We start from the raw sequence: 115,343 nt of genomic DNA on the forward strand, positions 1-115,343 counted from the left end.
TCGCCTTCGATCGTGTAGAGCGGAATCCATGGTTTGAATCCCGATGTATGGGTCATCAGCTGTTCGATGGTAACGCTTTCCTTTCCATTCGCTGCAAATTCCGGAATGTACTTCGCTACGGGATCATCCAGCTTAAATTCCCCATCTTCATAGAGCGTCATTGCCGCCGTTGTTGTGAAAAGTTTGCTAATTGAGGCAAGATCAAAAATGGTTTCCTTACTCATCGGAATTGGGTTTTTCATTTCAGTAAACTCATCATCTGTGTATTGCGCAGCATAACCGTAAGCTTCTTCCTTTACGATATGTCCTCTTCTCGCTACAAACGCAACCGCGCCAGGCATAACCTGTTCATAGATGGCGCCTTCGATCAAATCATCAATCTCATTAAGTGGTTCTTCTCGCATTCCGGCTCCTTTGACTGAACCAGGATGCAGAACAGGCGATGTCGGTCCAGGATTGTCCCACGAAAAAGTTGGATGACTCTTACTTTGACTCATGTTGACCTTCCCCGCTTTCTCAATCGTTGGACCAGGTGCAGCCAAACCAGATCCTGGAGCTAAAAGTGACGTACCAAGCGCGGTGGTCAGAAGCAGTGACAGCGTTTTTCTTTTCATAGTGCCCTCCCCATTGTTAATGAATACAAGTATTAACGAGCTACCTCCTCAATAAAACGAAATAACATTCAGAATATTCTATCCAAATCGTAACCTCTTCCTTTATAGTCGTCTATACCACTTAAGTCATAGATAGAAGAAAAACACCCGGATTTATCTATCTTTATACCTGGGTCATTGGAATGATTTTGGAGTTTTATACCATTTGATGCATTTTATATCTGTAGCTTTACTTCGGAATATGAGTGTATACGTTAAATAAACGTTTGTTTAGTAGCGATAGATTGGGGAGTGCCTGTCACTTGCGAACTCATAATCTTCCATGAACTTTATGAACATAATGTACAAAATGAAACAAACCTTTCTTATTTCCCTTTTCTTAATCTAACTAAAATAATCAGGTATATTGTTGGTAGTTAATCTGTAAGCGATTACATTAAGGGGAGAGGTTATCACTATGAGACGAAAAATGAACTTGTTCATGTCCCTTTTGTTGGGGAGCGTTCTTCTATTGAGCGCTTGTGGAAGTAATGAAAGTGCGGGAAATTCTTCAGGCGATAATGGTGAATGGAGTCCTGATAAACCCATCGAAATGATTGCGCCGGCTGGAGCTGGGGGTGGTTGGGATACAACTGCTCGAACAATCTCAAAAGTAATGGAGAAGGAAAATATTATCGATAAACGTATGGCTGTTGCCAATAAACCAGGTGGTGGAGGTGCTGTTGGTTGGTCTTATGTCGATAAGAAAGGTGGCGATCATACACTTTTCATCACATCACCCCCGATTTTATTTGTTCCATTAAACGGACAATCCGAGCTTGGACACAATGATTTCACACCAATTGCGGGTGTAATTGCGGACTATTCAGCTTTTGTTGTACCTGCTAATTCGCCATACGATAGTATGAATGATCTTGTTGATGCACTAAAAGAAGATCCAACCTCTGTGTCAGTTGTGGGAGATTCTTCTCCAGGAAGCATGGATCACATGGCATTCGTTAAAGCCGTAAAAGCCGGTGGTGTTGATATTAAGCAACTGAAATATGTTTCTGCTCAGGATGGTAGCGGAATGAGCATGCTGCTTGGGAATAAAGTCGATGTCTACTCAACAGGTCTCGCAGAAGCAACGGAACAGGCACGTGCTGGTAAAGTGAAAGTTCTTGCTATAACTTCACCTGAGCCACTTGAAGGCGAAACAGTATCCGAATTTCCAACGCTAAAAGAACAGGGGATCGATGACGAATTCATCGTTTGGAGAGGCATTATGGGACCAAAAGATATGTCGGCAGAAGCAGCTACATTCTATGAGCAAGCTGTCAAAGACATGATGGAGACGGATGAATGGAAAACACAGCGTGACAATTTTGGATGGAATGATAACTTTATGTCCGGTGAGGAATTTCAAGAATTTCTGGATCAAGAATACGAAACGATGGAAGAATTGATGAACGAAGTTGGTTTAGCAAAATAAGGATAGAGCGAAAGGTCAGTTCACGCTGACCTTTCATATTTATTAAAGGCAGGTGACTCGTCATGCTAGCAAGTGTTGAACGTAAAGTAGCCATTGTTTTATTGCTTATTTCCATTTTATATCTCTTCCTTAGTTTTCAGCTGCCAGCTTTTCCATATGCCATCGTAGATGCCGACGCACTACCGAAAGGACTGGGATTTTTACTCGCAGCGCTCTCGATCTTACTATTCATTCTGAACCCTACTGAAGATCGAAAAAAAAGTGACATTAAAAAAGATGAAGTGCTCATGTTACTGGCCGTTTCTGGCCTTATCTTTGTCTATATTCTCTTATTTGAGCTCCTAGGATTTGTGATTGTCACAATCTTATTCCTACTCGTTACGTCACGTATGCTTGGTTATACAAAATGGAAAACATTGATTGCTGTTTCAATCGGCTTTACGCTTGTCCTTTATTTTTCATTTAACTATTTACTTCAAATCTATTTACCGCAAGGCCTACTTCCCTTTTAGAAAGGAGGAAAGATGATGGACACTATTTCGAATATGTTATATGGCTTTCAGGTTGTCTTAACCTTCCAGAACATCCTTTTTGTTTTTATTGGCGTTCTTGCTGGCACACTAATCGGGATGCTCCCTGGACTGGGTCCTATCTCAGCGATCGCCATTATGATTCCTTTAAGCTATGGCATGGATCCAGCCTCAGCCCTTATTCTTATGGCAGGAGTTTACTATGGTGCCGTCTTCGGAGGATCTACCTCATCCATTTTATTAAATGCACCGGGTATATCAGGAACTGTCGCCACCTCCTTTGACGGTTACCCGCTCGCCAAACAAGGTAAGGCTGGTAAAGCACTCGCTATTGCTGCTATTTCATCTTTCGCTGGTGGTACCGTAAGTGTTGTTGCCCTTATGCTAGTTGCTCCTCTAATGGCTAGCTTTGCCGTCTCATTCGGTCCGACTGAGTATTTCGCCCTCATGTTGCTTGGTTTAACAGCGATTGCAAGCTTGTCCGAAGGCTCAACTGTGAAGGCGTTAATCTCTGCAACGATCGGTTTAATCATTGCTACAATTGGCGTTGACCAGCAAACAGGAACACAGCGTTTTACTTTTGGTAATCCGAACCTTCTTGAAGGAATCGACTTTTTAATCATTGCCCTAGGACTTTTCGCGCTTGCTGAGGTTTGCTCGCTAATCTTGTCCCGAAAATCAAAAATGATGGACGGTAACTCCAATGTTGGCTCATTGAAAATCACGAGGCAAGAAGCAAAAGAAATCTCTGGTCCGATCGCTCGTCATTCTGTGCTCGGATTTATTCTTGGCGTGCTACCAGGCGCTGGTGCAACTATTGCTTCCTTCATGTCCTATATCACAGAGAAGAAAATTTCTAAAGATCCTTCGTCTTTCGGAAAAGGAAATATCAAAGGACTCGCTGCCCCAGAAACATCTAATAACGCCGCAACGAGTGGGGCTTTCGTTCCCCTGTTAACGCTTGGTATCCCAGGCTCTGGCACAACCGCTGTATTGCTTGGTGCCCTCCTCGTTGTCGGTGTACAACCAGGTCCGTTAATGCTGACCGATCATCCGGACGTATTTTGGGGAGTGATTGCTAGTATGTATCTTGGCAACCTTTTCTTGCTAGTTTTAAATCTGCCACTTATTCCGTTTATCGCTCGGATTCTTTACATTCCAAAAGCGCTACTAATCTCACTTGTTATTATCTTCTGTATGATTGGGGTTTATGGAGTGAGCTTCAGCACTTTTGATCTTTATCTCTTACTAGCATTTGGAGTGATGGGTTTTATAATGAGACTTCTTAACTTTCCAGCAGCACCGCTCATTCTCGCCTTTATTCTAGGTGGAATGATGGAACAATCATTTAGACAGGCGCTAACGATATCAAATGGGAGTTATGTGACGTTTTTCGATAGTACAGTAACCGTCGTCCTCCTCATTCTGTCACTTCTTTCTCTTACGCTACCTATTATAAAGAGCAAGCTCAGTAAAAAAACAGCAGAAGAGGAAAAGGAACATTTAGCATCATGAAAAAAGCCGCTTCTAAAGTGAGATCTCCTTATGAGCTTCCACTTGAAGCGGCCCTTTTCACCTTCCATTCTTTACGGAATGATAGCGTCGTTCAGGACGACCCACTGTTCCATATGACAAGTCAGCATCCACCTGTCTAAGTGAAACCATGTATTCCAAATATCTTCTCGCTGTTGTTCTGCTACACCCCATCTCACTTCCGACTTCTTCAGCCGTCATGCCTTGAGGCGTGTGGCATAAAAGTACTTCTGTCAGCTTCGATAACGTTAAGGGATCAATTCCTTTTGGAGCGACTTGAGTCGCGACCGTTTCACGCGTTCCTTGTCTTGTAAATAAATGATCCACTTCCTCCTGGCTAACAACCTTCTGATGATTCATTCTTCCTCTCGTTTGTTTGAATTTTTCTAGAGTTTGCTTAAAGCGATCAAAGATAACCGGTTTAATAATGTAATCAATTGCCCCTCCACGCATTGCTTCCTGAACCGCCTCGATTTCTTTCGCAGCAGTGATCATCATCACATCTGTTTCTTTATAATTTTTACGGATGTGCCAAAGTAAGTGAAGTCCGCTTTCTTCAGGAAAAAAGATATCTAGGAGCACAAGGTCTGGCTCTACTATTTCTAGAAGTTCCTTCCCTTCCGTAATGCTTGAAGCAACTCCTATAACTACATATCCCGGTACATTTTCAGTAAATTTCTGATTGATTCTAGCAATTCGATGATCATCTTCTACAATTAACACTTCAATATCAGACATTCGTTTGTTCCCCCTTAGGAATCACAACTGTGAACGCAGCTCCACCGTAACGACTTGTTGATATGGTGACATACCCTCCAAGATATTCGAGTGCATTTTTCACGAGAGAAAGTCCGATTCCTCGATCTTGCCCCTCTTTATTACTAACTCCTCGCTCAAAAATCTGTTCCAATTCCTCTTCATGCACGCCATTACCGGAGTCTTCTATTTCAAAAATCAAATCTCTCCCAATGTCCGTCATGAATAAATGGACCACTCTTTCTTCATCTTGCTTTTCAAGAACAGCATCCATCGCATTATCAATTAAGTTCCCAACGATCGTTACAATCTTTTCTTGCTCCATCCGCTCAGGAAAGTCACTCATACTACTTTCCTCATCAATTAAAAATTGAATATGAAGCTCATGAGCCCTGTTATACTTCCCTAAAAGCAGAGCTGAAATAATTGGATTTGGCACAGCTTTCACCAAAAGCTGTACAACCTCCTGATAACCAATCGCTTCCTTATGTATTAATTCAATCGCCTCATCGTATGCTCCTAACTGAATTAATCCTAAAATGGTATATAGTTTATTGGCATACTCATGCGTTTGAGAGCGAAGAACTTTCGCATAGCTTTGAACTTGAGAGAGCTCTCGTGATAAAGCCTCAATTTCTGTTTTCCTTCTAAAACTTGAAACAGCTCCTGTAATTTCACCTTTTTGAATGATAGGAATCCGATTCACAATCACATGATTATGACCGATGATGATCTCCTGATCATACTCTGACTCTCCAGATAGTAGCACTTCTGGCATTCTTGTATTTGGGAGAACAGAGACAATGTCTTCTCCTTCTAAATTTTCATCTACCTTTCTATTTAGCATACGATGAGCTTCTTGATTAGCAAGGGTGATCTCTCCCTTCGCATCAACCGCAATAATTCCTTCTCTGATCGTTTGAAGAATCGTATTTCGCTCCAGAAACATAGCCCCGATTTCTGATGGTTCAAGACCAAAAATGGACTTCTTCACATTCCTCGCAATAAAAAAACCACCTGCTAAACCAAGTAACAATATTGTGCCTATTAAACTCATAACCTTTAATTCAAATTGATCTACTTTCTGTTGAATATCCTCAGTTAAAAAACCAACAGAAACGATACCGATAATGGCACCATTATCAAAAATAGGTGTTTTTCCTCTAAGCGAGGAACCAAGCGATCCTTCTGCTTTCGAAACATATGATTTTCCTTCTACTAAAGCCTGCTGGCTATCGCCACCAACCATATGTTTACCAATGCGATCAAGTAACGGATGAGCTACCCGAATACCATCCTTATCTCCTACTACAATAAATTCCGCTCCTGTTTTAGACCGAAGATCCTCTGCGATTGGCTGAATAGTTTCGGATGGATAATTCGACTTCATCGCATTGATTACGGCCGGCATCATGGCCACTGACTGAGCGACATTAAGCGCCCGTTCTCCCATCTGTTCTTCAACACTTGTCGAATATAAACTGGTAAAAACCAAACCAAGAATAAGCAAAACTGTAAATAATAGTCCCAATATCATTAAAGATAATTTCGTTTGAAGAGAAATTGATTTCAGTCTTTGCATACGCTTACACTTCCTGACTGAATTGTCTTACTATTATTCTAACGATGACTGGAGATTAGCACAAGAGGAGGTAATAGTGGTTCGTGGTGCCTGTCACCCGCGAATTCGCGAGTGACAGGCACCACCAATTCCGCCCTTCTCACTTCAACGCATTAATCAACAATCCCCAAAACTTTTCTTGATTAATGCCATGCGCAAACTTCACATTCGGCTTTCTTCCCGTTACATGCAGACGATCAACGCACGTTGTACCGTATGTAAATTCTCCTTTTGTCTCAATATCCACTCGAACCGTCTCGAATTCAAAAATCGATTCATCAATTAAATACGCTATCGTGCATGCATCGTGAATGGGAGCTCCTTCAAAATCGAAAACTTCTTTATAAGTTTTAGTAAAGAATTCAAGAAGATCCCCCACAAATTTCGAAACATTCGTGCCAATAGAAGAAATCTCCTGAAGAATCGCTGGCGTTGTAATCGCCTGATGCGTAATGTCTAGACCAAACATTGTCACAGGCACTCCGCTGTAAAAACAACAACCGCCGCCTCGGCATCGACATAAATATTAAATTCCGCCCTAGGTGTCCAATTTCCAAACGTCCCTCCACCCATCAGTACGATTTCACGAATCTTTCCAACGATCGCAGGTTCCTTTTCAATCGCTAAAGCGATATTCGTGAGCGGACCTGTCGGAACTAGCGTGATCTCTCCATCAGAATCTAACAATCTCTCAATGATAAAATCGACAGCATGCTGATCGATCATCATTTTCTTTGGAACTTCCGGAAGCTCTGGTCCATCAAGACCAGAATCTCCATGAATGTCTGGTGCGAATTCACGCGTTTTAACTAGTGGCTGCTCAGCTCCACGAGCAACTGGCACGTCGAGCCCTATGAAATCACATACTTTTAACGCATTAAGCGTTGTCTTCTCAACATCTACGTTCCCCGCTACCGTCGTAATGCCTTCAATCTGAATCTGATCACTAGAAGCTGCAAGAATAATCGAAATCGCATCATCATGGCCTGGATCACAATCTAAAATCACTTTTCTCTTTTCCCTCATTCAGCATCTCTCCTCGTTGTTAAAATAGAAGAACCCTGAGCACCTCCAAGAAAGGAAGCTAATCAGGGTTGAGTTATTATTGAATAGACTCGTATACGATATTCGCGATATGTTTCGAAAGTCCTCCAGTGCTTGGATAGGATCCAGATTCGAGAGGGCCGTTATTTTGTTTATTAGTTAACACAATAATTTGGAGATCATTAGATGGGTCAAAGATCACTTGGGTCCCTGTAAAACCTGTATGCCCAAAAGTCGCTTCTGAATGTTTGTCACCCATGTACCAGCTCTTGTCGAGTTCCCATCCATAGCCCTGTCCAAAACGCTGTGGGGTTGTGAAGTCTTCAATAACCTCCTGATCATATAGCTTCACTTTACCGTAACTCCCACCATTCAACATCGCCTGTCCAAGTACGGCAAGATCTCGTGCCGTGGAGAACAAGCCAGCGTGTCCAGCTATACCTTCGTTTGCATAAAAACTATTACCGTCATTAACTTCTCCAACAAGTGTTTCAGTTCGCCACCTTCCAAAATCCTCAGCTCGCTCAGGAACGTTGTAGCCGAAATCGGGATCATCCACCATTTTATATTCAAAAGGATTCCCCCATGAAGTGGCTGCGATTTTATCATCAAGGTGATCTGAAGGAGTAAACATCGTATCTTTCATTTTCAATGGCTCATAAATATTTTTCTGAAGATAATCATCAAGCTTCTCTCCGCTTATTTCCTCAATGATGAATCCTAGCGTCATAAAACTAAAATCACTATAGCGACGATCTGTGCCGGTTTCGTATTCGAGTGGAAGTGCATTAATATAGTTTAGAACTTCTTCCGAATTCTTAGCATGAAAATAAGTCGGCTGCCAGGGAGTTAAGCCAGAGGTATGTGTTAAAAGGTCTGCGATTGTAATATCTTCCTTACCATTAGAAGCAAAATTAGGAATATATTTTGCTACTCGATCATTTACTGCTAATTCCCCATCACTGACAAGCTTCATAATCCCTTGCGTTGTTCCCATTACTTTAGTTAAAGAGGCAAGGTCAAACATTGTTTTCTTTTTCATCTTCCTTGGTTTTTCTAATAGATTTCCCATATCATATTTTTGTGCATCTCCATAGGCAGACTCTTTTACGACTTTACCACTTTTAGCCACAAGTACCACTGCTCCAGGAGTTATATCATTACTTATAGCTTCTTGCACTACGTCATCAATTTCCTCAAGTGTAGTAGCATTCATTCCAGCACTCTTCGGACTACCATGACTCAGCTTCTCTCCGTTGGCAGTAGCTGAAGCTGTGGAAAAGACAGAGATATTCAACAGCAGAACCACGATCGGTATTATAAAAATTCGTTTCTTCATATATACTCCTCCTTAGTTTTTGAGGATTTGATTAAGAAAGCTAGTACCTGCTTCAGTGGATTCAATACGAAAATAATCACTCAAGGTTGCCCCTATATCTGCCATAGTATTTCTTGTCCCAATCGATACTGGCTTCACTTTAGGACCAGTAACCATAAGAGGAGTATACTCTCTTGTATGTTTTGAGTGTCCGATCGTAGGGTCATTCCCATGATCGGCCGTTACTATTAAAATATCATCTTCTTTAAGTAGAGGAATAAAATTCTCCAGCCAATCATCTACTTCTTCAAGAAGTGATGCATACCAATTCGTATCTTCTGCATGACCAGCAAGGTCCGTTTCTTGTACATTTACTAGAAAAGCCCCATGCTTTTCTTTACTAAATGCTTCTTTTAGTTGTTGAAGCACCTCCGCTGTATTCACAATAGAATAAGCCAAATGCTTTCCTTCGAGTACATCTGCCGTTTTCCCAATTCGATAAACGGGAATTTTAGATTCAGCTAGGGTCTGGAATTGTCTTTGTACGTTAACACCATATCCCAGGTGACGAACTTGATAGTCTTCCCCATACAAGCCTGCTTTAGGGCTATCAATTCCCCACTGCCCCGCTTCCCCTTTTTTTACGACTGATAGAAGTCGCGCGACCGAAGTGTGAGGACCGCCTAATGTAATAACTCGACTTGTATCAACGACTTTCCTTACAACGCTTCCTACTTTAAGCGCATACTCAAACGAAACCTTTGTCAGGTCTGCCGTAACATTAATAATATTTCCAGGGGTTGATTCAATGTTATCTGCCACAATGATTGCATCGTCAATTAACAATATTGGCAAATCTTTAAAAGGATAAGTTACTTTGAAATTTTCCCTTAGTAAACTCGTAGCTATATTCTTATGAACGTCTTTCATCAATCGTTTGGCGGGACGTTTCGGAAGACTTCCTACAATCTCTTGGTGTCCCATATAAGTATCAGCTCCGTAGTGTGCGAGTCGTGCTTTTCCGTAAGCTCCTTTTGGTGTTCCGGTTTCATCTACAAGTTGATTAAGTCCAAGCGAATACATGGTGGGAATGGCCATCGGTACTTTTTTTCGAATATGCTCGTACGTATTTGCTATACAGTCCCCTGGTTCAAAATCTGCACAGTCATCCATTGCTCCAATCCCAAAACTATCGAGAACGAGCACTACGATACGTCCCATCGTTAACCCCTCCTTTCAAAATGTACAATTTCTGGAACACCATCATGTAACCCACGAACAAGGGCAACATTTGCCCTCGTTACAAATACTTGCGTCCGAAAAGCATATATTGCCGTATCACCGATAGATACTCTTGAGTCACGTTCAAGTCTTCCATAGTAATCAATGTACTCAGAATTTAAAGGCTTGCCTTTTAAAAATGTATCAAAAATACGTTCAGGGGAGCTTCCGACGTAAGCGCCTGTCATATTTCCCCTTTCATAAAATCCTCCTCCAATCACATAAAAATTCTCCTCGTCTTCATGAGAGACTTCGGATACATAGATAATAGCAGGATCCTCAGGAAGAGTCCGAACCGCATGAAGTGGGGTAGTCCCTGTTAGAGCATGTCCAGGTTCCCCATGTGTAACCCCGGCTTTTTTTAGCATTGGAATCGTTTCTGTACTTGTTGCACTTGGACCATTTACCTGACGAATGCGAAATCCCGATGCTTCAAGTATTGCTTTTGCCGAAAGTATTGTTTTCAGGTTTTCTGTAAATAATAGCTCCTTACGTTCTTTGTCCATTAGCAATAACGGAAATGAAGTAACGCCCATTACTTCGATTCCTTTCAGCTGCTTTAGCTCTGAAATAAAACCTTGAAGCTCCTTTACCTGAAATCCTCCCCACTGTCCAGGATAAATCGTGTCTGATGAATTGATTACTCGCAGAATGACCTCCTGTTTTTTTCCCAGTTTCATAGCTGCATCTGATACTTGTCTTGCTCGCTCAATCGAAAAAACCGTCACAACTTCTGGATCGAAACTAAGAACCTCATCCCACTGATGTTTCCCAGGTTGGACAAGATGACCCACGTTACCAATACTGACACCGGAATGATATAGTCGGTAAGCTTCTTCAAATTCAACGGCAACAGCTTTTTCAATTCCATGTTCCGCAATCCAATTCCCGAGATCGCCTATACGACCAAGCTGCTTACTCATAAAATACAATGTGAAATCATTCTCTTTAGCAGCTTGCGCCATTCTTCTGACATTGTGGGCTATTGTGTCAAGGTCGAGAACATACGTATTGGGAGGAATAATCCCAGATTGGTGAAGTTTTACTCCCGCTTTAATGAGTTCTGGATTTCTCTTCTTTGTAAGTGAAAGAAACAATGTAGTAGCCTCCTAAACAACAGCGTATAGATTATGTCTTGATGTATACTTACTCTCCTCGCAATGATTCTCGAAGAATACGAATAACAGTCTCTGCTCCAGCCTTCATAGGGTTAATACGTAAACCATATTCAAGTAATGCGGGTGTACTTTCGAGGAAACTACCAGAAACTCGATAAATCATTGGAACAAGTTCAAAACGTGATTCTGCTCCAATTGGATATGTTGCTGCTCCAAAGGCCTTACTTCGCTCGATTACTTCACGGGCAACTGGCTCTTTCAGTTCAACAATGACATTCTTTGATTGAGAGTTTGTTATATAAGCCTCTTTTACTCCATACACTTCACCTTTATTTAACAAGTCACATAGAACTTCAACTTGCTGACTCTGGATAGCTAATGAGACAGGTGCAAAAGGTAGGGATCGGAGTAACTCCATCGCTTCTGGGCCCTGAACTTGACTGCCTCCAGAATAATTTCGCTGTTGAATTGTTTTAATGGCGCTCTTCCCTATCACCACTCCAATTCCTTCAGGTCCAAGTAGCTTAAATCCGGAAAAAGTGGAATAATCAGCGCCAGCCTCTACACCAATTCCATGCATTTTCAATGCACAATAATTATCATCAACAACTACAATCATTTCAGGGTTGATCGTCTTAACTAACTTAATCACTTCTTTAAGACGATAAGTGTCGATTGGTTGCTGCCTTGCATGTTGGATATAGAAAACCTTTGCTTCTGAATGAGGAAGACTTTGTTTAATAGCATCTAAATCATTGAAATTCACTTCTTCCGTTCGTAACCCAAGCATTCGGATCGTTTCTTTAGTCGTCATATAAATAGGTGCAGTGTGAATAATCATAGATTCTCCCGGTTCAAGGAGGGCACTTAAGAGAGATCGAATTGCACCGGTACCCGATCCTCGTACAAGTACTGCCTGATCACCACCAAAAATACTAGCAAGAACGTTCTCAACTTTCGCAGTTGTTCTAGGTCGTTTATAGATCGGATGCACACCGCGATCGCCATCATGGAACATTTCATTGTCTTTAAATTCCTTTGTGATATAATCCACAATTTCAAATTGTTTATTTGTTGCTTCTGCAAGTGACATCTGAGGTATAACAGATTCCTGGTGTTTCAATGTTATGCAATCCCCTTTCGACTGAAAGCATGAGCTGGATTATCGATTAACATCATTCTGATATCCTCATCAGACAAGCCTGCTTCTTTTAAACGAGGCACAAATTCATTGAGAACATAGTCATATCCAATACCTCCGTGCTTATGCCAATGTGACTTTCTAGTTAAATCAGCTGATAATAAAATCTGCGCACCATATCCTCTTTCAAATAGACGACAAATTGTATGAATTCGCTCTTCATCAGGTCGATAATTAATTTTTCCAATCGTATCAAATCCTACAAATGCCCCTGCTTCCACAACAGAAAGTACTCGTTCATCATCTTGATTAAGGTCTTGATGCCCCACAATCAATTGGTTCATTGGCAATCCAAGGGCAGAATAAAGTTCAACTTGCTCGACTCCCATCGTTCCGAGCGTTGTATGTGTGGTGAGCGGAAGCCCCGTTTCCATTGCTGCGATTCCCGCACCAGTTAAGAGCTCTTCTTCAATAGGCTTGATTTCATAGTGACTGCTCCCTATTTCTCCAATAACGCCAGGATAAACGTCTGTTCCTTCAATTCCATTCTTTATTTCATCAATCATGTATTGTGCAAACTGATCGCGATTCCACTCAGTCGCTTGGTTTGGAAGGAATGGGTCTTTGTAAAAACCGGTACTTGCGATCAAATGCACTCCTGTCGTTTCACTTAACTTTCTAAGGAGACTTGCGTTACGACCCATTCCATCGTTCGTAACTTCAACCATCGCCTGTCCACCTGAACCTTTAAAGTAGCGAAGTTCTTCTTCCATTCCGCCTATATCGTCAAGAATAGTGTCAGGATCATTTTTAATTCGTGATAAATCAATACAAAGATGTTCATGAGCGGAACAAACCCCGAGCTCAGTAGGAACAATTGGTCCTCTAACCGTTTGTATCATCTTATCTCCTCCTTCTACTGTGGTATTTGCATGAGGCCAAGTACGACAAGAACATTTGCCAAGATGCCAACTGCTATTGCGCCAATCGGTCCTACTGCCATTCGCACAATTGGACGCCCCGCAATCTCATTTAACAAATAGAACCCTGCAATGATAAAAAATCCAAGCCCTGGAGCAATAGCATTAGCTGCGTTTGCACCACCAATTAAAAGAGCCACTTCTAAAATTCGACTCATCGCTGTACGAATATTTTCTCCTGATTGTCGTACTCCGGGATATTTGTCAAGGAAACGTGCAATCTGACTCAATAACATAACCTCAAGAAAAACAGTAATAATACCAAGGATAGCCGCCACCCATACATTAGGAACAAGCAACCCTACAACGAAAATGATTGTAAACCCAACTGGACTATACACCCCTGTTGCAATCGCCGTACTAGCAACAAGTGGGATGAATCCCAGCGCTCGGGCTCCAGCAGCGATGGCAGCATCTGTTACTTTTCCGTCTGCGATTAAATTTAATGATATCGGATCTCCAGCCATAATCAGGAGGTTCGTAGCCGCAGCAATCAGCCCCCCCATAATCATGAAATAAATCACATGCTTTTTAATGCGATTCACTCTCTCACTAAAAACCGAAGCAAGATCAATACTGCTACCTTCTCCTTCAGGTTTTTGGCGCACAGCATATGTAATTAAGAAAATCATTCCAGTAATGAGAGCCATTCCTTCTTGATTTAACGTAACCGTCGTATCACCAAAAGCCATGGCACCGCTTTCATTTAACCATACAGCTAATTGCCGAATAATGGCTGATGTGATAAATGTCAGAACACCTTTTTTAACACTGAATTGCAACGCCACTGCTAGAGCTGGAAATGCCATAAAGGTGACAACAACTGGGGATCCCACTTGCCCCATCGCATCTAAGAAATTCAATGGTAGTTTTTCAAATAAGGTGACAAATCCTTCTAGTCCAACTAACAAACCTGCACCATATGCGCCACCAACAATTGCCGCAACAGGCGTACCCCATTTATTTCGCGGGGTAATCAATCCAATGATATCTGTTCCAAGCAGAATGCTATGGATAAGGATAATACTCGCAGTAATGGTAAAAGGAATCCCAAAACCAACTACAAGTCCAAAACTCATAGCAAAGGCCGTTAAACCAAGCTCTTTACGTCCCATTCGCCCTTCAGTATTTTCAGGTACAATTGGTCGTAAGCCGTCATTAAACACAGCTAAATTTAAATTTGCAAGAACAGCTGCCATAGCCCCGATTAAGATGACGAGAACCATTTCCATGTGCCGAACCCCCTTCTAAATTAAAGTGCTTTAATTGCTCTCATAATCATTGGAACGACCGTTTCCATATGATCAGCAGTAAAACCGAATGCTTTCTTTCCTTCCTTAACAGCCTGTTGAATTTTCTCTTCACTCGGTTTTCTTCCTGGCATTGAAACAGTTTCACAGCTTGGTTTTCCAATAATAGCAATCGCCATCGCTAACGCACCTCCACCACCAGTGTGACACGCTCCAACATAGTATTCTGCCTGACCTGTTTTCACTGCCATTGCCGCTTCTACATCTGATTTAATGGAAGTTTCCACTCCATTTGGTCCATGTTCCTTCACTAGGGCTTCGACTTCCTTTTTATCTACCTGTCCACCAATAACAATTTTCATAAAAAATCTCCTCCTATTTCATTTCTTTAAAAATAGATACATAGTGCATTTTTAAAAAAGCGATCTCAGATTTTGGAATTTCATCACCCCAATTGGATTTAAGCCAATTAATCTCTCTATTCGCTAGATCAATTTGCTCAGATTTCTCTATTTCTGAAAAAAGCTCTTCCGGTGGGCCATCGACTGATTCACCGCGGGACATACGCGTTAAGGCTGATGCAAGATGAGTAACGAGCATTTCTACTTTATTTTGAGGAAGCGTCCTTTGCGTATGGGCACTTAATCTTTGCACCGCTTCCTCAGCGATAGTTGATGCTTCCTCACTAATCACATCGCCAGCTTTCAGAATATCTAGTCGTTCCTTAATCGTTGTCATAAAAATCACCCTCCAATATACAGGATTTAGTATATTAAAATCATAGGGATTCAAAATGGAATCCCGCCTAATATCGAGGATAAATTCCCCCCTTTTCTACTCGAACTTGTAGCTCTTTGACGTTAAATACTGACAGGTCGAGTAGTGCATCTCTAAGTTCTATCCTCTCCCTATTTAAGAGCATAGTTGCCTCATTCACCTTCCGACTTAGTTCCTGAGCTTTTATCGAACGAAACGATCCTTTGCCCATTCCTTCAGAATGAATAATCTCATCCTTATTCCAAACTGCTGCATCAATTTCATTGTTCTTAAGCATCTCCATCATCTGCATGTAGTTCACTTCAATTAGCTGAACATCAATACCTTCTACTTCATACTCCGTTAGAAGATGCTGATCAGCTGAAGAATAATCAATACCTACCCGCATGCCGTTTTGAATACGCTCTGTTTTAGAGTCTGAAAAAAAGATTTCATGTCCGGAAACATATGAGTTATTTCCAAATGTTTTTGCCATTTCGATACGAGCGTCATTCCGAACAGCAAGCTCAGCTGCAAGCCTTGAAACAATCACAAAATCATATCTTCCAGCTTTCAATGCCTCTATTCTATTCGATGAGCCTCTCATGAAAGCCAAATTAAAAGGTATTTTCATCATTTCAAGCACCTGAACTAAACCAGTAGCAAGGCCTTCATATTTTCGCGAATATGGTAAAGGCATTGCCCCCATAACAGAACCAAGTCCTGCAATATCCCAAAGCAGTTCTCGATCCGTTCTAACAAGAAACGTACCAAGGTGTCCTCTTGCTTCAAGAACAATAGCTCCTATTTCTTCGAGTAGACGTAAGGCTCCCTGAATTGTCCCCCTTCCAAGTGATGTTTCTGTAACAAAATCACTTACGCGAGGAATACGGCTTCCTGGCTCGATCGCTATTAGATTAGCTGCAATTCTCCTAGCTGCCAGTCCATTCTTGCTGTATAATTTCTCCCATTTGCCTTCCATATCCTCACCTCAATATACAATTTTTCGTATTTTCACTATATAGAATAACTCAAAACTACAAGTTGATCAATGAATATTCTGAAAAAAAGACGAAAAGAGAGAGATACTCTCTCTCTCCTTACATCCCAACAAACTCCTTCTTCCTCTCTCGAAACACCGTCCAATTCTTAAATCCAATCTCCTTCAGCTTTGTTCGAACTTCTTCAAATTCTTCTCCAACGCGTGAAGGCCAATGAGCGTCAGATCCGAAAGTAACTCCCACACCATAATGGCAAGCCATTTCGAGCATGTCATTCGCTGGATACCAACCGCCGCAGTCTTTATGCTTACCAGATGTGTTGATTTCAATCGTTGACTCAAGCTCTCCAAGTCGCTTCAATGCTTTTTCGACTTCAGGTGTTTGGACGTTTGCGAAGTCTGGATAAAATCCCTTCATGGCATCAATATGGGCTAGAATATCGAAGACGCCGCTTTCAGCTGATTCTACGATTAGCTTGTAATAATGCTCTTTTTCTTTGCGAATGTCTTCTTCAATTAAATTTTCCCAACGACTTTTATCAAAGATGTTAGTTCCATTACTAAAATGAACAGAGCCAATTATGTAGTCAAACGGGTACTGATCATAAATGCTTTTATATAACGGGTAATGCTCTCTAAAAAAGTCAGATTCAACACCAAGCAAAACGTCAATCTTGCCACGGTACTTTTCCTTAAGCGAGAGCACTTCTTCTACATAAGAAGCGAACTCACTCTTAGCCATAGCAATGCGAGGCAACGCTCGATCCTTCTCACTTGCAAAAAACGGTGAATGATCAGAAATTCCGATCATCTGCAAATCATTTTGGATTGCTGCTTTTATGTAATCTTCAATTCCTGCTTCTGCATGACCACATCGTTCATGGTGCGTATGGTAATCAAATTTCATCGTACCGCTCCTTCCCAATACATGTAAGTCGTAATATCGTTATCCTACCATATTTGTCTTATAAGAGTTGACTTTCACGCAATGTATTTACAGAAAATTCATACTCACGATCTATATTTTTGAAAATTCTCACATAATTAAATTGACATCGTTTTCATAATTAAGTAAAGTTAAATCATAATGAAGAACGACGTTCCTTATTAAGGAACAAGAAGGAGGCAGTTTATGCAATCACAATTGGATGTCGTCACACTCGGTGAAACCATGATTCTTTTTGATGCCGCTTCTACCGGCCCTCTTCGATATACGAATCAGTTTAACAAGCGAATCGGCGGGGCTGAATCAAACGTAGCGATCGGTCTTTCAAAGCTTGGTCACTCTGTTGGCTGGATCAGTAAGCTGGGCGATGAAGAATTAGGTCATTTTACGTTAAATGCCATTCGTGGCGAAGGGGTCGATACAACGAATGTCCTTATGGACCCTGAAGAACAAACGGGCTTATATGTTAAAGAAAAGCGAACAGATCGCAATCAAGTTTACTATTACCGCAGTGGTTCCGCTGCAAGCACTATGACTACAGCAGACATCAACTGGGACTACATAAAAAGGGCGAGAATCGTTCACTTAACTGGCATTACTCCTCTGTTGAGTGAATCTTGTTATGAGCTAGTGAATGAGGTTTTTCACTTTGCTAAAAAGCATCAGATTACGGTTTCATTTGATCCTAATATTCGAATGAAACTGCTAAAGAATATTCCAAATGGAAAAGAGAAATTGCTAGACCTCGCAAGACAAGCGGATATTCTTCTTCCAGGACTAGACGAAGCTGAACAATTGGTAGGTACAAGTGATCCTGATGAAATCATTTCATTTTTTCTAGCCTCTGGCGTTCAGAAAATCGCGATAAAAAACGGAGCAATTGGGACCACCTTTGCCACAGCAAATGGTGAGAATGGATTTGTGAAAAGCTATCCTGTCTCTAGAGTGAATGATCCCATTGGAGCAGGAGATGGTTTTGCTGCAGGGGTTCTCTCTGGCCTTCTGAAGGGGAAACCATTTCAAGAATCTGTTGATCTTGGCTCATTAATTGGTTCCATCGTTGTTTCTGTATTTGGCGATATTGAAGGGCTTCCAACGATTCAAGAAATTGAATCTTTAAATGCAACGAAACAGGATGTATTAAGATAAAAGGAGTGGGAGAATGAAACAGGCGATCTTAACAAAAATGATTGACGGTGGTGTTGTAGCCGTCGTTCGAAAAATTGACCGAGATAAAGTGATGCAAGTGATTGAAGCGATTGTAGATGGTGGTATTAGTGGAATTGAAATCACACTTGATTCGGATGGGGCACTTGATGTGATTCGCGAAGCAAATCTTGCATTTAAAGGTCAGGCAGTTGTTGGGGCAGGTACGGTTCTTGATGCGCAATCAGCAAACATGGCGATTCACGCTGGTGCCGAATTCATTTTCTCTCCAACAATGAATACAGAAACCATTTTGACCGCTAATCGATATGGTAAAATTGTGATACCAGGTGTATTCACGCCGACAGAAATACTGCAAGCCCAACAAGCTGGGGCAGATCTTGTGAAAATTTTCCCTGCAAGCGTACTTGGACCAACTTTCATTAAGGATGTGAAAGGCCCTCTCGCTCACGTGCACATGATGCCAACCGGCGGAGTAAGTCTTTCAAATACAGAAGAATATATACGAGCTGGGGCAGCTGCCGTAGGTGTTGGTGGCTCCCTATTACGAAAAGATTTAATCGCAGAAAAGCGATACAGCGAACTACAATCCCTCGCAAAACAATATTGTGATGAAGTACAAAAAGGCCGACATGCCCTTGTCAATTCGAATTAAATCGTTCTGATTGTCGTGATCGGTCTAGGAAAGGAAGATGTTATGATTCAGTCTGTCGATCGATCACTTCAAATTTTAGAACTATTGAAAGAAAAACCAGAAGGAATGGGCATTACAGAGCTCGCTAACAAGCTTGATGTGGCAAAAAGCACGATTCATCGACTTGTTTCTACCCTTGAGTCACACCAATATATCCAGCGCTCAGCTGATCAAACATCTTATCGACTTGGGTTGAAATTCATTGAGATGTACCATGTGGTTGTCGATGAGTTAAATATTTTAGAAGTCGCGCGGAATGTTCTTGAAGAATTAAGTGAACGAACTTCAAAAATCGCTCACCTTGTTATGATCGAAGAAGATCATCAAGTCATTTATCTTGATAAAGTGGAGACACAGTCCACGATTCGGATATACTCTCGTACTGGGCGAAAAGCTCCGCTTCATTGCACAGGTGTAGGGAAAGCGATCTTAGCATATTCGAGTGATAAGCAACTAAACGATTTCCTTTCAACTAAAGAGTTATTTAAGCTAACAGATCGGACCATCACGGACGCTACAGAATTTCAAAACGAATTAGAAAAAGTTCGTCAAAATGGCTTCGCTATTGACGACGAAGAACACGAAGAAGGCATTCGCTGCATCGCTGTTCCGATCTTTGACCATCTCGGAAGTGCAACGTACGCGATCAGCATTACAGGCACCGTTCCTCAAATGTCAGAAGAGCGTTTAGCTGAATATTTACCCATTCTGAAGCAAGCCGGGAAAGAAATATCGAGAAGACTCGGGTATAAAGGAAGCCGATAGGAGTTGTCCTATCGGCTTATGATGGTGCCTGTCACTCGCGGTTTATGTCGAATCCCCCTCTCCCCTTACTATCCAACCTTTCTCCCATGTCCATCGGTCTGTTTTTAGTAAATTCTGATATTTTTCATTCAATCCGTTTACTATCCTCCGTTCCTTATGTATACTAAAATCGAAACGTTTCACTAATTTTGAAAGGAAGTGGATTCATGAGAAAATTTCTTTTGTTTTTTCTTGTAGCAGCCATTGTTTTAACCGGATCCTTGCCAGTCGCTAATGCTGAAAGTTCTACCAAAGGAAAGAAGCATGCCTTTTCCAAACAATTGAAAGCGATTTCAAAGAAGACGTATCGGTACTTTGAAGATTTCACGGATGAAAAGACTGGATTAACGTATGATGCCGTTCGAATGAAGAATGGTGAAAAGACAGTACAAGACTTTACATCACCAACAAACATCGGCATGTATTTCATGAGTACAGTATCTGCTCAAAAAATTGGGATAATTTCAAGAGATGAAGCAGTCCACAGGATTCAAACTACACTTCAAACATTAGAAGAACTCGAGACGTGGAATGGTTTATATTATAACTGGTACTTCACTAAGGATGGTTCACTTATGACCGACTGGGGTGAGTTCATCTCAACCGTTGATAACGGCTGGCTATCCGCAGGTTTAATCGTAGCCGGACAAGCTTATCCTGAGTTAAATGATCAAACAAGTGAATTAGTGGAAGCGATGGACTATTCTAAGCTCTACGATTCAGAGGTTGGCCAAATGCGCGGAGGGTACGATGTAGCAACTGAAAGTGTTACAGAGCATCACTACGGAGCGTTTTATACAGAACCACGCCTTGCGAGCTATATCTCGATTGGTAAAGGAGACGTTCCTGTAGAACATTGGTGGAAAATGTACCGGACAATGCCTGCAAGCTGGGATTGGCAATCTCAAGTACCAGAAGGCTATACCAAAACATATGATGGCATTGATGTATTTGAAGGTCACTATACATACAATGACCAAAAGTATGTACCAAGCTGGGGAGGTAGTATGTTTGAAGCCTTAATGCCGGGTCTTGTCTTGAAAGAAAAGGAACTTGGTCAAAACGCACTTGGGTTAAATAATCAAGAGCATGTTGATATCCAAATCGAATATGCCAAAGAAGAGCTTGGCTATCCTGCATGGGGATTATCTCCTGCCGCAACTCCTGAAGACTATTCCGAATTTGGCGCAACTCCTCTTGGTATGGACGGTTATAGTGCAGAAGGAGCAATTGTAACACCACACGCGTCTTTCCTTGCATTAGAATACGCACCTAAAGAAGTGTACAAAAACTTAAAAACACTTAAAGACTTTGGTACTTACGGGAAATACGGCTTTTATGATTCAGTTAATGTCCTAACTGGAGAAGTAACAGAAGCGTACCTCGCGCTTGATCAAGGAATGTCTATGGTTGCGATCGCAAACTACTTGGAAGATGGCATTATTAAGGAATACTTCCATAAAGATGACATTGGCGAAAAACCAGAAGATTTATTAATAAAAGAGAATTTCTCAATTAAATAAGGTAAAAATAAACCGGGATATCGAAACGTATCGATATCCCGGTTTCATTATTTTATTCCACAATTACCTCAAAGGTTACATCATAACCAAATTTCAATGGTGTTCATGCCGCTATTCAAATACTTTTCTGCAACTGCCTTTCGAACAACCATTCCGCCCTCACGATAACGATTAGAGCTAAGAGCTGTTTCAACTCGCTGACCGTTAATATGAACTTTTCTTTCTTCATTTGTTAGGTGATACTGAAAAGTAACGTCCATTCCCCAGAACTTGTAGTGCAATTGAAGGCCATCTAATCTAGTAGGAAGAATAGGGTCAAGCACCATGGTTCCATCCTCCTGGCGGATGCCAAGTGCATTTGTTACAAGCTGATTCATATAAATTCCTGGTCCACTTGAATAAATCCGCCAACCGCCTTTCACCGGAACTGATCCGCTTTTAAGATCATCAAACCGATTCTGCGCCTCGTAACGCGTATTGAACTTCCCATCTGAACTACTGAAGTAGGCATTACTTTGTCGTTTCTCTGCGTTTGATACCACATCCGTAATACCAACCGGATTAATAACTTGTAGCCCCTTCCAAACTTCTTCCCTTTGGCCGAGTTTCGCCATTGCCTCAATAAAACGAATATGTGCATGAACATATTGAAGTCCAATTTCTCTTCCAAAGTTCGCTGCTTGCTCCGCTCTTTTGAAATGAGTACTCACTCCACCTTTATAATTCGCAGGCTTATCCATTAATCGAACACCGTCTGGGCATGCGAGCTTTTCTTTAATAATTTGGTAATGATCTACCGCTTCTTCTGCAGATAAAAGCTCACTGATCATGCCTCGAATCATCGGTAATAAACGATAATGGATACCTGTCTTCTTATCCTCTGGATGAAGCATCTTTTCAGGACGCTTTTGATCTTCCATATATAAAAACCCTGGAAGAACTCCTGTATCGAGGAGAAATTTCTGATAGTCGCGTTCAATTCCAAGTGCAAGCTCCTGAAGATCCTTTTTCCATTCAGGTTCTACTAGTGCATCCGCAAACTTACGCACAGCCTGGTAAGTCAGCGCAACCGTCCAACTACTCACCATGTATTTTTTTAATTGAGCGTTCGCAGGCTGAAGGGTATCATCCCAATCCCCATCACCATAAGAAGAAAGGAAGGTATCGTTGAGAAAATGTCGTTTCACATACTCAATCTGTTTTTTAATATGATCCTTTAATGAATGTTTCTTTTCGCTAAATGTAAAATCTTCTCGCAGCGTATATGACAACTCCATATCTAAAATCGTATGATCACCTGTTACAGCAAGGTAGTCAGCGACGACTTTTAGCGGCCAAATCACAACATCCCCATGACTTTCCTCCTGCTGAACAGCCCCATACTCATCAAACATAAACCACTGTGGCCAGTTACCTTCATCTTCATATTGATGAGCGTATACTGTTTGAATGATTTCTTTCACAGAGTCATAATTCTGCGTCGCCATGAAATATTCAGTTGGCCCCTGGCAAACATCTCGTGTTCCCCAAGCTGCCCCAATCGATTGCTCAAGACCTCTCGGAACAGAATAATGTACAAGCATATTGTGCGTGTACCACCAAGCAAGTGCGTTCATTCTGTCTAACTCGGCATTCTTTTCTTTATGACTGAGATGAAACTGATTCATAACCTTTCCTATATAGTCCCGGTAGAGTTTAATTTCAGCACTTGCATCTCGTTCAGAAGGAGCATACTCTCCATCACGTGTCCCCTGTATATGTAATGAGAACTGTTGTGTAGATTGAATTTGAAGCACAACAAGCGAAGCATCCCCTTCTTCAATAGGATGAACGAGTAGACGCTCATCTCCCACTTCCATATCAGTACCGGAGACGGACAACTGATAAGTGAGGTTAGGATTGACCTTTGTACTTTCGGAACTATGTGGTCGGAACGTTAAAACACGACCTTTCTGCTCCACATCATAGACTTCTTCATATTCATGGTTAGCCATTGAGATTTGATTCGTAACCAAATAGCGATATTCTTTACCACTTTTCGAACTCACATCTAACTGCACTTGCTTAGAATCAACGGTTGTAAAATTTGTGATGATAATAGTGTCGTTCTCAAATTTGTAATACCAGCGCGCGTAATTAAATCCCATTTCAAATAATGAAGGCATTGTTAAAAGTCGATAGGTTCCTTCGTATTCCACATACAATCTCTGGCCCGACGTTTTTAGAACATTAAGGGGATTACGCTGATTGCTCATCATCTTATGAAACGATGTATTTCCTAAAGAAATTTGGGAATTGAAGACACCATACATATAGGAAGTTGTCGAAATAACATTCCGATTCAATCGATCATTTTCCCCAGACATCAAAATATGCCCATGTGGCCGTTCGACTAGAAGTTCTTTTTGCTTTAATACGACGTGCTCATACGTATCGGTGAAAAAAGATAGTAGCGCCCCATTCTCACGCTCTTCTTGTTGACGATTAGGGAATAGCTCGTTGATATCTTCCTCTGTCATATCAAGAGATTGAATAGGCTGTCCGACATGATGCTGCACTCGTTCTTGTGCTTTTTCTAGGTGTGGGTCCAATTTAATCGAATCCCAAGAAGCGATAATGTTATCTCGACTAACAGGCTTTGAAGTCGAATGAGGATGATCATTTTGAAATAGTCCATAAAAAGTGAATTCTTTTTCTCCATTTAACTTCACGCGATCTGTTTGAAGAGCTGTATAGGCGAATTCATATTGATAGATTTCATTTGCTAGCGACTCTTCCTTCAACCTTTCTGGTTCATTTGTTTCCTTATAAGATAACCCGAAGAACTGAAAACCATCTGTAGAATAGCCTTTTGTATTCCCGAGAGAACCTTGTTGAAGGTAAGGAAACCTCCCCTGCTGTGGTTGATTTTGACGTGTACAAACGATGTAACCTTCCTCTTCAAAAACGGTATGATCCATATACTGAGACGTGTATGCTTCATTTGTTCGAACACCGCCTTTTTCAGCAAGTCCAAGATCCTGTCCGTATACAACGTCTACTTCAACATCATTTCCTTCAAGCGTGACGTTCCAGAACCAAATATTCTGCTCCGTAAGATGAAAAGCAACGGTATAGTGCACATCCGCAACTTTCCCTCTCCAAATTGCCTCAGACGTTCCAAATTGAAAAGTACTATTGGATTTAGTTCCGATTAAAGGGTATGCGCTAATCCCTTCATTCGTAAACACTCGTAAATATAAATTATTTAATGCACCATCAATAGCATTCGATAGCACTTGATTGATCATAATATTTCCTGTCGTTAATTCATAAAGATCTCCACTTTTTAGAAAAACGGCTTCCATGTCTCCAGCTCGTAAACACGCTTTCCCACGATCGATCATAATCACTCGAGCCTCACTCCTTTACTTCACTAATTTAAATGGCAATTCTTGAACGTCATGACTGTTAGAACCAACGAAAGCAATATAGTTTCCTGGATCACTTTCAAAAGATAAATCACTATGATGATAACGAAGTTGCGCCTCTGTTATTGTAAAGACAACTTCCTTTGTCTCACCGGGTTGTAACGTAATTTTCTTAAAATCCTTCAGCTCTTTCATTGGTCGTACAACCTCTCCAGCGATATCTCTTACATATAGCTGAACGATTTCCTCACCTTCATATAGCCCAACATTTTCAACAGTCACGTGAACGACTAAATCATCTTCACTCATAATAGAATCGGATAGTGTCGCATTACGGTAAGTAAAGTCTGTATAGCTTAATCCAAAACCAAACGGAAATACCGGTTCATTCGGAATATCAAGATATTGCGACACATAGCGAACCTGCGCATCCGGCGCATCTTTCGGACGACCCGTGTTAAAGTGATTGTAGTAAACAGGTACCTGTCCAACTGAATGGGGAAACGACATCGCTAACCGTCCAGATGGATTCGCATCCCCGTAGAGAAGATCAGCAACTGCTGCCCCTCCTTCCGTTCCTGGATACCACGCCTCAAGTAACGCATCAGCTTCCTCAACCACGCCGTGAAGATCAAGCGGCCGTCCATTAAAGAGCACAGCAACAATAGGTTTATTCACCTTCTTCATTTCTGCAATGAGCTCAAGCTGAACATTTGGAAGACGAATGTCGCTTCGACAACCTGCTTCACCACTCATATCTGAATGCTCTCCAAGAGCGAGAACAATCACATCTGCATCCTTCGCAACCTCAATCGCTTCTTTTAACGCTTCTTTTGAGCCATTTTCGATATCGCAGCCTTTAGCAACATGCAAAAGAGAAGAGTCTATTTTTGATAATAATCCTTCCTTTAAAAGAACGGCTTCATCTCCTGATCCTAACCAAGACCACGGGCCAAGAATGTCATTACTCTCTCCAAATGGTCCGATAAGCGCTATTTTCTGCTCTTTCTTTAGAGGAAGCACAGAATCATTTTTTAACAGCACGCTTGATTTCTGAGCAAGCTTTCTTGCCACATGCCGATGTTCTTCGCATAAAACAACTTCTCTTTCCCGTTCAACATCAGCCCCTCTGAATGGATTTTCAAACAATCCGAGCTTCTCCTTCAGACCTAGAATTCGAAGTACAGCTTCATCAATGATCTCTTCATCTATAGCACCTTCTTCGACAAGCTGTGGTAGGTGGTGAACATAAGTTGAGGTCATCATCTCAATATCCACTCCTGCAGCAATCGATTTTAATGCAGCTTCACGCTCATCTTCCGCAACACCATGAGGAATGAGCTCCTTCACGGCCCCCCAGTCAGAGATCACGACACCATCAAAACCCCATTCTTTACGTAATAAATCGCGCATTAACCGCTTATTCCCACTTGCCGGGATGCCATCGACCGTATTAAATGCCGTCATCACCATTTCACAACCCTCATCAAGGGCAGCTTTGTACGCAGGTAAATAATTTTCGCGAAGCTCTCGTTCTGATAAATCAACATAGTTATAATCACGACCGCCTTCAACGGCACCATATGCAGCGAAATGCTTCACACAAGCGGCAACTCGTTCAGCATCGTTTCTCAAATCTTCTCCCTGAAAACCTCTCACAAAAGCCCGTGCATATTCACTATTTAAATGCGGATCTTCTCCAGTCGACTCCATTACTCGTCCCCACCTTGGGTCTCGAACAAGATCAACCATCGGAGCAAAGGTTACGTGAATGCCCGAAACGCCCGCTTCCCGCGCTGCCACTTTTGCGCTTTCTTCTGCAAGGTTCAGATCCCATGAGCATCCAATGGCAAGTGGAACCGGGAAAATCGTTTTATAGCCATGAACGATATCAGACATAAAAAGAAGAGGAATCCCTAATCTACTTTCTTCAAGATAAGTCTTCTGGATATTGCGGATATTTTCCGCTCCGGATGCTCCGAGAACAGAACCACTATGAGGAACCTGCTCTTCATTAAGGTTTAGCTGTTCTAATGGACCCGTTATCTCCCCAGCTTCTTTCGCCCCTTTAAAGAAAGGCGTTGCGAGCTGCATCAACTGAGCTGTTTTTTCATGTATCGTCATTTGACTAAGTAAGTTCTTCAATTCATTAGGTTTCATTTCTTTCCTCCTCACCTTTTATCGAAACGTTTCAATTTTATCTTAGTTGAATTATAAGCATGTCTAAAATAATTAGTCAAAGAGTTAATTTATTAAAATTCTTCATGAAACCATATTAGAAAAGCTTCTAACCACCATTTTCAAATAATTTTAACAAAAGTGTTGAAAGCGGATACACATTTGATTATAATCGAAATATCGAAACGTTTCAATAAGGTTTGTTCGTCAGTCGCAAGTTAGTAGGCATGGAAAATAGAGTGAAAAAGGAGATGGATTGCATGAAGAAGAAAACCGCAGCACTATTGGCTACGTTCTTACTTACAATTTCAATGGTTCTTGGAGCTTGTTCAAACGATGACAGTAGTTCAAGTGATGGCAAAAAGGAAATTACAGTATGGGCAATGGGTGAAGAAGGAAAAAAACTTAGTGAGCTCAGTGATAAATTCGAGGAAGAAAATCCTGACATAAAAGTAAAGGTTCAGGCCATCCCCTGGGAAAACGCCCATGATAAGCTGCTAACGGCTGTCGCTTCCCAAAAAGGACCAGACATTGTTCAATTAGGAACAACCTGGGTACCTGAATTCGCAGATGCCGGTGCTTTACTTGATCTTTCTCCTTATCTTGAAGACTACCCTGAATTTAAGCCAGAGAATTATTTCGAGGGTGCTGCTGATTCCATGACATTCGATGATCAAGTCATTGGCGTTCCTTGGTACGTTGAAACACGCGTCCTCTATTATCGTACAGATTTATTGAAGGAAGCTGGTTTTGAAGAACCTCCTGCAACGTGGGATGAACTGAAAGACGCAGCAACAAAGCTTTCCGATCGTGGAGACGATTACTATGGACTTGATATTGATATGAACGATCAAATCACCCCATTTATTTTTGCATGGCAAAATGGATACGAGATGGACGTTGAGAACAAAGATCTAAACTTCGACAGTACAGAATTCCGCGAAGCAATGAAGTACTATAACAGCTACTTTAAAGAAGGACTCAGTCAAACAGCTGAAGGCGTTGATATTGTCCAGGCTTTCAAAGACGACAAGAAACCAATGTTTTTCAGCGGTCCATGGATGATTAACATTCTGAACGACCAGGCTCCAGATCTTGAAGGCAAGTGGGATGTAGCCGTTATGCCTGAGAAGGAAACAAAGACATCGAGTATCGGAGGATCGAACTTCTCTATCTTCCATAACTCTGAAAATGTGGACGAAGCGCTAAAATATCTTTCCTATATGAACGATGTGGATACACAATTGGAATGGCTTGATGTATCGAACACTCTTCCATCTCGAGTGGAAGCTTGGGAAGACCCTGCTTTAAGCGATAATGAAATGTACGCCACGCTAGGTGAGCAGCTTGAGAATACAGAAGGAGCTCCACAAATGAAGGAATTTGAAGCAATGGCTCAGGAACTACTAGCCTCAATTGAACGAATTAATGTTGGCGGCGCAGATGTAGATAAAGAGCTTGATGAATTTAGCAAAAAAGCAAATGAAATGCTAGAAGACTAATCAATGACGGAGTTACAGGCGAATATCGTCTGAACTCCGTTTTATCGAAAGAAAAGCGCTCTTCAGATAGGTGGGATAACATGCGCAGTATACTAAGAAATGCCTTTCAAGCAAGACATGGACTAATGTTCATCGCCCCTGCAGTTCTCATATTAATTCTCTTCAGTATTGTTCCGATTCTCATCGCATTTTTTATCAGCTTCACGGATCTGAACCTTAAAGGGCTTGCTGACTGGTCAAATATTAGCTTTATTGGATTCGAAAACTATATAGATCTTTTCTCAGACGATCTGTTTCATAAATCTGTTTTTAACACGATTTTCTATGTGTTAATTGGGGTACCACTCGTCATTTTCTTCTCTCTCGGTATCGCCCTTCTATTAAACTACGGAACATCAAAACTGTTTACGTTCTTTCGGGCAGTCTATTACATGCCATCCATTACTAATATTATTGCGATCGCAGTCGTATGGGGCTACCTCTACAATACCGAGTACGGGCTCTTTAACTATATCCTTTCATTGCTCTCTGTCGATTCGATTCCATGGTTAACAGAACCTACGATTGCAAAACTATCACTTATTATTCTTGCCGTCTGGAAAGGAATCGGGATTAACATGATCATCTTTCTTGCCGCTCTTCAAGGCATACCAAAATCTTATTATGAAGCGGCACAAATTGACGGCGCCAATCGGATTCAGGTGTTATTCAATGTCACCATTCCTTTACTGCGATACGCCACATTCTTTGTGACCGTAACAACATTGATTGGTTGGATGCAATTTTTCGAAGAGCCGTTCGTCATGACCGATGGTGGCCCGCTAGATGGAACCATATCAATGGCGCTCTTTATTTACAAAAACGGCTTCCAGTTCAGCGAATTTGGCTATGCAGCAGCTGGCTCATTTGTCCTTTTTATTTTCATTATCATTGTCACGCTTGTTCAATTTAAGGTACGAAAATCGGATACAGAATATTAATAGACAGGATCGGAGTGAAAAGAATGGAATCAAGATCCTTTTTACAAAAAATCGAAAAGCCTTTGGTGACGCTACTCCTCATCGTAGGAGGCGTGGTTGTCTCCATCCCTTTTCTTTGGATGCTTTCAAGCTCGTTCAAGCAAGAAAGTGACGTCTTAAACATACCGCCACAGCTTATTCCAAGTAATCCAACGTTAGACAACTATATAAACCTTTTTCAAAGCTTAAACTTTGGGCTTTATTTGAAAAATACGCTGATTATCGTACTCTTCTCTTTCCTTGGTCTTCTATTAAACGCAATGGCCGGATATGGATTTGCGAAATTTAATTTTAAAGGAAAAGAAAAGATCTTTTATATCGTTCTTGCTACAATGATGATCCCAGCCCAAGTGACGATGATCCCTGTTTACCTTCTATTAAATGAAATGGGGCTAACGAACACAATGACCGGAATCATTCTCCCCGGCCTCGCCGTCGCCTTTAGTATTTTTCTCTTCAGGCAATTCATGACGACGATTCCAACGGATTTAATTGAAGCGGCCCGCCTTGATGGCGCTGGTGAGTTCTATATTTTCTTTAAACTTATTATTCCTATCGCAAAACCAATCTTTGCTGTGCAGGGAATCTTAACATTCATCGGCGCTTGGAACAGCTTCTTATGGCCGTTGATTATCGCAAATGATGAAAGACTATATACACTTTCTGTTGGGCTGTCACTACTGAAAGGACAATATGCAAATAACTACGCCCTCCAAATGGCAGGAGCTGCTATTATGGTCGTTCCGATCGTCATCATCTTCTCTTTCTTTCAGAAATACATTGTGGAAGGATTTACAATGTCAGGTCTTAAATAAAAGTGAGCTAGAAGAAGAAGGGCAAATGATTCACCTGACAATTGCTAACAATTAGTTGTACACTTAAAGTAAACATATTATAAAGTTGTCTAGATAGAGGATGTGAAAAGATGGCAACGATAAAGGACGTAGCAAAACGCGCAGGTGTAGCCGTCTCAACGGCCTCCTACGCCTTAAATAACATAAAAAAAGTTAGTCCTGCAACGGTGAAGAAAGTACAAGACGCCGCCAGAGAACTAAACTATCAAAAAAACGGCTTTGCATCTGACCTAAAGCGAACAAAAACAAATACGATTGCATTGATTCTAAAGGATCTTTCAGGACCTTATTACTCTGAGCTGATTAAGGGCGTTCAAGAAGTAACTATGACAAATGGTTTTGACTTGATCGCCTGTAGCTCAATAGGTGGCGCTCAATCCACTGCGGTAAAATTTCTAACGGAAAAGCGCGTTGATGGGGCAATTATTTTAGCTCACAACATAACTGATGAAATCATCAGTGAAGCAGCTCGTGAAGGCTTTCCTCTGGTCGTACTTGACCGAACATTAAACAATGATCATGTTATTCAAGTAGAGGTCGATAACATTCAAGGTGGTTATCTCGCAACGGAACAGTTAATTCAGAATGGTCACAGGGATATCGCTTATATTAGCGGCCCATATAATTCTCATGACAATCAAATGCGCTTCAAAGGATACGAACAAGCATTAAAGGAACACGAGCTTCGTTTTCAAACGAGATGGAAAATCTCAGGTGACTTCACTAGAGAAGGTGGCTATCGTGCAACAAAAATGCTAATTGCTCAAGGCAATCTGCCCACAGCTGTTTTCTACGGAAATGATGAAATGGCGATCGGAGGTATTCAGGCATTTAACGAAAAGAAAATCTCTGTCCCAGATGATGTTTCCATCATTGGCTTTGATGACATCCAGCTATCGGAATATGTCTCTCCACCGCTAACAACAATTAAACAACCCAAATATGAGGCCGGCGCTCTTGCCGTTCACCTTATCTTCCAGCAGCTTTCACTCGAAAAAGTCGATCGCTATTATAAACTTCCTACAGAACTAGTTGAAAGAAAGTCTGTTGCTAGGAAGGATTAAAATCAAACCACCGCGGGCGTGCCTGCGGTGGTTTTTATGGTGCCTGTCACCCGCGGTTTATGTCGAAATTATTAATATTCTCATGCTAAAAGTCCTGATACCACGAATCCTGTTTCACCCTCACTTTTGTACCACGTTACGTGTTTGCTAGCCTCTTTCAAGAGACCTTCCCCTCATTTTCCCCTCCCCATTCCTCCTCACCTCCACTTCAACGCTTCTAACAAAACAATTGAATTCGCCCTTTTCTATTTAAAAATCCGCCGTATGTAAATCACCATTTACATTCATTGAATATACTATCAGTTGAATCGATTTTGAAAGGATGATAGTGATGAAGATGAAGCGGATAATTAAAATTGCAGCATTATCAGTGAGCATTTTCTTATTTGCAAGTATGCTCCCGACTGGAACTGTTTCAGCAGTTGAAAAGGACAAGTCTCCAGGTATGAACTCTAACGAACTATTAAACGTAGCTCACAGAGGTGCTTCTGGACATGCTCCTGAACACACGCTTGTATCCTATAAACTTGGGGATGAAATGAAAGGCGACTACATTGAAATCGACCTCCAGATGACGAAGGACGGGAAACTCATTGCCATGCATGATGAATTAGTTGATCGGACCACAAACGGGACAGGCCTTGTAAAAGACTATACACTTGAGCAGCTAAAAGAGTTAGATGCAGGTAGCTGGTTTAATGAAAAATATCCTGAGAAAGCCAATCCTGCTTACAAAGGGCTTCAAGTGCCTACTCTTGAACAAGTACTCCAAACATTCGGGAAGGATGCTCGCTATTATATTGAGACGAAATCTCCCGAGGTATATCCTGGTATGGAAGAAGAGCTCCTTCGCATTCTTAACAAGTACAATTTAACAGGTGTTAATGAACGATCTAGTAAAGTACTTATTCAATCTTTTAGTCAGGAAAGTCTATTGAAAATGCATAAACTCGATCCTAACTTACCGCTTATTCAGCTCATCTCATATAAAGAGCCAGCAACAATTTCTGAGGGAGAACTTCAAGAACTAACTGAGTATGCAGTCGGCGTCGGAATGTCTGCTTCAAAAATTGACGAAACGTACGTACAAAAAGTAAGAAGCGCTGGTTTACTCATTCATCCTTATACAGTGAATGAGAAAGAACAAATGACGCGCTTATTAGACTGGGGCGTAACGGGGATGTTTACGAACTACCCCGATCTTTTGAGTGATGTACTTCATGGTAAATAAGCACAAAAAAGGTCCTCGTTGGTAACTACCAACGAAGACCTTTTTGACGTTTACCAACCATATTGCTGAAGGAGTTCTGCAATCGCAGTATGATCGCTCTCTTCCGCTAACGCAAATGCCTCTTCACTTTCCTCAATAGAAGAAGGAAGGGCTCCCGCTACGAGGAAAGCTTCAACAAGTGAAGGATTGTCTTGTTTGATTGCTTCAAATAGCAATGGATCTCCTTCATAACGAGCATTCGCATCCCCACCTCTACCTAATAGTAAAGAAACAAGTTCAGTAGACTTTTCTTTGGTAACTGCCGTAACTAGCGCACTTCCATCGTTTTTTTCTACCGTAAAGTTTGGATTTGCTCCAGAATCAAGGAGTAATGCAATTGTTTCTTCATTTCCTTGAACGATGGAATAAGTTAATAAAGTATCATGCTCGCCTTCCACTTCTATTTCTAGGTTCGGATTATAACCATTGTGTAATAAAATTTTGATGAGCTCGGTATTTTCTTCCTTTACAGCTTTGACTAACATTTCCTCATTTCCGATTTCAAAATGAGCACCCATTTTTAATAGCAAGTCAACAATTTCGTTATTTCCTTGTTCGACCGCTACTTCTAGAAGGTTCTCATTTTTCTCATGATTTACTTCAGCATCCCCATCGTGATCCGATTCTTCATGATCATGTACCTCTACCCCGCTCAGAAGTAGGAACTCAACAAGCTTGCTATCTCCTTCCATGACCGCATAAGTGATTGGTGATACGCCATCATTGTTTACTGTATCCGGTGAAACGCCCTCATGAAAAAGATCCTCCATCTCCTTTAATGTCGTTTCATCTGAACGATTCTGATAAAGGAGTTCCCACAATTGGTCTTCTTCCGTAAGAATGTCGGTGTCTGTTCCTTGGTTTTCTGCACTAGCTTCTTTATGTGATTCAGACGTCGTTTTATCTCGATTTAATTCAGAACATGCCGCTACCACGATCAACATAGGCATGATCATCCAAAGTAACTTTCGCTTCATTGTTTCCCTCCAACTTTATAAGTCAATTCCTAAACCATTATATCGTGAAACTCTCTGAGGAAAGATTAAAATTTAGTGAAATATGTCTTCGAATGGGACAACTTCCGCCTGTCATACACTTTAATAGTCAAGCTTCAGGGAGGACGAGACGTTGTCATATTTTAAAACGAGGAGGAAGCGCGGAGGTTCAGGAAAGGTTATTTTTAGCTTAATCGTCTTACTGCTTCTCGGTGGCAGCATTGCTATTTGGATCTGGCAACAGCCTAAATCACAAGCTGTAGCAACTGTTAAGGAATTTTATTTATATGAACAAAGTGGTGATTTCAAAAAAGCCTGGAACCTTTTTCATCCAGAAATGCAGAATCGGTTTTCAGATGAACAGTACAGTCAATTACGCTCTCAGCTAATTACACAAGATATTGGCGCTACCTCGTTTACGTTCGATATTGGCAAAGTAAAAACAAAGAAAAATTGGCGTTCTGGAGTAAATGGAGTGATCATGAAAAAAGTTTACACAATGAAAGTCACGCTTCAGTTTCACGATCAGTTTGGAAATTTTGATCTCGTTCAGGAAGTGTTTGTAATAAAAGAAGAGGGAGAATACAAGGTCTTGTGGGATTACAAGTAGAAATAGAAGATTAAACAAACGTTTAATTAAGGGGAGGTGCCGGATAAAGTCGGCATCTTTTTTATTTTGAAATTAACTTAAACCTTCCTTCTGTGACAAAAGGGATTGCACAATAACATCTCTTCGTGCCATCACGAACTTACAGTACTGCTTTTTCTTTTGATGGATAGTCCCATGATAGCCTTCAATTAACGGAAGTAAATAAATGTACGGTTTATTAGGTTTATTACGCAAACGGTAGTAGTGATAGCTCGACCAGGGATAATCTTCTGGGTCTGAGACAAGGTTTGCTTTTACGGGATTCAAATGAATATAACGGCTAACTTCAAGCATGTTTGATGAGCTATTTAACGGTTCATCAAAATAGCGTTTTTCAAAAACGTGGCCGGTTAACTCATACCTTCCATTGAAATAAGTCGCGTATCGTTTGTTAATGAGTGACATGATCTTTGAAATGGAATGTTCTTTGGAGCGAAGTTGAAGATGATAGTGGTTGTTCATTAAACAATAAGAAGCTAACTCAAACGGGTGTGTTTCGAAGACTTGATCGAGGATAGACAAAAACGTTCGATAATCTCTGTTATCGTAGAACAAAAGTTCTTTACGATTTCCTCGACTCACGATGTGATAGAAATGATTCGGTAGCCAAACTCGTGGTTTTCTCACCATACCATTAGTGTTGTTGCATGTGGATTTAATAGATTCCTGTAACAAAGTAGCTTCTTCATTTTTCTTCCTCCCTTGTCAGTAACCTTCTCTTTCTCCAAGAATAATCTTCCCCCTCTTACTCGTCAATCAAATTTTATCGACAGGATTCGGGTAGTGACAGGCACTCGCAAGGTTTTTGAAATATTTTTGTGATTTTAATACCAAATTAAACCAAAATAATGGTAGTATTGGGCAAAAAGAGGGATATTAATGAAAATAATCCACTTATTTAGCTTTGTATTACTAGCTATAATCGGGAGTTTAGTAGGGTTTGGATGGGGCGATATGGGCACTATTGATCTAGATCAAGTTACATTATCTACTAATGAAAGCAGTTCTACAGCTGAAGCTTCTCATGAAGAAGATCATGAAGAAGATCATGAGGAAGAAAAAATTAATGAGCAAGAACTTAGAATTCAAAAACTAGAAGAAGCTGCTGAAAGAGGAGCTGCTCCTCATATAACTGTGTTAACCTATCATAATATAATCTCAAAAGAAAATTTGAAAGAGAGACACTATGGCGATGATGGTAATCTATCAAGCACCATTGTTTTACTTGAAGACTTTAAGCAACAAATGAATGTTTTGCATGAAAATAGTTTTTTTACGTTAACGCTTGAGGAATTCGAAAAATATATAACTAGCAAAATACCTGTCCCTGAAAAAAGTGTTTTACTTACGTTTGACGATGGTCATAAGAATAATTACATAGAAGCTTATCCGGTATTGAAGAAATATGATTTTCACGCTGTTGAATTTTTGATTACGAATCGAAATAAAGACAAAACCGTTCCATATAATACTGATACAAATCAATATCTCAGTCATCAAGAAATTGAAGCAGCAAGCGACGTCTTCGAATATGCAAGCCACACCAACAGTTTTCACAATTTGGATAACGGCACACCTTATCTAATCTCAAAATCTCTTCCTGAAATTCAAGAAGATGTAGAAACAAGCATTGAATTAATTGGTGATACAAACGCACTTGCTTATCCTTATGGGGCTTACGATGAACAGACGATGGAAGCATTGGATGTTGCTGGAATCGACTTTGCTTTTACTGTACAAGCTGGCTACGTTCAGCCCGGAGATGACATGCTACAGATTCACCGAAATTCCGTGAGACCTTATAATACAATTGAAGACTTTAAGAATGTGATGGAAATCAACTAACTTTATGCCATATAAAAGAACAGGCCATTGTGCCTATTCTTTTATATGGCATTCGACACCAATCGGGTGGTGACAGGCACCATTGCCTCTACACCTTATTTGGCGCCTCTTCTCCTTCAAGTACTTTCAATAAGTTCATAGCAGCGACTTCTGCCATTCTCAACCTCGTTTTTACACTTGCACTCCCTATATGAGGAAGGGTAACGACGTTTGAAAGACGAAGCAAGGGATGATCAAGCGGTACTGGCTCTTCTTTAAAAACATCTAAACCCGCAGCCCATATAACACCATTCGTTAGAGCTTCATAAAGAGCATCTTCATTTACAATTCCTCCTCTTGCTGTGTTGATTAAAACAGCGCTCCTCTTCATCGTTTCAAGCTGCTCTACCCCAATTAAATTCTCAGTTTCAGGCGTTAATGGTGTCAAAACACATACAAAATCAGACTCCTTTAAAAGCTCTTCAAACTCTTTAAACTGAAGATCTAATCTACTTTCTGCTTCCTGATTCCGACGACGGTTGTGATAAACCACATTCATATCAAATCCTCTAGCTCTTTTCGCCACAGCTTCCCCAATTCTCCCCATGCCTATAATCCCTAATGTCGCCCCATGGATATCCTGCCCTGTTAGCTGCATAGGTGACCAGGCTTCCCAGTTTCCTTCACGCAAATAATTGGATGCTTCAGGAATTCGGCGTGCGGTAGCCATTAGTAAAGCAAAGGTTAAGTCGGCTGTTGTTTCCGTCAGAACCCCCGGAGTATTCGTCACAACAATCCCGCATTCTTTAGCTGCTTCTATATCAATGTTGTTATAACCTACAGCCATATTGGCTACTACTTTCAGGTTGTTAGCTTTTTTTAGAAGTGAGTGATCTACTTGTTCAGTTAACATACAAAAAAGCCCGTCCACCCGCTTAATTTCTTCTTCTAAGACAGCATGCGGCACTGGTTCTTTTTCCTGGTCCCACATCCTTACTTCACATGTTTCACGGATAGGCTTCACGATTTCATCTGGCAACTTCCGCGTAATATATACTTTGGGTTTCATTTACATTCCACTCCTTAACTCAAATTGTCTTTATCCTACATGTTTCACGAATAAAATTGAAATTCCTCTTCCACATAGAGACATTACCCGGGAAATTCCGAATCGATACGCAAAATAATGACGGAATATTGTGGTAAAATAAAGAAAATCGAAAGTTGAGGTAAACCATGTTACATAACTATCACTTTTCCTTTCCCATCCGCGTTCGTTACTCCGAAATCGACGGTCAAAAAATTGTATTCAATGCCCACTATTCTACTTATATTGACATTGCTACCACTGAGTATTTCCGACACGTCTTAGGTGATCGATTACAGAAACTTGCTGAAGATCGGTTGTTTGATCCGGTATTAAGGAAAATAACGATTGAATTCATCAAACCAGCAAAATTGGATGATCTCCTTGATGTGTACTGCCGAATTACTAAAATAGGTCAGAGTAGTTTTCAACTTGAGCACACTATAACAAGAAATGAGGAAACTCTTGTAAAAGCAGAGGTCATACAGGTGAATTTTGACTCAACGACCGGCCATGCAAAAGCGATCCCTCAAGAAATTAAACAAGCGATTACTATTTTTGATAAGATAAGTGATCATTAACCTTCTCATCATTTTGTGGATTTACAGAAAAAGTCGGCATGCCAATGAAAGCATACCGACTTTTCTATTTACTACGGTGACCAAAAAAGTTGAAAATGTGAAACTCCTTCATGAAGCAACTTCATTATCTGCGAATTTTACTCCTTCTGCGCAATCCGCACTGCTGTTTGATAAAGCAATTGCACTCCTTTCTCAATATCATCCATTTCCGCAAACTCAAGCGGGTTATGGCTAATCCCCTTTTCACATCGAACAAAAATCATCCCATAATCACTGATATACGACATAAACAGAGCATCATGGAATGGTCCGCTCATTAAAACAGGGGATTCGAAACCGAGCGCTTTATCCTCTTCACTCATGATTTCTTTAATCCAGTCAGCACAATAGCGCGGCTCACTTCTTGTATCTTCGGTGATCGTATAGGTTAGTTTGTAAGTCTTGGCGGATTCTTCAATGATCGTGTAAAGTTTTTTCTCAAGCATCGTACGGTGCTCCAGGTCGATGTCACGCAAATCCATTGTAAATTCAACTTTTTCAGGAATGATGTTACGCGAGTTCGGAAATACCTGCACACTTCCCACAGTCCCAACCGTTGTTTCTTTCCCCTCTTCTTTTATTAACTGATCAAATTTCGTAATGATCTCACTGGCTCCAACCATCGCATCTTTTCGTAACGGCATCGGAACAGAACCTGCATGTCCAGCGAATCCTTCAAGTGTAACGGTTAACCAGATAGGACCTGAAATTCCCGAAACAATTCCTACAGGTTTGTCTTTAGATTCCAGAACCGGTCCCTGTTCAATATGAAGCTCGAGAAACGCTTCAATATCGCCTTTCTTGTATACCGGGCTTTGTGAAAGATCAGGCTCGACACCGAATTCTTTCAGTGCTTCTTTTCGTGTCATCCCTTTCTTATCTTTTCGCTCGAGTTCACCATCTTCTAAAAGGCCAGCAAGAGCCCGAACTCCGAAAACACCTTTATTAAAACGTGAACCCTCTTCATCAGAGAAACAAACCACTTCGATCGTTCGCTTTGGTAATACGCCGTTGTCCTTCATCGTATGTACAACTTCAATCGCTCCAAGAGCTCCAGCCGTGCCGTCAAAGCGACCGCCATAAGGTTGAGAATCGATGTGAGAGCCAAGCATGAGGATTGCCTTATCTTTTTCTGAGCCTTCTATTCTGCCAATTAAATTCCCAAAACCATCAATTCGAGCAGTTAGTCCAGCCTCTTCCATCCATCCCTTTACAACTTCCACAGCTTCCCGATCTTCTTTCGAGTGAGCAAGACGACAGACTCCTGTTTCCCCAATCTTTCCAATCTTAGCGAGTTCTTCAAGATGACTCTGTAAACGACTTCGGTTAATCCCCATTCACACTCATCCTTTTCGGCTTTTTATTCACTATAGCAAAGCGAATGCCATCGCACATTATACAAAACGTAAGGTATTAGCTGGTTATTATATATACTTCGTCTATTCAGGCAAGATATTGCCCCAAATGACATGGTATGCATTCGACATATTACACCATAAAACGGGTGGTGACAGGCACTATCACCCTCTTGCCACAGCACCCTTCATTGCATATAATAGAGCTAGATAACATAAAGTATAAAAAAAGAACGCCGGTGCTTTCGCACCAGCGTCCATACAGCTGCTCCGCATGACGAGCGGCGGCTCAAAAGGCAAAAAGTAACTCACCTTAATCCTTGGCCGGGGCAGGGTGGGTTACTTCTTTTTATTACTGGAAACAGTAATAATCGTGACCACGAGAGAAGCAAAACTGATCATCAATACAAGCGCCTCGTATGTGCTCATCATTATAGGCAGCACCCCCTTTCATAAACGGGGTACCGCCGCCCACCCTGCTTTGCAGCTGATACTATTCATTTTATCATAGACATCTGATTAAAAAGGATAGGTCATTAGTCGAGTTTAGTTTAGCTCGACATGAAGTGACAAATAACGGGTGGTGACAGGCACCGTTAACCGTCACGCCTTCCACAGCTTCAATACCACAGCATCCTGTACTTCCTTATGACGCCTCCCCGTCATCAAACTCACGCTCACATAACTAAGAAACGAAAGCAGTACCGGCAACACAACCGTATGCATCCCAAATGCATTTGGCATTAATGTATTAAATCCAATATAGCTTCCTACTCCAACAAGAATGGAAGCCATCGCACCGCTCGCATTGCCCTTCTTCCAATAAAGTCCCATAACAACCGGCCAGATGAACGCAGCTTCAAGGCCTCCAAAGGAGAATAAGTTTAACCAAATGAGAAGTTCCGGAGGGTTAACAGCCATTGCAAACACCAATATTCCCAATACCATTGTCACACCTACGCTAATTCGTTTGATCGTTTGATCGCTCGCTTCAGGCTTTACGTAATTCAGGTAGACATCTTTCACAATGGCAGAACTAACAAGTAGTAACAAGGAATCCACTGTAGACATGATAGCAGCCATAGGAGCAGCCAAAACAATTCCCGCAAGCCAGGACGGTAGCACTTCTAGAGCAATTCTCGGCATAACCGTATCTCCTACCTCAATTTCAGGAAGCACCGCCCGTGCAAATACCCCAGTGAGATGCATTCCGAGCATAATGACGCCAACTACGATCGTTCCAATTATTAAAGCACGATGCATGCCTTTTGAGCTTTTATAAGACATCGCTCTAACGGCTACCTGTGGCAAACCAACGACCCCAACGCCCACGAGAATCCAGAAAGACGATACATAAAGTGGTGTTAAAGATCGATCAGCACCAAAAGGAGAAATTAAGTCAGGATTTTCAGACGCAAGCGTAGTAACAATGCTCTCAACGCCACCCCCCGCTATAACCGTTCCAATTAGGATGACAAGCGTTCCACCTAACATCACGATGCCCTGTACCGTATCCGTGATCGCAACCGCGCGAAATCCGCCGATGATAACATACACAAGAACAGACACCGCAAAAATAAACAGCGCCCCCGTATAAGGCAACCCTGTCAGCGATTCAATGAGTCTTGCACCACCGACCCACTGGGCAGCCATCGCGGAAAATAAGAAAATAATGATACTAAGTGCAGATAAAATGACAACCGCTTTGCTTTGGTAACGTTCCTTCAGGAAATCAATCAACGTTACTGCCCGAATTTTCCGAGCCACAATCGCAAATTTTTTCCCAAGAACAGATAAAACGAAATAACCAGTGGCAAGCTGAGACATCGATAAAAGCACCCATCCCAGCCCCATCGTGTAAGCTACACCAGGGCCTCCGATAAAACTACTGGCACTTCCATATGTAGCAATCATCGTCATCGCGAGTATAAATCCACCAAGTTGCCGACTACCTAGAAAGTACTCTTGCAAAAAGTTCGAAGTCGATTTCAAATGTGTTGAGGCATAAAAACCAATAAGAAAAATGATAACAAGAAAAATAAGGAGAGGAATCACAACTTGCCAATTCATTCGTCCTCCTCCTCATCAAACGGAACTTCTTTAAACAAGAAGACAACCGCAAAAATTACAAGGACAATCACAATCCCAGTTCCAAGCAGACAGCTGTAGAAAAACCACGCTGGTAATCCCCATATATAGCTATACTCCTCTACTGGTTTTGAACCAAAACCGTAGGCAAATCCATACCAGAGTGTAAAATTTATTAAAACTAGCCCAACGCCAATAAGCGCTTCACGATTGGCCACGAGGTATCGCGGATCATCTTTAGGCGTTTCTTCGTGTTCCTTCATGCTTTTCCTCCTTCAAAACAAACCTCGTTCTATTATAACCAGAAGGTCTTCTTCAACCATAGTGAAATGTTTATCACAGCGGACTCCTTCATGAGTATAGCAGTGAAGCATTATAAGGGTAAAAGAAATAATGACATGCTGCCATGTTTTTCTTTGTATATCTCAGTAAATTAGCTTAAATAAGTACAGGCAAGCTTGGTCTACGTTAAAAGAGTGAAGCGCCCTATTCATAGGACTCTTCACTCTTTTATTTTGATATTAAACAAACGTTTATTTAACACATATTACGCCTTCCGATAAGCCCTTCTCTCCGCATAGGACACACATTTAAAGCAAACCGGCTTCCGATTTCCCTCATCATCTAAATAATATTGAGGACGTGTAGGTTTCTTATGACAAATCATACATTTCTCTAATCCCATTAACCTTCGAAAAAACCCCTTCATATTTGTCACACTCCTAATCTTTAGTAAACTAATATACAGTACGAACCAAAATCACAACTGTTCCTTCAATCAAACTTTATCAGAAGGAAGATGAGAGTACACGATATGACAAATATCGGGGAGTGCCTGTCACCACCCAAACCAACCAAATGACTAAAGGATGAGCATGCATGAAAGTAATCCTCGCTACCCCTTTCTTTCACCAGCTTCGTGGTAATACGATCACCGTTCGGCGTATTGCTGATGGATTGATTCATGCTGGTATCGAAACAGAAGTGATCTCTATAACAGAGCAAGACGATCATCATCATTCCCTTAATGATGATGATTTGATTCACGGTTTTAATGCTTATCGTTTTTATCAATTTATCAAATCAATAAGTCCTCCAATCACAAATTATACCGTTACATTAACGGGAACGGATTTGAACCATGACCTAATGAACCCAACTAGAAAAAACGATGTTATTGCCTGTTTAACGAATGCGTTAGCAGTCCATGTTTTTGATGAAAAGGCTAAGCGCATTGTTCTCGATATTTTACCAAAATTAGAAAATAAGCTTTATGTGATTGCACAGGGGACGAGCACCTCTAGAAAAAGAAACGTACTAGAGAAAACCACACAGGACACGTTCCATTTTCTTCTTCCCGCAGGCATACGAAAAGTAAAAAACATTCCGTTCGCAATTAATAGTCTACTGGAATTACGCAAAACTAATGCAAACATTAACTTAACGATTGTCGGCCCAATAATAGAGACTGATGAGGGAGAGCTCGTTCAGCAGTTAGTTTTAGAAAACAGTGACTGGGTGACTTATAAAGGAGTGATTCCTCATAAAGACATGGAAGCATTATACAGTAATGCAGATGCTGTAATTAATACATCTCATAGCGAAGGACAATCCTCTGCTATCCTCGAGGCAATGAGTTTCGGTTTACCTGTACTCGTCTCAAAAAACAAAGGAAACATGAGCCTCGTCTCGAACGAAGAGACTGGATTCGTTTATGACGGCATCAATCAATTCTTAACATATGCGATTCGTTTAATCGAGAAAGCGTCTCTCCGAGAAGTACTAGGTGAAAATGCAACTGCGTATGTTGAAGAGCACCATTCTGCGACACAAGAAATCTCAGCTATGGTTAACATGTACGAAAAAAGTCTGGCAGAGCTAAAGAAAGGAGGAAACGATGATGATTAAAAGTCCATGAGTCGTTGACAGCTCAAGGGTCGTGTACGACTCTATTGATCAAAACGTCATTACATCAGGAGAAAAAGGAGCAAATAAGACAGTCATCTTAACCTTTGATGATGGTCCAGGACGTGTGCTTCCTAAACTTCTCGATATTTTAAAAAAGGAAGAGGTACAAGCCATGTTTTTCTGGCAGTCACGCCTCCTCTATAAAGATAGACCTTGGAAAAGAGTACTAGATGAAGGTCACCTAATTGGCACCCACTCTTGCAAACATCCTAATTTAACAAAACTTAGTTATGCCGAGCAGTTTGAGGAGCTTGAAAACAGCAAGCTAAAAATCCACGAAATCACCGGCTCACCTGTGACTTATTTTAGGCCGCCGTTTGGTCAATATAATCTTGAGACAATTAAAGCAGCTCAGGATCTTGGCTTAACAACGGTGATGTGGCGAATTAGCTCAATGGATTGGGAACTTGCACGCCGTCCGGAAGAAATCTTACAAAATGTGATTCAGAACCTTGAAAATGGGGCCATTATTCTCCTTCATGAACTACAACAAACTATCCAGGTGCTCCCAGATCTAATCAAAAAAATCCGCGCCGAGGGCTATGAATTTTCCTTACTACCACCGTTGGAAAAATAAAAAAGAGGAGGTGGCTCATAAATGGCTACCTCCTTCCCTTTTTAGATCACGCAACGACTCATTTACCCTTCAACCTCTACTTCATTTACGCCTTCCACTTTTCGAAGAAGCTGATAAATATCCGTCGTATGATTTTTTTCAAACGTCATCAGTTTCAACTCAACTTGCGGGTTTCTATCTTTTGTATCCCGCACACGAACGTGTCGAATCTCAAAATCATTTGCCACAATGGCTTTCATAAAATGAGTCACATCTACACTTTTCTTTAACGTAATTTTGGCACGCATTTCCCGCTGCCTAAGTGCTTTTGGTCCAATCCGTTTAATGATCCATGGAAGAATATTCACACTGAACAGAATCAATCCAGCACCAACAAATGCTTCATAATAAAAACCGGCACCCGCTGCTATTCCTAATCCAGATGCTCCCCAAATAATCGCTGCAGTTGTTAAGCCAGAAATCGCATCATTATTACGCCGCAAGATTACACCAGCACCGATAAAACCAATCCCAGAAACAATTTGAGCCGCCAATCGCATTGGATCCGTTCGAATATTCGGGGAAAGCTCCGCGAACGTTTCCGCCGATTCAATCGACACAATCGTTAGCAAACAGCTGCTTACTGCAATGACAATACAAGTCTTTAAACCGAGTGGCTTATGCTTTAACTCGCGCTCAATCCCAATCAGTAATCCAAGCAAAGCTGAAATACTTAGTTTAATAAGCACAACTACCATCGTTCGTCATCTCCAACGTCGTAAAATAGAAGTAGCGCACCTCTGTATTACTCTATTCAGGAGAAGGAAATATTAGAATACGACGAATGGCCACTCCGAAGCACTTAGTTTAGAGTTCGACAGAATGCGAGCTAAATCGGGCAGTGACAGGCACCTTCGTGCTCCGCCACACGCTACCCCTCAACCTCCACAAACGTTGCGCCGTCAATGTCTCTTAACTGCTGATAAATACTAGTCGTATGATTCGCTTCAAAGGTAAGCAGACGCAAATCTATTTGATGGTTTTTTTCCTTTGTATCGCGAACGCGAACGTGCTTGATTTCAAAATCGGCCGCCTGGATTGTTTTCATAAATGCGGTAATGCTCGTTCCTTTTCGAAGCGTAATTTTTGCTCTCATCTCACGCTGTCTTAGCTGGCTAGGGCCAATTTTTTTGATAATCCAGGGAAGGATATTTACGCTAAACAGGATCAAGCTTGCCCCTACAAACGCTTCAAAATAAAACCCCGCTCCTGCGGCGATACCTAGTCCAGAAGCTCCCCATATAATCGCCGCGGTTGTTAATCCTGAGATGGCATCATTATTTCGTCTTAAAATAACGCCCGCACCGATAAAACCAATTCCAGAAACAACTTGAGCAGCAAGTCGCATTGGATCTGTTCGGATGTTGTCAGATATCTGAGAGTACGTTTCAGCGGATTCAATGGAAACAATCGTTAATAAGCAGCTGCTCACTGCAATGACCATACACGTTTTTAAACCTAGAGGCTTATGCTTTAACTCGCGTTCAATTCCAATCATGAGTCCTAAACAAGCTGATATACAAAGTTTAACGACGATAACTACCACGCGACACACCTGCCTTCAATAGATATTTCTATTATTTTACCAATAAAAGGAGCAAAGGATCAAAAGGAATTAATACTCACCCACGAAATAATCCAAATGCGTGAATCACAACACATAAAAAAGAGTCGCTAGAGGATCATCCTCCGCAACTCTCAAACGACTTTTATATCATCACTAATGTATATCTTTCTTCTTAAAGCGACCGCCTCTTACTTCTGCAATATCGGCCATCGCAAGGAAAGCCGAATCATCATGGTCAGCGACAATGTCTTTTAATTTCGCTTCTTCTAGTCGAGTGATCACACAGAAAATCACTTTCTTATCATCACCAGAAAAAGCACCCTCGCCGTGCAAATAGGTTACCCCTCTGCCTAAGCGGCTTAAAATAGCATCGCCGAGTTCTTTATGGTTGTCACTAATAATCCAAACGGACTTTGATTCATCAAGACCTTTGATCGTAATATCGATCATTTTATAAGCAACATAGTAGGCGAGCAATGAATACATCGCGCGATCAAAGCTGAATACGAATCCTGCGCTACCAAGAATGAACAGGTTCGCGAACATGATAATTTCTCCAACAGAGAACGGAAGCTTTTTACTCGCAAGAATCGCAAGAATTTCTGTTCCATCAAGTGATCCACCAAAACGAATGACCATTCCGACCCCAATTCCGAGGACAACTCCGCCAAACAATGTGGCTAAGAGAATGTCATCAGTAAAAGCCGGGACAGGATGCAATAGCGCAGTCGATATGGATAAAATCACGATACCGTACAGCGTTGAGAAAGCGAACGTCTTGCCAATTTGTTTGTAGCCAATATAAATAAACGGAAGGTTTAGAACGAATAAGAAAATTCCTAAGCTAATGCCACTTAAATGAGAGAGCATAATGGAAATACCAACAATCCCTCCGTCAATAACCTGATTGGGTACTAGAAAAACTTCTAGACCAACAGCCATAATGACGGCACCTAATGTAATCATAAACGTTCTTCTCGCTTTTTCTTGAAGCGGTGTTTTTTTATGAATTTTCGTTTCATTAATTAACTCTTCTAACGGTTTACTTTCACTCAAAATATTGCCTCCTCTATGATCTATCAAAACATTGTACTTATTTAAAATAAAATAACACTAACTGCAGTACACGATGACTAGACAGTTCCCTGAGAGCTTAATCCTCCCCATAATTGTAAGGGTTAAAAGAACAGCCCATCCGAAACATTCAAGCTTGCTTAGCCATCATTATTGCCCCTCAACTATGAGCATTCATCATTTTAAACTTATCAAGAAAATGTCATAGCAGTTCGGCATCATAGCTATTAGTGAATGATTGTTTATAGAAGGTTGATGAGATAATTAGAGTGAACAGCATATACATTCAGGAAGCCTCTCGCATCAGGAAAAGCTTCTATTTGCATCATGTTTTTTTGAGGATATGTAAGATGATCCTGAAAGTTCTGCTCACTCGTAAACGGAACAAAAGGGCCAATGACCTTTTGTTTCTGAAGAGAAACGGATGTCGGGGGAGGAATCAACTTTGCATCTGGGAGATAAGCAAATTCACTGATCGTCGGTTTGTCAGCAGAATGATAATCATATTGATTTAATTGCTGTGCTGGATATATAAACACGAGAAAACCAAATAACATCAGCAGTAGCACCTGTCTCATCTCAAACCCTCCTCTCCCTGTCATACTTATCCACATCTTATTAATTTTATCACTGCTTGAAATTAATTGTCCACAAGTAGGCAACACTCAGGAGAAGGGCTCGACAAAACTTGAGTTTATTCGGGCGGTGACAGGCACCATTATTTCCCACCTCTTCCTGAAGAGCAAGACTATTACACTACTGTTTTTCCAACAAAGGAAAATAAAACCATTTTTACAGGCTCTTTCACATGTTGACCCTCCCCGAATAAGAGGAATACGATTGGAAAGTACTTTAGAAATTTAAGCATTCTATTAAGAAAGAAGGAATTGTTATGTGTGGCATTACAGGTTGGATTAACTGGTCTGGTGACCTCTCAACGGAGCAAGATACGCTAAAGAAAATGGCAGATTCTATTGCTCACCGTGGACCTGATGAAGAAGGATTCTGGCTATCAGAACAGGCGGCACTCGCTCATCGTCGTTTGATCGTTATTGATCCTCGCGGCGGTAAACAGCCGATGACGTCATCAGATCAACAACTTGTTCTTACGTATAACGGGGAACTCTACAATTATCGAGAATTAACACAGGAACTACAGCAGAAAGGACATACGTTCACTTCTAACTCAGATACAGAAGTTGTCCTACACGCTTACATGGAATGGAAAGAAGAATGCGTGAAACATTTTAACGGCATCTTCGCATTTGCGATCTGGGATAAAAAAGAACAGCAGCTTTTCCTTGGCCGTGACCACCTCGGCGTCAAGCCGCTTTTCTATTCAAAACAGGGCGATTCACTCTGCTATGGCTCTGAAATGAAAGCGATTCTCGCGCACCCATCCGTGCAGCCACAAGTCGACCGTAAAGGCCTTGCTGAAGTTTTCGGAATGGGACCTATGCGAACACCTGGACAGGCTATTTTCAAAGGGATTGATGAAGTTCGTCCAGGGCATTACGTGATCGCAACAGCCAATTCCATCGAAGAGCACCGCTATTGGAAGTTAGAATCAAAGCCTCATACAGATGATGTAGATACGACAACTGAAACAATTCGTGAGCTTTTAACAGATACCGTTCAACGTCAGCTCATCTCTGATATGCCTGTTGTTTCAATGCTTTCAGGAGGACTTGATTCTAGTGGCCTAACAAGTCTAGCCGCTCAAGAATTCAAACAAACGGACAAAAAGCTAGGAACTTACTCGATCGATTTCGACCAAAACGAAGATCACTTCCAAAAGGATTTCCTCAGACACGATATGGACGAGCCGTGGGTCAAACGAGTGTCTGACCATGTTGGCACAGACCATCATTCTGTCACGTTCGGAGCGGACCAGCTGCTTTCAAATCTCCTTGAACCAATGAGAGGACGAGATCTGCCCGGCGTCGGTGAAATCGAAACATCGCTCTATCTCCTTTTCACAGAAATGAAAAAGGATGCTACCGTGGCGCTTTCTGGTGAGTCTGCCGATGAGGTATTCTCAGGTTATCCTTGGTTCCATCAGGAAAAATATCTGGGTGCTGAAGTATATCCATGGCTCGTGAACCTAAAAGGCATTTCTTCCGTGCTTTCTGAAGAAACGAAAAAACAAATTCAGCCCGAGCAGTACCAGAAAGAGCGTTTTGCAGAAGCTTATGAAGAAATTCCATTCCTTGAAGGGGAAAGTGAGTTTGAAGCGAAACAGCGTCAAATGTCTTACTTTTTCATCACACGATTCCTACCGTTTATGCTTGATCGCAAAGACCGTGCAAGTATGAAAACAGGCTTTGAAGTACGCGTACCTTTCTGTGATTATCGTATCGTTGAATACCTGTGGAACGTTCCAATTGATTACAAAAACGTCGATAACATCGAGAAAGGAATTCTACGTCGCGCTCTAAAAGGAGCGCTTCCAGATGATGTCCTTTATCGTAAGAAAAGTGCGTATCCAAGTGATAAAGACCCTGTTTATCTTGAGGGCGTACAAAATTGGATGATCGACATTCTCGACAATCCAGATTCCCCTATTCTTTCATTAATTGATACGAAAAAAGTTCGTGCGATTGCTTCGAATGAGACAGAAGAAATGAATACCGATCAAATGAAAGGTCTACTCGACTACTTGATTCAAATCAACGCATGGCTTGATGAATACGATATTGAGCTTATCAGCTAGACAAATATCACCGGAGAACGACTAGGTCGTTCTCCTTATTTTTTTAATTCAGTTGTAATCGTTAGAATGCTTCGTCTAATTTTCATAAGTCTTTACATTCCTTCTTAAATGCGATCAAACTAACGGTTTAAAGGCATTATCGAATCAAAAAACCTCCAATTTTCGACAGTGAATCCGTGATACCTCCTTATAATTTTTACAAATTTAAAAACATTTTAAAAAGGTGCACTTTTTCATTAATACTTTAAATTGACAAATAATTTGCTAAAATGGGGAAGTTATTAAAAATTGGAGGTTTGATTATGGACACCACCATAGACGAGAAGCCAACGAAAAAAGGGAAGCTAAAACACCCACCCGGCTTGTATCTTTTGTTTATCACAGAAATGTGGGAACGCTATAGCTTTTATGGCATGCGTTCGATTCTTATTCTTTATTTAACCGCTGAGTTAATTAGTGGCGGATTGGGGATGGAGCAAGATAAAGCACTACTTCTTTACGGTATGTACACTGGTCTTGTTTATTTCACGCCTTTAATTGGTGGTTATTTAACCGATAAATTCATCGGATTAAGAACGGCCATTACCATTGGTGGTATTACAATGGCCATCGGTGATTTTACACTGTTTGCTGTCCAAGAACAATGGGGCCTTTATACCGGGTTATTGTTACTAATTATCGGTAACGGGTTTTTCAAACCTAATATTTCCACTCTTGTTGGAGAGCTATACAGTAAGAACGATAAGCGAAAAGATTCAGCGTTCACCATTTTCTATATGGGAATTAACCTTGGTGGCTTGATTTCACCATTAATTGCCGGTCTTTTATACGCTAATATTTTCTATACAAATACAGGCGGCGTTGAAACGTTTGGATTTAAATATGCATTTCTAGCATCCTCAGTTGGGATGATTATCGGACAAATTACCTTTAATCTACTTTCTAAAAAATATCTTGGTGATATCGGAAGAACACCATCGAGTAACCGTGTAACACCAACAATTGAAGGAAAAGCTAAGCCGCTTACAAAAATCGAAAAACAGCGCACTTCAGTCATTCTAATTCTAGCCATATTCACCATTACATTCTGGGCAGGATTCGAACAAGCAGGTGCTTCCTTTACGCTTTATACAAGGGATTTCATAGATAGAACGGTCTTTGGCTACGAAGTACCAGTATCCTTCTTCCAATCATTAAACCCGATGTTTGTATTATTGCTAGCACCAATCATTTCAGCCATTTGGCTAAAACTAGCAAAATCAAAGCGCGGTGATTTTGCCATTCCTACAAAAATGGCTTTCGGTTTAATTCTACTTGGTGTCGGATTCATGGTAATGGTTCCGGCGGTTATGATGACCGGTAGTGATGAAGGTAACATTGCAGTAAAAGCTAGTATGTTATTTATGATTGTGACGTATTTCTTCCATACACTTGGCGAACTATCGCTTTCACCAATCGGACTTTCTCTAGTTAGTAAAATGTCTCCAGTGAAGATCGCTTCACTATTGATGGGTGTTTGGTTCCTAAGTAACGCTGCTGCTAACTACCTTGCAGGGTACATCGCTTCCCTCACAACATCAGCAGGCTACCTTGAAATCTTTATTTACTTAGGTGTCGCTGCTCTAAGTTTAGGTGTGATCCTGCTCTTGCTTTCTAAGAAGCTACAAAAACTCATGCATCTTGAAGAATTTGATGAGGGTCATGTTGCGAAGCAGATGAACTAAACCAATAAAATAGGCTAGTCAAAAAAAGGGTTTGCTCTCCAAATGAAGAGCAAACCCTTTTTCATTTATCGTTCACAGTTATTACTATCAATAAGTGATGTATTTATTTCCTGACCTCACTCTATCTCTCAAGCTCAATATTATAGTGATATTGATCGCTCCGGTACTTCGTTTTCGTATATTCGATCGGATGATCATTTATACCAAGACTTAGACGCGTCATTTCCAGGAGCGCTTCACCAGGGCGAATACCAAGTGCGTCTGCTTCGATGATCGTGGCGTTAATGGCCGTGATTCGCTCACTCGCTTTTTTGAGATAATATTGATGTTGTTCAAGTACTTCATAATACATCGCCTGATTAAGATCAAATTTAATTAAAATCTCGCCAATTTCCTTTGGCCAGCACGTTCGTTCAAGAGCTATCGGCACCTCATCAGCAAAGCGAATCCGCTCCACAAGCAGGATCGGCTCACCTTCCTTTACCTTTAACATATCATTCTCATGGTAAAGGTCATCACGAAATTCTGATCTCAGTACCTTTGAATGGGGAGTTTGTCCACGTTCCAGCACTTCTTCAGCGAAGCCCCTAAGCTTCCCAAGATTTCCGATCAAATTCTGTGGTTTGACTACCGTTCCTCGCCCCTGCTTTTTCTCTAACAAGCCATTCTGCACAAGAATCGAAATCGCCTGCCTGATCGTCGTTCGACTTACATCAAATTCTTTGATGAGATCCTGCTCAGTAGGAATCAACGTATTCGGCTTCCAGGCACCCGTTTGAATTCGTTTGATCAGAACGTCTTTTATTTGAAGGTATAGCGCTTCCCCTTTATTATGGTTCAGTTTATCTGATGACATATAAGCCTCTCCTCTTACGCCGCCAAATGTTTGGCTCGGTTCATACATTCATTATAGCTAAAAAGGAGCTCGCTTTAAAATAGTAGTGCCATTCTTGAGGCTAGGATCCCTTTTTGATATAACACCTGTTCGACAAATAAGGACAAACATCGGGCAGTGCCTGTCACCGCCTAACCTCTTCCACATTAAGTAGACGATTAACACGCACTAATCTAATACCGACTTTGGATGTCAGAGCTGAGATCTTGAGTGCTATTCGTTCTGAATCCACACAGATTTCAGCTGGCAAGAAACCGAGTTTATTAAGCATTTCTACTAGTGCTGCCTGTAGCTGTTTTCCATAATCAACTCTCTCAAATACCTGATAATAAACGATCATAGCCCCTTCATCTTCAACCCCAAGAACAACATTCGGAAAAAACGGACGTTCTCCATCTCTTTCCTGAATCGCTTCTTCTTCAAAGTATGATGCAAACTCAAGACGCATTTTCACCTGTCTATATTTCTGAATCCGCCTCATTTCAATCTCGGAAATCAGCACCACCTCTTCCTCTTCAGGTTCTATAACAGCATTCATCACGCCATCTACCCACTGACCTGACTCCAGCAACCGTGCACGCCACCGCCCATCATAACCTTTTAACAAGTAGGCGTCATTCTTCTCCGTCTCTTCTACCACGTGAATCGCTTGCTTTAAGATCTCACAAAACGTCCGTACTTCCTTTCGAGAAAAATGCCACGGATAATATCCGGACGACATACTTCTAAAAACCGGCCATTCCTGCCGACCACGAAAACGAAGCCCCAGCTTTTTAATCCACCGAAGATCCTCTGTCTTTAACTCATCGCGAGCCTGAAACGCCAGCAACAAGCTACGCTCATATTCAATTACAGTCTGAATATCATCACGGCCATCCCTTACCGCCATTTTATAAGCAAGACCGTCATTACCAAGGTGGACGCCAAGCCCAAAGTGCTGCCCATTCATCCCGAGCACTGAACAATAAGCAACTTCACCCGTTCCCGGTATTTCTACAATGAACATCTCGTTGCTATGAATCCACTTCCAAGGTTGAAGCTTTCTATAGACCATCGTAAGTTCAAAAAGCTCTTTCCACAAATCATGCTCACCTACCTCACTCTCCCTAAAAACAGCAAGTTGCTCATTAATACGCTTCATCTCACCTGCAGAAAGCATTTTTCCTTGCTCATACTGATCTCGCTTCCCTTCTTCAGGTGCGCCTTTATAAACCATTAAACATGTTGGAAAAGTTGCATCCTTCCGACCGCTAAACGCTTTTTCCAGAAAAATCTCATGCTGCCATTTCTCCTCCGAACCATAAACGTATGTTAATGAAACCTGCTCCTCATTTAAAACATCCAAAAGCCGAACTTTACGTTCATCACGCATTTCCATTCCAGCGTTTAGAGAATCTACTTGTGTGGGACCAATGAATAATTCACTTTCTTCATCACCTAATGTAAATAAATCGCGATGATCCATAATAAAATAATGATGATGTGCGTTCGACCAATTAAAAGCAATTTGTATGTATTCATGTAGCTCACTAAGAAAGATCGAATCATCTACCTCAAATCGTCTCCAAATCTTTGATTTCATCTCAATTAGGCTCACTTTTATTTGGAAAATCACCATCTCTCATCCTTTCCTTACACTCTTGTAAAACGACTTTTTTCACAGTATAGCATGTCCCTCCGAAACACAGACTCGCCATTTTATGTGATAAATGACCTATCCCAGCAATATATATAGGATAGTAGCTTACTAAGACATGTTCGGAGGAATGTGTGTTGAAAAAAGGCCTAATCCTTACCCTCTCCATTGGAGGTGCAATCGCAACCATCCTTGTTAGCGTTTTAATCGGAGTGTTAATTGGGAACGCGGATCTTGAAGAAAACTACACCGAGGATTTGAAGAAAATCAAAGCAGAGATTACTGAATCTGAAAAGGCAGCGAAAGAAGAAGGTGAGAAGCTTCTATCGATTCAAAATGAAATGAGCAGTACAGAAGAGAAGCTTGCGACTGAAACTCAGAATCTAGAAGAAGCTAAAGTAAAAGCTGAGGAAGTAAAAAAGTTACTCGATGAGAAGGAAAATGTCTCTGCAGATATTGAAAAGTTAAAAAAAGAAAAAGAAAGCACGAAAAAAGAAATGAGCAAGCTTGAAGATGATTAAAGCGAAAAAGGATAAAGTGAGCACACTAGATGACACAATCAAAGCAAAGAAAAAGGAGATTGATCAACTCGAAGAAACCATTGTAAAGAAAAACGAAGAACCTATTAAACTCAGCGCCGGACAATATATTGTTGGCAGCGATATCCCAGAAGGTCGGTATCAAGTAACGAACGTTGGAGAAGGCACAAACTTCTTCGTTTATAACCCAAGTGGATTACCGACAGTAAACACCATACTAGGAGACAGCATTGTTGGAACGGGGGATTTCGTCTTCTTCACCAGTGATGGGGATATGATCGAAACCCTGGGACCGGTGAAGTTAATTCCAGTCGAATAAACTGAGGTATGACTAAGAGAAGCCCATAGGTTAAATCACTCAGGGTTTTTCTTTTATTTTGTTACTTCTATCACGTTGGGATTCTATGATATAGTTTATTAAATCACAAGTACCATTTTTACCCAAAATATCAGAGGTGAATTTATGAACATAGGTTTAGATATAAAAATAACAAACTATTTTCAAGATAGTCTCGCAGCAAAACTTAAAATAGACTTTAAAAATGAAACTTTTGAAAGTGTGAACAAACAAGACTTTATTAATGGAAAAATCGATGTTGAAGTTTCCAAGAAGTTCTTTGAGACAAAAAAAAATAAACCTAATCTATTAAATATTATTATAGTAGCAAAAACGATTAAAACTGAATTTATAGCTCAAGAAAAAAGAAGCTCCGACACCGATGATTTGACTGGTATATTTTATGTTCCAGCAACCTTGGATGAGAATGGAAATTTACATCCTCCTGAAGGAAAATACCCGTGGATTCCAAGAGAACATCTTTACCCAATTCTAGAAGAAGAGCTAGCGATAGGTCACCTGAGTGATTTTGATGATTTCTTAAGTCACAACTTCCATAAACTAACTAATGATGTATCTTGGACAACCTATTTTCATTTTGCCAAAGATATGTATGAACAGGTTACCAAATCCTCTATTATGGATTTAATAGTTGGGAATATTAACCTTAATAAAAATATTTTTATTTTTGAAGATAAAACAGTCAACGCTAACCGAAGTATTCTTTCCCTTTATGATCATTTATTGAATAGTAACTTAGATAATGTACCACTGTTTAAAAACTTTATTAATACAAAATTCAGCCCTCAGAAGGAACTCATTCAAAACTCATCATATGAAATGATGAACCACGTTGCTCAAATGGGCGGGGAATACCCTCTCTCACCTTCTCAAAGAGAATGTGTAAATCATTTTAATCATATGAAAAACGGAGATATACTGGCAGTTAATGGACCACCCGGCACTGGAAAAACCACGTTGTTACAATCTATAGTAGCAAACCTATATGTTGAAAAAGCTTTAAAGAAAGAAAAGGCTCCTTTAATTGTGGCTTCTTCAACAAACAACCAGGCAGTTACAAATATTATTGAATCATTTGGCGAAATAAAAAGACAGTGGAAAGAACATAACCTCGAGAAAAGGTGGATAACAGGAGTCGATAGTTTCGCAGTATATTTCCCTTCGAAGAGCAAAGAAAAAGAAGCCCTGAGTAAGAATTTTCATTATACCAATGCGAAGGGTGAAAACTTCTTTACTAACGTCGAAAGTGAAGAAAACTTACAATCTTCTTATGAGAATATGATTAATGAGTGCAGTGAATTTTTTCAAACCAAGTTTACAACCGTTCAGCAATGTAAAAACGCAATACACGATCAATTACTCCATTTGAATCAAGTACAAAAAATGTTTATAGAGCTTTATAAAGAATATGAAGAACTATGTATTGAGCCTATTAGTATGGACACTTTCCTAAGTCAAATTGAATCAGATCAAGAGGATATAGTAAATCAAATAGAATACAATCAATCAAGAGTAAGTGAATGGGATATGATTTTCATGAAAACCCCATTTTTATTCCGACTTCTTCCCTTTCTTCCTGCTTCCAAACGTCATGTGAAATCTCTAATAAAACTTCATTTGAATCATGATGAAATGCCTCTAAATGATGCCATGACAAGAGAAGATATTCTGGATTATTACGGTAACTATTCTCAAAAATTAAGAGAAGAAATGCACGAGAAGAAACTACTATTTGAGAAAATAACAAACATAAAGACAACCTACCGCGGGTTACTAAACCAAATCACTTATTACTATACTCACAATAAAGAAGTCGAAGAAATTCATTCTCTAGACAAGATCAATAAATTTCTCGATACGACCATTCGATACTCTTCTTTCTGGCTTTCTGTTCACTATTTTGAATGCAAATGGATATTAGAGAAACGGTTAACGGAAAAACAACAAGGGAAAAATTTCGAAAATATACTAAACCAATTCCATAATAATTTAAGTATGATCACTCCTTGCTATGTTATGACGTTTTTCCAACTTCCAAAATTATTGCTTGCATATAATGGAAGTAATGATTACTATCTCTATAATGAAATTGACTTACTAATTGTGGATGAAGCCGGACAGGTAAGTCCTGAAATAGCTGCCTGCTCTTTTGCTCTCGCTAAGCGGGCAATTGTCGTTGGAGATGTGTATCAAATAGAGCCAGTTTGGAACATTTCCCCTGGATTAGATCTTTCACTCGCACACTCTTCAGGGCTCATAACCAAGAAAAGTGAATTTGATAATTTGAGAAAAAACGGACTAAATACATCCCAATCAAGTGTGATGAAAGTGGCCGCAAAAAGTTGTTATTATGAAAAGAATAAAGAAAGAGGTTTATTTCTAAGCGAACATCGAAGGTGCTATGATGAAATCATAGATTATTGCAACAAGCTGGTTTACAGAGGGAACTTGGAGCCATCAAGGGGTTCAGGTGACTTGGATGAAAAGAATTCTTTAAGAGCCCTTTCGATTCCTTATATCGGTCACTATCAAATAACTTCAAAAAAATCCAAGAAAAGTTCCGGAAGTAGAATAAATCATTATGAAGCAACTGAACTCGCTAATTGGATAGAAGAAAATTTCGATCTTATTAAAATGGCTTATCCAAATGAAAACCCTAATAATCTTTTAGGTATAATTACGCCATTTAAGATGCAAGTTTCCAAAATCAAAAAGGCTTTACCACTTTCAGTTAGGGAAAATATTAGTGTAGGCACTGTCCATACCTTTCAAGGAGGAGAAAGAAAAATCATCCTTATGTCCACAGTATACGGAAGAGATGATGGTTGTTATTTCATTGACTCAAATGCTAGTTTATTAAATGTAGCGGTATCCCGCGCAAAAGATAGTTTTCTTACCTTCGGAGATCTTGAATGCTTATCCGAAAACCAAGATACACCAAGTGGACTTCTTAAAACGGTAATCAAGAATAATCAAGTACCTACTGCAGTATTGCCTCCTAGGTAAGGAAAGCCAACAACTAGTAAGATCAATTTTTTTCGATAATAGCTGAGATATTCGTATGATGACACCTCCGTATTACAGTAAATTATTAGTATTTAATATTGAAAACCCCAACTAATTTTAGCTGGGGTTTTCAATATTCGACAATAGTTGCGCTATTCCGGGCGGTGACAGGCACTCGCGACTTGCGAACTCACGCAAACTCACTTCGGTAGCCTCACCGTACTAAAGTTCACTAACTTCCTCACGCCAGGCCATACCGATACTCTCGTCAATACATTCCTTACAAAAATCCCCCACCAGGAAGAAGGCAAGAAGAAGCTCGCAAACCTTCTAGCCGACTTCTGAAGCTTATCGATATCCGGATGGAGCGACCGTTCATAATCCGTAAGCGCAGCTTCCAAATTATTGGGATGTTGATCAAGCGATTTTGAAAGCGTATATGCCCCCGCCATCGCCATGGAAGCACCCTGCCCGGCTAGTAACGAAATGCACTGACAGGAATCACCCACAAAAGTAATCCTGCCGTTTCGCCACTGGGATAATCCTACTTGCGACACCTCATCGAAGTAAAAATCCTTCGCCTCTTTGCCTGCTTCGAGCAAATCTGGAACAATCCAATTCATATGACCAAAATATTCATTCAGTTGCTCCAGTGCTTTTTCCTTTTGCACATGTCCCTGTTGTTCCGGATAGCGATATAAGAAAAACGTCGCCACTTTATTGCCTCGAATCGGGTAGACAGAAACCTGGCGATTCGGTTCCGAATACGTATAAAAATTCTTATCAATTTTTTCACGAAAAGCAGGGTCTTCAACAATATAAGCCGCTGTATAATAACCCATGTAGCGAATTGGCTCCTTCTCTTCCTTAAACAAAAGAGAGCGCACTTTCGATCGCATACCGTCCGCACCTACAACTAAATCACATGTAAGCTTTATACCATCTGAGAGAATCACATGTGCCTTTTCCGCATCCTGTTCAATTCGCTCTGGAGATACACCAAACCGAAACGTAACCTGTTCTCGAACCTTCTCATAAAGCACTGTCTCAAGATCTCCCCGCATAAAATTGAAGTGCTTTTGGTTTAATAACTCACGTAGAGATTGATAGGAAATCCTGTATTTTTCCGAGCCATTTCCCTTCAAAAAAGAAAGAGAATCAATTGGATAATGAATACGCCTTAAATCATCGAGCATGCCCAGCTTTTCAGCCACGTCATAACCTGCTCCAAAGAAATCAATCATATACCCTTCCGTTCGTATCGAAGGAGATTTCTCAACAATCGTGACTTGATCTCCTCTTTCACTCAAACAATAGGCAAGGGTTAACCCTGCAATACCGCCACCTACAATACATACGTCCATCAAGATTCACCTCACTTTAAAATAAATGTAAGCTTACGACCCGTTTGCTCTAACACTTCTTCAAGACTGCGCTCCTCATGGTAAAGGTAAATAAGCGTTTCAAACATCACTGAGCTATAAATAAGCTCAGCGGCAATTTCTACTTCGAAATGATCCTGAAGCTTACCTAGTCGCCTTACTTCCTTAAGAAGTTCAACCAGCTCTTCAATAAACATAAAATCGAGCTGCATCAAGCTCTGCAGGAATTCTGGTTTACTTTGATAAGCATTCAATGATGCCACAATCAATTCTCGAAAAAGCTTCTTCTCTAGCAAACTGAAGCCTTCCAAACGCTTCGTTAAATAATTTCGAACGGTAGCTTCAGCTGTCTCCTGAACTTCAAAACTTAGATCCTTCCTCTCTTCCATACCTGTAAATTCCGCTCGCATCACTTCAACGAGAAGCTCTGCTTTAGAAGGAAAGTAATTAAATAACGTTCCTGAACCGATCCCGGCCCTCCTAGCTACAAGCTCTGTTGATGTCGCTTCATATCCTTTTTCAAGAAAAAGACCTTTCGCTACCTCCATGATCGTCTTTCTCGTTTCCTGCTTCTTTTGTTCACGTAGTCCGCTCATCATAACCTCCTAACAGCTCAGTTAATTTATGACTGCGCTCATTTATGAGTATACTCATATTTTAAGCCTACTCGTATGAAACTGCAACCTTGCATGGCAAGACTTCCTTCTTCTTAAATCCACATTAAAAAAATGCGTTAAAACGATTCCTTCTAAAAAGAAATCGTTCTAACGCAAAACTCGACTTGATTCGTGCTAATTCGGGCGGTGACAGGCACTCGCTAACTCGCGATCCAGCGAACCCGCTCCTATCCCAGAAACACTGCCCCATACGCCAGTGCCCCGACAATCACAAACGCCGGATGCACTTTCATCTTCTCCATTAATACAAAACTAGCCACAATCAGAAAGATTGTTTGAACCAGCCCCGTACCTTCATATGAACTAGCAAAGAACTGAAATGCCATCACGCCAAGCAAGATCGCAATCGTCGGGCGAATGAGGGCCGTCATTTTCTTCACTTTTGGTGAGTTCTTAAACCGATTTAATAAACTCAGTAGGACAATCATCAGAACGAGCGAAGGTGCCACTGTCGCAAACACACCAACAAATGCGCCAAGAACCCCTCCCTGCTGAAACCCTATGTAACCTGCCATTTTCGTCGCAATTGGCCCAGGTAGCGCATTGGCCATCGCTAGCATTTCACTAAATTCGTTCACACTCATCCAACCGAACCGACCAACAACTTCATTTTCTACAAGCGGTATGGAAGCAGGTCCACCGCCGTAACCAACGATTCCAGGTATGAAAAACGCAACAAAGATATCCCAGTAAATCATGAGGATGGCTCCTTTCTCACCTGATCATCATTGGACTTCCCATCACTACGAGTCGGTTTAAGCAACGCATAAAGCAGCAAACATCCTATTACAATTCCCGGATGTATCCCCGCAATTTCAATAAATAAAAAAGAAGCAACCGTCAACGCAATTGTTAAAATCCACCCTAAATTGCCCTGTGCTTTTCTGAAAAAATCATACGTTAAAACCGCTAGCATAACGCCAACGACTGGAACGACGGCCTGAGTCATTCCCTCCACCCACGCCTTCTCTCGAAATGTGGAAAGAAACGTTAGCAAGAAAATCATAATCCCAATCGTCGGAACAATCGTTGCGAGCACCGCATTCAGCATCCCTGTTATCCCTGCCACTCTATGCCCAATATATCCCGCCATTTTTGTCGCAATTGGACCAGGAAGTGAATTTCCTAAAGCGAGAATGTCCGCAAATTCATCGTCATCCATCCATTTATATTTCTCAACTACCTCTTTATGTACCAGTGGAATAGAAGAAGGTCCTCCTCCGTACCCAAGCATTCCCACTCTAAAAAAAGCGAGAAAAAGATGCCACTGTTGCATGACCCACCACCTTCCGAAACCTCCCGCCCCTTTTAATAAGCGGCGATCGTTCCGTCTGTTCTTGATTCTGTGCCTCCAAATAAAGTACCTGACTGCTGATCACGCCAGATAATTTGTCCGCGGCCGAACGCACCCTTTTCCAACTGAACTTCAATTTGATGACCTTTTCGGCTAAGCGCCTCGGCAAGATGAGGTGGGAAAGTCGACTCCACCCACACACGCTTCCCGTCAACCCACTGCCACCTCGGCGCATCAAGGGCAGACTGCGGATTTAAATGAAAATCAATCAGATTCGTAATCACCTGTAAATGACCCTGCGGCTGCATAAAGCCCCCCATCACACCAAACGGTCCAACCGCGTTACCATCTTTACTGAGAAACCCAGGAATGATCGTGTGATACGTCCGCTTTCCACCTTTTAGCGCATTGTCATGCTCAGGCTCCATCGAAAAATTATGCCCGCGATTTTGGAGCGCAATCCCGGTGCCAGGCACCACAAGTCCTGAACCAAAGCCCATATAATTACTCTGAATAAACGAGACCATGTTTCCTTCATTATCAGCCGTCGCTAAATAGACAGTACCGCCTTTTGGAGGCTGGCCAGGAGATGGCAAAATCGCTTCATCACCAATTAACTGACGGCGACTTTCACCGTATGCAGGCGAGAGCAAATCCTGAACCGCGACTGACATCTCCTGCTCGTCAGTAATGTACTTCTGTCCATCGGCAAAAGCGAGCTTCATCGCTTCAATTTGCTTATGATAGGTATCGACGGAATCTTTATGATCAAACTTAAACCCTTTTACGATATTCAGCGCAGACAACGCGATTAGTCCCTGCCCATTTGGCGGGATCTCCCAAACGTCATATCCGCGATACTGAACCGAAATCGGATCGACCCACTCAGGCGTAAACGCCGAAAGATCTTCCTTCGTCAAATACCCATGATACGCTTTCGAAAAAGCATCAATCTTATCTGCAATTTCTCCCTTATAAAAAGAAGCGGCATCGGTTTCTGCGATTTGCCTTAACGTCTCCGCATGACCCTTCGACTTCCAAACCTCGCCTACTTCAGGCGGACGCCCGTCCGGCGCAAACGTTTCAAACCAGTGCTGAAACTCTTCTTTCTTTAACTCTTTTTCAAAATGCGCATGAGCATTCTTCCAAAACTTACTTAAAATCGGAGAAACCGGAAAACCTTCCTCAGCATAGTGAATCGCCGGTGCAAGTGCCTCTTTTAAGGAAAGTTTCCCAAATCGTTTCGACAAAGCAGCCCACGATGCCGGAACGCCTGGCACAGTAACAGGAATCCAACCGTATTTCGGAATTTCATTATACCCACGTTCTTTGACTGAATCAATGGAGATCGATTGTGGCGATGGTCCACTTCCATTCAAACCGTGCAATTCTCCCTTCGTCCAAACAAGAGCAAACGCATCTCCGCCGATCCCATTTGACGTCGGCTCCACTACCGTCAATACTGCTGCAGTCGCAATCGCCGCATCAATCGCATTCCCTCCCTTTTTCAACAGATCTAGTCCTGCCTGTGCCGCTAGCGGCTGGGAGGTGGCCACCATTCCTTTGTTCGCTACTGTTGTCATGCGCTGAGAAGCATAGGGATAATGTAAGTAATCAGTCGTCATTGTTATAAAAGCTCCTTTCGATTTATGTAGAGATGAATAAGCTAAGCACTATTTCCGAATCTCAAAAAACCATACAAAAGAAACCCCTTCATACCTCAGAGATTTTCCCATTATATAGGAAGCTCCCTTGGATGAAAAGGTTTTCTTTTGAATATTTTTATTTTTCGGTCATTTATTAAATTCTTCTCCACAAACGAGACAAATCACCCAAACGCACTCCCAGGATGATACTCTCCTAGATCCAACTCATTCCTCTCCCCAAGCACCAACCGCGCAAGCTCAGCGCCAAGAAACGGTCCACTCGTTAATCCCGAAGCTCCAAGACCATTCGCCACCAACAGTCCTCTCACACGAGGAACCGCTCCTGCAATCGGAACATTCCCTGGCGTAAACGGCCTGAAGCCTACCTTCGTCTCCACATACGTGGTATCCGATAGACCCGGAGCTACTTTCAACGCACGATCAATAATATGCTGAACACCACCCATCGTAACGCGCAGATCAAAGCCAGCCTGATCTTCCTGTGTGGACCCGATGACAATTCGCCCATTTTCAAACGGAAGGAAATATTGAATAAAAGGTGGCATGACGATTGGCCATTTTCCTGTATCCGTTTCAGGCAGATCGAGATGCACAATCTGGGCTTTTTGAGGTGAAACGAGGAACTTCATCCCAAGTGGCTGAAGCAGTTCACGCGCCCAAGCTCCTCCAGTGACAATCACATTGTTCGCAAAATAGTTCTCGCCATTCACCTCGACTCCGTTGACCTTCACATCATCCCATAAAAGTGAGGCATCCCCATGAATCACCTTCGCACCGTGATTTTTTGCTCCTCGAATGAGTGCATTTCGTAAAGCTCCGCCATTTACACGTGCTGCCCCACTCACATGAACAGCGGCGTAATGATCTGAAAGCGGAGGAAACAGCGCATTTGTTTCAGCAGCTGAAAGCCGTGACACCTCTCCCATTTCAGGCGTATCCTTTCGTCGCTCCATCGCAAGCGCAAGCTTTCTCTCAAGCTTCGTCTCACCTGAATAAATGTTGATCGCGCCAACGCGAGCGTAGCCCGTATCCATTTCGCCATCTTTTCTCAACTCTTCAATTAATTCCGGATAATAACGCGCCCCAGCTTCAACGAGGCGATAGAAAGCCCCTCCGCGTCGATTCGTTAGCCATGGACATACGATCCCAGCCGCCGCTTCTGTCGCCTGTCCTGCGTCTTTCCGATCAACGAGCATCACATCCGCTCCCTGCTTCGCCAGATGATAAGCCGTTGATGCTCCTAAAATACCAGATCCGATTACAATCATTGATTTCATATCTTACACCTTTTCGTCGTTTGTCTGATTAGGTATTTTACAGGAATGTCGGAAGAGACTCAATCACGGCATAGCTTGTGATCAAACAAACTTCATGACAAACTGAAGAAAAGGAAAGACTGTAGACGTATCCTGCTATTTTCACCTTTAATCAAACGTTTGTTTAAGAAGGAGGAGGCACATATGAATTTCAAAAAAATCATTGATCTCTCGATTCCAGTTAATAACGACACGCCTGTTTTCCCAGGTGATCCGAAACCGAACATCTATCCTGTAGCGGAGCATGACAAAGACGGATATCAGGTGACCCAAATGAATATCGGCACACATACCGGCACACACCTTGATGCCCCTTTCCACTTCCAGAAAGATGGCGACCCCATCGATCAATCGAGTTTAATGAAAGTGATGGGACCCGGTCACGTCATTGATGTAACAGGCAAAGAGCCAGGCGAACAAATCACATTAAACGATGTAGCACACCAAATCGATAGCATCGTTCCAGGAACGATCGCTCTTTTCCATACAGGCTGGTCAAAACATCTAAGAACACAGACTTATTTTAACTACCCTTACCTATCCGTCGAGATTATTAATACACTACTAGAAAAAGGCGTCACCACTTTCTTTGTTGATGCGCTTAATGTTGATCAACCAGGTGGTTCAACATTTCCAGTTCATGAAGCCATTACGTCCAACAATGGTATTATCGGAGAGAATCTATGTAACCTTGACCAGATCGATTTTGAAAATCCGCTCATCATTGCACTGCCGTTAAAACTTGAAGGATTGGATGGATCACCTGTAAGGGCAGTTGCGGTGGAAGTGGAATAGAAATCTTCCTTTACTTCGATTTCAATATCCACTTATCAACATTTTAGGTACCAACACAAACCAACTCGATCAATAAAGCATCTACTAGTAGTAATTCATTTTATAGGAGGTGCTTTATTGAATTTAGACGAGGTTAAAAAACCGTACGATCTTATCGTGAGTTTGGGTAGTTCATGCAGTCCTGCAGGTCATCTAAGAAGAAATCACTTAAGGAAATTTTCAATGCCTTTTGACTGGATTGTTACTCCGAAACTATCTGACATTAATCGAGTGATTCAAAATCAGTTTAAGGATTTCATGTTACTAGAAAATTTACAACGCATAGATGGACAAGCAAACTTCCTCGACGATAACGAAGTTGCTCAAAATTCAAAAGCTTATTTTGTTCAAGATACGCATAATAATATGCTATCCGTTCATGATTTCCCCATTCTTCCTAATAAAGAATGGAACGATACCTATCCGGCCTATCGCCAGAAGCTAGAGCGACGGATTGAACGATTTCTTCTGCAATTACAACAGGCTTCCTCCATTCTATTTATCAGATGGTCTGGTAACCATGCAGAAGCGATCGAAATGCAACAAACATTAAAGAAATGCGTCAACGGATCATTTCAAATTCTCATGCTCACCCCTGATCCACACCTCGAAATCGTTCAGGATACACACGTTCCGATGGAGGATATTTGTATTCTAAAAGTCCCTAACCAACCAGATAACACGTTGATGTGGGACAAGATATTAGATGGCATCTTATTAAAGCCCTAACTTATTCTCGCAGTAGGTCGATCATACACAAACAGAGCCCTTCTCTCTGCGAGAGCGGGCTCTGTTTTCATTCGACAAATAGTTGCACAGTTCGGGCGGTGACAGGCACCTCTTAATCTAAATCGAACTCCTCAGCAATCTCCGCCATATGGTAAGGCATCACTTCATCGTTCATAACGTTTTTAGCGTTTTTGAAGCGAGTGGGGTTTACTTTACGAACCTTCTCCGCACCCTTTCGGTCGTTTAATCCTCGATTCGCTTCATAACCTACATACGAAGGATATCGTGCCACTTCGATATCATCTTTTCCACGTTCACTTCTCTTAGTCGTTTTAGAAGCCTTTCCTCTCCATTGATCCGTTAAGTCAATCGCTGCGTCCGCTCCTTTAAGAATGGCTTTTCTAGCTCCTCTTCTTGATCTCGTAGAAAAAGTAAGCAATAGGAGAGCAGCAGTCACTATACTCCAAAAACCGTTTCTTTTCTTCCACATCACTAAAAACCTCCCAACAAATGGTATACCTACCTAATTATTTTGCTACAAATACCATCACATTATTCCCCTATCTTCCGATCACATCCTAATTGTTTCTACCCCAAATAAAAAGAGAGCCTCGATCAAACCGAGGCTCTCAAAATCATTCTATGAAATAAAATTCTTCCAAACATTAGATGGAGAATTCTCTCCAGTAAGTATAAATATTTAAGTTCCCTGACGAACCTTTAACCTTACAAGATGCTTCTCTAATACCTTATTCACTTCCGTAGACTTCTCAAGCGCTACCGAATGACCCGCTCTCCCAATTACCTCGCATCGTCCATTCTCAACTGCTTTCGCAATGTTTTCCGACAGTTTAATCGTATACGCATGATCTTGCTCGCCTGCAACAGCAAGAACCGGCACGGTTATGCCTTCCAGCTCCTCAAGCACACTCTTTCGATGAATAACCTGGTGAGCCGCATCTCCTATGGATGGCCCAAGTTTTTTCATATAATCTCTCCAGTAGTTACGCTCTCTTTCGAATTCCATCGACCCAAGCGATGCATCACCAAACATGATGTACATCAGCGTATCCACAACTTCCTCCGCTCCATTCTTCTGAAGCTGTGTAACAAGCGGCTGGAACTCCTCTTTCTTGTACTCTGCTTCACCAGAGCTTCCAAGAACAACGCACGAATGAAGAAGATCCGGCCTTCTAGCCGCAAGTCTTAGAGCTATGAAACCACCCATCGAATTACCGATAAAATGACACTTCTCAATCCCAAGACTTTCAATCAACGCAGCAGCATCATTTGTAAGCGTATCCATATCGAGGTTTTCTAAAGAAGACCTCCCGCTATTCCCTTGACCGCGGTGGTCATAGCAAATGACTCTATAATCTTTCGAAAAATGCTCCACCTGATGTTGAAACATATCTGAGTTAAAGAATAACGAATGACTAAATACCAAAACCGGTGCATCCTTTGGACCATAATCTTCATAATAGAGCGGTGTTTCGTTCACTTCGATAAACGACAAGGTAAACCATCTCCTTTAATATGAATTTTGTTATGGTATAACTCCTAACAAAGTTCGCTACTAAACAGCATATCCCTCTTTTATAACTGCCTAATATCAAAACAATAGTGAAGAGAGAAACATTCGACAAATTCTTTCATATATCGGGCGGTGACAGGCACCGTCCTCCACACCACGACCAAAGACACAATTCTACTAAATCTCATTGACCATTCTTCCATAAAAAGGTACCTTTAATATGACACTTATACTCGCAGTCGTTTAATTTGTATCATACAAGGAGGTAACCGTATGGCAATTTACTCAGAACGAGAAACGTGGAATACCGAGCAGATGCATGCCCATCAATTAGAAGGATTAAAACGAACAGTCAGGCACGCCTATCAGAACATCCCTTTCTACCACGAGACTTTTAAGAACATACATATTACCCCAGATGATATCCAGTCACTCGACGACCTGCAACGACTTCCATTCACAAAGAAACATCACTTAAGAGAAAATTACCCTTTCAAGATGCTAGCCTGTCCTATGGACGAAGTTGTCCGCATCCATGCTTCATCAGGGACGAGCGGTAAACCTACCGTAGTCGCTTATACTAAGAATGATATTCAAAATTGGGCCGATATTGTTGCAAGATCGATCACACTCGCAGGCGGACAAAAGGGAGACATCCTTCACAACGCCTACGGATATGGACTGTTCACAGGTGGTCTCGGTCTCCATGCAGGATCAGAGCGACTTGGCTGCGCAACAGTCCCAATATCAGGCGGAAATACAGCTAATCAAATTACCCTAATTCAAGATTTTAAGCCCAGAATCATTTGCTCCACTCCATCCTATCTCCTTAACATTGGAGAAGCGATGATGATGCAAGGCATTGATCCAGCTTCAACCTCATTACAATACGCCATTCTTGGCGCTGAGCCATGGTCGGAAGAAATGAGATTTCAGATCGAAAAATTATTCCATTTGAAAGCATCGGACATTTATGGATTAAGTGAAGTAATGGGACCGGGCATTGCAATGGAATGTGAAGAATGTCAGAATGGCCTCCACATCGCAGACGATCATTTTATCGCTGAAATCATTAACCCTGATACTCTCGATCAAGTCGACGAGGGACAATACGGCGAACTGGTTTTCACTAGCCTTACAAAAGAAGCTCTTCCAATAATAAGATACCGAACAGGCGACATCTCATCCATTACGAGAGAAAAGTGTCTTTGCGGCAGAACAACCACAAGAATGAGCCGTGTAAAAGGACGTATCGATGATATGCTCATTATCAGAGGAGTTAACGTTTTTCCTTCTGAAATCGAACGGTATATATGTAATCTAGAAGAACTCGTTCCGCACTATCAAATCCACTTGCAGAAAAAAGGCCACTTAGATCACGTAACCTTGCATGTCGAAGTAGAGCAGGAGTTTTATAAGAAGCTAGAAATGAATTTTAACCATCCTATGGCGGTGAAGCTTGTTGAGAGTCTTGGAAAAACTCTTAAAATGAAAACGCTTATATCAGTAGATATCCAATTGAAAGAGCCACACTCAATACCTCGCTCAGAAGGAAAAGCAAAGCGAGTATTAGATGCCCGCACAAAAATTATTCCTAAAACTTCTATTCATTAATTCAAAACAGGCTGACGAGATGAATCGTCAGCCTCTTCGACATTTAGTGACATAGTTCGGGTGGTGACAGGCACCAACCTACCGACCTACCACCTACCCCCTAAATAACCGCCCGCTCGCCCCCTACCTCAACTACTCGCTTCGTTTCATTCGCTTCCAGTGCAGCTAGAATCACCTGCAACGATTTCATTCCTTCTTTACCACTGACGGCTGGTACAGTATCGTTCGCAATGCAATCCACGAAATTCTCAACCACGTGCGTCGTTTGCTGTCCGCCCGCTTCATTTGTTTGGATTTTCTGAAGCTCATATTTCACAACGTCACCGTTCTTGTACTGAACAACCAGTGAATGCTCCGGATCATCCTCTAAGCGAAGCACCGCATTTTCCCCATAGATTACGGTTGAGTTATCGCCACCAGAAACGTAAGACCAGCTTGCTGCGAGTGTGCCAATCACTCCCGTCTCCGTTTTAAGAATACACACCGCATTATCATCCACATCCGTTTTATCCTTCGCCTTCGTTTCTACAAACGCGCCAACCTCCACAATTTCCCCTAGTAAGTAGCGCATGAGATCTGATTTATGTACGCCAAGGTCTCCCATCGCTCCGATAAACGCTCGCTCTTTATCGAAGAACCAGCTACCCGCTCCATCAATACTCCACCGTTCAGGTCCAGGATGACCGAACGTTGTCCGGAAGCTGTAGACCTTTCCAATCTCGCCGCCTTCGATCAATTCCTTCGCTTTCACGTGTGACGCGACGAATCGCTGATTATGAGCAATCATTAGCTTTTTTCCATTTATCTCCGCTGCCTCATTCATTGCTTTCGCTTCCTCAATTGAAGTCGCCATCGGCTTTTCACAAAGAACGTGCTTCCCTGCTTTCAATGCCGCAATTGATACAGGTGCGTGCAACGCGTTTGGTAAACACACGCTCACTGCATCTATTTCATCATCTTCAAGCAATGTAAGATAATCAGTATATGCTGTGCCGCCATACACGCTCACCATTTCCTCTGCGCGCTCTTTCACCACATCACAAACCGCTACAATTTCCACATTTTCCTCTGCATTGTACTCCGGCAAATGACGCCGTCTCGCAATACTTCCACAACCGATAACCGCTACTTTCATTTTTTTCATTCCCTATCCCTCCATCGTCTCAGATAAAATGTCACTTGGCATTGAATCAGGTTGCTCGCACTTACTCGTCATCTCATAATGCTTACCTTCCATTGAAGATTCATGTATACCATGCATCGTTTCAAGTACATGATAAGCAAGTTCACCATTTGCTCGTGATTTCCGCTCTTCTCGTAATGCGTTCACCATGTCCGCCACACCAAGCCCACGGCTATTTTCAATCGATCCATGCGTAAGGGAAACTTCCTTCCATTCAACTTCTCCCGCGTTTCTTACTAGTACCGGACCGCCGAATGTATTCGGATCAGGTACACTTAACGATCCATTCGTACCGTAGATTTCTAGAAAAGGAGTTTTCGCTCCCCATACATCAAAGCTCGTGATGATCGTACCGATCGCGCCATTTTCAAAATCCAAAATGCCTGCAACGTGCGTCGGCGTCTCGACCTTAATCGTCTCTCCAGACTTCGGTTCGCTTGTAATTACCCGTTCAGGCGAGGTGATCCGCGTCGATCCTGTCAGTCGACGAATCGGTCCAATTAAATGAATGAGAGCAGTTAAATAATATGGACCCATATCAAACATCGGCCCCGCTCCCTCTCGATAGAAAAAGGCTGGATCAGGGTGCCAGCTTTCCGGTCCGTGACCCAGCATGAAGGCGGTCGCAGCAACTGGTTCCCCGATTGCGCCATCCTCGATTAGTTTTTTACACGTCTGAAGTCCACCACCGAGAAATGTATCAGGTGCAACACTTACTAAAAGACCTTTTTCCTTCGCCTTTGCTAACACTTTTTGCCCGTCCTCAAGCTTTATCGCTAGCGGTTTCTCAGAATACACATGCTTTCCTGCTTCTAATATGCGTAAACTAACTTCTGCATGTGCCGCAGGAATCGTTAAATTAAGAACGAGTTCTATGGTCGGATCTGCCAAAAGGGCGTCCACATCCAGAACACGAGGAATCTCATATTTCTCTGCTTTCTCAACTGCTTTTTCGTGATTCAGATCAGCTACTGCAACCACTTCGAGATTCGCATATTCGCGAATATTCGTTAAATAAATGTCGCTAATGTTGCCACAGCCGATGACACCAATTTTCATTTCCTCCATACTCTCCCACTCCTTTCCAAGTTCCCTAACCTTTCACCGCTCCACCCGTTAGTCCTTTTACTACTTTTTCTTGTGAGAACAAGTACACAACGAGCATCGGAAGACTCGCAAGTGTTAATGCCGCCATCAAACCAGGGACATTTACTGAAAACTCTCCATAGAAATCTTGTAATCCTAATGGTAGGGTCATGTTCTCAGGGCTAGATACAAGAACGAGCGCAAAGATAAATTCATTCCACAGATGAATAAAATTATAGATAAAAACCATCATAAGAGCCGGCGTTAACATCGGAAGAATAATGCGCCAAAAAATACCGAAATGAGAACAACCATCAATCTTAGCCGCTTCTTCTAATGACTTCGGAATTTCTTGCATAAATTGCGTTAAAATAAAGATGGAAATCGGTAAACTGAAAGCAATATAAGGTCCAATTAAAGCTAGCAACGAATCATACAAACCCATATTTTGAGACAGCTTAAAGATCGGGATAAGCGTGGCATGAATTGGTAGCATCATTCCTGATATGAAGAGAAGAAACAAACCACGGTTAAACTTGAAATTCATTCTACTTAATGGATAACTTGCTAGAGCAGCAATTAACATAACCGCCACAACTGCCACAACCGAAACTAGGATACTGTTTAAAAAATAACGAGTTAGCCCCATCTGGAATACATCCGCGTAGTTACCCCACTCGATCGAGGTAAAAATGGCAAATGGTCTTTCAAAGAAAGTGCTCTGATCTTTTAATGAGGTCGAAATCATATAAACAAATGGATAACCTGTGAAAACCAAAAGCAATAATCCGATTAGATACAAAGGCATCTTCCTGAGTGATTGCACCATTAGAAAGCTCCTTTCTTCTTGCGGTTATAATCAACAATTTGGATCAGTACAGTAACAACGAGCGCAATGAGAAACATCAGAAACGCTATCGCACTTGCATAGCCCATGTTGAAGTTAATAAAAGCCTGCTTGAACATATAAGTGCCCATCAGTTCTGTTGCGTGATTCGGTCCGCCACCAGTCATAATATAGAAAATATCAAAAGCCTTTAAGGATCCAACAATGGCTAGAATGGATGAACTCACAATGGTTGGCATAAGCAAAGGTAACGTGATGTGGAAGAACTTCTGCCAGGAATTCGCTCCATCAATTTGGGCAGATTCATAGAGTTCCTCTCCTATCCCGACCATAGCTGCCTTAAATAGGATCATATAAAAAGGTGAGAACTGCCAAACGACTACTAGCAAAATCGCAATCAACGATGTGTTTTCATCACTAAGCCATGCCACATTTTCAAAGCCAAGTAAATTCACAATCTGATTAATAATGCCGTTGATCGGGTCAAACATATACACCCATAAGAGGCCGATCGCAACCGTAGACATTAAGAATGGTAGAAAATAAACGCTACTAAACAAGCGAATGCCTCGTATTGGTGCAAACAGCATCAGCGCCATGATCATGCCAAGTGGAATTTGCACAAAGACAGACGTCAGAACAACCCATGCATTGTTCGTAAGCGAAGTCCAAAAGACGGCATCGTTAAATAATTGAATGTAATTATTGAGTCCAATAAACGTTTTATCATTCGTTCCATCCCAGCTGTAGAAGCTATAACCTAATGTAGATAAAATGGGGTAAATCACATAGACAAGATAAACGATAAGGGCCGGCGCTGTGAATAAACCAATCGTGAGTGCTTTTCTCATATTGCGCTTCTTCGTTCCGTGAGCCACTCTCGTCGTCTCGTTTCTTCTCGCCACTTCAGCTGTTTCCATATGTAAAGCTCTCCCTTCTGTAGATAAGAAAGAGGGGGCTCACCCCTCCTTCACTTATTCAAGAAGCTCTTCTGCCTTGGTTTCCATTTTGTTAGCTGCTTCTTCTGGCGTCATTGATAGACCGAATAGAGCCTGTGTCGTATCTTTATGAAGTTCAGCAAGCTCTGGAGGAAGTGTCTGGTCATAAGGCATTTGAATATGAGAAGCATTCTGAGCTACATCATAGAACTGCTTTACAAATTCATCCTCAGGAACAACATCTTTTACAGCTGACAGCGTTCCCGTGCGATCCGTAAATTTCTGTGCTGTTTCTTTACTCGTTAACGCTTGAATAAACTCAGCTGCTAAATCAGGATTTTTAGATTCTTTTGCAACTGACCAAACCGGTCCAGTGGCACCACCGACTTGTGTTTCATTTCCTTCCCCACCTGAAATCGTCGGGAATACGAAGAAACCAAGTTTCTCCTCGAACTGTGGAGCTTCTTCTCTCACGTTATTTAAGAAAGAAATCGTCATATCCATCATCGCAGCTTGCCCGGAGTACATGAGCTGTCGACCGCGTCCTTCATCGTAAGGAATACCATTAAAACCAGCATTAAATGCATCCATCTTGACGAGATTTTGAATATACTCACCCGCTTCAACATAAGCAGGGTCATCAAAACCGCGTCCTTCGCGATTAAATGCGTTCTCGAATAAATCTGGTCCACCAATGCGACTTGCAAAATTCATTAAATAGTACGCTCCTGGCCATTTCGTTTTATTCGCTAACGCAAGTGGCGTCACGTCATTCTTTTTCAACGTCTTAATCACTTCAGTAAATTCCTCATACGTCTTTGGTTCTTCAAGGTCATACTCTTCAAAAATTTCTTTGTTGTAGAAAATCACATCGAGCGATAAACCTAATGGAACGCCGTACACCTCTTCATCGAATGTGCCGTTATTTAATGCCATTTCTAAGTAATGATCTTGATCGATATTTTCAGTAATATCCTGCACATTTCCCTGATCAACGAAATGCTTCAACCAGCCGCCACCCCAGCTCTGAAAGATATCTGGTGGATTTCCACCTGACATCGAGACAGCTAATTTCTGCTTGTAAGCATCGTTTGGTGTTTGGAGTAACTTCACCTTCACACCATCATGTTCTTCTTCAAACTGCTTCGCTACTTCCTGAAAAAGCTTTTCTCGTTCACCCGTTTCAATGTGCCAAACTTCAATCACCTTCTCATCCCCGTTGCCAGAATCAGAACTTCCAGATGCTCCCTGGTTCCCCCCACATGCCGCTAACAGCAACAACACCAAAACTGATAATAAAGCCGTTACTTTCTTCATGCTTTACCCCCTAATTTGTAGTAATGACTAGATAGCAACTGATCAAGAATGCTTACTAAGGAAATAGTTCATACTCATTTCAATACTTTCCAGAGGAGAGCGCTTACATTTATCTTGTTCAACAATCCACCAGTCAACGTTAGACACATCGCCTTGATTGAGGACTCCATTAAGGTCAACCCCTCCTGTGCCGAGCTCAGCGAAGAATTGCTCCCCATCCGTGGACATGTCTTTCAAATGAACAAGAGGCGTGCGATCTTGATATCGCTTCATCCACTCTACCGGATTTTCCCCAGCCCGAGTGAGCCAGTAAATATCAAACTCCGCCTTCACCCATTCTGGGTTCGTTTCATCTAAAATGGTCTCAAGCGCCGTTTTACCATTCGACAGCCTCTCTAATTCAAAATCATGATTGTGATAACATAACGTGATCCCTTCTTTCGAGCACTCTTGTCCAATGTCATTCAAGCTTCGGATGAGCTCCGAATACCCTTCCTCTGTTCGCATTTGAGGTGCAATAAACGGACAAACAAGCTTGGTACTCCCAATTTCATGCTGATACGCTATCACACTACTTAAATCTTCCATTAGTTTATCGAGAGGAATGTGGCTAGAAGCTGCCATTAATCCTAGGTCATCCATTACTATCTTCAAATCCTTTGCAGACATATCGTAATACCCAGCAAATTCCACACCCTGGTAACCGATGTCCGAAACCTTTTTCAAAGTACCAATAAAGTCCTTTTCACTTTCCTCTCGTAACGTATACATCTGTACTGCAACAGGTATATTTGCCATTTACTATCTCTCCTTTAAAAAGTTGATTTGTTTACCTCAGCCGATAGTCCGTTCTTCACCTCCTGGAAATAGTCGACTCCATAAATGTAATGGATTACATTTATGGATATAATTATTTGCTAAATAGGCTGTAAATAAAGGTTTCATCACCTCTTAAAAAGTAAACGATTACATTTCTGTGAAACAGAATAGTCATTAAGACTAAACCTGCTTTTTATAACCGCATGACTCTCTGATAATAAGTCTCGTATCAAGCACGTGCTGCTTTTTCGTTAAGGTTTCTCCATTAATTTGCTTCAAAAGTAGTTCCATAGATCTTTGTCCCATTTCCATAAAAGGTTGCGCTACTGTCGTAAGCGACGGCTCAAAGATATCTGAGAACTGGATATTATCAAAACCAACAACCCCAATGTCTTCTGGTACTCGAAGCCCGTGAGCTTTAACCGCTTTAACAGCCCCCATCGCCATGCTATCATTTGCAGCAAATATAGCTGTTGGAGGGTTTTCCAATGCAAGAAACTTATTCATCTGATTGTAACCAGATGAATAATGATGATCTCCCTCTTGAATAAGAACCCCATCGATTCCTATGCCGCGCTCAAGAAGCGCCTGTCGATAACCTTTTAACCGATCCCGACTTAACGGAATATCTAACGGACCTGTAATCATTCCAACTCGTTGATGTCCAAGCTGCAGTAAATGCTCCACCGCATTACGTGCACTGCTAATATTATCAATGGCTACAGTAGGAACGTTGAGTTCTGCAATAAAGTCAGATGTAAGCACAACAGGGTATTTGTCAGCGATGTCAGTAATAACGTTATTATCCAACCTCGTTGTTAATAATATCACCCCATCTACCTGTTTCTGCTTCAACTCTTCAAGATAGCTGTAAGCTTTATCCGGATCTTGATAAGTATTTCCAAGAAGCACTTTGTAACCCGATTGATGGGCGACCAAGTCAATTCCGGCAATCATTTGCGGAAAAACATTATTCTCAATAGAAGGCACCATAACGAGGATTGTCTTCGTTTCAGTTCTTCTAAAATAACGAGCTAGAACATTCGGCTGATAGTTTAACTCTTCAATTGCCTGAAGCACCTTCATTCGCGTTTTTTCTTTTACAGCATCAGGATTTTGAATTACCCTGGACACAGTAGCTGTTGATACATTCGCAAGCTTTGCTACATCTGTCATATTCGCCATTTCAATTATCTCCCTAGTGTTTAAAATAGTATCTTTATTTTAAACTATAAATGGCTGATAGTGAGAATTCAAGCAAAATGTAATGGATTACATTTAGTGAACGATTTATCTATTTCCTGCAACTGATGCTTATTATAGAGAATAAATATGGAAACTTCAATAGATTTCAGAAAATTTATTTTATTAAATTAATTGAAGTGCATTTATGATACTTTGACCCCCTTCTCCTCGGATCTAAAATTCATTCTAAACAAATCCACAAAAAAAGAGCCCAATGTAACCTAACCATTGGACTCTCAAAGTTAATGTGACCTTAACGTTGCGAGAAGTTTGCCACCTACTTGATTAACAATCGGGTATTTTTTATACCTTCGCCACATTGTGGAGACAGCATCGCTGCTCTTCAACACTTCTTTGAGCGTTTTTCTTCTTGTTACTTCTTTCTCTTTTTTCTTAATTTCAGAAAAGATCCTCGAGCTGTTACCATCATCAATATAGTTAAAGTACTCAAATCGCTTGCTGCTAATTTCAGGTTTTTCAGCGAAATTCGTGCTTGCATACTCCTCGAATTTCGAAACTAACTCTGCGGAAGAGTATGCGACATCACCAAATAATTCTTTGTTGAGATCCATATAACTTCCCTGCAATTCATTATACTTACTCAAATCGAAATGGAAAAATAACACTGGCTTCTTCTGATAGTACATCTCCCAGGCCACGCTGGAATAATCCGTAATTAACATACTGGAGCGCATCAGGAGATCATTAATCTTTTCCTCACCGAATTGAATAACTCTTACATACTCATTTTCACTAGTAAAATGAGAGACATAGGGCATAAATTTAGGATGAACATAGAAATTGAGAAGTAAATTATTATTCCTTAGCGTTTCATGTAGCTCATTAGAGTTTAGGAGAGCATTATAAGCTTTATAGTAATCGGATAGCACAAATTCGCCTTCTTCTACTTCATCAAGCCAATTCCGCCAGGTCGGCATAAGAAAGACCTCTTTTTTCCCGCTATCGGTTGGCTCTTGGGAACGGTCTTCTACTACATCCCATCTTGATAAGCCCGTCACAATAATGTTCTTCGCTTTATATCCAAAGTGGTCCATGACGATTTGCTTTTCAAAATCGGAGGACACAACGAATAAATCAGCTGAATTCGCTGAACCAACCTTAAACGTATTTTCTACCTTCTTCAGTCCCAACACACCGTGCTGTAGAAAGACGTAGCGCTTACTATTCACATAATCACGAATCGGTCCACGAGCCACCCTCCAGGCATAACCGTGTCCCTTCGCTTCAGATGAAACAATCACTTTGGAAGATAGGATTAAGAAAAGGTGTTTAATGCTCATGAAATAAACGACTCGTTCCTTATAAGGAATTAAATTGCGTTCATCTTCAGACCCTTTTTTAATAACATAGTAAACCTTCTTATCTTTATGTTCTTCAAAGCAATGTTTAAAGAAGTAATAGGCATTATCTTGCGCTGTTTCTGAATATTTCTCATGAATTAACCAGGTAGGTTTCCAAAACGCATTCCAGTAGAAAAGGATATACAAATAGTACGCGATGTACTCATTCACTTTATACTTTAAGCTCTCATATTCGCCTTTATAGCGATAAGTGATACTAACCCCACCATTAATCGTGATATAGGGATAGATCATGTAACCATTCGATTGATTTAAAGTGAATTTCCCCATCCGATGTTTCAATTGCTTATGAATAAGGAAATTATCACTAACTACTCTAATTAATCTCGTCTCATGATTATTTACTTTTACCGAAATGAAAAAGTCCCAATAAAACTGCTCAAATTCAACTTCATTTAATGGAATGCGGAAACTTACTTTTTGTTTATTACCGGACGTTTCCACCACTTTATGATACGGTACACTTACTCGTTTACTCTTATCACTACGTAGCCTTAAGACGAGCTGGTCTACTTCGAAGCTTTCAATTCTTTTCATTGAAATCGTAGCCGTCATCTGCAGTTCACCGTTTTGTTTAAGGTTCAAACGATGAAGAGAAACGTTACCCGGATACTTACTTTTTAAATATTGCTCCTCAGTACTAACATAAAATGAAAATTCATGATCGTTTGTTAAATAAGGCGAAAGATAAAGATCCTCCGTTATAGGAAGATGGCCGACATGCCGCTCAAGGTGATTGAGAGGGTTATTATACTTCCCGACTCTTCTTACCTCAACTAGGTTAGCGTACCGAATTTCAACAAAAAGATCCCAGCGGCTTGTATTAGTAAATAATCCACTGAATTGGCTTATAGATACACCGATTTCTTCCACCGAACCATGTGAATGACGGGAGACCTCCAAATTCACGATTTCATCTCTTTTACGTTTCTTCAAATAAAATTGAATTTCATTCGCATATTCGATGCAATTCGTAGAAACATCAAATAAGATGCTATCGCGCGTAACACGTAGGTTCTGAGCATGAAGCTGTCCTTTCACTATTTTTGTTGATGAAGGTTGCTCGATTGGGGTCACTAGACTATTCTCAAAAGTTAACGAATAAACTTCAAGAATATTTCCACGCTTAAAATGAAGTTGAAGCTCACCTTCTCCATTTACAAAGTCATTCGTGTTTTCATTATGCATTGTTACAGATTTATCTTCTGGATGATAAGATGAAGGGATCTTTCGGGAAGTTAAATCATTCGTGTGAACCATTACTGGTGAAGAAGGAAAGTACTGATTGATATGTAGAATGAGACGGTTGTCTTCTTCTTTCATGGAGATGACCTGACTTTGGAAATGAACAACTTCAAGACTAACTTTTTCTAACTCACTTATACTCCCTATATGCAAGGAAAGTTCATTCCGATCCGTAAGATAAGGAATCCAAGAGTTCTCCTCCATTTCAACAATCGGTTTCAAATACCTTTGTGCTCTAGAAGCTATCGGAGCTTGATAGACACCAATCCTCTTTCTATCCATACTTTTACTTCGACCATTTATTATAAAGAAATCCCATTTTCCTGAGCTTAACCCACTGAAATTCTCTTTAAATAAGCTGAAATTAATAAAAGAACCTACTCTTTCTTGTTTAAAATCCGGCCAAATATATTCTTCATTTTTACGATTTATAAGACATAGATTGAGAGATTCTAAATCATGAATTTCTTCATTTTTTATCTGGAAACTTAACATCTCTCCATCCCATCGCACATCGTTTAGTGCAATAGTTCTTTTTTCAACTTGATGACGTTTAACAAGCATATACCTCTTCCTTTGTACCTTTAATTTTCCTTTTAATTAGGCAAAACAGCTATTTATTTTTACACTCAACTAGACGCATCATAAATCTTTATCCATAACAATAGCCTGAACGGAATTTACAATTTCTTTACAAAAAATAAATTAAAAAAAGACCTCGTTTTCTATTTTCAAAACAAAAGATCGTTTGATTGAAATAACGGTAAAAAACTCTACTCCCTTAAAAGAGATGTAAAGTCGAATGATTGGTTAGTCGTTTTCACATTCCATTTATACCCATTGAAAACCAATGATAACCAGCACATAACGTTAATATTACCATTTATAGATTCGTTTTCAAGCATATCTGACTAAAAACTAGTCAATTAGTCATGCATGCGTTTATTCTCGGAGATTGAGATCCGATTCTTATCACACTAATTCTAACAGAGGTAATGATACACAAAAAAACCCATCACTTAAATATGATGGGTGCTTTACGTTCATTCGAATGTATTAATCAAACGTTTAATTAATTCCAAGTTCCTGTTGATTCAGCATTTTTGTTTTAACAACAGGGCCTTTTATCCCCTCGATGTTGATGACAATTAACCTTACTAGCTTACTAATGAAAACCGAGGTTCCAAGCACTAAGGTGAAGACAAGTACAAAATATTCTTTCTGCCATACCGCATCTGGCAAAATACTTGAATACGCGAAAATAATGAATGGGAAGATAAAGTAGAGTCCTATTGTGTTTTCCCCAATGGAGTGCAAGAAAATATCCAACAGCACCACTTTTCTAACTGACTGATAAATCCCCAACAAGGATACCGCTATCACAGGCACCGTTATCATAAGAAACCATTCTGCCTGATAGATAGAGCCATACATCAAATAGTAGGTAACCTCGAAAACAATTAATCCAATCAATGGTATAAGTCCGAATCGATTGAATTTCTCTAGAAAGTTCTGTACAGAATCCCAGTGCCGAGCTAAGTAACCTCCAAGAACAAAGAAGAAGAGCCATTTCAAAAGCAAACCGTCTTGTGCCAGAAATGCATTACCTTCAGTTAAGAATGGAGATACGAAATAGTAATGAATCATTCCAGTAACAACTAATAGAATCGACCAACCAGCCTTAGTTTGAACAAGCTTCAGTAAAGGGAGAAATAAAAGAAATTGTAGAATAACTGAAATAAAAGACAAGTGATAAAATGAATCCCCCATGGCAAAAGTAAGAATAGAATCTTTCCAACCGGTAAACATCTCTACGTTCATGGCTACTTTTGCAAGAACAAGATAGAAAAGGCTCCAGAGAACGAATAGAAGAGTAACCTTAGAAACTTCAAAAGCACCTAATCGCTTCTCTTTCTTCCGCGATTGTTTAAATAGATATAAGCCAACGATCACCGCAAACATCGCGATTCCAAAATGACTGAGTTGATAGGTAGTAGAACTAATTTCATTTAAAGACTGTCTTTCTCCAAAGAAAAACATTTCCAAAACATGAATTAGAATTAGAAACAAGCAAGTAATCGCACTTAGAAAAATGACTTCGCTTTGACCTTGATTCGTTCTCTGCATGAGCTCACATCCCGTTGTGGTTTGACTTGATACCTCTATTATAAGGATGTGACTCCTACTGTGGAGGGGGAATGGCTATTCTTTACAAAAGATTAATAGAGCTGACATGATCCTTACAATGCCTTCATCCGCACTAAATAATATTCTCGAAAGAGCAAGAATAGCCTTCGACAAATAACGGGGAGTGACAGGCACCAGCAGTCTTAACCCATTCCATCAACTCGCTTCTTTCGCAACAAGATACACTTTCTTGTTCCGTTTAACAAGAAAGACGTATGCTCCTACCGCAATCAGTTCACATGTTGCAATCACAAGAGCCATTGATAAACCACCTTCCCCTAATCCTACTATTGGGGCAACAATAGCACCGAGAAGAAATGGTAACAAACCAAGTAATGCAGAAGCACTTCCAGCATGCTCTGCTTGATTTTCAAGTGCTAGTGAAAAGACGGATGTATTCACCACACCTACACTTGAGACGGTGAAAAACAAAAGAATGCAAACATAGATAACAGGTGCATCCATTGCGATCACCATTAGCAATAAAAGACTGCTGATCATAGCTTGCGATAAACCGTAAACAAGTAGGCGACTCTCTCCTACTTTTCCGGCGAGCCTTCCTGTGATTTGTGTCGCGATGATTAGCCCAACGCCGTTCAACGCAAAAACTAGACTAAACATTTGAGCAGAAAGTCCATACACTTCTTGAAGCACGAATGTGGAACCTGAGATGTACGCAAACATCGCACTCATCACAAACCCTTGAACGAGCACATAACCTAAAAAGATTTTATCTTTAAAAAGAAGTCCGTACGTCTGAAGAACCTCTTTGAACCCTCCTGTTTTTCGCTTACTAACAGGCAGTGTTTCTTTTAATCCAAATAGAACAGCAAAAAACATAATGGCGCCGATCACAGTTAATACGCCAAAAACACCACGCCATGATAAAAATTGGAGAAGCTGTCCGCCTGCAACTGGCGCAGCTATTGGTGCAATTCCATTCACAAGCATAAGTAGGGCAAAGTACTTTGTCATCTCTGTTCCTGAGAACTTATCACGTAGACTCGCTCTCGAAATCACCATTCCGGCTGCACCTGAAAGTCCCTGAAGTAAACGAAGGGCAATGAATGGCCAGATCGACGTCACAAACAGACAAAGTAACGACGCGATCGTATAAATAGTTAGTGAAATGATGAGTGGCTTACGCCTTCCCTGTATATCACTAAATGGTCCAACCACGATTTGCCCCAACGCTAAACCAATTAAACAAGCTGTTAAACTTAGCTGTGCCATAGACGCATTGGTTTGCAAATCATCAGCCAACGTAGGAAGTGCCGGTAAATACATATCAATTGTTAAAGGACCAAACGCACTAAGAGCACCAAGTATAAAAATAAAGAAATAAATGGATTTCTTTGAGCCGCTTGAGGTCGCTGTTAATTCTTCTTGTTTCATAATTGCTCTCCCCTCAGTATCTTATAACAGAACAATCATAAACCCTCCAGTAACTGGAGGGTCAAGTTTTTTATTATTTTGAAGAAAAATTTAGTGGGAAGAGTAACAGAAAAGAGATAATGAATTTGTGAATTCAGCGTATCCTTAACCTCCATTTATGTAGAACCGACTCACTCCTTTTACCCCTTAGCACTCATATATGAACTAACCTTCTTCATTCTCGCCGATCTTTTATCATACGTTTTAGTTCTTCTGTTTCACTTAGCTGTTGCTCCTGGTAAGTCATGATCTGAGACAGTCCAAGCAGAATAACTCCAAAGAATAAGCTACTCCCAATAACGTTCACACCATCAAACCAGGATTGAGATACATTCCACACAATGATGCCAGTGATTACTCCAAAAATAAGAATCATCCAGCCCACTAAGAAGGCGGCCACTTTAATCCCACTGTCTCTCTTTGTATTCATGAGAGCACCTCTTTTTTGTTCTTATTTTATCACGAACTGGTAATTAAATGGATGTGAATAAATAGAAAGGCCACTAAAGGCAAATGACTTGAAGCCACTTAGTGATTTCACCACAAGTTTCATCACCAAAATAAAACGGCGGCAGCTAAACAAACGTTTGATTAGCTGCCGCACCATTCATTTAATCGCCTTTTGAACCCCTCTTAACCTGTTGAAGAAACGGCTCATACAGATCTGAACCTTTTTTTACATAATGAAGTTCCTTCGCTTCAGGCACCTTCAGGTGAATTGCTCCGCTTTCCTTGTTGTACCACAACCTTAATCCATCAAGAAAAACGGACTTTTCTGTTTCGGAAACTTCTAGTTTCATCATTTATCTCACATCTTTTACTATAGTTTTCATAACTTATCATTCTACTAATATTAGCTAAATCTTACTTTTTAATAATGTTCTTCAACAAATGCGCTCTCTTCTTCAGCGCTTAATAACCGTGTTGCTCTTCCTACCGTACCGCTATTCATACTCCAAATTTGATTGTGAACGTCTACAGCATTTTCAAAATTCCCGTTTTTCCACTCTGTTAATGCGGTGTAGTATAAATCATAATGCTCATATGTGCCCTGATTTTTTACTTGATCGAGTGTGCCTAGCATTTCTTCGATACGATCATCCGTCATTTCAACTAGCGTCCACTTATCATCGGCATAAACTTTTTGGTGCGTCATACCATGGAGGATATTCATAAAACGATTCTCGCTTGGAATTTCGTTATCCTCAGTTGAATCCCCATCGTCATCGATGTAGCGTTCTGGATCAATCTCTTCCTTGGACTTCTCTTCGGAAGCTTCTGGCTGTCCTTTTTCTTCGGCTAAATTTGTATTAATATCTGATATAAACCAGTATGCAAGTCCGATCGTGAGAAGAATGGCGGATGTTATGGAAATAAGTAGTACTTTTATTGATGGCATTTTCATGGCAACTCCTTAAATTAAATCACTATTCTATTTTATCTTCTCTCGCTCGATCGATAACCCCTGATAATCGCACTAGACTGTCAACTATCTTCGCATGCTGCTGATTGAGTTCTTCTGCTCTATCCAGGCTAACATCCTCAACCGAAGTAGATTCATCTGCCAGTGCTTCAGCTTTTACATATAATTTTTCCATCTCTTTTTTTAATGGTGGCAGCTGGTCAGAGTATCCAATTGCAGTTTCTAAGCGTTTCATAAACAAAGCACTCCGATCATGGATCTCTTTAACACCGTCTGGATTTACTGACGATACTAATTGGTTCGATTTATCGTAGAACTGATTCGTGAGCGGAGGAAAAAGCTCTCTGCTCATGTCAGAGGCCTGTTCATTGATATACCCCATAACCACTCCCATATATTGACCTTCTGTAGGAAGGGGCCGATCGTCAATTTCAGGATCTCTGTCTCCCCAATCAATACTTGAAATATAACCTGTGTCTTTTGAAAAACTATATCCATTCTTATATTTCACACTCGAAGGAGATTCCGTATCTTCCGCTGATAATCGATTTTCTTCAGGTAGTTCCCATTCTTTTAAGTAATCATAAATTTGTTGGTAGTGATCATTTTCAAAAATTCTTTGATCAAATTCAGTCTGATCGTCCACTACTTTATTTTCTGATTCATGATTACCTACAGAAAGATTAGGTTGCTCTGTGTCTTTCTTTTCTAGACTTTGTTCCGTTCCAATATAAGTAGTAAATCCGTAAGAACCGAAAATAAGTAAAAGTATCAAACAACCAACTAAAGAAAAAGCAGGCACGAACCTTCTAATCTTTCGCCTCGGCTTCTTTGAATGAATGACTGCATGATAAATCCGTTCCTTATCAGTTCCGCTTAACTCTCCCTTTTTCAATACCGTTCTGTTCATTTTCCTTCGAAGGTTTGTTAGCTTTTCATGCATTTACTCAACCCCTTCATACATATCACGAAGTTGTAATTTCGCACGTCTTAACCTTGTTTTGATTGTCTCCACCTTGATACCGGTGAGGTTAAAAATTTCTTGAATACTTAAATCCTCATAGTAAAATAAAATGATCACTTCTCGATATTTTACCGGGAGATCTAGTACCTTCAGAGAAATCTCTTGTTCCTCACTTTTTTGAATAAGACCGTCGTCAAGACTAGCCGCCACCTCCACCTTTTCATCCCCACGAAAAGGAACCATCGACCTGAACCACTTACTCTTCAAATAATCTTTACATCGATTGACCGTGATTTTAAACAACCAGGTTTTATAGCTGCTTTCTCCCCTGAAATGTTCTATGTTTTTAAAACAAGAAATAAATACTTCTTGCGTAATATCATCCGCTACCGCCCAATTTTTCACGTATGTATAAGCCAGCCGCTTAATCTGCTCGGCAAAGTCATCAATCAACTCCCTAACGATTTCATTTCTCTCAAACTCATTGTCTGTTTTTTTCTCCCCCAACTAGCTCCCCCCTGGATTCACCTGTATGATAGACGACTTACTTTTCGTTATCGGTTCAAAAATATACCATCTTTAGCAGTTTACGACCAGAATTAAATTCAAATCTTATCTAGTTAAAGATATCAACACAAAAAAGAACCGCAGAAAGTTCGCAGATTTCTGTGGTTCAAAAGTTCATATATCGTTTTCAAGTACTTACATTCTTTCAACCAAATGATCAGCTCTTCAAAGAACGAATGATACAATTTTGAATAGCTCTCTTATTTACGCACAAGCATATTCTTCTTCACATACGCCCAGTTCTGCGGAAACGAAAAGCGAAGCCTCCAGTAAGTCGTACCAAGCAAACCATAAACTTGCATTTGTTTGTATTTGGCTGTGACGCTCTGGATATCTTCATACCAAACTGAGTGCGACGTATTTGCAAAGGTGTAGCGGTAGTTTGGCGCCTGTGCGGTTTGGTTGTATTGAATGGGAATCCACGCATTGACTGCTCGATTCTGGGCTATTTGCGCAGAAATCATTTGAGCTGGTTTAGACTTAATCGGCACAGTCCAATCATATCCATACAGGCTCATCGCCATCATCACTTTACGAGCATCGATCTCCCCAGTGGCGTAAGTTAATACCTGTTCGATCCACCACACAGGTGAGATTGGGTCAGCTGGACCAATCGCGTATCCGTAGTCAATCGTCATAATGGAAACTATGTCCACAACCTCACCAACCGCCCTGTAGTCAAGAAAACCGACTAAACGGTTTGTAGGTATGTCGCTGCTTTTGGCATGCGCATTGAGCTGGAGTGTTAGATTACCAAGCCCTTTCTTTAACTCTTTTAAAAAGGAGGTAAAATCATTCCTTCTCTCAGGTGGAACGAATTCGAAATCAATACTAACCCCTGCATAGCCTTTTTCTTTTACTTTCGTAACGAGATTTCGAACGAGCGTTGCTCTTCTTTCCTTATTTTGAAGAACCGTAGCAGCTAACTCCGCACTAAACATTTGCACGTCATAATTACTGATGACAAGTAATGGCTTAATGTTCAACTGTTTCGCTTGCCGCAAGATTAGATCATCATCGATAGTAATAAGCTCGCCTTCAGCCGTGAATGAGTAAGTGAAGATAGCTAAATAGGTTATAGAATCTGCTAATTCATTCAATGTCTCTAAGTAAGGTGAGCCTTCTATTGCATCAAAGAAGACGAGGGTTTCCATAGGATATTTCTGCATAGTAGGAATGCGAATTCTTGCTCCGATTGGAATCGTTGTCGGATTAATCGTAGGATTAGCCGCAACGATTGCTTGCACGGATGTTTTATATTTTTGAGAAAGGTTCCAAAACGTATCTCCCTCTTTAATTTGATAATATCGCTCAGGTAACTCTTGATCGGGGATATACAAATTTAATCCAGGGACAAGCCGATCAGAAACAAGGCCGTTCACCGTCTTTAAAGTGGAGATTGGGACACCATAGGTCATTGAAATACGCCATAGATTATCCCCCATTATTACTGTGTGGATCGCCATTGAATCTCCTCCCATTACGCATCAGGCTTTACTGATAATGTATTTTGAGAAGGAGTGATTCATGAATCATCTTATATTTCGACATAACCTTTCATACTTCGGGCGGTGACAGGCACCATTCACAGGCACCATTCAACCATCAATCCAACGAAAGAATATCATCCTCTACACCAGGTCCAACAGCACTTGTTCCACCTAAAATAATATAATCAGTCGTTTGCTCTTCTTTGAAGAATTTATAAGTAGACTCTGGTAGTTGATTTTTCTTAGTTAGAATCGTAGGTGCACCAAACTTAGCTGCTAATACAGACCCAGTTAAAGCATCAGCAAATCCTTCACCCGTCGCTACAAAGACGCCGTATGTTGGTAGCTTCAGCTTCTTCGTAACAGCTATTGATGTTTCATAACGATCATTTCCTTGTATCCTTGTTGGCGATGGAAGTTGTTTTTTCACTTTCTCACTAATCGCATTCGGGCCGCCAATCACGTACGTTTTCGTATAACTTGCCATCGCATCCTTTGTTGCTTTTGATAATTCATTTGTATCCGTTAGAAAGATTGGGTGACCGTACATAGCTGCATATGGAGCCATGGAAAGAGCATCAGGGAAGTTCCCACCATCGACTACGACTGCCGTTCGATTTGGTAGAAGCGTATCTGCGATCGCCGCTGCCGTTTCGTAACGATTCTCTCCTTGAATTCGATTAACGGTTAACTTCATATCTTTTTTTAATTCATTTTCTACTGCTGACGATATAGCATTCGGTCCACCAAGTATCGTAACCTTTTTCACGCCGAACTCTTTCATTAAATTCCTTACGCGCTTATCAAGCTTGGCTTTTGGAGTTAGAAGGATCGGTGCATCCATTTGGAATGCTAGAGGAGCCCCTGCTAGTGCATCTGGAAAAGTAGAACCGGTAGCAAGAACCACATTATCTGCTCCATTTGGCCACCCTGCTCTAGCAATCTCGATCGCTGTTTCATATCGATCGTCGCCTGAGATGCGATCAATATACTCCATATTCATGGCAGATAAAGCATACATGCTATCTGAACCACCGCCATTTAAATCAAGAGCTTCTATATAATAAGTTCCTTCTGGAATCACATATAGTTGAACTTGAACGCCGTCGTAAATCTCATAAGCATCTGGAGTCAACCCGTCCCCATTTCCATCGACAAGAAGAAAAACGAGGTCAATCCCACGCTGTGAAGCGCCTGAAACAACCAATTCTATCGGATTTTTTACTTCAATTTGATAGACGTCAATATCATCCCATCCAAACGTGCCATACACCGTATCATCGAGATTTAATAGATTCGCTCGATCCAACGTATCATTCGGTTCATTCTCCCAATAATCCGTTAGTGTTTTCACCTTGTTAGGATCACTCGTTAGCTTGTCTTTTACCTGTGATTCAATTTTCTCTAAATCTTCTTTCGAAAAAGTAGTTCCTTTGTCCTGTTCCAGCTTCTTAATTTCATTCTTCCACTCATTATGACTATCACTTGCTGCATAACCTTTTCCCTGCAACGTTAATCCGCTTAATACTAGAAGACTAGCAACTAGATAAAATACCACTTTCCTCATTCAACCATCCCCCATTTTTCCCAAATAGTGTCATAAACACCACTCTATTATATAGGCACTAGAAACCTGAAACCATGAGAGGTTCTGTCGAAGCATAAGAAATATGAAAGAGGAATAAGGGTGACCTAGTGTCAATCTGTGTCAGTTAGATGAGCTACTAAAATATGAAAAAAAGAGCCCGAATCATCAATAACAATGATTCGAACTCTCCTATCATTCATTCCTTACGTTTTTCATTCCATTAATTATTCTGCGCCGCAAACTTCTTCGTTAACTTTGAAAGAAGCTCAGGCGTATCGTCACGATGCATGACAACTTCGATAAAGCAAAGCTTCTCATCTTCTGCATTAGCACTAGCGAGCACCTGATCAAGCTCTTCCTCCGTCTCTGCTTTAAACGTCGTGAAGTGCTCCTCCGATCCAAACGCATGCGGAAGTTTTTGATAATCCCAAGTCGCAATATCGTTATAAACTTGCTCAGGTCCATGAATCGCGCGTTCAACCGTATAACCATCATTATTAATAAGGAAAATGATTGGCTTTAAACGATGACGCATGATCGTCGATAGTTCCTGTGCTGTTAGCTGGAATGAGCCATCCCCGATAAACAAAAGATTTCGTCGATCAGTATCTGCGAGCTGAGAGCCAAGTAAAGCGGGCAATGTGTAACCAATTGAACCCCAGAGCGGTTGACCGATAAAACGCGCTCCTTCAGGTAAAGGCATCGTCGCTGCACCGAAGAAAGACGTTCCTTGCTCAGCTAGAAGGACATCGTTTTTCTTCAAGAATTGAGCCATTCGCTCATAAAACCACTTCTGCGTGATTTCATTTGAACTTGAAGAAACCTCATCCTCTGCAAATCGCGTTGGCTCCGCTTCTACCTCATATCGATCCAGACGAGTAGCTAGTTCATCCATCGCCTGAACCATCGAAATTGGAGCGTATGTTGCTTCCTTCCGCTTCACGCCATACGGATTGATCTCGACAACCTGTTCTTCCGTAAATTGATGAGAGAAGCCACCCGTAATCGAGTCACTTAGCTTTACACCAATCTGGAAAATAACATCGGCTTCGTCTACTCGTTTTTGTACCTCCGGAGAGCTCAGTTCACCGTTATAAACCCCAATGAATTGAGGATGAGATTCTGGGAAGACTCCTTTTCCCATGCTTAATGTCGCAACAGGGTAACCTGTTTTTTCTGCAAAACGAATCAATGCTTCACGTGCTCCGAAACGGTCCACTTCATAATCAGCTAAAATAACTGGCTGAGTCGCTTCATTTGCTTCTCTCGTAATCTCACGAACCATTTCATCCAGTACTTCAGCATTTCCTCCAAACGATAAACTCAATGGTGAAGCTGGTCTGTTAACCGGCTTATTGTACACATCAATTGGAAGATTAATATGTACCGGACGCTTTTCCATCCAGCATGTTTGCAGGACGCGGTCAATTTCCTGTGCCGCATTCTCTTCCGTTAACGTCGTTTGCGCCACCGTTACTTCTTCATACATTCTCGCAAAGCGATCGAACTTCCCGTCACCAAGTGTATGGTGAACAAGCGATCCATTATTCATCACAGCCGTTGTTGGTGTGCCTGTTATTTTCACCACCGGCATGCGTTCAGCATATGCGCCAGCAATTCCGTTCACTGCACTGAGTTCTCCAACGCCAAATGTTGTGACAAGTGCACCCGCACCATTCATTCTTGCATATCCATCCGCAGCATAAGCTGCATTCAGCTCATTAGCATTTCCGACCCACTCCATTTTTCCATCCTCAAGAATCGTATCAAGAAACGCAAGATTATAATCTCCGGGTACACCAAACATATGGCGAATCCCTAATTCAGATAAACGATCTAATAAATAATTTCCTACAGTATATGTTTGTTGCATCATTGAACACTCCTTTAATAACGTCAACTATGTTGACTCAATAAAAGGGTATCAAACAGAATGATATAGGTCAAACTTGTTGACTCTTTATTGGTGACGAAATGAGCGCAGTGGTATACTAAGAACTACAACTAATGCGATATGTTCAATGCTTCAGGGGGTAGTGATGGAGGAAAAAACGAACGAACAAATGAACGAAGTGCTAGCCATGTTTTACTTCGCCTACAAAACGTTCACAGAAGAACCAGATATTATGATTGAAGAGTACGGCATCCAACGCGTTCACCACCGCATTCTTTTTTTCATCGCACGTTTTCCTGGACTTAGTGTGAATGAATTATTATCACTGTTAGAAGTAAGCAAACAGGCGCTTCATCGACCAATGAAAACTTTAATCGAAAAAGAACTTGTCACAACATCAGAAGCGGAACACGACCGCCGTGTTAAACAGCTGTTTCTAACGGATAAAGGCAAACATTTAGAGGAAAAGCTGAGCAACACACAAAAACACCACCTCACTTCCATTTTTCAAGAACTAAAGCCCGAACAGGTCGATGCCTGGCAAACGATTATGGAGAAATTATCGGTTGAGCGGGATGGGTTTGAAGCGTGGAAGAACAAGTTAAAAAATGAACCAGATAACTCTAAATGATGTTGTTTTGAGTAAATTATTTGAGAGATAAAATAAGCGGCTCGCTTTATGACAAACTCATAAACTAGCCGCTTTTAAGATATTTGTTAAAATATACAATTGATCAATAAAAACACCTTTACCTCTTTATTATATAATTCGGAGCTTTTCTTTCCAGGGTGTTTTCCTTATTATTCTGTCCATTCGTTTTATCAACTGTATTATCATGCAGTAAAAAACTATACTTTCCAATCGGTAGTCCGTCCATATCGGATAAATCACTCACGATTTGATCGAATATTTCCTTGTTTGGTTCAACACCAGGTTCCTCCATATACAGTTGAATAAGAACACTAACCATAGCCGGATTGATTGATTCCCCTTCTAACATATTGACCCATTCATCTTTTGGGAGATCCGAATTTTCAAGATACTCGTTCAAAAGTTTTTCTTGCACAACACCACCGTAAATGACTACTTTATAATAAGGGGTTGTATGATAATTACCCACACCATTTTGGTTAGCTTCTTCAGAGATACCTACTACAGGATACTCTTTCACTTTTCCATCTAAATACTGATCAAGTTTCTGAAATTCATCTTCATAGATCCACGTGTATAATCCACTACTAATAGCAGCTCCAACCTGACCTTCTTGCGACCAAACCCCAGTAGAATCTACTGTCTCTGATTGCTGATCGACAGAGATAATTGCATAGGAGTAGAAATGTGGTTTGCCCACCGATTCGACAAAAACAATTGCACCGTCTACTGCTCCCACGATGCTATGTACCTTTACTTTGGTTTGATAGTTTCTCTTAAAATACTGCTTTACTGCCCGATCAACCTCTTCGCTATGTTCTTCCGCAATCTCACCGTTTCTTTCACCTTTCGCAAGCGTATAACCTTCCCCTGTATATTCTTGAACAGAGAGAAAGTATTTTTCTTCTACTCTATCTTTTATGGTGCTGCTTTCTTTATTGGCACACTCACTTATGAATAACAGACTAAGAATCCTGAAGAGAAAAAGAAAGTTTTTCACTAATTACTCCTCTCGTATAAATAAAATAAAAGTAGGATTAGCACTATTCATTCCAATAAAAGTAAATCTATTGTATCTTTTAATAGAAGAGACATATAACCTTTAACTTGGAGGTATCAATGAAACAACCAATTACTCTAATCATTCTTCTCTCTTTTCTTATAACAGGTTGTCAAATAAGTAATGAGATCAAAACAACTGATCCTGAAAAAGTTGATCCTAAAGAACTACCTAAAGTAAGAGCTTTTAAAGATGAGTTTACGAGAGGTTTCTTACAATCCATTAAAGAGACAAGGGAGGGATACTATCTTTTTCGATCAAATACCAACCACTACACAATGGACTTCCCTTCCGGAGGAGTAATAGGTGAGATGGGATATTCCATACAAAAAGGCTCTGAAAGTTTCCTTGTTGGTGTAGAAGGTAAAAATACTGATTCTGAAATATCTATAAAATACCTTGAATTTATGAAGAAAGAATTGAGAGAATCAAGAATTGAAACGCTAATAAAAAATTCAAAATCCCCACTTAATTTTGAAACAAGGGAATTGGATGATCGTACAATAAGTACAGCTTACTTCGAGACTGATAAGGGTTATTATGGATACGTGGCCCTAGTCCAAAATACTAAAAGATACGGGGCTGTTGAGGTAACTTACACTTCAGAATGTAAAGTGGACCTATCAAATTGTGAAGAAGTGATAAAAAGTAAAAAAAATTCCTTCACTAACTGGATTGAAAGCATTCATTTTATTAATCAAGAAACACACGAAACATCCAATTAACCACAAATCAAAACACCGCGAACGTTAACAGGCATCTCACTATAATAATGGGGAGGTTATCGCCAAACCAACTAACCTCTCTACTCTAAGAGTTCTCTCATTAGTCTAAGCAAATACTCCTGATTGTACAGAAAGCAATAGGAGAAAAAACACTTAACAGAAAAAATCCATTCATCAAAACGACAATAAATCAAACATAGCACAACTAGTACTAATGTCTCTACTTCGCTGACCAAACAAAAAAATCTCTCAGTTACATTCCAAGAAAAGGATATCTATTGTATCTTTTAATAAGAGCCCTATAACAACCATATGAAGCTGGAGGATCACAATGAGATTAATTATTAGTCTACTCATGGTTTTATCTATATTTTTAGGAGGCTGTCAAATGAGTGAAGAAAATCAAACAACGGATCCAGAGAAAGTAGATACAGAGAAACTGCCGAATGTAAAAGCATTTGAAGATGAATTTACTAAGGGGTTCATTCAATCAATTAACGAAACAGAAGAAGGATTTTATCCTTTTCTTTCTGAAACTGGTGCTTATAGTATGAATTTTCCTCAAGAGGGCGTTATAGATGAAAGAGGATATTATGTACAAGACGGTACTGAAAAATATAGTATTGGTCTAAAAGATAATAATGTCAGTACCAGAATCAATATTAAATACTATCAATTTATGAAAGCTGAATTTATGGAGTCTAGCTTGCAAACGCTTGAAGAAAATTTTGACCTCCCTCTTCAATTTCAAGAAAAAAAACTTGATGGACGCACTATACAAAGAGCTTTTTATGAAGATGAAGATGGTTACTTTGGAGTAGTCGCCATGGTTCAGAACACAGAAAATAATGGAGCTATTGAAGTGACAACACTTTCAGAGTGTAGTAAGGGTAATGCCGACAGTCACTGTAATCAAGTTAAGAAAGATTACAAAACCACTATCTATCATTGGCTAGAATCCATTAAATTCATTACGGAAAGTGAGTAAACTTATGACGATTCAACTATCAAATTCTCGCGAGTTTCGTCTAAGAATAACAGAATTGGAGTATAGCAATCTTTCCGATAAAGAGTTCATTCAAGAAGTACAACAAATTTATCTTGAAGAATTCGGGGAAGTTCTTCCTGCTAACATAGATATCTTCCACTCATCGGAGTCTGTCAGACTTGAAGGAGATACTTCAGGTTATGACGGTACAGCAATTCATTTTAAATCAAAAGAAAATGATATCAATGAAATATATGTTATTTCACAGGGCTCCCAAGGAAATGACGATTGGACTTATAACATTAAAGCTATGTTTGCTGGTAAAGATTATTCACAAGCGCAGATGACAAATGAATTTGTTAAAGATGTAAAAAATGAATTTCAAATTTCAGAGAAAGACAATACTGTCCCGATAATCGGACTTTCTCATTCACTAGCACATAACAATAATACAACTGCTCTACTTTTATACAACACATTTGATGAAGTCTATAGTGTAAATGGTGCACAAACTAATTACTATCAGTTATTTGAGGCTGATACTAATTTCCAAAGAGAACTTGCAAAAACATTTTCCATTTCGCCTGATAACCGAAATGCTATCTACACTATAGACCCCAAAGCCCTCGAAGCCTTCACCAAAGATTACTACAGCCAAAAAGCAAAAAGGGTTCATCAAACCATCTCCTATGATGATCCGTTATATGGGGCAAGTGGTGTAAGAGGATTTGTTACTCTTGGGGAAGTAGACATGATCGATACAAACCCAACTTATAAAGGCATTCGTGAATTGGTTGATGAAATTCCTGACCATGTTATTGAAGACTTTCAGCAGCTTGCCATTAATTATACGGTTGCCTCTAAAAAAGATGGAAATGATCAAGTGATTAAGGATTTGGTAGGTTTCGATCCTGAACTATTAAACGGCAACCCAATCGCAAATATTTCTGGCACATATCTGCTCGACCAATCAAAATTTAGTGATATGGTCGAAAGCATGAACGAAAAAGTTCCTGACCTTCTCGATAATGTTCAGGTCATTACTCAAAACGCCGACACCATTTTCGGAAAGTTAGTAGAAGCCAACTATATTACAACTGACCAAAAAACCGAGCTTGTGCATGTCTTTGAGAAAGTAAAGAAAGATTTACAAGACATTGAGGATATTATTTGGAAAATGGATCAGATTCGCTTCGATTCAGTGATTCCCCAACCACCGCCTATCGCTGGAGATGCAATTTTGGCTTCCAGACTTTATCATAATTACACGCAGATTCTCTCGCAGCTTGAGACTTTAAATAAAGAAGAATACAAGAAACTTATGGATACGATCGTATCCAGTCATAGCATAGCTGAAATGCTTGAGGCCATTAGGTCTGGTAATAAATCCTATCAGGGTACAGATATGGTTTACTCCACAAGTCAGAATGGTGAGACCATTTTGGTGAATATATCCGCGTCTCTCCGCATGTATCGGGATGGAAAAACGGTTATTCAGGAAAAAGAAGAGGCAATCCGAAGGTTTGAGCTCGCTGTGAATAGAGAGATCGAGGAAGAATACTTAAAACAAAAGCATCAAGTTTTTACGAAAGTAAATGATATTGAGCAAAATCCAGCTCATTATAGCATGTATCTTCGAAAGCACATCTATTTCAGTCGATTAAGTAAAACCATTCGTCATATCTCTGTTCACGAATCTATTCCTCCTCTTCAAGGTGTTGATTTCGACTATGAGCTGTCTGCTCTTCGTAAACAAGTAACTAAGGGGTATGACTATATCGAAAAGTATCGAAAAGCTATTGAAGATTTGTTTCACGAAGATGACCGAGTTTCTACGCTTTTTTCACTCATTTAATGAGTTGCCTAAGGAGGGTTTTTCTTGAAAGAACTACATTCATTAACAGTAAGAGAACGAATTCTTGAATCCACAAGTCTATTACATAAGCAAAAACAGCTTCAGGATGCCATTGACGACATTCATCATATCGACGAACAGTTTCTAAATTTGGTGCGGAATATTATCATTAGCGAAGATCAGCAAGGCAAAATTGTTAAAGCAATGGTAGAGGAAACCGAGCGTTATACAATGACAAACCGCACTCTGCTAACAGCTTTAGAAAAACAGTCTGAACAGGCTGTCAAATCTTTAGACAGACAGGCAGATGATCTAAAGGTTCAGAGTCTAACGATTACTTATGAAGATACTCCTTCTGCTTAACTTGTACACAAAAAGCGTCTCACCTCATTCCCCTATGAAGTAAGACGCTTTTCTAATACCGTGTTCACCTTTCGCCTCCCCCACTAATCCTCGCAATCACTTCTTCAATAAAAATAAAAAACACCGTTCTCGTTTTTTCAAAAGGAAGCAGGCTGTTATCCTGATTAAACTTCGATAAATAGAAAATATAATCCGCCATCGAGTTTAACGTGTTCACATACTCTTCTAGAATCAGCATGATATCTGCACCGTTTTGCTTTGTTTCTGTAAATAAATTTTCAAACGATGAGAATTTCCCTGTAACGGAAAGAACGATCAGTAGAGTATCTTCATCTGCCAGTCGGCTCGCAAAGTCTTCACTTTGCGCTACGGTAATATTTTTATTGGTGACAACTGTCAGCTTGTACGCAAAGTACTCTGCACTAATAAAAGATGGACCAAGACCGTAGATGATCACCTTCTTATACTTTTGAAATACAGAAACAAAATCATCAATAAGGGCAGGATCGAAGTTTTCTAGGAACTGCATTAAGCGCTCAATTTCGTTTGATTTTTTTTGTTTTTCAAGGTTGATTTGCTGCCCGCTAAAGTAAAGCTTATATTGCTTAAAGTTATCGAAGCCTAATTTACGTACGAGCTTCGACACTTTTGAGGGGGAGACTTCACATAGCTCAGCGGCATCGATGATTTTCAACTTATCGTTTGTAGCAACGACATCCGATAATTTGCCGTGAACTTCTTCTTCTAATTTCGTTAAATGATTCGTATCTAATTTGATCATACTTCTTCCAGTCCTTTCACTTTGCTCCTGACTCGCGCAGCGAAAACAAGCAACCGTCATTTCCTATTAGAAAATAACGATTGCTTTTCTCCTAATTGAAACGCTCATGTCACAATTTACAATAGGTCTACCATAACATGATTCCCTAAGAAGGCTTAATTAAAAATCGGATAAGAAAGCTTTAATATTTCATCCGTATGCTTTCTAACGTTTTTCACAACTGTTTCGTTCAACTTGTTGTAGAATTCATAATGACTCTGCACTGGAGTGAACGTTTTTTCCGTTTTTACCATTTGCTCGATCGCCTCTGGGAACGTATCATACACTCTTAAATGCTTCGTTGCACTAATCGCGGCACCTAGACACGCGCTACTACTTCCCATGCGTCGGTGAACAGGTAAACCAAACAAATCAGCGATAATCTGCATGATCACATCGCTCTTTGAACCGCCGCCAATGACGACAACCTCGTTCAACTCAACATCAATTTCATCTAACATCTCTTCAATGTTGTTTTTAATATTAAATGCAATCGCTTCGAGGATCGATCGATAAATATGGTACCTGGAATGTCTTTGATCGAAGCCTAGCATTATCCCTTTTCGGTACGGCTTATCAGGTGAAGCTAACCAATCTAGGATCGTAATCAACCCATCACTACCAACAGGAACTTCTTCCGCCTTACGATTCAAGAACTCTTCTTCCGAGATCCCTAACTTCTCTGATTCCGTTACAAGCTCTTCACCGATTAACTTCTTAAACCAGCTAACCGTCCATAATCCACGTCGAATACCGTTAGATTCATAGACGTATTTAAAGGGAATGGATGCAAAGGTTGGAAAAAAGTTTTTCGCGTCCTCATAATAGTTGTCTCTTAATAACATGGAAGAAATAAAGGTACCCAATGAAATCATGATTGAACTGTCGTTCTGAATACCTGATCCCAGCACTTCCACCGCTTTATCGTTCGAAGTAGCAACGACTGGAATGCCTTCGCTTAAACCAAATTCCTTTGCAAGCTCATTACGAATGGAACCGAGCTTTTCACCTGGTTTCACAAGGTTAAACAGCATATCTCTTCGTAAGCCGTTCGCTTCAATTACGGCGTCATCCGTCGACCAATCTAACGTTTCACGGTCAATCGGCCAAAATACTTCCTGATTACCAGCCGTATCGTTGTATTCTCCCGTCAGCTGTAATCCTAAATAGCCAGAAGTTGTTGTCACATACTTTACGCGATCGTCTTTGTGCTCATACGGTTTTGATAATCTATCATCCATCCAGCTAATCGCTGGATGGGCTAAATCACCGTCTTCATTTAGTAAAACGCGACAGCATCGGATCGTACATAATCCGATTGCTTCGATTTCTTTCGGATTACCGTCGAAATTCGCTAAACAGTTTTTCACACCGTAATACACACTATCCCATAAGTCATCGTCTGGGTGAATGACGACGCCTGGTTCAGGTGTTAAGGTTTCCCTTAACGCCTGTGAACCATAAGCGACTTCATTTCCTTCTAGGTCAAAGATCACTACTTTTGTGCTTTGTGATCCATTATCAATTCCCATGATGTATCGATTCGCCATGATTTCCCTCCTAGCCTCTAATATACTTTTTCACTTCGCTAGGTTGAGGGAAAATCGTGCCGTGATTCATGATGCCTTTTGGATCAAACGCTTCTTTTAACTTCTCAAGCATATAATAGGCAGAACCGTGCTCTTCTTTTGTCCATTCAGAACGATACTTCCCAATACCATGGTGGTGACACATAGAGCCGCCAAGCTTCAACGTTTCTTCAATAATAATTTGGTGAATCGGGTGGTGATAAATGCGCATTTCATCTTCTGGTGCACAATTAATTGTGTAGTTGTAAACAAAATACATATTTGTTCCGTTCAAGTAGCTATGAGAAGAGTGACCGCCAAGCATCGTTAGCTCATCTGTACGATCAAACTCATTTTTAATCCGTTCGATAACATTGTTATAAAGTTTCGGGATACTTTCCCAGTCAGCCGACACTTCTGTTGTAAATCCATCATGAGTATTGTGATCAATCATATCCTGAATTTCGCGCTCAATGCGGCTTTCATCCCAGTTCAAGTTATTGAACCAGTTTTCAATTAGCGACGAATCTACTTTTTCAACAATACCCGACTGGAACTTTTCAACCGCTTCTTCAATACCTGCATTAGTTGCTTCTACGATTCCTTTTGGACCTTCCGCCATGAAAATCAAAACGCACTTATCATTATAAAAATGTTTAAAATGCTGTCTTGCATCTTCTTCAGAATAAACGCGCGCAACAGATGGACGGTAACCATTCACCATGACTTCACGTAGCACTTTGATCCCAGTTTCAACATCTTTAATCAAGTAGCCGTGGAACGCATTATTCTCTGGATTGTGCTTAAAGATTTTCACTGTTACTTCTGTGATATAACAAAGTGCACCTTCGTTCCCAATTGCGATGTGGCGAATATCCGGGCCACCAGAACGTCTAGGAACGTTCTTAATCCTTGAAACTTGTCCTTCTGGGAATACACACTCAAGACCAACAACCATATCTTCAATCGCACCATACAAAGTGGAAAGCTGACCAATACTTCTTGTTGAAACAAGGCCACCATATTGAGCAACTGGCTTGGACTGCGGTGAGTGACCGGTCGTATAGCCTAATTTACGTAGCTCATCTTCAAGCGTTTGAAGCTTCACGCCAGACTGAACCGTAGCCTGCATGTTGTACGTATCCATTTTAATAATTTCATTCATTTTAGAACCATCAATGACAAGCGTCGTTTCTTTCCAGTTTTCCAGTCCACCCTCAGTGCCTGTTTTCCCACTTCTCGGGATCACATTAATGTTATTTTCATTACAGAACATGAGAAGCGTTTTAACTTCTTCCGTTGAATGAGGGAACACGATCGCAAGTGGTGCTGGAACATCAAGTACATTTTTCGTTTTTGCGTATTTCTTATAGCGATCGGCTGATGCGTCGTAGAGCGCCTCTTCATTTGTTACGATTTGATCCTCAGAAAGTTGAGCTTTTAATTCTTCTAATAGGTTTTTCATAATTGATTCTCCTTTTTTTATTATGATAGTTTAATAGAATTTATCGTACGAGATAGCCACCATCGACATTAAGTAACGTTCCATTTACATAGTTAGAAGCGTCAGATGCCAAGAAAACAACCGCTCCCATGAGATCCTGAATGTTCCCCCAACGATTTGCCGGAATATGATCGAGTATACGCTGGTTGCTTTCTACATTCTCTCTTGTCGCCTTCGTTACGTCTGTTGCAAAATAACCCGGCGCAATGCCGTTTACTTGAATATTGTATTGAGCAAGTTCATCGCAATACGCTTTTGTGAAGCCTGCTAAACCATGTTTCGTAGCAGCATAGGCCGGAGACCATTGACCCCCAAGGTACGAAAACAGAGAACACGTGTTAATGATTTTTCCACTTTGTTGTGGAATCAATTGCTTCGCTACTTCATGTGACAGTTCAAACGGCGCATCCAAGTTAACCGACACCATTTTATCCCAATGTAATCTCGTAAACTTTGTAACGTCAGGCTCATTGATGTTAATCCCAGCGTTATTAATAAGAATATCGATTTGTCCAAAAACTACTAAACATTCATCAACAATCGCTTTACAAAAACCGTCTTCTGTCAGATTTCCAAGCATTAAATGATAACGAACACCTTCTGCTTCAATCAGCTTCTTCGTCTGGTCGTCATCTTCTGCCATACTAACAGCAAAGATGTCGGCACCAGCTTTCGCTAATGCAAGTGCAAACCCCTGCCCTATACCTGAATTGCCTCCAGTGATAATTGCAACTTTTCCTTTAAGATTAAAAAAATCCATCGTAAAATCAGTAATTTGATTTAAATCGGGGTTCATACTCCATCTAGCCACCTTTCAGAATTGTTTAACTACGTTTAGTTTAAGACTTCACTACTTCAATATCAAGTATTTTATAGAGAAATTTCTCTTTAATAGATTATTTAAGTCATAAAAAAGGAAAATTTTCTTAAAGACCAAAGGTTAGTGTTACCCCTATAATTCCTTTTACATCAAAACAAGAAAAAAGAGACAAACCTATTAAATCTCTAATAGGTTTATCTCTCACATTTAAACTATCTTTTTCTTATATCGTAGTTTTTTTTACTTACTCCCCATCATAATTACTTTCCGGAAGCGTATCCCAGAAAGTAGTATCTGCTGAATCAATCGAATCATCTGCCAGTGCATTTAGACTCGCTTTCATTGCCGTAACCGCTTGTTGGATTAAATAACCATTACTCTTTTGCCCGAGAACATAATCATCGCGATAATGATCGGCCATACCGCGCATTTCAAAAAGAAGTGTTGCAATGCCATATTCCATCGCGAGTCCATTTCGACTAATTGTTGGCGCACTTCCTCCTGGATACTTCGAAAGTAGACCATATCCTTTTGCTTCAACGGCGTTATAAACAACGGATCCAAGTTCTTTAGACTGCTCCACCACTTCTGGATCAACGTCTTCGTTGGTAGGATAAAGAATAGATCCAGACACAAGTTCGCCCGTGTCGCCTAATGTTGTTTGTGTTCCCTGATGATGAAGGTCAATCATATAATCCGGCGAATATTTTTGTAGCACATTCTCGTGTAGCGCCTTCGTTTCAGGCTGCTCGCGATCCACATGATCACGGTTAAGATCAACCTCGTTAGCGTTATAGCGTGTATGCGTACCAGAAACATAGTTTTCTAATGAAAAATTCACATCGCCTTCTGCCCCATCGACATTAAGTCGAGGTGCAATCAGCACATTCACATTATCAAGGATATTCTGCACATTCTTTCCATTTGACGATAAATACTTAATCATCTCAAGAGCGCCTTCCGTCGTTAACGTTTCATTTCCGTGTTGCTGTGTTAAGAATAAAATCGTTGGATTATCTGGGTTCATGGTACCAAACTTAGCAAGGTAAAGATCTCTCCCTTTAACCGACTGACCGTACACTTCAAGCCCCAACGCTTCAGAACGCTTATCAACTTTTTCTAAAAAGCTCACCATTTCTTCATAAGAATGCAGACGTTCATTTTTAATCGTTTCATTGCCACCATAGTTCGGTCCATTCGGTCCGTTATCTCCCGCTAAAGCCGTATTCCCTGTTAAAAAGGAGCCAGACACAAGCATCGTTCCCGCTACTGTTAATGTAAGAATTTGTTTCTTCATATTTATCCTCCTATAATTATAATCGACTCATTTTGTTCCCGTTCACAAAGTTATGTATCAGTTGAAAACAACAAACTCGCTACATAATAAATTCATTTTCTTTCATTCTCATCAGATTCCTCCTCTGGATAAAAAGTCTATAACTAAGGATTTCTAGTTTTTTCACCTACACTCCTTTGGATTAAATTTAAAACGAAACGTTTGAACTAGTAGATTTTAATTTTTATAGGTCGCTTTACATAGAGATTAATAAACACTAAAGTTTCTGTGAGACTTTACTCATCCATTCTCACCAGCTATAAAACAAATTTCACTAATTGATGACTACTTCTTCTCATTAGGCTCAAATGTTAACATAGTTCAAATTTCTCACCCACATCCATTAGTTAACTCACTCATACTCGGAATAATAAGAAGGTAATGGCTTGTAAATTTTCCGCTTACTCGAGATTTGATAAAATAAATTTCTTATTATATCGAGGATCTCCTTTGATTCAATTGAATAAAATAACCCCTGTACTGTGTTTTTCCACAGCTCAGGGGTTATAGACGGTTTATAAAACCTCTTAATTCATGTATACACTAAGTTTATTTATCCAATCTAACCTTCTTTAGGTACATAAAGCTTAATATCATCAATTACCGCAGATCCCTCATAGTAATTGAGATGAGGAATCCCAAGTATAAAGTAATCAGGATAAGCTGAATCATCCGGCCATTGCTCTACTGAATAACTGCCATATGGGCCAGTAAATGTCAATGAAGAATTATACTCACCATCATATTCTTCAGGTGAGTTATTATAGTGCCAAATTGGTCTATCATCTTCAACAAAATCTCTTTCATAGCGCAGTGTTTTGTACCCACTATACTTAAAGTTTCCTGTCATCTCCATTACATATCCAGTTTCATTCCGTTCAATGGCAAATTTGTAGGATTCTTCTGGCATTAACTCTGGCTGTATTTCCGCATTCGATACGATCGAATAAGGAGAATCCTTGTCTGAGAAAGAACCACAATCTGTTTCAAACATAAAGGAGTTATAACCAATAGATGGATCACGGAACGTATCTCCAGCAAAGAAAATACTATTGATTGCATTATTGGAGCTCTCTTCACTAGTTTGGCTATATAAATCACCTGTATCTGGATTACAAACGCCATAACTGCTCGCCCATGAGCCACTCACGTTATAGGCATCCATACCGACTTTTCTATGATTATGAATAAACACATTGTTATGTGGAGCCGGGTTTGCATAATCCATGATTGAAAGGAAGTAGTAGCCATTTTCTTTCGTCACTTCTCCAAAATTCTGATTTTGATGAGAAGGTTCACCTGAAAAATCACCGCTACGCTTCCACGGGAAATTCGATTTTCGTTCATCTAATGTATAGCCATTATGCTTACCATCATAATCGAATGATCCGTCTCTTTTCCCTCCAAAATCAATACCTCTAAGGACATACTCAACTCGGTATTCGGATGGAAGCTCTTCAGTCGAACGAATAATTAATCCTGAATCAAAGCTTGTTGATAATTCAGCCGCATGCTTCCCTTTATCTAATTTCACATTTTTAAAGGAAGCTTCTGTATCTGGCGTTCCGTCTTTATTATAATCTCTTGTCGCAACTTCGGCCGTAAGCCAACCATCCTTACCAAAATCCACTCGTTTTCTTAGTAAGTTAAAACTACTAAGTTGCTCCTCGAAATTTTCTCCTCCCTTAATTTGATAAAATTCTCCATCATCGTCCAGATGATCCACGTTCCAAGGGCTTTGGTCACCATAATCATCGATAATCCATGGAGCCTCGTCAATCAACAAACTTCGATTAAAATTCTCGTGGTATTTCAACTTCCAATCTTTATGGAGATTAGCATTATCGCTTTGGGCCAGAGCCAAATCTCCTTGTCCTATAAATACGGCGAAACTTAACATGCATAACATACCAATTTTTATTGTTAAACCCTTCATTATCTTAGAATACCTCCTTGCTTGAATGTAATCACATACTTTCGGTCTTATTAATTGGCTCGACCGCTTTCTTCTTATAAAGTACACTGCAAATAATGAAAGCTAACACAGCCAAACCAAAGCCAACAAGTGGAATGTTTAAGACAAAAAAGAGTTTCATAAGCCCCATTACAATGATCACATCGGGTACTAACAGAGCTAGTCCTTCAACACCATAAACTTGTAATCCAAAGAGTGGATAGAACAAAGCGACTGGAACTGTTAAAATAACGCCATAGACAGCTCCAGAAATCATAGCTCCGCGTCTTCCCCCTAAAGCATTCCCAAATATTCCTGCCATCCCCCCTGTGAAAAAGCCTCCAATAATAGACGGTAATGGCACAATCGTACCGAATAGCGTAGAGAGAAGCATACCAACTACCATTCCAATAATAGAGAAAATAAACCCTAGCATAAGCGCATTAGGCGCGTATGGAAAGAATATCGGAACATCAAGCGCTGGCTTCGCCCCTGGCACAACCTTAAGGGCAATACCACGAAAGGCCGGGACGATTTCGCCTAGAAACATTCGTACCCCTTGAAGAAGAACGAGTACGCCAGCTGCAAATCCAAGAGAGTTCAATGTACTGAACACTAAATAATTTTGACCGTCTGAAAATGGTTCCACCACTTCCGGTCCAGCAAATAGTGCAGTAATAATATAAATTAAAAACATTATTAGTGAAATCGATACCGCTGTATCCTTAAAGAAATTCAACTTCTCGGGCATCTTCATCTCTTCACTATTTTTCTTTTTATCTCCGAATAGTTTACCAATCCAAGCAGAAAGAACTACTCCAGTAGTCGTTAAATGACCATAAGCGACCTTGTCGTTTCCTGTTATTTTTCTAACAACAGGCTGAGCTATTGCAGGTAGCAGTACTAATACCATACCGTGGATGATGGATCCAAAAATGATGCCGTTCGTCTCAGATACTCCTAAGTCGTGAAAAGCCCATGCAAGTGAACCGGCGAGAATCCACATCATATGACCTGTCAAAAAGATGTATTTAAATGGGGAGAGACGAGCTAAAAGAAGGTTGGTTATAAAACCAAACAGTAAGATGAAAGAAGTCATTCTACCAATTGCAGCTACTGAATCTACTAAAGCTGCAATAACGGCCTCATCTACTGGAACAACTCCTGTTAAATTGAAGGCTTCCTCAAACATCGTGGCAAAGGGGACAAGGTTCGTGACAATTAAGGAGGAACCAGCACCTAATATTAATATCCCTAATATTGTTTTCGTTGTACCTTTAATAACTTCAGTAAATTCTTTTCTTTGAAGCAAGAGACCTAGTAAAGCAACTAAGCCCAACGTAATCGCTGGAACCGTTAGTATCTCAGCAATGGCTTTTAACAATTTGCACACTCCCTTTCGTTGACGGCCTTAAATCATGACGAGTACACCTAGACATACGCCTAGATGTACTTGTCGTACTTGTCATCCACTATTTATTCAAATATTGAAGTAATTTCTCTTTAATTTCGTCCGTATCTGTTAAATTATGAATATATATTTTAGGAACATCGACGCTATCTAGTGCAGATCCTAAGTCTGCAGAGGCCATAATTAAGTCTGCTGATCTCCCTTTGGCTGACCCTGCATCCAGCGCACTAACTTCAGCTTTAACCCCTTCTTCTGCTAGAATGTCATCCACCGTCATTTTCAACATTAAACTCGTACCAAATCCCATTCCGCATACAGTTAAAATTTCCATTTGATCTCCTCCATTATAAGCATGTTAGTCTATCACGATATTTTTGGATAAATTCCTTATTAATTTGATCACCTTTATCAAGGTTTGAGCTAACATAAATCGGTGGTTCAACTCCATCTTTTACTAAATCCTCAATCACCTGCACGATAATGGATTGTAAAATCGTAAACCCAATAATCGAAGAAGTTGAACCGAATTTAGATTCTAACCCTTCCGTTTCCATTATGGCGTCTCCGGGTTCACCATGATTGTCTAGAACAACATCTGCTTTATCGAATAATTTTTCTCCGCTATGATGCCTCGATTTCACTTCTTTAGAGAAATCAAGGGAAGTAAGGGCAATAACTTTCATACCTTTCTTTTTTGCTTCGATCGCCATTTCAATTGGAACTGCATTCCTTCCAGAAGTAGAAACAATGAGCATTACGTCCTGAGGATGGACATTTTCTTTGTCCAAAATCACTTTAGCAAGGCCCTCCTGTCGTTCTGAAAATGTACTAATCGGGGCAGATGGTTCAAGTGAGAGAGAAGGAGCTAAGACAGCATTTACTGGTACTAATCCTCCTGCCCGATAAAACAACTCCATCGCATACATTTGGGAATGTCCACATCCAAAGACATGAAGCACGCCATCTTCTTTAATCGATTCCTTAATTATTTGCACCGCTTGAATAATATTCTCTTCTTCTACCTCAGAAACCTGACGTAGCATTTTTTCGATATTGCCAAAAAATTGTTTGTACAACATGGTTATCCCTCCACTTTGGTTTGTATCATTGTTAGAACATGTTCAACATCGTTATCATTCCTAATTGAATCAAGGAGTTCTCCATCTTGCAGAACTTTCATTAATTCAGCCATTAATTGCAAATGAGAGTCATGATCGAGAGCGCCGAATGCAAAGATCAAATCTACAGGATCCTTGTCACCTGCTCCAAATTCAATAGGGTTCTCAAGAGTCATCATACTCAAGCAAATTTCTTTTACGTTTGATTCTGGACGAGCATGAAACAATGCAATCCCAGGTGCAATGACTATGTAGGGACCAAATTCATGAACAGATTGAACCATACTATCAATGTAACCTTTGTTAATAGAATCATTTTCAAGTAATAAATTCCCTGCTTTGTTTGCTGCCTCTTCCCAGTCGGCTACTTGTTCATTCAACCTAATCGTTGAAGTATTTAACATGGTTGTTATCATGATTCTCTTCTCTCCTATCCTTCTCAAATTTACTTAATAAACACCAACTAGTTATGTCGTCATAACCAGTTGATCTTTAAAAAACCCTTAGAAAAAAATATTTCCTCCTTATAGCTAAAAATAGTACCATACAGATTAATGAACCACGTAGTTTTCGTTACGTAATGTCACAGGAATTTTCATCAATTGTCTGATCCTAAGATTGATTGATGCTCACTATCCCGATTCAATTCATTAGATGTATTCTTTACACGAAGCAGCCGTTTCTTTTAAAACATCATTGAGAGCCATTATATTGCGCTTGCCTTCCGTCGCTAACCATTGTTCAGCTGTTTCTTGCCCTGACTGTTTATATTCATACGCAGAACCACTCCATGTTGCTCGTCCACAAAGAACGCCGTGAAACTCTGCACCTGAGTGTTTAGCAAATTTTAACGTTTCTTGGAAAAGTTCTGCACTAACACCTCCGCTTAAGAAAATAAAAGGAAGTGGAGTAGCGTAACTTTGCTCCCTAAAATATTCAGCCGCTTCTTCTTTCGAGTAAACTGCATCTTCTTTTGTATACCCTTCTACATAATTCATATTGACCGGGACCTCGACCTTCAAAACATCTGCACGAAAGCGTTCTTCAGAAAAATGTTTCATCGATGAGATAACTTTCCTAGGTCTTATTTTGGCATATTCTGGGCCCTTCATGTCATCAATTTTTTCGTCATAAGTAAGAATTTCAAGAAAAAATGGAATTTCCTCAGCAACACATTCAGAAGCAATTCTTTCAATAAAAACATCTTTCTTTTCATTAATTTCTGGAGCTCCATCAGCATCGTGGTAGAGCAAAACCTTAATGCCATCCGCACCTTTTTCTACTAGTCTTCTAACAGACCATTCAGGAAGTAAGCTTGGCATACGACCTGGTTCATCAGTATCATAGCCTGTTTTTTCATAAGCAACAAGAAGGCCACATTCTTCATTTTTCTTTTCAACTGCTGGCCATCCATACTCTGGATCTAATAGAATTGCTGATGCGTATGGAGTCAATTGGTAAGAGACAAGCGATTTGTACGCTTCAATTTCCTCTTTAGCAGTATCTTCTCCCATCATGCGTTTCAAAGCTCCTCTTTGATCAATAGCCAGAGCACTAAAAAACCCATGATCGTTCATTAATCTATTGAGACGATTTTGTTTTACAACACTATTCAATGTCATTCCCCTTTCTATTCTCGAGAGTAAATAACTTTACCATTAACAGCAGTGCACTCTACTTCTAAATTTGAATTAAGTACGACATAGTCAGCTTTTTTTCCTTCCGCAATACTGCCAAACTTACTTTCAAAACCTAAACTTTTCGCCGGAGTTAAAGAAGCTAAATGCCAGATATCTGTTAATTCTTCTTTTGTCCACTCACACAAATTCTTAATGCCATCGATCAGTTCAAGAGTACTACCAGCAAGAGATCCTGTTTCAGTACGTGCGACTCCATCTGTTATTGCCACTGGAAACTCTCCTAATGTATATTCCCCATCAGGCATCCCACCTGCTCGCATGCAATCTGTAATAAGCATGAGACGATCTTGTTTTAATTGATAAGTTAGCGCCGCAACTTCGGGGTGGACGTGTAACCCATCACAAATGATTTCAACAAATGAGTTTTTTGATCTTAGCGCAGAACCGACTGTACCTGGTTCTCTATGATGCATCCCTTTCATCCCATTGTATAAATGAACGAAATTATTTGCTCCATTCTCAATGGCCTCTTCACAACAAACGTAATCTGCATCAGTATGAGCAATACTCACTTGAACACCAGAGCGTTTGACGCTTCGGATAAACTCCTGCGTGCCTGTTCTTTCGGGTGCTAACGCAATCTTCCTAATCATTCCATCTGCAAGTTTCTGCCATTCGTTAAATTCTTCTAAAGAAGGGTCTTTGAAGTATTTTTCATTTTGTGCACCTTTATGGGTTTCCGTAAAATACGGTCCTTCTAGAAATATTCCTTCTGATTGAGCACCTGGTAATCCCTGTTGAACCATACTCTTCACTGCCATTATTGCCTTATTCAAATCTTCAGAAGAAGATGTCAGCGTAGTAGGTAGAAAACGGGTAACCCCCCGGGCAGCCAATGATATAGAAATTTTCTTCACTGCTTCTTCAGTTCCATCCATAATGTCATAACCATCGATTCCATGGATATGAGTATCAAACAAACCTGGAGCAACTGAAAACCCAGACCAATCTACGACGTTATCTTCCGAAGAAACATCATGAACTATGGAAGAAAAGATTCCGTTTTCAATCAGTAAATATCCTTTATCAACTACTTTATTTTCAAGTAAAAAGTGATCTGCTTTAATGAAATAGCGCAATTTCATCACCTCCAATTCCTTACTTACTCATCCTCATACTTGTAAATGGTCACCCCTTGTACCACTCGGTTAATCGCACCTGTTGGACTAGGATTATCCGGCGTAATACCTAACTGAATTGATTTTTTCATCGCAAGTGTTTGAGCAAATAGAATGTACGTGAGAGCAGAAAGAAAATCACTTGCTTCTTCTCCTTCATTTTCTTCAAGGGAGAAAGCTAAATCGGCCAGTTCTTCTATCTCGTTATCAGCTTGAATTGATAAAGCAACAACCATAGAACTGGCTTTCTCTTCTTGAAGCTGGCGGATCATATCAAGATCGTATTTCCTTGTATACTCATCTTGTGAAACAAAAACAATAACTATGGAATTTTTATTCAATACTGATTTCGGCCCATGACGAAAACCTAGAGTAGATTCATGAAGAGCAATCACTCGCCCTCCAGTTAACTCAAGCATTTTTAGGGAGGCCTCCTGAGCCAACTTACCTAGAATACCTGAACCAAGGTATATGACACGTTCGAAGTGATTTCTAAGAATCGTGTTTACGACATCGTCTACTTGTTTAAGGAGCTTATCACCTGCTTCGATCAACCGACCTGTTTCCAGGTCCTTCCCTTGTTCTGGTATGAACAGTTCATAAGCTGCCAGCAGCATAGATGTAAAGCTACTTGTCATCGCTAACGATTTATCATTAGCTTTTTCTGGCATAAGCACAGTGAAACCTTTTTCATCATACTCGACATTTTTCGCAAGCTGACCATCCTGATTGCACGTAATCACTACTTGATAAAAGTCTTTTACTAATTGCTGACCTAATGACACAGCAGCTTTGCTTTCAGGACTATTCCCAGACCGTGCAAAAGAAACCATAACGGTTGCTGTTTCAGGAGATAAGAATTCACTCGGGTTTGAAACTATATCAGTCGTTGGTATGGCATTAAAAACCATATTCTTGTCGCTCCACCTATTTAGTACTGGAGCGACCGTTTCTGCCACATAGGCAGAAGTTCCTGCTCCCGTTAAAATAAAATCAATTCGTTTATGGTTCTTGTTAATTCCTTCCATAAACTTACTGAAAGCAGGCTGGGTATCTTTCAAAGAAATGATCAGTTCTCTCCATACTTCGGGTTGATGATAAATTTCCGTAGCTGTATGTAAAGCCCCCTTTTCATTAACATCATCTTTAGATAGATTGAACATTTTCCTTACCTCCAATTTGGTAATGTCGTCATAACCAGTTTGAGTAAAAAGTATAATGAACGTTTGCTCAATTACACCTGTGATGACCAATTACGCAATATACATTCAATTACTATAATTGGGCATCACACGGGAACCCTTCATTTGCGTAAGGGAAAGAGCTATCAGTGGAGATCGTTTCATGTTAACTCAATTGTATATTCAAATTTGTCTCCTCTAGCAACAGTGACGGTGTACTCTACAATTTCTTCATTGGAATAAGCAAACCTCTTTATCAACATAGCAGTTTGCTGGGTAGTTGTTTGTAGACTTTCTGCCTCATCTTCTCTTATCAAAGTTGGAGAAAAACTTTCAACCGCTTTATTTACTAATACACCATAATCATTGTAGAACACCTCATACATTGGCAAAGTATCCAGGGTTTCTTGAGTTAGCCCAGGGAATTTCGATACCGGCATATACGAAGTTTCATACATCAAGGGTTCTTCATCAGCTAATCGAAGTCGAACAACTTTATAAACTTCTTCATCTTTTTCTAACCCTATCTTATTTCCAATATCGCCTTCTATTTTCATTATCTCAAATGATAGTACCTTGCTTGTTGGGATTTTGCCTATCTTTCTCATTTCTTCTGTAAAACTATATAATTTCACCAAGTTTTGACTATAAGATTTAGGAGCTACAAAAGTACCTTTTCCATGCTGCTTATAAATAAAGCCCTCACTCTCAAGCTCTTGCATCGCTTGTCTCACAGTAATACGACTCATTCCATACATTTCACAAAGTTCCCTTTCAGATGGCAACTTTTCTTGTTCTCGATACTTTTGAAGTTCAATTTTCTTTATAATGTCATCCATTAGCTGTAAATATAAAGGAATTCTCTTTTGCCTATTCACATTTTATCTCCTATTTTGAATTTTAGGTAAGTGGTTATTACCAGTTAAGTTTATTCTAACCTTTTTATACATAAAGGTAAAGGAATAATTTTAAACACCGGTTCGCTATTCTTAAGCAAAACCGTCATATAGCTATGTTGAAAATCAGAATTCAGTAAAATATATGTATGGAAGAAATCATCTTCTATTAGTTTCTATTACCTTAACCCACTGGACTTATTCTAAAGAAAAACATATTCAATGACGATATCGCGCGATTTAACCTCTCCTACTGTTTCATCTCCTCAACCAAATATGTGCAAGCGGTTGCGTAAACGGTATCATATAGTATATACTATTCAAACGAAACATCATTTGGTCTTCTTTCAGATTTTCGAAAGTCTTACATATCTTTTATATAGCACAGGAAGGGGCTAGTATAAGATTCAACTGTTATTGTTGAACGCTCTAATCGCTTCTTTAATAGAATGCTGATCGCCATGCGGTAACAGCTTTTATTTTCCCATCAATGTGCAAGCGATTGCACATTGATGGGAAAACCTAATCATTAATTTCTGGAGGGAATTATGCTTAAAGAACAAGTTGCCACAACGAATGAAAAACGATATCAAAAAGAATTACCCGCTCTGCCGCTTACTACAATCTGGTTAATTAGCTTCGGTTTTTTAGGGGTTCAGATGGCCTTTTCATTACAAAGCGCGAATATGGGACGCATTTTCCAAACCTTAGGAGCAGATCCTCATAATCTCGGTTTATTCTTTATCCTACCGCCACTCGCTGGATTAGTTGTTCAACCTTTAGTTGGATATTTTTCCGACAGGACCTGGATTCCAGGGCTTGGCCGACGAATTCCTTATCTACTCGTTGGAGCTGTAGTTGCTGTCATTGTCATGTGTCTCTTGCCCAATTCGGGTAGTTTCGGATTTACTGCAGTAACAGCGATGACGTTTGGAGCCATCGCCATTCTCTTTATGGATGTCTCATCAAACATGGCCATGCAGCCATTTAAAATGATGGTTGGAGACATGGTGAATAAAGAACAAAAAGGATTTGCGTATTCGATCCAAAGCTTTTTATCAAATAGTGGTGCTGTGTTAGCTAGTATTTTCCCGTTTCTATTAACAATTATCGGCGTTTCGAACAGCGCACCAAAAGGCGTTGTGCCACAATCTGTCGTCCTTTCATTTTATGTTGGTGCAGGAGTTCTCATCATCTGTAGTCTGATAACGGTATGGAAAGTAAAAGAGTATACTCCAGATGAGTTCGCAGTTTATCACGGCATTTCGAAAGACTCGACGAAAGAAAAGGTAAACATTTTCAAACTACTTGGAAGCGCTCCAAAAGTATTTTGGACCGTTACACTCGTTCAATTATTCTGCTGGATGGGTTTTCAATACTTGTGGACGTATGGCACCGGTGCCATTGCGTTAAATGTTTGGAATACGAGCGACCCTTCTAGCGCAGCTTATCAAGATGCCGGGAACTGGTTTGGGATTTTAACAGCCGTTCAGTCGATTGGCGCCGTACTCTGGTCTCTCGCTTTATCCAGAATTCCAAACAACTCACGCAAATTCTATTACTCCATGAGCTTATTGCTAGGTGGGATCGGATTTGGATCTGTCTTCTTCGTGCACAATCAGTGGGCACTGGTTATTTCCTTTACGTTAATCGGAATCGCTTGGGCCGCGATGATGACCTTCCCATTCACGATCTTAACGAACGCACTGAAAGGTAAGAATATGGGTACATATCTTGGTCTCTTTAACGGTAGCATTTGTTTACCGCAAATCATTGCTTCATGCTTAAGCTTTGTTTTATTCCCAATGATCGGATCTTCAATGCCGTTTATGATTTTACTTTCCGGTGTGTTACTTGTCGTTGGGGCGTTGTCTGTACCGGTTATTAAGGAGACGTATGCGGAGTAGGAAGTCATTTTTATACGAACGCTCAAAAAGTGTGAGTGTCTAACGTTATCTTATTCTATATGCTCGATACCCTTTATATGATTTACTTATTCAGACTGAAAGCCCCGATTAAGCCAAATTAATCGGGGCTTTCCATATGTTAGTTTTTACGACTATCACAACTTGATTATTTTAAAGGTAAAAGTGTGAAACCACTAGCCCTACTTTCTCCATTTCCAAACCTTACAAAGCCTTTCTCTCTTTATTTCTCCACTTAATATATTCAATTACCTCTTTATATTCACTTAAACTCTGTTTTTCGATTCCTGCCCTTTTAACCTCTTCTATAAAAAGCAACCAATCTTGAGAAATATCGTGAGTATGATCTACACCTTTCTTAACGCCTATTATTTGATAAATATCTATATTCAATTCTTTTGAGAGTCGGAAAAGAACATTGATAGACGGATTATTCTTTTTATTTCTTTCTAGATTATTTAGATAAGACTTCGATACATTTGAGCGCTCGGCTAGTTCAGTGAGTGTCATTCCTTTTGCCAATCTAAATTTTTTTATATTTGCCCCTATCATTTACCTTTTCACCTCCAGTTACAGACCCCTTCTAACAACAAAAAACTCAAATTATCATCTCTCTTTATTTAGTAGCACTTTGCGGAACAGTTGGGAGTGGAGCAGTCGTTTTCTCTCGACTCTCATCCTTTCTACCCATACCAATCTTGCCACTAAAGTAATAGCCATATGGTACCTTATTTACAATATAAGTAGCTATTATAGAAAGCCCTACGCTTATAACTGAATAGATTACTGTCTCAATTAGAGGATGCAGTGAAACAGATAAAATACTTAGTGCAATATAAATAACTGCCATAAATAGTGGGTGGAACAAATAAATCCCAAAAGAATACTGGCTAATGACTACAAAAAAAGTTGAGATTCTTCGAGTTTTCATTCCAATATAGTAAATTAGAAAGATCATGCTCGTTGCAAAAAAAAGAATATCCATTTGCTTAGAAGATATTTTCGCAAAAATACCCTGGTTAAATAGAAATACAGACATTCCAGCGATAACAATTGGAGCTATAACTACTGCTTTTGAATGATCTTTTAATAGTTTCATAAATGCTGCATAATATCGCCCACAATAATAAGCAAGGGTAAAGTAGAATACCCATCCAACGAATGGAATCCAATAAAATTTATCCCACACGTATTGGCCAACTGGGGTTTGAACCGCTGGTACAAAGTTAAAGAATCCTAAATATACTGCGCTAATAAGAAAGGAAATTGGAAGTACAATCTTCGGATTCCATTTCTTTAAATAAGAATGAAAATAGTAATGTAGGATGTAGAATTGAAGAATGATAAGTATGAAATAACCATGAAAATCTCCTAATAACAAATGTTTCCACCAGTATTGTAAAAAGGCACTAGCAAAACCTATATCAGAACTAAGCGTAAGCTCTAACCCCTTAGACCCAGCATAAAAGGTGCCGAATAATAGATATGGAAGTAGAACATATTTCATTCTTTTCCCCCAGAAGTTCGAAGGAAGCTTATCAGGATAAGAACGTGCTAGAATAAACTCCGATATGAATACAAATGTTGGCGTACCAAAGGTAAGTAGCATATTTATGGAGTTTACAATCCCGTTCTCTTCTAAGAACGACCTAGCAAAGGCATGCAAGAATACGATGCTTAAGCACGCTATACTTCTGAGTAGAAATATTTCATCTATTACCTTTTTATTCACGTTCGTTCATCCTCCTATCTTTATTATCAAGAGAAGAAATAATTGTCAAAATCATATAGTTTCTTTTTAGCAAATGAGCCATGGATCCCTACTAAGTTACCGACCAATTTGATATATTCACTACCTGTCACACCAATACTATGTTTATCAGTCCACCAAAAACTTGATTGATATTTACTCTTACTTGCAACGAAAGTCAAATCTATCTCACTGTCTTTAAAAGCTCTCCCATAGTTTAATTTAGCTCTTCTTAAGTGATAGTCGGATGAAACAATAATAGCGGATTGCAACTGTTGCTCATCCATTAACTTTCTTGAGTAATATGCACTGTCTAACGTACTGAAGGAATCGTAATCTTTCCAAACCGAATCCGAAGGAAGGGAATCATCTATTAAATTATATT

Annotated in this window: 103 protein-coding genes and 1 pseudogene (2 of these 104 running past the window's edge); 31 read left to right on the top strand and 73 right to left on the bottom strand. The window is 40.5% G+C overall.

Annotation, left to right across the window (positions count from 1 at the left end):
- Nucleotides 1–614: the beginning of a serine hydrolase gene (locus ABVF21_RS05550; RefSeq protein ID WP_371017664.1), read on the bottom strand. It extends 1,063 nt beyond the left edge of the window; 614 of the gene's 1,677 nt are visible here — the first part of the coding sequence; its start codon is at nt 612–614; the stop codon falls past the left edge of the window.
- A 457-nt stretch (nt 615–1,071) separates the two neighbouring features.
- On the opposite strand from ABVF21_RS05550, the gene ABVF21_RS05555 reads away from it, so the two are divergent.
- From ABVF21_RS05555 to ABVF21_RS05565, 3 genes are all read left to right on the top strand, one after another.
- Nucleotides 1,072–2,085, top strand: a complete 1,014-nt coding sequence (locus ABVF21_RS05555) for a tripartite tricarboxylate transporter substrate binding protein (protein ID WP_371017665.1) — start codon at nt 1,072–1,074, stop codon at nt 2,083–2,085.
- A 62-nt stretch (nt 2,086–2,147) separates the two neighbouring features.
- Nucleotides 2,148–2,597 (top strand): tripartite tricarboxylate transporter TctB family protein, encoded by a 450-nt coding sequence (locus tag ABVF21_RS05560; protein WP_303534342.1) that lies wholly within the window; start codon nt 2,148–2,150, stop codon nt 2,595–2,597.
- A 15-nt stretch (nt 2,598–2,612) separates the two neighbouring features.
- Nucleotides 2,613–4,130, top strand: coding sequence for a tripartite tricarboxylate transporter permease (locus ABVF21_RS05565; protein ID WP_371017666.1), 1,518 nt, complete (start codon nt 2,613–2,615; stop codon nt 4,128–4,130).
- 57 nt (nt 4,131–4,187) lie between these two features.
- Here ABVF21_RS05565 and ABVF21_RS05570 read toward each other — a convergent pair whose 3' ends face one another.
- The 13 genes and pseudogenes from ABVF21_RS05570 to ABVF21_RS05630 all read right to left on the bottom strand — a co-directional run bounded on the left by ABVF21_RS05570 (nt 4,188) and on the right by ABVF21_RS05630 (nt 17,320).
- Nucleotides 4,188–4,886: a response regulator gene (locus tag ABVF21_RS05570; protein ID WP_194218624.1), complete on the bottom strand. Its 699-nt coding sequence runs from the start codon at nt 4,884–4,886 to the stop codon at nt 4,188–4,190.
- Nucleotides 4,879–6,486 carry an ATP-binding protein gene (locus tag ABVF21_RS05575; protein WP_371017667.1) on the bottom strand — a complete coding sequence of 536 codons (1,608 nt, stop codon included), beginning with the start codon at nt 6,484–6,486 and terminating at the stop codon, nt 4,879–4,881. The genes ABVF21_RS05570 and ABVF21_RS05575 overlap by 8 nt, the downstream gene beginning before the upstream one ends.
- A 139-nt stretch (nt 6,487–6,625) precedes the next feature.
- A pseudogene (locus ABVF21_RS05580) lies at nt 6,626–7,551 on the bottom strand (nucleoside hydrolase).
- 76 nt (nt 7,552–7,627) lie between these two features.
- A complete protein-coding gene (locus ABVF21_RS05585) occupies nt 7,628–8,908 on the bottom strand; it encodes a serine hydrolase (RefSeq protein ID WP_371017668.1) in 1,281 nt (426 codons plus the stop codon).
- Nucleotides 8,909–8,920: 12 nt separating this feature from the next.
- Nucleotides 8,921–10,108 carry a phosphopentomutase gene (locus ABVF21_RS05590; RefSeq protein WP_371017669.1) on the bottom strand — a complete coding sequence of 396 codons (1,188 nt, stop codon included), beginning with the start codon at nt 10,106–10,108 and terminating at the stop codon, nt 8,921–8,923.
- 2 nt (nt 10,109–10,110) lie between these two features.
- Nucleotides 10,111–11,265, bottom strand: a complete 1,155-nt coding sequence (locus tag ABVF21_RS05595; RefSeq protein ID WP_303534963.1) for a YhfX family PLP-dependent enzyme — start codon at nt 11,263–11,265, stop codon at nt 10,111–10,113.
- A gap of 49 nt (nt 11,266–11,314) precedes the next feature.
- Nucleotides 11,315–12,409 (bottom strand): aminotransferase class V-fold PLP-dependent enzyme, encoded by a 1,095-nt coding sequence (locus tag ABVF21_RS05600; RefSeq protein ID WP_303534964.1) that lies wholly within the window; start codon nt 12,407–12,409, stop codon nt 11,315–11,317.
- A gap of 2 nt (nt 12,410–12,411) precedes the next feature.
- The gene (locus ABVF21_RS05605) at nt 12,412–13,329 is read right to left on the bottom strand and encodes a phosphotriesterase family protein (RefSeq protein ID WP_303534965.1); all 918 of its coding nucleotides are present in this window, start codon (nt 13,327–13,329) and stop codon (nt 12,412–12,414) included.
- Between the two features lie 14 nt (nt 13,330–13,343).
- Nucleotides 13,344–14,639: a YhfT family protein gene (locus ABVF21_RS05610; RefSeq protein WP_303534966.1), complete on the bottom strand. Its 1,296-nt coding sequence runs from the start codon at nt 14,637–14,639 to the stop codon at nt 13,344–13,346.
- Nucleotides 14,640–14,659: 20 nt separating this feature from the next.
- Entirely contained in the window at nt 14,660–15,019 is a 360-nt protein-coding gene (locus ABVF21_RS05615) for a DUF2620 domain-containing protein (protein ID WP_194218616.1), read from the bottom strand.
- A 13-nt stretch (nt 15,020–15,032) separates the two neighbouring features.
- Nucleotides 15,033–15,395, bottom strand: a complete 363-nt coding sequence (locus tag ABVF21_RS05620) for a PRD domain-containing protein (RefSeq protein WP_371017670.1) — start codon at nt 15,393–15,395, stop codon at nt 15,033–15,035.
- A gap of 67 nt (nt 15,396–15,462) precedes the next feature.
- Nucleotides 15,463–16,395, bottom strand: coding sequence for a GntR family transcriptional regulator YhfZ (gene yhfZ / locus ABVF21_RS05625; protein ID WP_371017671.1), 933 nt, complete (start codon nt 16,393–16,395; stop codon nt 15,463–15,465).
- Between the two features lie 118 nt (nt 16,396–16,513).
- Complete coding sequence (locus ABVF21_RS05630; RefSeq protein WP_303534969.1) at nt 16,514–17,320, bottom strand: histidinol-phosphatase; 807 nt, start codon at nt 17,318–17,320, stop codon at nt 16,514–16,516.
- A gap of 225 nt (nt 17,321–17,545) precedes the next feature.
- Between ABVF21_RS05630 and ABVF21_RS05635 the strand changes: the two genes are divergently transcribed.
- The 4 genes from ABVF21_RS05635 (at nt 17,546) to ABVF21_RS05650 (ending at nt 21,547) form a co-directional block, all read left to right on the top strand.
- Nucleotides 17,546–18,508: a sugar kinase gene (locus tag ABVF21_RS05635; RefSeq protein ID WP_371017672.1), complete on the top strand. Its 963-nt coding sequence runs from the start codon at nt 17,546–17,548 to the stop codon at nt 18,506–18,508.
- Between the two features lie 13 nt (nt 18,509–18,521).
- A complete protein-coding gene (locus ABVF21_RS05640) occupies nt 18,522–19,181 on the top strand; it encodes a bifunctional 4-hydroxy-2-oxoglutarate aldolase/2-dehydro-3-deoxy-phosphogluconate aldolase (protein ID WP_371017673.1) in 660 nt (219 codons plus the stop codon).
- A 42-nt stretch (nt 19,182–19,223) separates the two neighbouring features.
- Nucleotides 19,224–19,985 carry an IclR family transcriptional regulator gene (locus ABVF21_RS05645; RefSeq protein ID WP_194218603.1) on the top strand — a complete coding sequence of 254 codons (762 nt, stop codon included), beginning with the start codon at nt 19,224–19,226 and terminating at the stop codon, nt 19,983–19,985.
- A 206-nt stretch (nt 19,986–20,191) separates the two neighbouring features.
- A complete protein-coding gene (locus tag ABVF21_RS05650; protein ID WP_371017674.1) occupies nt 20,192–21,547 on the top strand; it encodes a glucoamylase family protein in 1,356 nt (451 codons plus the stop codon).
- An 80-nt stretch (nt 21,548–21,627) separates the two neighbouring features.
- Here the strand turns inward: ABVF21_RS05650 and ABVF21_RS05655 are convergent, their stop codons facing one another.
- Both ABVF21_RS05655 and bglX read right to left on the bottom strand, forming a co-directional pair.
- A complete protein-coding gene (locus ABVF21_RS05655; protein ID WP_371017947.1) occupies nt 21,628–24,933 on the bottom strand; it encodes a GH36-type glycosyl hydrolase domain-containing protein in 3,306 nt (1,101 codons plus the stop codon).
- Nucleotides 24,934–24,954: 21 nt separating this feature from the next.
- Complete coding sequence (gene bglX / locus ABVF21_RS05660; protein WP_371017675.1) at nt 24,955–27,117, bottom strand: beta-glucosidase BglX; 2,163 nt, start codon at nt 27,115–27,117, stop codon at nt 24,955–24,957.
- A 278-nt stretch (nt 27,118–27,395) separates the two neighbouring features.
- On the opposite strand from bglX, the gene ABVF21_RS05665 reads away from it, so the two are divergent.
- From ABVF21_RS05665 to ABVF21_RS05685, 5 genes are all read left to right on the top strand, one after another.
- Nucleotides 27,396–28,637, top strand: a complete 1,242-nt coding sequence (locus ABVF21_RS05665) for a sugar ABC transporter substrate-binding protein (protein ID WP_303534975.1) — start codon at nt 27,396–27,398, stop codon at nt 28,635–28,637.
- Between the two features lie 80 nt (nt 28,638–28,717).
- The gene (locus ABVF21_RS05670; RefSeq protein ID WP_371017676.1) at nt 28,718–29,617 is read left to right on the top strand and encodes a carbohydrate ABC transporter permease; all 900 of its coding nucleotides are present in this window, start codon (nt 28,718–28,720) and stop codon (nt 29,615–29,617) included.
- Nucleotides 29,618–29,640: 23 nt separating this feature from the next.
- Nucleotides 29,641–30,471 carry a carbohydrate ABC transporter permease gene (locus tag ABVF21_RS05675; RefSeq protein WP_371017677.1) on the top strand — a complete coding sequence of 277 codons (831 nt, stop codon included), beginning with the start codon at nt 29,641–29,643 and terminating at the stop codon, nt 30,469–30,471.
- A 110-nt stretch (nt 30,472–30,581) separates the two neighbouring features.
- A complete protein-coding gene (locus tag ABVF21_RS05680) occupies nt 30,582–31,574 on the top strand; it encodes a LacI family DNA-binding transcriptional regulator (protein WP_371017678.1) in 993 nt (330 codons plus the stop codon).
- A 331-nt stretch (nt 31,575–31,905) separates the two neighbouring features.
- Nucleotides 31,906–32,805, top strand: coding sequence for a glycerophosphodiester phosphodiesterase (locus tag ABVF21_RS05685; protein ID WP_303534979.1), 900 nt, complete (start codon nt 31,906–31,908; stop codon nt 32,803–32,805).
- Between the two features lie 50 nt (nt 32,806–32,855).
- Here the strand turns inward: ABVF21_RS05685 and ABVF21_RS05690 are convergent, their stop codons facing one another.
- Nucleotides 32,856–33,821, bottom strand: coding sequence for an ankyrin repeat domain-containing protein (locus ABVF21_RS05690; RefSeq protein ID WP_303534980.1), 966 nt, complete (start codon nt 33,819–33,821; stop codon nt 32,856–32,858).
- A 151-nt stretch (nt 33,822–33,972) separates the two neighbouring features.
- Between ABVF21_RS05690 and ABVF21_RS05695 the strand changes: the two genes are divergently transcribed.
- Nucleotides 33,973–34,449: a hypothetical protein gene (locus ABVF21_RS05695; protein WP_303534981.1), complete on the top strand. Its 477-nt coding sequence runs from the start codon at nt 33,973–33,975 to the stop codon at nt 34,447–34,449.
- A gap of 72 nt (nt 34,450–34,521) precedes the next feature.
- Here ABVF21_RS05695 and ABVF21_RS05700 read toward each other — a convergent pair whose 3' ends face one another.
- On the bottom strand, nt 34,522–35,163 hold the full coding sequence (locus ABVF21_RS05700; protein WP_306558503.1) for an REP-associated tyrosine transposase: 642 nt from the start codon (nt 35,161–35,163) through the stop codon (nt 34,522–34,524).
- Between the two features lie 204 nt (nt 35,164–35,367).
- Here ABVF21_RS05700 and ABVF21_RS05705 point away from each other — a divergent pair, with 204 nt between their 5' ends.
- Nucleotides 35,368–36,333, top strand: coding sequence for a polysaccharide deacetylase family protein (locus tag ABVF21_RS05705; protein WP_371017679.1), 966 nt, complete (start codon nt 35,368–35,370; stop codon nt 36,331–36,333).
- Nucleotides 36,334–36,421: 88 nt separating this feature from the next.
- Here ABVF21_RS05705 and ABVF21_RS05710 read toward each other — a convergent pair whose 3' ends face one another.
- Nucleotides 36,422–37,381 (bottom strand): 2-hydroxyacid dehydrogenase, encoded by a 960-nt coding sequence (locus tag ABVF21_RS05710; protein WP_283153488.1) that lies wholly within the window; start codon nt 37,379–37,381, stop codon nt 36,422–36,424.
- 167 nt (nt 37,382–37,548) lie between these two features.
- Between ABVF21_RS05710 and ABVF21_RS05715 the strand changes: the two genes are divergently transcribed.
- Nucleotides 37,549–37,980, top strand: coding sequence for an acyl-CoA thioesterase (locus ABVF21_RS05715; protein WP_303534985.1), 432 nt, complete (start codon nt 37,549–37,551; stop codon nt 37,978–37,980).
- A 137-nt stretch (nt 37,981–38,117) separates the two neighbouring features.
- Here ABVF21_RS05715 and ABVF21_RS05720 read toward each other — a convergent pair whose 3' ends face one another.
- The 4 genes from ABVF21_RS05720 to ABVF21_RS05735 form a co-directional block, all read right to left on the bottom strand.
- Nucleotides 38,118–39,356, bottom strand: coding sequence for a Zn-dependent hydrolase (locus ABVF21_RS05720; protein WP_371017680.1), 1,239 nt, complete (start codon nt 39,354–39,356; stop codon nt 38,118–38,120).
- Between the two features lie 357 nt (nt 39,357–39,713).
- Nucleotides 39,714–39,806 carry a putative holin-like toxin gene (locus tag ABVF21_RS05725; protein ID WP_242057220.1) on the bottom strand — a complete coding sequence of 31 codons (93 nt, stop codon included), beginning with the start codon at nt 39,804–39,806 and terminating at the stop codon, nt 39,714–39,716.
- 171 nt (nt 39,807–39,977) lie between these two features.
- Nucleotides 39,978–41,444 carry a sodium/pantothenate symporter gene (gene panF / locus ABVF21_RS05730; RefSeq protein ID WP_371017681.1) on the bottom strand — a complete coding sequence of 489 codons (1,467 nt, stop codon included), beginning with the start codon at nt 41,442–41,444 and terminating at the stop codon, nt 39,978–39,980.
- Entirely contained in the window at nt 41,441–41,725 is a 285-nt protein-coding gene (locus ABVF21_RS05735; protein WP_371017682.1) for a YhdT family protein, read from the bottom strand. The genes panF and ABVF21_RS05735 overlap by 4 nt, the downstream gene beginning before the upstream one ends.
- Nucleotides 41,726–42,341: 616 nt before the next feature.
- Between ABVF21_RS05735 and ABVF21_RS05740 the strand changes: the two genes are divergently transcribed.
- On the top strand, nt 42,342–43,370 hold the full coding sequence (locus tag ABVF21_RS05740; protein ID WP_371017683.1) for a glycosyltransferase: 1,029 nt from the start codon (nt 42,342–42,344) through the stop codon (nt 43,368–43,370).
- Nucleotides 43,371–43,401: 31 nt separating this feature from the next.
- On the top strand, nt 43,402–44,007 hold the full coding sequence (locus ABVF21_RS05745; RefSeq protein ID WP_371017684.1) for a polysaccharide deacetylase family protein: 606 nt from the start codon (nt 43,402–43,404) through the stop codon (nt 44,005–44,007).
- Between the two features lie 62 nt (nt 44,008–44,069).
- Here ABVF21_RS05745 and ABVF21_RS05750 read toward each other — a convergent pair whose 3' ends face one another.
- The 4 genes from ABVF21_RS05750 to ABVF21_RS05765 all read right to left on the bottom strand — a co-directional run bounded on the left by ABVF21_RS05750 (nt 44,070) and on the right by ABVF21_RS05765 (nt 47,265).
- A complete protein-coding gene (locus tag ABVF21_RS05750) occupies nt 44,070–44,744 on the bottom strand; it encodes an MgtC/SapB family protein (RefSeq protein ID WP_283153480.1) in 675 nt (224 codons plus the stop codon).
- A 173-nt stretch (nt 44,745–44,917) separates the two neighbouring features.
- Nucleotides 44,918–45,592: an MgtC/SapB family protein gene (locus ABVF21_RS05755; RefSeq protein WP_303534998.1), complete on the bottom strand. Its 675-nt coding sequence runs from the start codon at nt 45,590–45,592 to the stop codon at nt 44,918–44,920.
- A gap of 174 nt (nt 45,593–45,766) precedes the next feature.
- Nucleotides 45,767–46,579, bottom strand: coding sequence for a YitT family protein (locus ABVF21_RS05760; RefSeq protein ID WP_194219568.1), 813 nt, complete (start codon nt 46,577–46,579; stop codon nt 45,767–45,769).
- A 350-nt stretch (nt 46,580–46,929) separates the two neighbouring features.
- Nucleotides 46,930–47,265: a hypothetical protein gene (locus tag ABVF21_RS05765; protein ID WP_194218585.1), complete on the bottom strand. Its 336-nt coding sequence runs from the start codon at nt 47,263–47,265 to the stop codon at nt 46,930–46,932.
- Nucleotides 47,266–47,579: 314 nt separating this feature from the next.
- Between ABVF21_RS05765 and asnB the strand changes: the two genes are divergently transcribed.
- Entirely contained in the window at nt 47,580–49,400 is a 1,821-nt protein-coding gene (asnB, locus tag ABVF21_RS05770; RefSeq protein WP_371017685.1) for an asparagine synthase (glutamine-hydrolyzing), read from the top strand.
- A 302-nt stretch (nt 49,401–49,702) separates the two neighbouring features.
- On the top strand, nt 49,703–51,124 hold the full coding sequence (locus ABVF21_RS05775; RefSeq protein ID WP_303535003.1) for a peptide MFS transporter: 1,422 nt from the start codon (nt 49,703–49,705) through the stop codon (nt 51,122–51,124).
- Nucleotides 51,125–51,245: 121 nt separating this feature from the next.
- Here the strand turns inward: ABVF21_RS05775 and ABVF21_RS05780 are convergent, their stop codons facing one another.
- Nucleotides 51,246–51,980: a GntR family transcriptional regulator gene (locus tag ABVF21_RS05780; RefSeq protein ID WP_303535005.1), complete on the bottom strand. Its 735-nt coding sequence runs from the start codon at nt 51,978–51,980 to the stop codon at nt 51,246–51,248.
- Between the two features lie 163 nt (nt 51,981–52,143).
- Nucleotides 52,144–53,634 carry a plasmid pRiA4b ORF-3 family protein gene (locus ABVF21_RS05785; protein WP_371017686.1) on the bottom strand — a complete coding sequence of 497 codons (1,491 nt, stop codon included), beginning with the start codon at nt 53,632–53,634 and terminating at the stop codon, nt 52,144–52,146.
- 158 nt (nt 53,635–53,792) lie between these two features.
- On the opposite strand from ABVF21_RS05785, the gene ABVF21_RS05790 reads away from it, so the two are divergent.
- The 3 genes from ABVF21_RS05790 (at nt 53,793) to ABVF21_RS05800 (ending at nt 57,558) form a co-directional block, all read left to right on the top strand.
- Nucleotides 53,793–54,176, top strand: a complete 384-nt coding sequence (locus tag ABVF21_RS05790) for a hypothetical protein (RefSeq protein WP_371017687.1) — start codon at nt 53,793–53,795, stop codon at nt 54,174–54,176.
- On the top strand, nt 54,169–54,513 hold the full coding sequence (locus ABVF21_RS05795) for a hypothetical protein (RefSeq protein WP_371017688.1): 345 nt from the start codon (nt 54,169–54,171) through the stop codon (nt 54,511–54,513). Before ABVF21_RS05790 ends, ABVF21_RS05795 begins: the two co-directional genes overlap by 8 nt.
- A 144-nt stretch (nt 54,514–54,657) precedes the next feature.
- The gene (locus tag ABVF21_RS05800; protein ID WP_371017689.1) at nt 54,658–57,558 is read left to right on the top strand and encodes an AAA domain-containing protein; all 2,901 of its coding nucleotides are present in this window, start codon (nt 54,658–54,660) and stop codon (nt 57,556–57,558) included.
- 200 nt (nt 57,559–57,758) lie between these two features.
- Here ABVF21_RS05800 and ABVF21_RS05805 read toward each other — a convergent pair whose 3' ends face one another.
- The 6 genes from ABVF21_RS05805 to ABVF21_RS05830 all read right to left on the bottom strand — a co-directional run bounded on the left by ABVF21_RS05805 (nt 57,759) and on the right by ABVF21_RS05830 (nt 63,855).
- Nucleotides 57,759–58,922: an FAD-dependent oxidoreductase gene (locus tag ABVF21_RS05805; RefSeq protein WP_371017690.1), complete on the bottom strand. Its 1,164-nt coding sequence runs from the start codon at nt 58,920–58,922 to the stop codon at nt 57,759–57,761.
- Nucleotides 58,923–58,933: 11 nt separating this feature from the next.
- Nucleotides 58,934–59,536, bottom strand: a complete 603-nt coding sequence (locus ABVF21_RS05810) for a TetR/AcrR family transcriptional regulator (RefSeq protein WP_371017691.1) — start codon at nt 59,534–59,536, stop codon at nt 58,934–58,936.
- Between the two features lie 248 nt (nt 59,537–59,784).
- The gene (locus ABVF21_RS05815; RefSeq protein WP_303535013.1) at nt 59,785–60,315 is read right to left on the bottom strand and encodes a chromate transporter; all 531 of its coding nucleotides are present in this window, start codon (nt 60,313–60,315) and stop codon (nt 59,785–59,787) included.
- Complete coding sequence (locus tag ABVF21_RS05820) at nt 60,312–60,893, bottom strand: chromate transporter (RefSeq protein ID WP_303535015.1); 582 nt, start codon at nt 60,891–60,893, stop codon at nt 60,312–60,314. Before ABVF21_RS05820 ends, ABVF21_RS05815 begins: the two co-directional genes overlap by 4 nt.
- Nucleotides 60,894–60,925: 32 nt before the next feature.
- Nucleotides 60,926–62,536 carry a gamma-glutamyltransferase family protein gene (locus ABVF21_RS05825; protein WP_371017692.1) on the bottom strand — a complete coding sequence of 537 codons (1,611 nt, stop codon included), beginning with the start codon at nt 62,534–62,536 and terminating at the stop codon, nt 60,926–60,928.
- Between the two features lie 203 nt (nt 62,537–62,739).
- Nucleotides 62,740–63,855: an NAD(P)/FAD-dependent oxidoreductase gene (locus ABVF21_RS05830; RefSeq protein ID WP_303535018.1), complete on the bottom strand. Its 1,116-nt coding sequence runs from the start codon at nt 63,853–63,855 to the stop codon at nt 62,740–62,742.
- A 183-nt stretch (nt 63,856–64,038) separates the two neighbouring features.
- On the opposite strand from ABVF21_RS05830, the gene ABVF21_RS05835 reads away from it, so the two are divergent.
- Together ABVF21_RS05835 and ABVF21_RS05840 are read left to right on the top strand one after the other, a co-directional pair.
- Nucleotides 64,039–64,689, top strand: coding sequence for a cyclase family protein (locus ABVF21_RS05835; protein ID WP_303535019.1), 651 nt, complete (start codon nt 64,039–64,041; stop codon nt 64,687–64,689).
- Between the two features lie 117 nt (nt 64,690–64,806).
- Nucleotides 64,807–65,457 carry a DUF1796 family putative cysteine peptidase gene (locus tag ABVF21_RS05840; protein ID WP_371017694.1) on the top strand — a complete coding sequence of 217 codons (651 nt, stop codon included), beginning with the start codon at nt 64,807–64,809 and terminating at the stop codon, nt 65,455–65,457.
- A gap of 112 nt (nt 65,458–65,569) precedes the next feature.
- Here ABVF21_RS05840 and ABVF21_RS05845 read toward each other — a convergent pair whose 3' ends face one another.
- Both ABVF21_RS05845 and ABVF21_RS05850 read right to left on the bottom strand, forming a co-directional pair.
- Complete coding sequence (locus ABVF21_RS05845; RefSeq protein ID WP_303535021.1) at nt 65,570–65,947, bottom strand: hypothetical protein; 378 nt, start codon at nt 65,945–65,947, stop codon at nt 65,570–65,572.
- 210 nt (nt 65,948–66,157) lie between these two features.
- Nucleotides 66,158–66,973 carry an alpha/beta fold hydrolase gene (locus ABVF21_RS05850; RefSeq protein WP_371017695.1) on the bottom strand — a complete coding sequence of 272 codons (816 nt, stop codon included), beginning with the start codon at nt 66,971–66,973 and terminating at the stop codon, nt 66,158–66,160.
- 291 nt (nt 66,974–67,264) lie between these two features.
- On the opposite strand from ABVF21_RS05850, the gene paaK reads away from it, so the two are divergent.
- Entirely contained in the window at nt 67,265–68,605 is a 1,341-nt protein-coding gene (gene paaK, locus ABVF21_RS05855) for a phenylacetate--CoA ligase PaaK (RefSeq protein ID WP_371017697.1), read from the top strand.
- Between the two features lie 100 nt (nt 68,606–68,705).
- Here the strand turns inward: paaK and ABVF21_RS05860 are convergent, their stop codons facing one another.
- The 18 genes from ABVF21_RS05860 to ABVF21_RS05945 form a co-directional block, all read right to left on the bottom strand.
- Nucleotides 68,706–69,749: a Gfo/Idh/MocA family protein gene (locus ABVF21_RS05860; RefSeq protein WP_371017698.1), complete on the bottom strand. Its 1,044-nt coding sequence runs from the start codon at nt 69,747–69,749 to the stop codon at nt 68,706–68,708.
- Between the two features lie 3 nt (nt 69,750–69,752).
- On the bottom strand, nt 69,753–70,856 hold the full coding sequence (locus tag ABVF21_RS05865; protein ID WP_371017699.1) for a Gfo/Idh/MocA family protein: 1,104 nt from the start codon (nt 70,854–70,856) through the stop codon (nt 69,753–69,755).
- 25 nt (nt 70,857–70,881) lie between these two features.
- Nucleotides 70,882–71,703, bottom strand: a complete 822-nt coding sequence (locus ABVF21_RS05870) for a carbohydrate ABC transporter permease (RefSeq protein ID WP_371017700.1) — start codon at nt 71,701–71,703, stop codon at nt 70,882–70,884.
- Nucleotides 71,703–72,641 (bottom strand): carbohydrate ABC transporter permease, encoded by a 939-nt coding sequence (locus tag ABVF21_RS05875; RefSeq protein ID WP_303535030.1) that lies wholly within the window; start codon nt 72,639–72,641, stop codon nt 71,703–71,705. Before ABVF21_RS05875 ends, ABVF21_RS05870 begins: the two co-directional genes overlap by 1 nt.
- A 54-nt stretch (nt 72,642–72,695) precedes the next feature.
- Nucleotides 72,696–73,976, bottom strand: coding sequence for an extracellular solute-binding protein (locus tag ABVF21_RS05880; protein WP_371017701.1), 1,281 nt, complete (start codon nt 73,974–73,976; stop codon nt 72,696–72,698).
- A gap of 42 nt (nt 73,977–74,018) precedes the next feature.
- Nucleotides 74,019–74,774, bottom strand: coding sequence for a sugar phosphate isomerase/epimerase family protein (locus ABVF21_RS05885; RefSeq protein WP_371017702.1), 756 nt, complete (start codon nt 74,772–74,774; stop codon nt 74,019–74,021).
- A 201-nt stretch (nt 74,775–74,975) separates the two neighbouring features.
- Nucleotides 74,976–75,980: a LacI family DNA-binding transcriptional regulator gene (locus tag ABVF21_RS05890; RefSeq protein WP_303535035.1), complete on the bottom strand. Its 1,005-nt coding sequence runs from the start codon at nt 75,978–75,980 to the stop codon at nt 74,976–74,978.
- Nucleotides 75,981–76,282: 302 nt separating this feature from the next.
- Nucleotides 76,283–79,231, bottom strand: coding sequence for a CDP-glycerol glycerophosphotransferase family protein (locus ABVF21_RS05895; protein ID WP_371017703.1), 2,949 nt, complete (start codon nt 79,229–79,231; stop codon nt 76,283–76,285).
- Between the two features lie 504 nt (nt 79,232–79,735).
- The gene (locus ABVF21_RS05900) at nt 79,736–80,794 is read right to left on the bottom strand and encodes an acyltransferase family protein (RefSeq protein WP_371017704.1); all 1,059 of its coding nucleotides are present in this window, start codon (nt 80,792–80,794) and stop codon (nt 79,736–79,738) included.
- Nucleotides 80,795–81,010: 216 nt separating this feature from the next.
- Nucleotides 81,011–82,249, bottom strand: coding sequence for a multidrug effflux MFS transporter (locus tag ABVF21_RS05905; RefSeq protein WP_303535038.1), 1,239 nt, complete (start codon nt 82,247–82,249; stop codon nt 81,011–81,013).
- A 214-nt stretch (nt 82,250–82,463) separates the two neighbouring features.
- Nucleotides 82,464–82,718 carry a hypothetical protein gene (locus ABVF21_RS05910; RefSeq protein ID WP_303535039.1) on the bottom strand — a complete coding sequence of 85 codons (255 nt, stop codon included), beginning with the start codon at nt 82,716–82,718 and terminating at the stop codon, nt 82,464–82,466.
- Between the two features lie 181 nt (nt 82,719–82,899).
- Nucleotides 82,900–83,091 (bottom strand): hypothetical protein, encoded by a 192-nt coding sequence (locus ABVF21_RS05915; RefSeq protein WP_371017706.1) that lies wholly within the window; start codon nt 83,089–83,091, stop codon nt 82,900–82,902.
- A 68-nt stretch (nt 83,092–83,159) separates the two neighbouring features.
- A complete protein-coding gene (locus ABVF21_RS05920) occupies nt 83,160–83,687 on the bottom strand; it encodes a DUF6241 domain-containing protein (RefSeq protein ID WP_371017707.1) in 528 nt (175 codons plus the stop codon).
- Between the two features lie 28 nt (nt 83,688–83,715).
- The gene (locus ABVF21_RS05925; RefSeq protein WP_371017708.1) at nt 83,716–84,654 is read right to left on the bottom strand and encodes a hypothetical protein; all 939 of its coding nucleotides are present in this window, start codon (nt 84,652–84,654) and stop codon (nt 83,716–83,718) included.
- Entirely contained in the window at nt 84,655–85,182 is a 528-nt protein-coding gene (locus ABVF21_RS05930; protein ID WP_371017709.1) for a sigma-70 family RNA polymerase sigma factor, read from the bottom strand. It abuts the gene before it with no gap.
- Between the two features lie 260 nt (nt 85,183–85,442).
- On the bottom strand, nt 85,443–86,708 hold the full coding sequence (locus ABVF21_RS05935) for a LysM peptidoglycan-binding domain-containing protein (RefSeq protein ID WP_371017710.1): 1,266 nt from the start codon (nt 86,706–86,708) through the stop codon (nt 85,443–85,445).
- Nucleotides 86,709–86,847: 139 nt separating this feature from the next.
- Nucleotides 86,848–88,299 (bottom strand): cell wall-binding repeat-containing protein, encoded by a 1,452-nt coding sequence (locus ABVF21_RS05940; RefSeq protein ID WP_371017711.1) that lies wholly within the window; start codon nt 88,297–88,299, stop codon nt 86,848–86,850.
- 241 nt (nt 88,300–88,540) lie between these two features.
- Nucleotides 88,541–90,193, bottom strand: coding sequence for an alpha-keto acid decarboxylase family protein (locus ABVF21_RS05945; RefSeq protein ID WP_371017712.1), 1,653 nt, complete (start codon nt 90,191–90,193; stop codon nt 88,541–88,543).
- Between the two features lie 166 nt (nt 90,194–90,359).
- Between ABVF21_RS05945 and ABVF21_RS05950 the strand changes: the two genes are divergently transcribed.
- Nucleotides 90,360–90,845, top strand: a complete 486-nt coding sequence (locus ABVF21_RS05950) for a MarR family winged helix-turn-helix transcriptional regulator (protein WP_371017713.1) — start codon at nt 90,360–90,362, stop codon at nt 90,843–90,845.
- A gap of 118 nt (nt 90,846–90,963) precedes the next feature.
- Here the strand turns inward: ABVF21_RS05950 and ABVF21_RS05955 are convergent, their stop codons facing one another.
- Nucleotides 90,964–91,866, bottom strand: coding sequence for a DUF1672 family protein (locus ABVF21_RS05955; protein ID WP_371017714.1), 903 nt, complete (start codon nt 91,864–91,866; stop codon nt 90,964–90,966).
- A gap of 119 nt (nt 91,867–91,985) precedes the next feature.
- Here ABVF21_RS05955 and ABVF21_RS05960 point away from each other — a divergent pair, with 119 nt between their 5' ends.
- The 4 genes from ABVF21_RS05960 (at nt 91,986) to ABVF21_RS05975 (ending at nt 95,857) form a co-directional block, all read left to right on the top strand.
- Entirely contained in the window at nt 91,986–92,651 is a 666-nt protein-coding gene (locus ABVF21_RS05960; RefSeq protein WP_303535052.1) for a hypothetical protein, read from the top strand.
- Between the two features lie 388 nt (nt 92,652–93,039).
- A complete protein-coding gene (locus ABVF21_RS05965) occupies nt 93,040–93,639 on the top strand; it encodes a hypothetical protein (RefSeq protein ID WP_194218544.1) in 600 nt (199 codons plus the stop codon).
- Between the two features lie 4 nt (nt 93,640–93,643).
- Entirely contained in the window at nt 93,644–95,494 is a 1,851-nt protein-coding gene (locus ABVF21_RS05970) for a DUF6792 domain-containing protein (RefSeq protein ID WP_194218543.1), read from the top strand.
- A gap of 24 nt (nt 95,495–95,518) precedes the next feature.
- A complete protein-coding gene (locus tag ABVF21_RS05975; RefSeq protein WP_371017715.1) occupies nt 95,519–95,857 on the top strand; it encodes a hypothetical protein in 339 nt (112 codons plus the stop codon).
- Nucleotides 95,858–95,921: 64 nt separating this feature from the next.
- Here ABVF21_RS05975 and ABVF21_RS05980 read toward each other — a convergent pair whose 3' ends face one another.
- The 14 genes from ABVF21_RS05980 to ABVF21_RS06045 all read right to left on the bottom strand — a co-directional run bounded on the left by ABVF21_RS05980 (nt 95,922) and on the right by ABVF21_RS06045 (nt 111,265).
- Nucleotides 95,922–96,638: a MurR/RpiR family transcriptional regulator gene (locus ABVF21_RS05980; RefSeq protein WP_371017716.1), complete on the bottom strand. Its 717-nt coding sequence runs from the start codon at nt 96,636–96,638 to the stop codon at nt 95,922–95,924.
- Between the two features lie 155 nt (nt 96,639–96,793).
- A complete protein-coding gene (locus ABVF21_RS05985; RefSeq protein ID WP_371017717.1) occupies nt 96,794–98,227 on the bottom strand; it encodes an FGGY-family carbohydrate kinase in 1,434 nt (477 codons plus the stop codon).
- Between the two features lie 10 nt (nt 98,228–98,237).
- Complete coding sequence (locus ABVF21_RS05990) at nt 98,238–99,710, bottom strand: FAD-binding oxidoreductase (RefSeq protein ID WP_371017718.1); 1,473 nt, start codon at nt 99,708–99,710, stop codon at nt 98,238–98,240.
- Between the two features lie 40 nt (nt 99,711–99,750).
- The gene (locus ABVF21_RS05995) at nt 99,751–100,545 is read right to left on the bottom strand and encodes an SDR family NAD(P)-dependent oxidoreductase (protein ID WP_303535059.1); all 795 of its coding nucleotides are present in this window, start codon (nt 100,543–100,545) and stop codon (nt 99,751–99,753) included.
- Nucleotides 100,546–100,813: 268 nt separating this feature from the next.
- Nucleotides 100,814–101,866 carry a M14 family metallopeptidase gene (locus ABVF21_RS06000; RefSeq protein WP_371017719.1) on the bottom strand — a complete coding sequence of 351 codons (1,053 nt, stop codon included), beginning with the start codon at nt 101,864–101,866 and terminating at the stop codon, nt 100,814–100,816.
- 601 nt (nt 101,867–102,467) lie between these two features.
- A complete protein-coding gene (locus ABVF21_RS06005) occupies nt 102,468–103,841 on the bottom strand; it encodes a hypothetical protein (RefSeq protein ID WP_371017720.1) in 1,374 nt (457 codons plus the stop codon).
- Between the two features lie 31 nt (nt 103,842–103,872).
- The gene (locus tag ABVF21_RS06010; RefSeq protein WP_371017721.1) at nt 103,873–105,243 is read right to left on the bottom strand and encodes a PTS ascorbate transporter subunit IIC; all 1,371 of its coding nucleotides are present in this window, start codon (nt 105,241–105,243) and stop codon (nt 103,873–103,875) included.
- A gap of 88 nt (nt 105,244–105,331) precedes the next feature.
- A complete protein-coding gene (locus ABVF21_RS06015) occupies nt 105,332–105,601 on the bottom strand; it encodes a PTS sugar transporter subunit IIB (RefSeq protein ID WP_371017722.1) in 270 nt (89 codons plus the stop codon).
- A gap of 13 nt (nt 105,602–105,614) precedes the next feature.
- Nucleotides 105,615–106,349 (bottom strand): SIS domain-containing protein, encoded by a 735-nt coding sequence (locus tag ABVF21_RS06020; protein WP_371017723.1) that lies wholly within the window; start codon nt 106,347–106,349, stop codon nt 105,615–105,617.
- A gap of 2 nt (nt 106,350–106,351) precedes the next feature.
- Nucleotides 106,352–106,804 (bottom strand): PTS sugar transporter subunit IIA, encoded by a 453-nt coding sequence (locus ABVF21_RS06025; RefSeq protein WP_371017724.1) that lies wholly within the window; start codon nt 106,802–106,804, stop codon nt 106,352–106,354.
- Nucleotides 106,805–107,038: 234 nt separating this feature from the next.
- Nucleotides 107,039–108,010: a tagatose-bisphosphate aldolase gene (gene lacD / locus ABVF21_RS06030; RefSeq protein ID WP_371017725.1), complete on the bottom strand. Its 972-nt coding sequence runs from the start codon at nt 108,008–108,010 to the stop codon at nt 107,039–107,041.
- 8 nt (nt 108,011–108,018) lie between these two features.
- A complete protein-coding gene (nagA, locus tag ABVF21_RS06035; protein WP_371017726.1) occupies nt 108,019–109,167 on the bottom strand; it encodes an N-acetylglucosamine-6-phosphate deacetylase in 1,149 nt (382 codons plus the stop codon).
- Between the two features lie 23 nt (nt 109,168–109,190).
- Nucleotides 109,191–110,369, bottom strand: a complete 1,179-nt coding sequence (locus ABVF21_RS06040) for an SIS domain-containing protein (RefSeq protein WP_371017727.1) — start codon at nt 110,367–110,369, stop codon at nt 109,191–109,193.
- Nucleotides 110,370–110,548: 179 nt separating this feature from the next.
- Nucleotides 110,549–111,265: a GntR family transcriptional regulator gene (locus ABVF21_RS06045; protein ID WP_371017728.1), complete on the bottom strand. Its 717-nt coding sequence runs from the start codon at nt 111,263–111,265 to the stop codon at nt 110,549–110,551.
- Nucleotides 111,266–111,831: 566 nt separating this feature from the next.
- Between ABVF21_RS06045 and ABVF21_RS06050 the strand changes: the two genes are divergently transcribed.
- Nucleotides 111,832–113,190, top strand: coding sequence for an SLC45 family MFS transporter (locus ABVF21_RS06050; RefSeq protein ID WP_371017729.1), 1,359 nt, complete (start codon nt 111,832–111,834; stop codon nt 113,188–113,190).
- Between the two features lie 222 nt (nt 113,191–113,412).
- Here ABVF21_RS06050 and ABVF21_RS06055 read toward each other — a convergent pair whose 3' ends face one another.
- The 3 genes from ABVF21_RS06055 to ABVF21_RS06065 all read right to left on the bottom strand — a co-directional run.
- Entirely contained in the window at nt 113,413–113,760 is a 348-nt protein-coding gene (locus tag ABVF21_RS06055; protein WP_303535071.1) for a helix-turn-helix domain-containing protein, read from the bottom strand.
- Nucleotides 113,761–113,824: 64 nt separating this feature from the next.
- Complete coding sequence (locus tag ABVF21_RS06060) at nt 113,825–114,940, bottom strand: acyltransferase family protein (RefSeq protein WP_371017730.1); 1,116 nt, start codon at nt 114,938–114,940, stop codon at nt 113,825–113,827.
- A 26-nt stretch (nt 114,941–114,966) separates the two neighbouring features.
- On the bottom strand, nt 114,967–115,343 hold the 3' portion of the coding sequence (locus tag ABVF21_RS06065) for a YdcF family protein (RefSeq protein WP_303535073.1). The gene runs 298 nt beyond the window's last position; the window shows 377 of its 675 coding nt (coding positions 299–675); its start codon lies beyond the right edge, outside the window; it ends in the stop codon at nt 114,967–114,969.

It is taken from the genome of Pseudalkalibacillus sp. JSM 102089, from assembly GCF_041366475.1.
Taxonomy (GTDB): domain Bacteria; phylum Bacillota; class Bacilli; order Bacillales; family Guptibacillaceae; genus Guptibacillus; species Guptibacillus hwajinpoensis_B.

Bases quoted from the DNA above. Each gene is read 5' to 3' on its own strand.
- ABVF21_RS05555 (WP_371017665.1), top strand. From the start codon at position 1,072: ATGAGACGAAAAATGAACTTGTTCATGTCCCTTTTGTTGGGGAGCGTT.
- ABVF21_RS05560 (WP_303534342.1), top strand. From the start codon at position 2,148: ATGCTAGCAAGTGTTGAACGTAAAGTAGCCATTGTTTTATTGCTTATT.
- ABVF21_RS05565 (WP_371017666.1), top strand. From the start codon at position 2,613: ATGGACACTATTTCGAATATGTTATATGGCTTTCAGGTTGTCTTAACC.
- ABVF21_RS05570 (WP_194218624.1), bottom strand. From the start codon at position 4,886: ATGTCTGATATTGAAGTGTTAATTGTAGAAGATGATCATCGAATTGCT.
- ABVF21_RS05575 (WP_371017667.1), bottom strand. From the start codon at position 6,486: ATGCAAAGACTGAAATCAATTTCTCTTCAAACGAAATTATCTTTAATG.
- ABVF21_RS05585 (WP_371017668.1), bottom strand. From the start codon at position 8,908: ATGAAGAAACGAATTTTTATAATACCGATCGTGGTTCTGCTGTTGAAT.
- ABVF21_RS05590 (WP_371017669.1), bottom strand. From the start codon at position 10,108: ATGGGACGTATCGTAGTGCTCGTTCTCGATAGTTTTGGGATTGGAGCA.
- ABVF21_RS05605 (WP_303534965.1), bottom strand. From the start codon at position 13,329: ATGATACAAACGGTTAGAGGACCAATTGTTCCTACTGAGCTCGGGGTT.
- ABVF21_RS05610 (WP_303534966.1), bottom strand. From the start codon at position 14,639: ATGGAAATGGTTCTCGTCATCTTAATCGGGGCTATGGCAGCTGTTCTT.
- ABVF21_RS05615 (WP_194218616.1), bottom strand. From the start codon at position 15,019: ATGAAAATTGTTATTGGTGGACAGGTAGATAAAAAGGAAGTCGAAGCC.
- ABVF21_RS05620 (WP_371017670.1), bottom strand. From the start codon at position 15,395: ATGACAACGATTAAGGAACGACTAGATATTCTGAAAGCTGGCGATGTG.
- yhfZ (WP_371017671.1), bottom strand. From the start codon at position 16,395: ATGGAAGGCAAATGGGAGAAATTATACAGCAAGAATGGACTGGCAGCT.
- ABVF21_RS05630 (WP_303534969.1), bottom strand. From the start codon at position 17,320: ATGAAATTTGATTACCATACGCACCATGAACGATGTGGTCATGCAGAA.
- ABVF21_RS05635 (WP_371017672.1), top strand. From the start codon at position 17,546: ATGCAATCACAATTGGATGTCGTCACACTCGGTGAAACCATGATTCTT.
- ABVF21_RS05640 (WP_371017673.1), top strand. From the start codon at position 18,522: ATGAAACAGGCGATCTTAACAAAAATGATTGACGGTGGTGTTGTAGCC.
- ABVF21_RS05645 (WP_194218603.1), top strand. From the start codon at position 19,224: ATGATTCAGTCTGTCGATCGATCACTTCAAATTTTAGAACTATTGAAA.
- ABVF21_RS05650 (WP_371017674.1), top strand. From the start codon at position 20,192: ATGAGAAAATTTCTTTTGTTTTTTCTTGTAGCAGCCATTGTTTTAACC.
- ABVF21_RS05655 (WP_371017947.1), bottom strand. From the start codon at position 24,933: ATGATCGATCGTGGGAAAGCGTGTTTACGAGCTGGAGACATGGAAGCC.
- bglX (WP_371017675.1), bottom strand. From the start codon at position 27,117: ATGAAACCTAATGAATTGAAGAACTTACTTAGTCAAATGACGATACAT.
- ABVF21_RS05665 (WP_303534975.1), top strand. From the start codon at position 27,396: ATGAAGAAGAAAACCGCAGCACTATTGGCTACGTTCTTACTTACAATT.
- ABVF21_RS05670 (WP_371017676.1), top strand. From the start codon at position 28,718: ATGCGCAGTATACTAAGAAATGCCTTTCAAGCAAGACATGGACTAATG.
- ABVF21_RS05675 (WP_371017677.1), top strand. From the start codon at position 29,641: ATGGAATCAAGATCCTTTTTACAAAAAATCGAAAAGCCTTTGGTGACG.
- ABVF21_RS05680 (WP_371017678.1), top strand. From the start codon at position 30,582: ATGGCAACGATAAAGGACGTAGCAAAACGCGCAGGTGTAGCCGTCTCA.
- ABVF21_RS05685 (WP_303534979.1), top strand. From the start codon at position 31,906: ATGAAGATGAAGCGGATAATTAAAATTGCAGCATTATCAGTGAGCATT.
- ABVF21_RS05690 (WP_303534980.1), bottom strand. From the start codon at position 33,821: ATGAAGCGAAAGTTACTTTGGATGATCATGCCTATGTTGATCGTGGTA.
- ABVF21_RS05705 (WP_371017679.1), top strand. From the start codon at position 35,368: ATGAAAATAATCCACTTATTTAGCTTTGTATTACTAGCTATAATCGGG.
- ABVF21_RS05710 (WP_283153488.1), bottom strand. From the start codon at position 37,381: ATGAAACCCAAAGTATATATTACGCGGAAGTTGCCAGATGAAATCGTG.
- ABVF21_RS05715 (WP_303534985.1), top strand. From the start codon at position 37,549: ATGTTACATAACTATCACTTTTCCTTTCCCATCCGCGTTCGTTACTCC.
- ABVF21_RS05720 (WP_371017680.1), bottom strand. From the start codon at position 39,356: ATGGGGATTAACCGAAGTCGTTTACAGAGTCATCTTGAAGAACTCGCT.
- ABVF21_RS05725 (WP_242057220.1), bottom strand. From the start codon at position 39,806: ATGATGAGCACATACGAGGCGCTTGTATTGATGATCAGTTTTGCTTCT.
- panF (WP_371017681.1), bottom strand. From the start codon at position 41,444: ATGAATTGGCAAGTTGTGATTCCTCTCCTTATTTTTCTTGTTATCATT.
- ABVF21_RS05735 (WP_371017682.1), bottom strand. From the start codon at position 41,725: ATGAAGGAACACGAAGAAACGCCTAAAGATGATCCGCGATACCTCGTG.
- ABVF21_RS05740 (WP_371017683.1), top strand. From the start codon at position 42,342: ATGAAAGTAATCCTCGCTACCCCTTTCTTTCACCAGCTTCGTGGTAAT.
- ABVF21_RS05750 (WP_283153480.1), bottom strand. From the start codon at position 44,744: ATGGTAGTTGTGCTTATTAAACTAAGTATTTCAGCTTTGCTTGGATTA.
- ABVF21_RS05760 (WP_194219568.1), bottom strand. From the start codon at position 46,579: ATGATTACATTAGGTGCCGTCATTATGGCTGTTGGTCTAGAAGTTTTT.
- ABVF21_RS05765 (WP_194218585.1), bottom strand. From the start codon at position 47,265: ATGAGACAGGTGCTACTGCTGATGTTATTTGGTTTTCTCGTGTTTATA.
- asnB (WP_371017685.1), top strand. From the start codon at position 47,580: ATGTGTGGCATTACAGGTTGGATTAACTGGTCTGGTGACCTCTCAACG.
- ABVF21_RS05775 (WP_303535003.1), top strand. From the start codon at position 49,703: ATGGACACCACCATAGACGAGAAGCCAACGAAAAAAGGGAAGCTAAAA.
- ABVF21_RS05780 (WP_303535005.1), bottom strand. From the start codon at position 51,980: ATGTCATCAGATAAACTGAACCATAATAAAGGGGAAGCGCTATACCTT.
- ABVF21_RS05795 (WP_371017688.1), top strand. From the start codon at position 54,169: ATGATTAAAGCGAAAAAGGATAAAGTGAGCACACTAGATGACACAATC.
- ABVF21_RS05800 (WP_371017689.1), top strand. From the start codon at position 54,658: ATGAACATAGGTTTAGATATAAAAATAACAAACTATTTTCAAGATAGT.
- ABVF21_RS05805 (WP_371017690.1), bottom strand. From the start codon at position 58,922: ATGGACGTATGTATTGTAGGTGGCGGTATTGCAGGGTTAACCCTTGCC.
- ABVF21_RS05810 (WP_371017691.1), bottom strand. From the start codon at position 59,536: ATGAGCGGACTACGTGAACAAAAGAAGCAGGAAACGAGAAAGACGATC.
- ABVF21_RS05815 (WP_303535013.1), bottom strand. From the start codon at position 60,315: ATGATTTACTGGGATATCTTTGTTGCGTTTTTCATACCTGGAATCGTT.
- ABVF21_RS05820 (WP_303535015.1), bottom strand. From the start codon at position 60,893: ATGCAACAGTGGCATCTTTTTCTCGCTTTTTTTAGAGTGGGAATGCTT.
- ABVF21_RS05825 (WP_371017692.1), bottom strand. From the start codon at position 62,536: ATGACGACTGATTACTTACATTATCCCTATGCTTCTCAGCGCATGACA.
- ABVF21_RS05830 (WP_303535018.1), bottom strand. From the start codon at position 63,855: ATGAAATCAATGATTGTAATCGGATCTGGTATTTTAGGAGCATCAACG.
- ABVF21_RS05835 (WP_303535019.1), top strand. From the start codon at position 64,039: ATGAATTTCAAAAAAATCATTGATCTCTCGATTCCAGTTAATAACGAC.
- ABVF21_RS05845 (WP_303535021.1), bottom strand. From the start codon at position 65,947: ATGTGGAAGAAAAGAAACGGTTTTTGGAGTATAGTGACTGCTGCTCTC.
- paaK (WP_371017697.1), top strand. From the start codon at position 67,265: ATGGCAATTTACTCAGAACGAGAAACGTGGAATACCGAGCAGATGCAT.
- ABVF21_RS05860 (WP_371017698.1), bottom strand. From the start codon at position 69,749: ATGAAAAAAATGAAAGTAGCGGTTATCGGTTGTGGAAGTATTGCGAGA.
- ABVF21_RS05865 (WP_371017699.1), bottom strand. From the start codon at position 70,856: ATGGAGGAAATGAAAATTGGTGTCATCGGCTGTGGCAACATTAGCGAC.
- ABVF21_RS05870 (WP_371017700.1), bottom strand. From the start codon at position 71,703: ATGGTGCAATCACTCAGGAAGATGCCTTTGTATCTAATCGGATTATTG.
- ABVF21_RS05875 (WP_303535030.1), bottom strand. From the start codon at position 72,641: ATGGAAACAGCTGAAGTGGCGAGAAGAAACGAGACGACGAGAGTGGCT.
- ABVF21_RS05880 (WP_371017701.1), bottom strand. From the start codon at position 73,976: ATGAAGAAAGTAACGGCTTTATTATCAGTTTTGGTGTTGTTGCTGTTA.
- ABVF21_RS05885 (WP_371017702.1), bottom strand. From the start codon at position 74,774: ATGGCAAATATACCTGTTGCAGTACAGATGTATACGTTACGAGAGGAA.
- ABVF21_RS05890 (WP_303535035.1), bottom strand. From the start codon at position 75,980: ATGGCGAATATGACAGATGTAGCAAAGCTTGCGAATGTATCAACAGCT.
- ABVF21_RS05895 (WP_371017703.1), bottom strand. From the start codon at position 79,231: ATGCTTGTTAAACGTCATCAAGTTGAAAAAAGAACTATTGCACTAAAC.
- ABVF21_RS05900 (WP_371017704.1), bottom strand. From the start codon at position 80,794: ATGCAGAGAACGAATCAAGGTCAAAGCGAAGTCATTTTTCTAAGTGCG.
- ABVF21_RS05905 (WP_303535038.1), bottom strand. From the start codon at position 82,249: ATGAAACAAGAAGAATTAACAGCGACCTCAAGCGGCTCAAAGAAATCC.
- ABVF21_RS05910 (WP_303535039.1), bottom strand. From the start codon at position 82,718: ATGAATACAAAGAGAGACAGTGGGATTAAAGTGGCCGCCTTCTTAGTG.
- ABVF21_RS05915 (WP_371017706.1), bottom strand. From the start codon at position 83,091: ATGATGAAACTAGAAGTTTCCGAAACAGAAAAGTCCGTTTTTCTTGAT.
- ABVF21_RS05920 (WP_371017707.1), bottom strand. From the start codon at position 83,687: ATGCCATCAATAAAAGTACTACTTATTTCCATAACATCCGCCATTCTT.
- ABVF21_RS05925 (WP_371017708.1), bottom strand. From the start codon at position 84,654: ATGCATGAAAAGCTAACAAACCTTCGAAGGAAAATGAACAGAACGGTA.
- ABVF21_RS05935 (WP_371017710.1), bottom strand. From the start codon at position 86,708: ATGGCGATCCACACAGTAATAATGGGGGATAATCTATGGCGTATTTCA.
- ABVF21_RS05940 (WP_371017711.1), bottom strand. From the start codon at position 88,299: ATGAGGAAAGTGGTATTTTATCTAGTTGCTAGTCTTCTAGTATTAAGC.
- ABVF21_RS05945 (WP_371017712.1), bottom strand. From the start codon at position 90,193: ATGCAACAAACATATACTGTAGGAAATTATTTATTAGATCGTTTATCT.
- ABVF21_RS05950 (WP_371017713.1), top strand. From the start codon at position 90,360: ATGGAGGAAAAAACGAACGAACAAATGAACGAAGTGCTAGCCATGTTT.
- ABVF21_RS05960 (WP_303535052.1), top strand. From the start codon at position 91,986: ATGAAACAACCAATTACTCTAATCATTCTTCTCTCTTTTCTTATAACA.
- ABVF21_RS05965 (WP_194218544.1), top strand. From the start codon at position 93,040: ATGAGTGAAGAAAATCAAACAACGGATCCAGAGAAAGTAGATACAGAG.
- ABVF21_RS05970 (WP_194218543.1), top strand. From the start codon at position 93,644: ATGACGATTCAACTATCAAATTCTCGCGAGTTTCGTCTAAGAATAACA.
- ABVF21_RS05980 (WP_371017716.1), bottom strand. From the start codon at position 96,638: ATGATCAAATTAGATACGAATCATTTAACGAAATTAGAAGAAGAAGTT.
- ABVF21_RS05985 (WP_371017717.1), bottom strand. From the start codon at position 98,227: ATGGCGAATCGATACATCATGGGAATTGATAATGGATCACAAAGCACA.
- ABVF21_RS05990 (WP_371017718.1), bottom strand. From the start codon at position 99,710: ATGAAAAACCTATTAGAAGAATTAAAAGCTCAACTTTCTGAGGATCAA.
- ABVF21_RS05995 (WP_303535059.1), bottom strand. From the start codon at position 100,545: ATGAACCCCGATTTAAATCAAATTACTGATTTTACGATGGATTTTTTT.
- ABVF21_RS06000 (WP_371017719.1), bottom strand. From the start codon at position 101,866: ATGAAGAAACAAATTCTTACATTAACAGTAGCGGGAACGATGCTTGTG.
- ABVF21_RS06005 (WP_371017720.1), bottom strand. From the start codon at position 103,841: ATGAAGGGTTTAACAATAAAAATTGGTATGTTATGCATGTTAAGTTTC.
- ABVF21_RS06015 (WP_371017722.1), bottom strand. From the start codon at position 105,601: ATGGAAATTTTAACTGTATGCGGAATGGGATTTGGTACGAGTTTAATG.
- ABVF21_RS06020 (WP_371017723.1), bottom strand. From the start codon at position 106,349: ATGTTGTACAAACAATTTTTTGGCAATATCGAAAAAATGCTACGTCAG.
- ABVF21_RS06025 (WP_371017724.1), bottom strand. From the start codon at position 106,804: ATGATAACAACCATGTTAAATACTTCAACGATTAGGTTGAATGAACAA.
- lacD (WP_371017725.1), bottom strand. From the start codon at position 108,010: ATGACATTGAATAGTGTTGTAAAACAAAATCGTCTCAATAGATTAATG.
- ABVF21_RS06040 (WP_371017727.1), bottom strand. From the start codon at position 110,369: ATGTTCAATCTATCTAAAGATGATGTTAATGAAAAGGGGGCTTTACAT.
- ABVF21_RS06050 (WP_371017729.1), top strand. From the start codon at position 111,832: ATGCTTAAAGAACAAGTTGCCACAACGAATGAAAAACGATATCAAAAA.
- ABVF21_RS06055 (WP_303535071.1), bottom strand. From the start codon at position 113,760: ATGATAGGGGCAAATATAAAAAAATTTAGATTGGCAAAAGGAATGACA.